The 115,343-nt window shown below is 49.3% G+C and carries 102 protein-coding genes (3 of these 102 only partly in view); 53 read left to right on the top strand and 49 right to left on the bottom strand.

The window, feature by feature from the left end; all coding sequences use genetic code 11:
• Positions 1-2, top strand: partial view of an HDOD domain-containing protein gene (locus IYN85_RS16475; RefSeq protein ID WP_196160013.1) — a 2-nt sliver only. Its footprint begins 1,570 nt before the window's first position; just 2 of its 1,572 coding nucleotides fall inside the window; its start codon lies off the left edge, out of view; the stop codon is cut by the window's left edge — 2 of its three bases fall inside, at positions 1-2.
• Positions 1-853, top strand: the 3' portion of a protein-coding gene (asd, locus tag IYN85_RS16470) for an archaetidylserine decarboxylase (protein ID WP_196160012.1). It extends 2 nt beyond the left edge of the window; 853 of the gene's 855 nt are visible here — the last part of the coding sequence; only part of the start codon is in view: it crosses the left edge, with 1 base visible at position 1; it ends in the stop codon at positions 851-853. The genes IYN85_RS16475 and asd overlap by 4 nt, the downstream gene beginning before the upstream one ends.
• 315 nt (positions 854-1,168) lie before the next feature.
• Positions 1,169-1,480, top strand: a complete 312-nt coding sequence (locus tag IYN85_RS16465; RefSeq protein ID WP_196160011.1) for a hypothetical protein — start codon at positions 1,169-1,171, stop codon at positions 1,478-1,480.
• 583 nt (positions 1,481-2,063) lie between these two features.
• On the top strand, positions 2,064-2,615 hold the full coding sequence (locus IYN85_RS16460; RefSeq protein ID WP_196160010.1) for a ProQ/FINO family protein: 552 nt from the start codon (positions 2,064-2,066) through the stop codon (positions 2,613-2,615).
• A gap of 26 nt (positions 2,616-2,641) precedes the next feature.
• Here IYN85_RS16460 and epmA read toward each other — a convergent pair whose 3' ends face one another.
• Positions 2,642-3,595 (bottom strand): EF-P lysine aminoacylase EpmA, encoded by a 954-nt coding sequence (gene epmA / locus IYN85_RS16455; RefSeq protein WP_196160009.1) that lies wholly within the window; start codon positions 3,593-3,595, stop codon positions 2,642-2,644.
• A 69-nt stretch (positions 3,596-3,664) separates the two neighbouring features.
• Entirely contained in the window at positions 3,665-4,237 is a 573-nt protein-coding gene (efp, locus tag IYN85_RS16450; protein WP_196160008.1) for an elongation factor P, read from the bottom strand.
• Positions 4,238-4,275: 38 nt separating this feature from the next.
• On the opposite strand from efp, the gene epmB reads away from it, so the two are divergent.
• The 3 genes from epmB to IYN85_RS16435 all read left to right on the top strand — a co-directional run bounded on the left by epmB (position 4,276) and on the right by IYN85_RS16435 (position 9,599).
• On the top strand, positions 4,276-5,337 hold the full coding sequence (epmB, locus tag IYN85_RS16445) for an EF-P beta-lysylation protein EpmB (protein ID WP_196160007.1): 1,062 nt from the start codon (positions 4,276-4,278) through the stop codon (positions 5,335-5,337).
• A gap of 194 nt (positions 5,338-5,531) precedes the next feature.
• Positions 5,532-7,313, top strand: coding sequence for a hypothetical protein (locus IYN85_RS16440; RefSeq protein WP_196160006.1), 1,782 nt, complete (start codon positions 5,532-5,534; stop codon positions 7,311-7,313).
• A 201-nt stretch (positions 7,314-7,514) separates the two neighbouring features.
• Positions 7,515-9,599 (top strand): EAL domain-containing protein, encoded by a 2,085-nt coding sequence (locus IYN85_RS16435; protein WP_196160005.1) that lies wholly within the window; start codon positions 7,515-7,517, stop codon positions 9,597-9,599.
• Between the two features lie 80 nt (positions 9,600-9,679).
• On the opposite strand, the gene serB is transcribed toward IYN85_RS16435, so the two are convergent.
• Together serB and IYN85_RS16425 are read right to left on the bottom strand one after the other, a co-directional pair.
• Positions 9,680-10,894: a phosphoserine phosphatase SerB gene (serB, locus tag IYN85_RS16430; protein WP_196160004.1), complete on the bottom strand. Its 1,215-nt coding sequence runs from the start codon at positions 10,892-10,894 to the stop codon at positions 9,680-9,682.
• Between the two features lie 18 nt (positions 10,895-10,912).
• Positions 10,913-11,092 (bottom strand): hypothetical protein, encoded by a 180-nt coding sequence (locus tag IYN85_RS16425; protein WP_196160003.1) that lies wholly within the window; start codon positions 11,090-11,092, stop codon positions 10,913-10,915.
• A 188-nt stretch (positions 11,093-11,280) separates the two neighbouring features.
• Between IYN85_RS16425 and IYN85_RS16420 the strand changes: the two genes are divergently transcribed.
• Entirely contained in the window at positions 11,281-12,606 is a 1,326-nt protein-coding gene (locus IYN85_RS16420; RefSeq protein WP_196160002.1) for a hypothetical protein, read from the top strand.
• Between the two features lie 2 nt (positions 12,607-12,608).
• Entirely contained in the window at positions 12,609-12,926 is a 318-nt protein-coding gene (locus IYN85_RS16415; RefSeq protein WP_196160001.1) for a Rieske (2Fe-2S) protein, read from the top strand.
• A 333-nt stretch (positions 12,927-13,259) separates the two neighbouring features.
• Here IYN85_RS16415 and IYN85_RS16410 read toward each other — a convergent pair whose 3' ends face one another.
• The 3 genes from IYN85_RS16410 to IYN85_RS16400 form a co-directional block, all read right to left on the bottom strand.
• Positions 13,260-13,883 (bottom strand): peroxiredoxin, encoded by a 624-nt coding sequence (locus tag IYN85_RS16410; protein WP_196160000.1) that lies wholly within the window; start codon positions 13,881-13,883, stop codon positions 13,260-13,262.
• A 182-nt stretch (positions 13,884-14,065) separates the two neighbouring features.
• Positions 14,066-16,570, bottom strand: a complete 2,505-nt coding sequence (locus IYN85_RS16405) for an ABC transporter permease (protein WP_196159999.1) — start codon at positions 16,568-16,570, stop codon at positions 14,066-14,068.
• Positions 16,567-17,256 carry an ABC transporter ATP-binding protein gene (locus IYN85_RS16400; protein ID WP_196159998.1) on the bottom strand — a complete coding sequence of 230 codons (690 nt, stop codon included), beginning with the start codon at positions 17,254-17,256 and terminating at the stop codon, positions 16,567-16,569. The genes IYN85_RS16405 and IYN85_RS16400 overlap by 4 nt, the downstream gene beginning before the upstream one ends.
• A 109-nt stretch (positions 17,257-17,365) precedes the next feature.
• On the opposite strand from IYN85_RS16400, the gene IYN85_RS16395 reads away from it, so the two are divergent.
• Positions 17,366-17,908, top strand: a complete 543-nt coding sequence (locus tag IYN85_RS16395) for an arylesterase (protein WP_230390797.1) — start codon at positions 17,366-17,368, stop codon at positions 17,906-17,908.
• A gap of 17 nt (positions 17,909-17,925) precedes the next feature.
• Here the strand turns inward: IYN85_RS16395 and folK are convergent, their stop codons facing one another.
• From folK to tsaD, 3 genes are read right to left on the bottom strand one after another with little or no spacing between them, the layout of a single operon-like run.
• Entirely contained in the window at positions 17,926-18,426 is a 501-nt protein-coding gene (gene folK / locus IYN85_RS16390; RefSeq protein ID WP_196159996.1) for a 2-amino-4-hydroxy-6-hydroxymethyldihydropteridine diphosphokinase, read from the bottom strand.
• 1 nt (position 18,427) lies between these two features.
• The gene (gene folB, locus IYN85_RS16385) at positions 18,428-18,787 is read right to left on the bottom strand and encodes a dihydroneopterin aldolase (RefSeq protein ID WP_196159995.1); all 360 of its coding nucleotides are present in this window, start codon (positions 18,785-18,787) and stop codon (positions 18,428-18,430) included.
• 1 nt (position 18,788) lies between these two features.
• A complete protein-coding gene (gene tsaD, locus IYN85_RS16380) occupies positions 18,789-19,814 on the bottom strand; it encodes a tRNA (adenosine(37)-N6)-threonylcarbamoyltransferase complex transferase subunit TsaD (protein ID WP_196159994.1) in 1,026 nt (341 codons plus the stop codon).
• Positions 19,815-20,037: 223 nt separating this feature from the next.
• On the opposite strand from tsaD, the gene rpsU reads away from it, so the two are divergent.
• The 4 genes from rpsU (at position 20,038) to rpoD (ending at position 24,728) form a co-directional block, all read left to right on the top strand.
• On the top strand, positions 20,038-20,253 hold the full coding sequence (gene rpsU / locus IYN85_RS16375; protein WP_008042164.1) for a 30S ribosomal protein S21: 216 nt from the start codon (positions 20,038-20,040) through the stop codon (positions 20,251-20,253).
• Positions 20,254-20,278: 25 nt separating this feature from the next.
• Positions 20,279-20,725 carry a GatB/YqeY domain-containing protein gene (locus IYN85_RS16370; protein ID WP_196159993.1) on the top strand — a complete coding sequence of 149 codons (447 nt, stop codon included), beginning with the start codon at positions 20,279-20,281 and terminating at the stop codon, positions 20,723-20,725.
• A 76-nt stretch (positions 20,726-20,801) separates the two neighbouring features.
• Entirely contained in the window at positions 20,802-22,688 is a 1,887-nt protein-coding gene (gene dnaG, locus IYN85_RS16365) for a DNA primase (RefSeq protein ID WP_196159992.1), read from the top strand.
• A gap of 195 nt (positions 22,689-22,883) precedes the next feature.
• Complete coding sequence (gene rpoD, locus IYN85_RS16360; RefSeq protein WP_196159991.1) at positions 22,884-24,728, top strand: RNA polymerase sigma factor RpoD; 1,845 nt, start codon at positions 22,884-22,886, stop codon at positions 24,726-24,728.
• 61 nt (positions 24,729-24,789) lie between these two features.
• Here the strand turns inward: rpoD and IYN85_RS16355 are convergent, their stop codons facing one another.
• Together IYN85_RS16355 and IYN85_RS16350 are read right to left on the bottom strand one after the other, a co-directional pair.
• On the bottom strand, positions 24,790-25,236 hold the full coding sequence (locus IYN85_RS16355; RefSeq protein ID WP_196159990.1) for a thioesterase family protein: 447 nt from the start codon (positions 25,234-25,236) through the stop codon (positions 24,790-24,792).
• Entirely contained in the window at positions 25,229-25,972 is a 744-nt protein-coding gene (locus IYN85_RS16350) for a VC0807 family protein (RefSeq protein WP_196159989.1), read from the bottom strand. Before IYN85_RS16350 ends, IYN85_RS16355 begins: the two co-directional genes overlap by 8 nt.
• Before the next feature lie 72 nt (positions 25,973-26,044).
• On the opposite strand from IYN85_RS16350, the gene IYN85_RS16345 reads away from it, so the two are divergent.
• From IYN85_RS16345 to IYN85_RS26175, 4 genes are all read left to right on the top strand, one after another.
• Positions 26,045-26,737, top strand: coding sequence for a tRNA (adenine(22)-N(1))-methyltransferase TrmK (locus IYN85_RS16345; RefSeq protein WP_196159988.1), 693 nt, complete (start codon positions 26,045-26,047; stop codon positions 26,735-26,737).
• 140 nt (positions 26,738-26,877) lie between these two features.
• The gene (locus IYN85_RS16340; protein WP_196159987.1) at positions 26,878-27,333 is read left to right on the top strand and encodes an Hsp20 family protein; all 456 of its coding nucleotides are present in this window, start codon (positions 26,878-26,880) and stop codon (positions 27,331-27,333) included.
• Positions 27,334-27,570: 237 nt separating this feature from the next.
• On the top strand, positions 27,571-29,019 hold the full coding sequence (locus IYN85_RS16335) for an NAD-dependent succinate-semialdehyde dehydrogenase (protein WP_196159986.1): 1,449 nt from the start codon (positions 27,571-27,573) through the stop codon (positions 29,017-29,019).
• A 182-nt stretch (positions 29,020-29,201) separates the two neighbouring features.
• Positions 29,202-29,330 (top strand): hypothetical protein, encoded by a 129-nt coding sequence (locus tag IYN85_RS26175; RefSeq protein WP_255533756.1) that lies wholly within the window; start codon positions 29,202-29,204, stop codon positions 29,328-29,330.
• Between the two features lie 30 nt (positions 29,331-29,360).
• On the opposite strand, the gene IYN85_RS16330 is transcribed toward IYN85_RS26175, so the two are convergent.
• The 3 genes from IYN85_RS16330 to IYN85_RS16320 form a co-directional block, all read right to left on the bottom strand.
• Positions 29,361-29,906 (bottom strand): sugar O-acetyltransferase, encoded by a 546-nt coding sequence (locus IYN85_RS16330; protein WP_230390796.1) that lies wholly within the window; start codon positions 29,904-29,906, stop codon positions 29,361-29,363.
• Entirely contained in the window at positions 29,907-31,568 is a 1,662-nt protein-coding gene (locus IYN85_RS16325) for an alpha-glucosidase (protein WP_196159985.1), read from the bottom strand.
• A gap of 125 nt (positions 31,569-31,693) precedes the next feature.
• Positions 31,694-32,299: a LysE/ArgO family amino acid transporter gene (locus IYN85_RS16320; RefSeq protein ID WP_196159984.1), complete on the bottom strand. Its 606-nt coding sequence runs from the start codon at positions 32,297-32,299 to the stop codon at positions 31,694-31,696.
• 191 nt (positions 32,300-32,490) lie between these two features.
• Here IYN85_RS16320 and IYN85_RS16315 point away from each other — a divergent pair, with 191 nt between their 5' ends.
• Both IYN85_RS16315 and nrtS read left to right on the top strand, forming a co-directional pair.
• Positions 32,491-33,390, top strand: a complete 900-nt coding sequence (locus tag IYN85_RS16315; protein WP_230390795.1) for a LysR family transcriptional regulator ArgP — start codon at positions 32,491-32,493, stop codon at positions 33,388-33,390.
• Positions 33,391-33,484: 94 nt separating this feature from the next.
• The gene (nrtS, locus tag IYN85_RS16310; protein WP_196159983.1) at positions 33,485-33,721 is read left to right on the top strand and encodes a nitrate/nitrite transporter NrtS; all 237 of its coding nucleotides are present in this window, start codon (positions 33,485-33,487) and stop codon (positions 33,719-33,721) included.
• On the opposite strand, the gene holA is transcribed toward nrtS, so the two are convergent.
• Positions 33,681-34,709 carry a DNA polymerase III subunit delta gene (gene holA, locus IYN85_RS16305; RefSeq protein ID WP_196159982.1) on the bottom strand — a complete coding sequence of 343 codons (1,029 nt, stop codon included), beginning with the start codon at positions 34,707-34,709 and terminating at the stop codon, positions 33,681-33,683. The genes nrtS and holA overlap by 41 nt on opposite strands.
• Before the next feature lie 90 nt (positions 34,710-34,799).
• On the bottom strand, positions 34,800-37,379 hold the full coding sequence (gene leuS, locus IYN85_RS16300) for a leucine--tRNA ligase (protein ID WP_196159981.1): 2,580 nt from the start codon (positions 37,377-37,379) through the stop codon (positions 34,800-34,802).
• A gap of 253 nt (positions 37,380-37,632) precedes the next feature.
• Between leuS and IYN85_RS16295 the strand changes: the two genes are divergently transcribed.
• A complete protein-coding gene (locus tag IYN85_RS16295) occupies positions 37,633-38,178 on the top strand; it encodes a DJ-1 family glyoxalase III (RefSeq protein ID WP_196159980.1) in 546 nt (181 codons plus the stop codon).
• 107 nt (positions 38,179-38,285) lie between these two features.
• Positions 38,286-38,528: a rhodanese-like domain-containing protein gene (locus IYN85_RS16290; protein WP_196159979.1), complete on the top strand. Its 243-nt coding sequence runs from the start codon at positions 38,286-38,288 to the stop codon at positions 38,526-38,528.
• 56 nt (positions 38,529-38,584) lie between these two features.
• Here the strand turns inward: IYN85_RS16290 and IYN85_RS16285 are convergent, their stop codons facing one another.
• The 6 genes from IYN85_RS16285 to IYN85_RS16260 all read right to left on the bottom strand — a co-directional run bounded on the left by IYN85_RS16285 (position 38,585) and on the right by IYN85_RS16260 (position 45,270).
• The gene (locus IYN85_RS16285; protein WP_196159978.1) at positions 38,585-39,352 is read right to left on the bottom strand and encodes an amino acid ABC transporter ATP-binding protein; all 768 of its coding nucleotides are present in this window, start codon (positions 39,350-39,352) and stop codon (positions 38,585-38,587) included.
• A 10-nt stretch (positions 39,353-39,362) separates the two neighbouring features.
• Positions 39,363-40,478, bottom strand: coding sequence for an amino acid ABC transporter permease (locus IYN85_RS16280; protein ID WP_196159977.1), 1,116 nt, complete (start codon positions 40,476-40,478; stop codon positions 39,363-39,365).
• A gap of 8 nt (positions 40,479-40,486) precedes the next feature.
• A complete protein-coding gene (locus IYN85_RS16275) occupies positions 40,487-41,674 on the bottom strand; it encodes an amino acid ABC transporter permease (RefSeq protein ID WP_370592218.1) in 1,188 nt (395 codons plus the stop codon).
• A gap of 144 nt (positions 41,675-41,818) precedes the next feature.
• The gene (locus IYN85_RS16270) at positions 41,819-42,844 is read right to left on the bottom strand and encodes an amino acid ABC transporter substrate-binding protein (protein WP_230390794.1); all 1,026 of its coding nucleotides are present in this window, start codon (positions 42,842-42,844) and stop codon (positions 41,819-41,821) included.
• 432 nt (positions 42,845-43,276) lie between these two features.
• Positions 43,277-43,735 carry a YHS domain-containing (seleno)protein gene (locus IYN85_RS16265; protein ID WP_196159975.1) on the bottom strand — a complete coding sequence of 153 codons (459 nt, stop codon included), beginning with the start codon at positions 43,733-43,735 and terminating at the stop codon, positions 43,277-43,279.
• 254 nt (positions 43,736-43,989) lie between these two features.
• A complete protein-coding gene (locus IYN85_RS16260; RefSeq protein ID WP_196159974.1) occupies positions 43,990-45,270 on the bottom strand; it encodes an OFA family MFS transporter in 1,281 nt (426 codons plus the stop codon).
• Positions 45,271-45,648: 378 nt separating this feature from the next.
• Here IYN85_RS16260 and IYN85_RS16255 point away from each other — a divergent pair, with 378 nt between their 5' ends.
• Both IYN85_RS16255 and IYN85_RS16250 read left to right on the top strand, forming a co-directional pair.
• Complete coding sequence (locus IYN85_RS16255) at positions 45,649-47,148, top strand: DUF3360 family protein (RefSeq protein ID WP_230390793.1); 1,500 nt, start codon at positions 45,649-45,651, stop codon at positions 47,146-47,148.
• A 124-nt stretch (positions 47,149-47,272) separates the two neighbouring features.
• On the top strand, positions 47,273-49,576 hold the full coding sequence (locus IYN85_RS16250) for an ATP-binding protein (RefSeq protein WP_196159973.1): 2,304 nt from the start codon (positions 47,273-47,275) through the stop codon (positions 49,574-49,576).
• A gap of 12 nt (positions 49,577-49,588) precedes the next feature.
• On the opposite strand, the gene IYN85_RS16245 is transcribed toward IYN85_RS16250, so the two are convergent.
• The 6 genes from IYN85_RS16245 to IYN85_RS16220 all read right to left on the bottom strand — a co-directional run bounded on the left by IYN85_RS16245 (position 49,589) and on the right by IYN85_RS16220 (position 56,154).
• A complete protein-coding gene (locus IYN85_RS16245) occupies positions 49,589-50,260 on the bottom strand; it encodes a YdcF family protein (RefSeq protein WP_230390820.1) in 672 nt (223 codons plus the stop codon).
• A gap of 197 nt (positions 50,261-50,457) precedes the next feature.
• Complete coding sequence (locus IYN85_RS16240; protein WP_196159971.1) at positions 50,458-50,865, bottom strand: PilZ domain-containing protein; 408 nt, start codon at positions 50,863-50,865, stop codon at positions 50,458-50,460.
• A 107-nt stretch (positions 50,866-50,972) separates the two neighbouring features.
• Positions 50,973-52,193 (bottom strand): argininosuccinate synthase, encoded by a 1,221-nt coding sequence (locus IYN85_RS16235; RefSeq protein WP_196159970.1) that lies wholly within the window; start codon positions 52,191-52,193, stop codon positions 50,973-50,975.
• 128 nt (positions 52,194-52,321) lie between these two features.
• Positions 52,322-54,070, bottom strand: coding sequence for a GspE/PulE family protein (locus IYN85_RS16230; RefSeq protein WP_196159969.1), 1,749 nt, complete (start codon positions 54,068-54,070; stop codon positions 52,322-52,324).
• On the bottom strand, positions 54,067-55,542 hold the full coding sequence (locus IYN85_RS16225) for an inorganic triphosphatase (protein ID WP_196159968.1): 1,476 nt from the start codon (positions 55,540-55,542) through the stop codon (positions 54,067-54,069). Before IYN85_RS16225 ends, IYN85_RS16230 begins: the two co-directional genes overlap by 4 nt.
• A gap of 189 nt (positions 55,543-55,731) precedes the next feature.
• Positions 55,732-56,154: an OsmC family protein gene (locus tag IYN85_RS16220; protein ID WP_196159967.1), complete on the bottom strand. Its 423-nt coding sequence runs from the start codon at positions 56,152-56,154 to the stop codon at positions 55,732-55,734.
• Positions 56,155-56,444: 290 nt separating this feature from the next.
• On the opposite strand from IYN85_RS16220, the gene crp reads away from it, so the two are divergent.
• The 4 genes from crp to pyrF all read left to right on the top strand — a co-directional run bounded on the left by crp (position 56,445) and on the right by pyrF (position 61,099).
• Positions 56,445-57,095, top strand: coding sequence for a cAMP-activated global transcriptional regulator CRP (gene crp / locus IYN85_RS16215; protein ID WP_196159966.1), 651 nt, complete (start codon positions 56,445-56,447; stop codon positions 57,093-57,095).
• A 220-nt stretch (positions 57,096-57,315) separates the two neighbouring features.
• Positions 57,316-58,707, top strand: a complete 1,392-nt coding sequence (gene hemN, locus IYN85_RS16210) for an oxygen-independent coproporphyrinogen III oxidase (protein WP_196159965.1) — start codon at positions 57,316-57,318, stop codon at positions 58,705-58,707.
• 165 nt (positions 58,708-58,872) lie between these two features.
• Positions 58,873-60,126, top strand: coding sequence for an amino-acid N-acetyltransferase (gene argA, locus IYN85_RS16205; RefSeq protein WP_196159964.1), 1,254 nt, complete (start codon positions 58,873-58,875; stop codon positions 60,124-60,126).
• 175 nt (positions 60,127-60,301) lie between these two features.
• Positions 60,302-61,099: an orotidine-5'-phosphate decarboxylase gene (gene pyrF / locus IYN85_RS16200; protein WP_196159963.1), complete on the top strand. Its 798-nt coding sequence runs from the start codon at positions 60,302-60,304 to the stop codon at positions 61,097-61,099.
• A gap of 55 nt (positions 61,100-61,154) precedes the next feature.
• Here the strand turns inward: pyrF and IYN85_RS16195 are convergent, their stop codons facing one another.
• Both IYN85_RS16195 and msrA read right to left on the bottom strand, forming a co-directional pair.
• Complete coding sequence (locus IYN85_RS16195) at positions 61,155-61,424, bottom strand: hypothetical protein (protein WP_196159962.1); 270 nt, start codon at positions 61,422-61,424, stop codon at positions 61,155-61,157.
• Complete coding sequence (msrA, locus tag IYN85_RS16190) at positions 61,412-62,032, bottom strand: peptide-methionine (S)-S-oxide reductase MsrA (protein WP_196159961.1); 621 nt, start codon at positions 62,030-62,032, stop codon at positions 61,412-61,414. Before msrA ends, IYN85_RS16195 begins: the two co-directional genes overlap by 13 nt.
• A gap of 79 nt (positions 62,033-62,111) precedes the next feature.
• On the opposite strand from msrA, the gene IYN85_RS16185 reads away from it, so the two are divergent.
• From IYN85_RS16185 to oppF, 8 genes are all read left to right on the top strand, one after another.
• On the top strand, positions 62,112-62,510 hold the full coding sequence (locus IYN85_RS16185; RefSeq protein WP_196159960.1) for a PilZ domain-containing protein: 399 nt from the start codon (positions 62,112-62,114) through the stop codon (positions 62,508-62,510).
• A 96-nt stretch (positions 62,511-62,606) separates the two neighbouring features.
• Complete coding sequence (gene pbpC, locus IYN85_RS16180; RefSeq protein WP_196159959.1) at positions 62,607-64,889, top strand: penicillin-binding protein 1C; 2,283 nt, start codon at positions 62,607-62,609, stop codon at positions 64,887-64,889.
• A 10-nt stretch (positions 64,890-64,899) separates the two neighbouring features.
• On the top strand, positions 64,900-69,759 hold the full coding sequence (locus tag IYN85_RS16175; RefSeq protein ID WP_196159958.1) for an alpha-2-macroglobulin: 4,860 nt from the start codon (positions 64,900-64,902) through the stop codon (positions 69,757-69,759).
• A 484-nt stretch (positions 69,760-70,243) separates the two neighbouring features.
• A complete protein-coding gene (locus IYN85_RS16170; protein WP_196159957.1) occupies positions 70,244-71,920 on the top strand; it encodes a peptide ABC transporter substrate-binding protein in 1,677 nt (558 codons plus the stop codon).
• A 254-nt stretch (positions 71,921-72,174) separates the two neighbouring features.
• The gene (gene oppB / locus IYN85_RS16165; RefSeq protein WP_196159956.1) at positions 72,175-73,098 is read left to right on the top strand and encodes an oligopeptide ABC transporter permease OppB; all 924 of its coding nucleotides are present in this window, start codon (positions 72,175-72,177) and stop codon (positions 73,096-73,098) included.
• Between the two features lie 20 nt (positions 73,099-73,118).
• The gene (locus IYN85_RS16160) at positions 73,119-74,048 is read left to right on the top strand and encodes an ABC transporter permease subunit (protein WP_196159955.1); all 930 of its coding nucleotides are present in this window, start codon (positions 73,119-73,121) and stop codon (positions 74,046-74,048) included.
• A 13-nt stretch (positions 74,049-74,061) separates the two neighbouring features.
• Positions 74,062-75,030: an oligopeptide/dipeptide ABC transporter ATP-binding protein gene (locus tag IYN85_RS16155; protein ID WP_196159954.1), complete on the top strand. Its 969-nt coding sequence runs from the start codon at positions 74,062-74,064 to the stop codon at positions 75,028-75,030.
• Positions 75,027-76,019, top strand: a complete 993-nt coding sequence (oppF, locus tag IYN85_RS16150; RefSeq protein WP_196159953.1) for a murein tripeptide/oligopeptide ABC transporter ATP binding protein OppF — start codon at positions 75,027-75,029, stop codon at positions 76,017-76,019. The genes IYN85_RS16155 and oppF overlap by 4 nt, the downstream gene beginning before the upstream one ends.
• 48 nt (positions 76,020-76,067) lie before the next feature.
• Here oppF and IYN85_RS16145 read toward each other — a convergent pair whose 3' ends face one another.
• The gene (locus IYN85_RS16145; protein ID WP_196159952.1) at positions 76,068-77,990 is read right to left on the bottom strand and encodes a hybrid sensor histidine kinase/response regulator; all 1,923 of its coding nucleotides are present in this window, start codon (positions 77,988-77,990) and stop codon (positions 76,068-76,070) included.
• A 251-nt stretch (positions 77,991-78,241) separates the two neighbouring features.
• Here IYN85_RS16145 and ilvD point away from each other — a divergent pair, with 251 nt between their 5' ends.
• The 5 genes from ilvD (at position 78,242) to IYN85_RS16120 (ending at position 84,140) form a co-directional block, all read left to right on the top strand.
• Entirely contained in the window at positions 78,242-80,089 is a 1,848-nt protein-coding gene (gene ilvD / locus IYN85_RS16140; RefSeq protein WP_196159951.1) for a dihydroxy-acid dehydratase, read from the top strand.
• 86 nt (positions 80,090-80,175) lie between these two features.
• Positions 80,176-81,492 carry a hypothetical protein gene (locus tag IYN85_RS16135; RefSeq protein ID WP_196159950.1) on the top strand — a complete coding sequence of 439 codons (1,317 nt, stop codon included), beginning with the start codon at positions 80,176-80,178 and terminating at the stop codon, positions 81,490-81,492.
• Positions 81,464-82,525 carry an A/G-specific adenine glycosylase gene (mutY, locus tag IYN85_RS16130; RefSeq protein ID WP_196159949.1) on the top strand — a complete coding sequence of 354 codons (1,062 nt, stop codon included), beginning with the start codon at positions 81,464-81,466 and terminating at the stop codon, positions 82,523-82,525. The genes IYN85_RS16135 and mutY overlap by 29 nt, the downstream gene beginning before the upstream one ends.
• Complete coding sequence (locus IYN85_RS16125) at positions 82,522-83,865, top strand: MATE family efflux transporter (RefSeq protein ID WP_196159948.1); 1,344 nt, start codon at positions 82,522-82,524, stop codon at positions 83,863-83,865. The genes mutY and IYN85_RS16125 overlap by 4 nt, the downstream gene beginning before the upstream one ends.
• Positions 83,865-84,140: an oxidative damage protection protein gene (locus tag IYN85_RS16120; protein WP_196159947.1), complete on the top strand. Its 276-nt coding sequence runs from the start codon at positions 83,865-83,867 to the stop codon at positions 84,138-84,140. Before IYN85_RS16125 ends, IYN85_RS16120 begins: the two co-directional genes overlap by 1 nt.
• A 130-nt stretch (positions 84,141-84,270) precedes the next feature.
• Here the strand turns inward: IYN85_RS16120 and IYN85_RS16115 are convergent, their stop codons facing one another.
• A complete protein-coding gene (locus tag IYN85_RS16115; protein WP_196159946.1) occupies positions 84,271-84,726 on the bottom strand; it encodes an NUDIX domain-containing protein in 456 nt (151 codons plus the stop codon).
• Between the two features lie 625 nt (positions 84,727-85,351).
• Here IYN85_RS16115 and IYN85_RS16110 point away from each other — a divergent pair.
• A complete protein-coding gene (locus IYN85_RS16110) occupies positions 85,352-87,163 on the top strand; it encodes a cellulase family glycosylhydrolase (RefSeq protein WP_196159945.1) in 1,812 nt (603 codons plus the stop codon).
• Between the two features lie 113 nt (positions 87,164-87,276).
• The gene (locus IYN85_RS16105) at positions 87,277-90,318 is read left to right on the top strand and encodes a glycoside hydrolase family 9 protein (RefSeq protein ID WP_196159944.1); all 3,042 of its coding nucleotides are present in this window, start codon (positions 87,277-87,279) and stop codon (positions 90,316-90,318) included.
• 109 nt (positions 90,319-90,427) lie between these two features.
• Here the strand turns inward: IYN85_RS16105 and IYN85_RS16100 are convergent, their stop codons facing one another.
• A complete protein-coding gene (locus IYN85_RS16100; protein WP_196159943.1) occupies positions 90,428-90,673 on the bottom strand; it encodes a hypothetical protein in 246 nt (81 codons plus the stop codon).
• Entirely contained in the window at positions 90,666-92,516 is a 1,851-nt protein-coding gene (locus IYN85_RS16095; RefSeq protein ID WP_230390792.1) for a Na/Pi cotransporter family protein, read from the bottom strand. Before IYN85_RS16095 ends, IYN85_RS16100 begins: the two co-directional genes overlap by 8 nt.
• A gap of 135 nt (positions 92,517-92,651) precedes the next feature.
• Between IYN85_RS16095 and IYN85_RS16090 the strand changes: the two genes are divergently transcribed.
• Positions 92,652-93,470, top strand: coding sequence for a GNAT family N-acetyltransferase (locus tag IYN85_RS16090; protein ID WP_196159942.1), 819 nt, complete (start codon positions 92,652-92,654; stop codon positions 93,468-93,470).
• Positions 93,471-93,532: 62 nt separating this feature from the next.
• On the opposite strand, the gene IYN85_RS16085 is transcribed toward IYN85_RS16090, so the two are convergent.
• From IYN85_RS16085 to IYN85_RS16075, 3 genes are all read right to left on the bottom strand, one after another.
• Complete coding sequence (locus IYN85_RS16085; RefSeq protein WP_196159941.1) at positions 93,533-93,985, bottom strand: YHS domain-containing (seleno)protein; 453 nt, start codon at positions 93,983-93,985, stop codon at positions 93,533-93,535.
• Positions 93,986-94,019: 34 nt separating this feature from the next.
• Positions 94,020-94,925: an alpha/beta fold hydrolase gene (locus tag IYN85_RS16080; RefSeq protein WP_196159940.1), complete on the bottom strand. Its 906-nt coding sequence runs from the start codon at positions 94,923-94,925 to the stop codon at positions 94,020-94,022.
• A gap of 101 nt (positions 94,926-95,026) precedes the next feature.
• Complete coding sequence (locus IYN85_RS16075) at positions 95,027-95,359, bottom strand: DUF2956 domain-containing protein (protein ID WP_196159939.1); 333 nt, start codon at positions 95,357-95,359, stop codon at positions 95,027-95,029.
• Positions 95,360-95,553: 194 nt separating this feature from the next.
• Here IYN85_RS16075 and IYN85_RS16070 point away from each other — a divergent pair, with 194 nt between their 5' ends.
• A complete protein-coding gene (locus IYN85_RS16070) occupies positions 95,554-96,234 on the top strand; it encodes a hypothetical protein (RefSeq protein WP_196159938.1) in 681 nt (226 codons plus the stop codon).
• Between the two features lie 124 nt (positions 96,235-96,358).
• Here the strand turns inward: IYN85_RS16070 and IYN85_RS16065 are convergent, their stop codons facing one another.
• Positions 96,359-97,048 (bottom strand): RluA family pseudouridine synthase, encoded by a 690-nt coding sequence (locus IYN85_RS16065; protein WP_196159937.1) that lies wholly within the window; start codon positions 97,046-97,048, stop codon positions 96,359-96,361.
• 81 nt (positions 97,049-97,129) lie between these two features.
• On the opposite strand from IYN85_RS16065, the gene IYN85_RS16060 reads away from it, so the two are divergent.
• Entirely contained in the window at positions 97,130-98,206 is a 1,077-nt protein-coding gene (locus tag IYN85_RS16060; protein ID WP_196159936.1) for an alpha/beta hydrolase, read from the top strand.
• A 483-nt stretch (positions 98,207-98,689) separates the two neighbouring features.
• Here the strand turns inward: IYN85_RS16060 and IYN85_RS16055 are convergent, their stop codons facing one another.
• A complete protein-coding gene (locus IYN85_RS16055) occupies positions 98,690-100,219 on the bottom strand; it encodes a PAS domain-containing hybrid sensor histidine kinase/response regulator (RefSeq protein WP_196159935.1) in 1,530 nt (509 codons plus the stop codon).
• Between the two features lie 217 nt (positions 100,220-100,436).
• On the opposite strand from IYN85_RS16055, the gene IYN85_RS16050 reads away from it, so the two are divergent.
• The 5 genes from IYN85_RS16050 to IYN85_RS16030 all read left to right on the top strand — a co-directional run bounded on the left by IYN85_RS16050 (position 100,437) and on the right by IYN85_RS16030 (position 104,621).
• Entirely contained in the window at positions 100,437-100,982 is a 546-nt protein-coding gene (locus tag IYN85_RS16050; protein ID WP_196159934.1) for a YaeQ family protein, read from the top strand.
• Positions 100,983-101,079: 97 nt separating this feature from the next.
• Positions 101,080-102,363, top strand: coding sequence for a ribonuclease J (locus tag IYN85_RS16045; protein ID WP_196159933.1), 1,284 nt, complete (start codon positions 101,080-101,082; stop codon positions 102,361-102,363).
• A 78-nt stretch (positions 102,364-102,441) separates the two neighbouring features.
• On the top strand, positions 102,442-103,248 hold the full coding sequence (locus IYN85_RS16040) for a flagellin (protein ID WP_196159932.1): 807 nt from the start codon (positions 102,442-102,444) through the stop codon (positions 103,246-103,248).
• 32 nt (positions 103,249-103,280) lie between these two features.
• Entirely contained in the window at positions 103,281-103,469 is a 189-nt protein-coding gene (locus IYN85_RS16035; RefSeq protein ID WP_196159931.1) for a CPXCG motif-containing cysteine-rich protein, read from the top strand.
• A gap of 69 nt (positions 103,470-103,538) precedes the next feature.
• On the top strand, positions 103,539-104,621 hold the full coding sequence (locus IYN85_RS16030; protein WP_196159930.1) for a hypothetical protein: 1,083 nt from the start codon (positions 103,539-103,541) through the stop codon (positions 104,619-104,621).
• Positions 104,622-104,648: 27 nt separating this feature from the next.
• Here IYN85_RS16030 and IYN85_RS16025 read toward each other — a convergent pair whose 3' ends face one another.
• The 5 genes from IYN85_RS16025 to IYN85_RS16005 form a co-directional block, all read right to left on the bottom strand.
• Positions 104,649-105,713 carry an ABC transporter ATP-binding protein gene (locus IYN85_RS16025; RefSeq protein ID WP_196159929.1) on the bottom strand — a complete coding sequence of 355 codons (1,065 nt, stop codon included), beginning with the start codon at positions 105,711-105,713 and terminating at the stop codon, positions 104,649-104,651.
• Positions 105,714-105,722: 9 nt separating this feature from the next.
• Positions 105,723-106,565, bottom strand: a complete 843-nt coding sequence (gene ugpE / locus IYN85_RS16020) for a sn-glycerol-3-phosphate ABC transporter permease UgpE (RefSeq protein ID WP_196159928.1) — start codon at positions 106,563-106,565, stop codon at positions 105,723-105,725.
• Between the two features lie 9 nt (positions 106,566-106,574).
• On the bottom strand, positions 106,575-107,456 hold the full coding sequence (locus IYN85_RS16015) for an ABC transporter permease subunit (RefSeq protein ID WP_196160161.1): 882 nt from the start codon (positions 107,454-107,456) through the stop codon (positions 106,575-106,577).
• A gap of 55 nt (positions 107,457-107,511) precedes the next feature.
• On the bottom strand, positions 107,512-108,804 hold the full coding sequence (locus tag IYN85_RS16010) for an extracellular solute-binding protein (RefSeq protein WP_196159927.1): 1,293 nt from the start codon (positions 108,802-108,804) through the stop codon (positions 107,512-107,514).
• Positions 108,805-108,933: 129 nt separating this feature from the next.
• Positions 108,934-109,686 carry an alpha/beta hydrolase family protein gene (locus IYN85_RS16005; RefSeq protein ID WP_196159926.1) on the bottom strand — a complete coding sequence of 251 codons (753 nt, stop codon included), beginning with the start codon at positions 109,684-109,686 and terminating at the stop codon, positions 108,934-108,936.
• 144 nt (positions 109,687-109,830) lie between these two features.
• Here IYN85_RS16005 and IYN85_RS16000 point away from each other — a divergent pair, with 144 nt between their 5' ends.
• Positions 109,831-110,793 (top strand): RluA family pseudouridine synthase, encoded by a 963-nt coding sequence (locus IYN85_RS16000; protein WP_196159925.1) that lies wholly within the window; start codon positions 109,831-109,833, stop codon positions 110,791-110,793.
• Positions 110,794-110,839: 46 nt separating this feature from the next.
• On the opposite strand, the gene IYN85_RS15995 is transcribed toward IYN85_RS16000, so the two are convergent.
• Positions 110,840-111,382 carry a MarR family winged helix-turn-helix transcriptional regulator gene (locus IYN85_RS15995; RefSeq protein ID WP_196159924.1) on the bottom strand — a complete coding sequence of 181 codons (543 nt, stop codon included), beginning with the start codon at positions 111,380-111,382 and terminating at the stop codon, positions 110,840-110,842.
• 100 nt (positions 111,383-111,482) lie between these two features.
• Between IYN85_RS15995 and IYN85_RS15990 the strand changes: the two genes are divergently transcribed.
• The gene (locus IYN85_RS15990) at positions 111,483-112,217 is read left to right on the top strand and encodes a hypothetical protein (RefSeq protein WP_196159923.1); all 735 of its coding nucleotides are present in this window, start codon (positions 111,483-111,485) and stop codon (positions 112,215-112,217) included.
• A 189-nt stretch (positions 112,218-112,406) separates the two neighbouring features.
• On the opposite strand, the gene hisA is transcribed toward IYN85_RS15990, so the two are convergent.
• From hisA to IYN85_RS15975, 3 genes are all read right to left on the bottom strand, one after another.
• Positions 112,407-113,171: a phosphoribosylformimino-5-aminoimidazole carboxamide ribotide isomerase gene (gene hisA, locus IYN85_RS15985; protein WP_196159922.1), complete on the bottom strand. Its 765-nt coding sequence runs from the start codon at positions 113,169-113,171 to the stop codon at positions 112,407-112,409.
• A gap of 183 nt (positions 113,172-113,354) precedes the next feature.
• Positions 113,355-114,845 (bottom strand): DUF4153 domain-containing protein, encoded by a 1,491-nt coding sequence (locus tag IYN85_RS15980; RefSeq protein ID WP_196159921.1) that lies wholly within the window; start codon positions 114,843-114,845, stop codon positions 113,355-113,357.
• Between the two features lie 34 nt (positions 114,846-114,879).
• Positions 114,880-115,343: the final stretch of a DUF1570 domain-containing protein gene (locus tag IYN85_RS15975; protein ID WP_196159920.1), read on the bottom strand. The gene runs 538 nt beyond the window's last position; 464 of the gene's 1,002 nt are visible here — the last part of the coding sequence; its start codon lies off the right edge, out of view; its stop codon occupies positions 114,880-114,882.

Raw genomic sequence — 115,343 nt, 5'->3', positions numbered from 1 at the left:
GAAACAAACACTCCAGGATTTTCTGTTCTTAGCACTGCAATACCTGCTGCCGCATCATCTACTGTCCAGACTCGTCGGCGTACTCGCCGAATCCGAGTGGTCAATCATCAAAATTCCGCTCATGCGATTCTTTTTGAAACGATTTGGCATTGATTTGAGCGAAGCAGAGCGAGAACGACTTGAAGACTACCGCAACTTCAATGACTTCTTTACCCGCGCACTAAAACCCGGTCGCAGGCCACAACAAGGCACAGAAAACAGCTGGACCTCGCCTGTTGATGCCTGCGTCAGCCAGTTCGGCCGAATGCAGGGCGACCAACTGATTCAGGCAAAAGGCAAGACATTTACCCTTCCAGCCCTGTTGGGAGGTGACCAAGGCATGGCTCAGCACTACCAAGACGGGGAATTCATCACTCTGTATTTATCGCCAAAGGACTACCATCGGATTCACATGCCGATGAAAGCAACGCTCGTTAAAACAACATTTATACCGGGCAAACTTTTTAGCGTTAACCCGCTTACCGCTGGGCATGTCGACCGCCTGTTTGCCCGGAATGAACGACTGGTTTGCGAATTCGAATCCGACCAGGGTCGATTCCTAATGGTATTGGTTGGAGCGATGATTGTGGCAAGCATCGAAACGACTTGGTCCGGCATCGTGGCACCGTTTGAACGAAAAATTATTCAACAATCCATCACTGCCAGCCAACTCGACTTTAATCGCGGCGAAGAAATGGGACGTTTCCGACTGGGTAGTACGGTTATTATGGTATTTGAGCCCGGTAAAATGAGCTGGAATGAACAAATCAAAATTGGTGCCAACTTACAACTTGGTCAGCTTCTCAGCCAATAATCAAATCTTCGACATATTACATACCCTTACAATCGCGATTCGAAGTGCCTGACAATCTGGCACTTCTTTTATCAGCACTTGCCAAAGAACCGTCTATTCTGAACGGCATTTGAAGCCATCACGGCTTTTTCGATTTTCTCCGCTTTTTGATGCCATTTTCTCGTCATTTCAGACCACTTTTCGTTTTTGCGAGCCATCTCACAGGTTTTCAAGCCAATTGTCGACCAGGTCATAAAACGATCAATTCATTGTGGCAATGTCATTTTGATTCACTAAATTAAAGGCGTAAATAAATTGTCGTGACCGGAGGTCTACATGGAACAGCTGATGATATTTTCTGAAACCAATATATATATTCTTTCAAAACTGGTCGCCTTAGTGCGTCGGGATACAGGGATCCGCCACCGCCTGAACTCCAATGAGGCAATCATTGGCTTGCTCTTGGACGCATCATCATCCAGCGATGAGCGCATACAAAGCTATTACTTCCGATTCCTAGAAAACCTAACCCCCGAACAACTGGTTGGTTTCAAACAGGAAGGCTTGACCATCCCGGAGCAATACATGCGTAAGCCCGGACTTTTACCGACACCGTTGAGCCGTCAGTACGCGTACATGCCACGTTAATAACGCAATAACCAGCCGTTGTGCCTGCACAGAAGTAAGGATGCCCTCTTCTGTGCAGTCCACCGAGTGTCCTGAGTCAGAAGTTCGCATGAATTCAGCGTGCCATTCAAGTTCTATGGCAAGGCGTGTCTCACAGTCAATGGTTGTTCCATTGGCAAGAGACGGAACGACGCTAGAAAGCTTGAATAACACGCCCGAAGGGAGCTCATGGAAAACACTATTACGGCGTTGCTCTTCTTGAAAAGATCTCGATATTCTCTACGAAGAGCGCCTTGTACTAGCGCTTCCTATGAGCTCTGAAACTATACGAACTTCTGACTCAGGACACTAGAGTCAGTAGCGCATAATTTTGCTCGACGAAGATTACTTATCGGCCATCGTAAGCACGATCGCAGTTTGTTACTCGTTTGAACGGTAGCATAGGAAACCTATAGAAAGATGCTATACAGGCATGACCCAAAGCCGTTTCAGCCTCGCTGTCTGGCAACCTGAACCAAGAGAGATACGCGATTACAACTTTGCAAATGCTGCATAACCGAGTATCCTGCGGCGCTCAATTTTAGAAACTTTCAACAAAGAAACCATGTCTGAACAACAAGCCGCCATTGAATCGAACGAAAACAGCCAAAAAAAGCTGGAAGCGAAGCGCAAGAAAGAATATGAAGCCAACCGTAAAGCTTTAGACGAGCTTTGTGAGTTCTACCCTGAAGTCTTTTCTGCTGCGAATCCAAAGCCTTTGCAAATTGGCATCCACGAAGCAATAGCGGCTGATGGCAAGCTATCGAAAACTCGCATTCGTCGAGCGTTGAACTTGTATGTCCGCATGCGTCGTTATATTGCTTGCCTGACCGAAGGGGCTGATCGGGTTACCTTGGGTGGCGAAGTGACCGGCAAGGTCTCTGCTGAAGAAGCGGTACACGCTCAGGAAAAGCTGGCAGAGATCGATAAAAAGCGGGCGTTGAAAAAGCCGCAGGCTAAGCCTAAAGGCCCACGTAAAAACCCCAGAAAAGCCCCAGCACAAGGCAAACCAAAGCCGAAAGCAGCACCAAAACAAGCAACCACAGAAAGCCCAGAAAAAGCTGAGCAACGGATGCAGGCAAAGCTGGAAGCCTTAGTCAATAAAAAATCCAATTAGTAAAAAAGGAGCTTTTGCTCCTTTTTTTATGCCCGGTCAAAGGCAAATGCCATCACTTCGGCGATATTCTTTTTCTGTAACAAAATCATCAACAGCCTGTCCAGCCCCAGCGCAACCCCGCTGCACGAAGGAATTCCAGCATCGAGAGCATCCAGAAATCGCTGATCAAAGCCCCGCTTTTCCTCTCCAGAACTGATTTTCGCTGCCTGTTCCGCCTCAAAACGACGTTTCTGCTCCCGGGCGTCGGTCAGCTCGTAATAGCCATTGGCCAACTCCATTCCCTGCCAGTACAGCTCGAAGCGACGGGCTACCTGTATATCCCCCAAGTCCTGATGTTGGGCTAAAGCTGCTTGAGACTTTGGATACTGGTTAATAAAACAGAGTGATTCCCTAGGCAAAGAAGGTTCAACAACCATAGACATGAGTGCATCCAAACAATCGTCCCGGGTCCAGGTTGCGGCATCCGCTTGTAACTTATCGGCTACCGTCTGCTGCAGTTCAGTCAATGAGGCTCGATGGGGGTCTGGCAAATCAGCCGTTAAAAAAGCCTCTTCGTAAGTCATGCACTGGCGTTCCAGTAAACGCTGCCCGGAGCAGAAAGATATCAGATTAACAACATCATCCATCAGTCCGAATTCATCCATACCCACTCGATACCACTCCAACATGGTGAACTCAGGATTGTGCCGTTGTCCCAATTCATCTCGTCGAAATACGTGACAGATTTGAAAAATATCCCCAGAACCGGCCGCCAACAGGCGTTTCATGGCAAATTCTGGAGAGGTATGCAGACTGTGACCCTGTTCAGTATGCCATTGGGATAACTGAAGGTCCGTTCCAGAAAACTGCGAAAGAATCGGCGTCTCCACCTCCAATACCTCTCGCTCAGAGAAAAACTGCCGGATGGTTTGAATCATCCCAGCCCGCGCAACTAGCGTGTCAATCGTGGCACTCGGCAGCCAACTTGTAGAATCAGCCATAGTGTTCGTCATCCATAAAAAAAGCCGCTGTGCAGCGGCTTAGCATTAAAGCACTCTCATCGACCAGAATCAGCTTTTCGCACGACTCAGATAATCACGGGAACGGGTGTCCACACGGATAATTTCACCTTGATTGATGAACAAAGGTACTTTTACAACAGCACCTGAAGCTAACTTTGCGGGTTTTGAGCCACCGGTTGCGGTATCCCCTTTAACACCAGGATCGGTTTCAACTACTTCCAGCTCAATGTGATTCGGTGCGGTAACTGAAATGGGCGTACCGTTGAACAGTGTTACTTCAAAGGTTTCCTGTTCTTTCAACCAGTCAATCGTATCGCCCAATGCGGTTTTATCACAGCTAATCTGCTCAAACGAACCATCGGTCTTCATGAAATGCCAGAATTCCCCATCGGTATAGAGATACTCCATATCGATATCCTGAACATCTGCGCCTTCGATACTTTCGCCTGATTTAAAGGTGCGTTCCCAAGTACGTCCGGTTTTCAAATTTTTCAACTTAACGCGGTTAAATGCTTGTCCTTTCCCCGGTTTTACGAATTCGTTTTCGACAATCGAACAAGGTTCGCCATCTAATAAAACTTTCATACCCGAGCGGAATTCACTGGTAGAATACGTCGCCATTGTTTCTATCTTCTGCTAACTGAAATTAAAGAGCGCACATGATACCTGTTTCTTCGTCAACTTTGGACTCTAATAAAGCAATTTCCAGCGTTCCAGTTGACACCGATTGGCAGACACAGATGGCAAAAAGCTTTCGGACCCCGAAAGATTTGCTGCATTACCTCAATATTGATGAGAAAAAACTTCCCTACAAGGTAGATCACGATAACGCATTTCGGCTTCGGGTCAGTCAACACTTTGCCGATTTGATCAATCCGTCAGATGCTTTTGACCCTATTTTATTGCAGGTTTTACCCAGAATAGAAGAAATGCAAGTAGCAGACCAATATGGTGCTAACCCTCTGCACGAGAATGACTTCTCTCCGGTACCTGGATTGATTCACAAATACGCTAACCGGGTTCTCTTAATTACTCATCAGGCGTGTGCGGTCCATTGCCGCTACTGCTTCAGGCGCCATTTCCCGTATCAGAATCAACGCGTCACCGACGATACGCTGAAACAATCCATCAACTACATTGCCAGTAATCCAGCCATTGAAGAGGTCATCCTCAGTGGTGGCGACCCACTCAGCTTAAACGATGAGCAATTAGGGTCACTACTGGAGCGGCTCGACCGCATCTCACAAATCAGAACAATTCGTCTTCACTCGCGCACGCCGACCATTATTCCAGCTCGAATCACCGAGTCATTGTTAGCCAAACTTAGGACCCTGAGCAAAAAGATTGTCCTGGTGCTCCATATCAACCACACAAATGAAATCAGCGATTCTCTGCGCCAGCAGTTGCGGCGGCTCCGAGCTTGCAACGTACATTTGCTCAACCAGGCCGTCCTGTTGCACCAAATTAACGATAGTGCGGACACTCAAGTAAGATTATGCCAAACACTTTTCGACCTTGACGTCCTACCCTACTACCTTCACTGCTTGGATCCAGTTCAAGGCGCGCACCATTTTGAAGTGGATGAGGCCCGAGCTCAATCTATCTGGCAGGAAATGCAATCTAAGCTTTCAGGATACCTGTTACCTCGGTTGGTCAGGGAAATTCCGTATAAAACCAGTAAAACATGGATAAACAACGCAAATGACACAGAGCGTTATTAATTTGATCGTTAATTCTTATCTAATTCATTGATAATCTGATATAAATTCAAGACAATGCTGCTTTAGTTGCGACACAGTTCACATTTACAGAAATTTTTAATGAAATCAACGCATCCTTATGAGTCAAGGAAACGCATAACATTGACGACAAGTAAAAGCGACTATACTGACAAGGACGAAGATAAGAGATTCTCATGCAATACCGCGACCAGCCTTACTTAAACATTCCAGAACAGACGCAGTCGACGCTGACGTTTTGCGACCCAACTGCTCGTCAGCTCAAGGCTTGGGTTGAAAGCTTGCCTATGGCGAATATCGGTGAGACATCGCGACAGTTGTATCACGCTATTATCGAATTCAATCAGCTGAAAATATCAGACACGTCAAGACTTGAACTGATGGATCTGGTTCGTGGCCCGATTCACTTTGTCTGTGAGCAATTGAACAACCGGTATCTGAATCAAGGTGTTGTTTTAGACGAACAACAGCGCAAAGTGGCCAATCTGGCCCAAGCACTGCAAACGCACCTGGCCATTGGTTATAAAATAATCATCCAACACTTACTGGCACAAGGAAACCTGAAGCAGAAAGCACCACTGGCTAAATCGGTTCATCGTGCGATTCACGAATTGATGCCGGCGGTGTTAAGGTCTTACCAGCTCTATATTCAAACGCCGGCCGGTATCTGGCAAGAAGTCCATCAGCTCTACCAGATAGCGTCTGCTTTTAACCTGCAAAATGAGGCTATCAACGACCCCGTTGAAAACACCAACATCAGTATTCAACAAGCCTATATCAAGACTCTTCTGTTGGGTGCCTGCCAGCCGAATCAATTATTGCAGCGGGAATTGAGTGATGTCTTCGAGTGCCTCGGAAAATGGGCTACCTATCTCGAAATCGATGAAGTTGCAGACGAAAAGTCCGTATTGGTTATCAATCCAGAGGTCGATAGTGCCCCGCAGTACCGCTATCTGATTAAGAAGACCAATCTGTCGGATTATTTAGGTCTAAATGTTTTGCCACTGGTGCGCATTCTGCACAGTGATCACAAGATCCTTTCCTCGGTTAACCGCACGACGCAGCCTGCCATCGTCCCTGAGCGCTTTAATGTAGGCCTGCTTGAGCACCTGATTCAATCTTGGGGTGGTATGAAGCAGCGCAGCTTCTCGCGCACGCCAGCCGCTGGTCAGGTATCAATTGCCGTTGGATTGACCGCGACGCATTTTCATATCGCTGGCGGTATTGGTTTTTATTCGCTGCTCTATGGCTCTGGCGCGCATGGAGATAATCCATTCATTGGTGCCGTCGGAGGTCGTTTCAGTGCTTCTGATACACAGGCGGTTCGTGCTCAACAGGATGTATGGGAAGATTCATTTGACGCGAATGGCCATGCTCGCATGAGTTCAGATGACGCCATAGAATTCGGCAAGGAACAAAGCGAAGATCACCCACGGTTTCTAGGTCAGTTGGTCAACGTTAGCCCGCGCGGTTACTGCATTCAATGGGTAGATGCCCCGGCACCCAATTTAAAAACAGGCGAAGTAATCGCCATTAAAGAAGACCAGCTGCAACATTGGAACCTAGGTGTTGTTCGCTGGATCAGGCAAGCGAAAGATTTTGGCACACAGATGGGTGTCGAACTACTGGCCCCTAACAGCCAGCCGTGTGGTATACGTCAATTGCATAAAACAGGTGCTCATGGTGATTACTTGCGCGCACTGTACATTCCGGAAATCAAAGCTATTGGCCAAGATGCATCTGTATTAACACCGCGCTTACCGTTTACCGTTGGCAATAAGGTCACCATAAACCTGGACGGCCGGGAAGAAAAATATCAGCTCACCAAGCGTATTCTGTCCACGGGCATTATCAGTCAATTCCAGGTACGTGCGGTGACTCAAAAAGCGATTGAACCGACACGCCGGGCGACGCCTGATGAGGGCGACAACTTTGAAAGCTTATGGCGCCAACTTTAGATCACAGATCCAGTCGTCCTGCAGCCAACGGCACAAGAATACAACCAGCCTGAATTTTAGCCAATCTGGCTGCCGAAAACAGTGTTAAAGCCAACTCTGTAACAGTTTTGGCAATCAATGCGCGCTAACGGTGTGAAGTCTGACCGTTTGTCACTATACTTCAACCAGTCATCCATTTTATGAAAACGTGCAGTTAACATTATGAGTCCTTCTTCCAGCAGCGCTATTCGAATTTTGCTTATTCATGATACGCAAAATGAAGCGGAACCCATCGCGAACGCCATCAGAAACGCTGGCCAAGCCGTCCGCAGTCATTTTATTGCGTCTATCGACGAGCTCAGTAAAGTCATCGAGGAACAAACCTGGGATTTACTGCTGGTTAAACTCAACACCTCTACGGTCGATACCACCTCAGCGATTGAATTGATTCAACGGGATGGCAAAGATATCCCAATGATCGGGCTAATCGACCAATACGATGAAGACATCATAACCAGCGCACTCGATATGGGGCTGGCGGATGTAATTGTCGAAAGCTCCGAACACCATATAGCACAGGCAGCCAAACGCGAAGTGAATGCGCTTTCGGACCGTCGTAGCCTGCGCACACAAAGAATCAGCCTGAAAGAGACCGAAAAGCGCTGTCAACTGTTGCTTGAAAGTTCGGTCGATGCCATTGGCTATGTTCACGAAGGCATGCACATCTACGCCAATCCCATTTATATGGAAATGTTCGGTTACGACGATATCGAAGAACTGCAATGTACGCCCATTATGGACCTGGTTCAGGGCAGCGAAGTTAGTAAACTGAAAGACGCCCTGAAGTCTTTCAAAGACGGAAAAATCACTGAATTTTCCACCAAAGGTCAAACCGCAGACGGCGAGAACTTCGGCATCCACATGGATTTTTCGGCAGCCAGTTACGAAGGTGAACCCTGTACTCAAATCATTATTCGTAAAAACGATGTCGACAATGAGTTACTGCAGGAAAAAATCAAGGAAATAAGCTCTCAGGATCTGGTCACTGGGTTACACAACAAAATCCACTTCAACGAGCAACTCGACACGGCCTATCATCAAGTTATTCAATCGTCTAAAAGACAGATCGTTGCCCATATTGGCATCGCAAACTTTGCTGAGATTAAGAATACAGCAGGCGTCGCAGGAACCGATGTTATTGTGAAGCAGCTGGCAGACAAGTTGTCAGAGGGCAAACATCTTTTTAGCAATCTGGCGCGTTTCTCGGATGATATGTTCACCGCTATACTGCCGCGCTCCGACCTAGAGGGTGCCCAAGCAGATGTTTTAGCACTACAGAAGTCGGTACATGATCATCTGTTTGAAGTCGAAGGTAAAACCATTCCGGTCAAATTGGTCACCGGCTTTTCGCACATCGATGAATCCTGTAAAAATGGCAATGAGGCACTAGTCCAGGCAGACCAGGCCTACAACCAGGCCATCAAAGCGAATCAACTTCAAGCGTATTTCGACAAATCCGATATCGCAAATCTCGCCGACAACTCATTACTTGCCAAAGTTGAGCACGCTCTGGCCCACGAAGGTTTGCGAATTCAATTCCAGCCGATCATGAGCTTACGAGGAGACAGCCAAGAACACTATGACATTTTGGTCCGGCTGAAAGACAAAGACGGAAGCGACATTTTGCCCGATGAATTTTTGCCTGCTATCGAGAACAGTGAATTCAGTGGCAAACTTGACCGTTGGGTCGTGGAACAGAGCCTGGACTCTCTTGCGGAACATCGTAAGCGTGGCCATAACACGCAGGCTATGATCCACCTGACCTCGGCATCAATTCAAGACCCAACTTTCCTGCCTTGGGTAAATAGCCAGCTGCGCAAACACAAGTTACCTGGTGATGCGGTTTGCTTCCAGATTACCGAACAAATTGCGCACAGCTACCTGAAAGCCGCGAAAGCCTTCAGTAAAGGTTTGGCTCTGTTGAAGTGTCAGTTGTCGGTCAACCATTTCGGCTTGTCTGAAAATGGCATAGGTCTGACCAGACATTTGGACATTAATTACGCACGCATTGACCCGACCTACGTTGAACAGCTGGTGAACGACGGACAGGCCTCAGAACAATTAACGGCACTACTGACCGCTATTCATCAGAATGACATCAATTCGATCGTACCAAAAATCGAAAACGCTGAAGTTCTGGCCTCGTTGTGGGAGTTAGGCGTTAACTATATTCAGGGCTACTATTTGCAAGCACCACTGGATGATATGGAATACAATTTCGACTCCGACGAGGAAGAGGCCATATAACGCCACTCGCATTCCCTTGCATAATGTCCAATAAAAAAGCCAGCAATTACTGGCTTTTGTGCGTTCGTGTCAAGCACTGTTCAGGAATGAATTTCCTGATCTCGAAATCCGAGAAAATAGAGCACTGCATCCAAGCCTAAGGTCGAAATGGAATGCCGTGCGCTTTCTTTCACTATCGGCTTCGCTCGAAATGCGATCCCTAAACCCGCTTCGGATAACATGGGCAGGTCATTCGCACCATCGCCAACTGCGATGGTTTGTTCAATTCGAATACCTTCCTGTTCCGCTAACTGCTTCAATAATCTGGCTTTCATGGCGCCGTCGACAATATCACCACAGACTTCACCGGTCAGCTTACCGTCTTTTATGTCAAGGTGATTGGCAAACACAAAATCAATACCCAGTTTCTTCTGCAGATAATGACCAAAATAGTTGAACCCGCCGGAGAGAATTGCCGTTTTATACCCGTAGGCTCTCAACGTCGTCATTAAACGCTCTGCACCTTCTGTAATCGGCAAAGCCTCTGCAATACTATCTAGCACAGACACGTCCAATCCTTTTAACAAGGCCATTCGTTGACGAAAGCTTTCCTGGAAATCTATTTTTCCCTGCATGGCGGATTCGGTAATCGCCGCGACCTGCTCACCAACACCAGCCGCTTTCGCCAATTCATCAATAACTTCGGCTTCGATCAAAGTAGAGTCCATATCAAAGCAAACCAAACGGCGGTTTCGACGATAAACACTGTCTACCTGAAAGGCCACGTCCACGTTCAACTCAGCACTGATCTGTAAAAATTGCTTGCGTAATTGTTCCAGACTTTTGGGTTTACCTTGCAACGTCAATTCAATACACGCTTTATCGTTTGCAGAAACCGCATTTTGTGAGACTCGACCGGTGAGCCGAGAAATATCCTGAATATTCAAGCCCTGATCTGACACCGCGCGGGAAATATGCGCCAAGTGTTCAGCGGTAACGCGCCGGGCAAGAATCGTCAGTACGAATCTGTCTTTTCCCTGTTGTTGCACCCAATGCTCGTACGCTTCATCACTGACGGGCGTGAACCGTACCTGGATATCCTGCTCATGTGCCTGAAAGAGTAACTCTTTCAACATAGTGGCATGATCCGCTGTTTCCGGTAGTTGCACCAGCATGCCCAATGAGACCTGATCGTGAATCACCGATTGGCCGATATCAAGCACGGTAACGTTAGCGTCGGCTAATATCTGACTAAGTGAAGCGGTCAAACCAACCTGGTCTTGACCACTTACTTTTAACATGAGAATCGTACTCAATTGAGTCTCCGGGAAACCTTAGCTTTTCAGGGTAGCGATGACCTTCAGTGCATCATCAGCAACGTCTTGCAGATCAAGAATCAGGTCATCTGTTTCATGAGTCGACAACGCGCGAACCCGATCACGGGGGCTCATTTTCAACAGACCTAATTTCAATGTATTTAATTGTTCTTCTAACTGTTTCACTGCGTCGCTCATGTAAAAAACCTCACAATTTATGACGGAATAATCGGATTTTGCATGAAATTCGCAAATTCCGAATTAAATCGGCCGGCAAAGCCCCTTCTGGCAATGATTTTTACTGCCAAGGGCATTAGTATAAACCGAATAGGAGCGCAATTTCGCGCCCCGCTATTGTATAGACTGAGTGTATTAATTCCAGCATCATGAATAACCTAAAATGGATTCTACAGCCGCTAAGTGGTTTTGCCGTAGGCATGCTGCTTGTACTGAACCTGAGCTTGTACTTTTTCTGGTACGTCCCGGGCTTGAAAAACCTGATTTCTGCGACCGATCAATTAGGCTCCAGCCTGGTCAGGAACCTGGCTTTCGAGTCGACTTCGCCATTGCATGCGTCAGACCGGGCAGCCTTGAGTGACCTACTGAACCGGGTTGCCGACGAGCCAGCTGTTCTATCTGCCAGCGTGTCTGCCGAAGAGGAAGGCGGTATTCAGTTGACCTCTCGCGTCAAGAGGCAGGCAGAAGGGAACGGCCGTCATTACCAATTTCCAATTCACTTCAGTGAAGAGTTGCTCGGCACGGCGCAACTGAATCTCAGTGAATACGATCTAATGCAATGGCAATCACAAGCAGTCACCTCCTGGGTACTTTTTAACCTTTTGAGCGTCGCAGGACTTGGCGCATTCATTTATCTGCGAACGCAAAAACATGAAAAACAATGGCGGAAGATCAGTTCTCTGATCGACACTGAATTCCCTGAGCTTTCGGCCGAATTGTCTGGGACACCGGACCAACAACTGCAACAGCTGATGGAACGATTGAATGACCCCTTGTCGCAACAAATGCAACTACTGCGTTATATGCGGCATGATTCCATCACGGACGACACCGAAAGATTACTGGAGCAGATAGAACTGGTCAGTAACGAAGGCTCTTACCAAGATGTTGCTCTGCTTTCGATACAGTGCCAGAACTGGGAACAACTGATTCGGACCTATTCAGCCCCTGGCTTGCAAGCGCTCTGGTCAGATTATGAGACATTGATGATCCGTACCGGTGAACTGTACTCTGGCATTCTGCTTCCTGACGGATTCTCCTTGGCGTTTGGTCTTAATGAAGAAAACCAATTTGCCTTTAACGCCGTGTGTGCCGCACGTGTACTCCAGATCGCGATGGAAAAACTGTACGCCGAACATACACAGTTGCGTCCCGTGTTCGGGATCTCTGTCAGCGCGGGACCCGCTTTCGTCAGTAAGACCCACAAACATGGCATTCCACTGCCGCTGGTCACTGGTGATGCGGAAACATGGTTAGCTCAAATCAAAGCGCTGCAGCCTATGGGTCAAATATTTTTCGCTGAACCTCTGCTCCAGTTTGAAGACGTTAACCAGCAGGTCGAAGCCTCCATCGTCAGAGATATTACGTTACGTGACGGATACCGTCTGGAAGTCTGGGAACTAGATAAACTCCGCTTCAAGGATGACCTGTTAACGACACAGGCCAACACACTAATTAACACAAACAGGCAGTAATGATGACAAAATTGTGTAAAGCGACCGATCTCGCTGAAGGGACATCACTAGGGTTTCTCAGTCATGTCGGACCGGTATTCGCCGTTCGTTTCGACAACGAAATTTATGTCTACAAAAACGAATGCCCACACCTGGGCGTAAACCTTGAGTTCAATGAAGATGAGTTTTTAGACAGCGAAGGGCAATTGATTCAGTGTTCAACGCACGGTGCCTTGTTCAGCATCGATTCAGGCAAATGCCTATCCGGCCCATGCCAGGGTGATTCACTGACAAAGGTGGATTTCGAGATCATAGACGATCACATCACGTTAGTGTCCTGAGTCAGAAGTTCGCACGCATTCTTGCGTGTCATTCAAGCTTTAAAACTAGGCGTGTCTCGCAGTCAATGGTTATTCCATTGAAAAGAAACAGAACAACGCTAGAGAGCTTGGATGTCGCGCCCGAAGGGAGCTCATGGAAAACACTATTACAGCGTTGCTCTTCTTGAAAAGATCTCGATATTCTCTACAAAGAGCGCCTTGTACTAGCTCTTCCCATGAGCTCTGAAACGATACGAACTTCAGACTCAGGACACTTGTCTGAATCCGATAAATGGCACAAAAAAACCACGCCTGAGCGTGGTTTTTACCGTGATCAGATAATCTGACGCGCGATTACAGCTTCTCAGAGTTACCCGCCAGATACTCAGCAACACCCTTAGGGGTATTGACCATACCGGCATCACCTTTGTTCCAACCAGCTGGACATACGTGACCGTTTTCTTCAAAGAACTGCAACGCTTCAACAACACGAACCAATTCATCGATATTACGTCCAATCGGCTCATCATTCATGTGCTGAGCACGAACAACACCAGATTTGTCGATTACGAATGACGCACGGAACGCAACGCCTGCTGGGTAATAGCTGTCGCCACCGATGGACTCAACACCAAACGCCTTACAGATGTCATGGTTCATATCACCAACCATCGTGTATTTAACCGGACCGATACCGCCATCGTTGATCGCGGTGTTGCGCCAAGCATTGTGCGTGAAGTGCGAATCAACAGAAACTGCAATTACTTCTACACCCAATTCTTTTAGTTTATCAACGCGGTGATCCAACGCAATTAATTCAGATGGACAAACAAAGGTGAAGTCCAGTGGGTAAAAGAATACCAATGCATACTTACCTTTGATGGTTTCAGCAAAATTGAAACTATCGACAATTTCTCCGTTACCCAATACCGCAGGGGCTGAAAAATCAGGTGCTTTACGACCTAACAATACGCTCATATTTATTCTCCGTTTGTGTGTTTACATTGGATATGCGAAAACGGCAAAACAACTTTCGCCTGAAAAACCAATGGAATACTTTAGTTCATTTTCAGTCGCAAATCATAGGTTAATTGACTATTAAGCCAATAGTAAATTTCTATGTGAGTGAACGGTTATCCCGGCAACTCACATAGTGCGGTTTAGATTTGCCGCAACACGATCAGTGGCGGAACTTTGGTCACTTTCCTGGTCGACATCAGGCCGACAATACCAATAATTGCGGCACCTATCACCGGACCCAAAATAAACAAATAAATATTGGGTTGAAAGTCCATATTCAACAGCTGTGTTTGCAGAAAAAACAGGGCAATTTCAGCACCTGCTGTCGCGAGCAGTCCAGCCAAAGCCCCTAACGCCACAAATTCAATAGCCAAAGCACCCCTGACCACCGCAGCCTTAGCACCCAGAGTGCGCAGAATTGCACTCTCCTGCAATCGACTGTCCAGAGTCGCCTGGACGCTGGCCACCAGAACAATAAGACCTGACATTAGAACCAGCGATAAAATGAATTCTATGGCCTTGGTCACTTGGCTGACAATTGATTGCACCTGCTCCAAAATGGCATCCACTTCGATTACGGTAATGGTTGAATATTCGGAAAGCAGGTTAACCAATAACGGTTTCTGCTCCTGAGACAGATAAAAACTGGTCAGATACGCAGCACCTTGCCCTCCCAGAACCGGCCGACTGAATATGATGTAAAAATTCGGTGCCAAACTGTCCCATTGTACGGTGCGGATATTATCGACCGGGGCATTGACCATTTGCCCACCAAATGAAAATGTCAGGACATCACCAATCTGAATGTCCAGAGCGCTGGCAAAATCCTGTTCAATGGAGATCAGAAGTTGCTCGGTATCTTGAGCGTCAAACCATTCACCCTCAACCACCTCATTGTCTTCTGATAACACATCGCTCCAGGTATTGTTTAACTCTCGCCGGAAATCATCACCATCCGGACGCAACCGCTCGAGTCGCTCGCCGATTTCCTCGTCATTCACCTCAACCAGGCGACCACGCATCATCGGGTAAAAAGGAGTTGACTGAATGTCTTCCTGAACAAACAACGACTCAAGTCCAGCCCGATCCTGTTCAAAAATGTTGAATGCGAAGTGGTTGGGTGTTCCTTCTGGCAACTGTCTCTGCCACTCCGTTAGCAGACTGGTGCGTAATAGTGTGAGAATAAATAACAGCATGAGGGCCATTGCAAAAATCATGATCTGAAACCCGTTTTGGCTGCCATGTCGATGCAAACTTGCCAGGCCTAAGCGCCAGGTCGTCCCCAGACGAGAGCCGAGCCTCCTGGCCGCTAGAATTAACAACCTGGCCAGCAAGGTTACCCCCGCGATGGCGACCAAACCCGACAAAATTAATATCGCCGTGATCAACCAGCTCCCGGAATAAAAATAGACAATGCCTATAACGGCTAACGCGCCTAAACTGGTGGTCTTCCACTGGCTAACCGTACCTCCGGCGACATCGCTGCGCAGCACTCTGGATGGTGGAGTATCCTTAAGCACCCAGACCGGCGGTAAAGCAAACGCCAGCAGACAAACGAAACCAGTTAGCGCGCCTATAATAAAGGGGCGCATGGTGGGTCCAACCAAGGCTCGGGGCAGCAGCCCACTGAACAACTCGAGGAAAACCCAGTGCAATAGCCATCCTGAGGCAATCCCCAGAAACACGACCACAAACCCAATAATCGCGAGATTACCGGCATACAATTGAGTAATGCGTTGTGGCGTCAAGCCTAACGTTTTCAGTAACGCAACATGACTTAATTGCCGTTGCGCATAGCGTTTGGACGCCAGAGCCAAAGCGACACCGGCTAATACGACGCCAAGGGAACCGGCCAACAGCAGAAAACTATCGGCGCGATCCAATGTTTCCGTTACGCGCTCATTGGCATCGGTCACATTACGCCAACGATGGTGATCCCCTTGTTGTGGTTTCCATTTGTCATAATAGGAATCCACATCACCCGCTAATAGCAGGCTGTAACGTACGCGCGAACCCACTTGCACGGCACCGGTTTCCGGCACATCGGCTTCATTTATGATCACCCGAGGACTAAAACTAAAGCCGCCATCAGCGTTATCCGGCTCGTTTATCAAAACTCGGGTTACCACCAAATCAGCATCACCCACGCCAACGGTATCACCCACTGATAGATCCAATGACGCCATTAACCGAGAATTCAGCCAGGCTTCGCCCACCTGAGGTCCTTTAGTCGTTTTTTCACTGACACCAAAAGGTACGTCCGATACTTCCAGCTCACCTTTTAACGGATAGGCATCTGACACGGCTTTGACAGAGGCAAGCTGCAAACGTCCTTCTTGACCAAAAGACATCGCCTGAAAGCTGGTGATATGCGCTGTGCGCAACCCCATACTTTCTGCTTGTTCTCGCCATTGCACGGGTACCTCACGCGAGCCGGTGATCTGCGCGTCGGCGGCCAGCAATGACCCAGCCTCATCGAGAATGGAGTTTTGAATTCGATCTGAGAACAGTCCGATACCGGTAACCGTTGTGACCGCGACCAATAACGCAGCAACGAGAACATTCAGCTCTCCGCCTCGCCAGTCTCGCCACAACAGTTTTACAGACAGTTTCTGAACCGATTGCCAAGACGAGGTACGACTCATAGGCTGACCTCAACCAACTCACCCGCCGTCATCCGTAACTGCCGCTCACAGCGTGCCGCCAGCTTCTCATCGTGCGTAACCAACACCAAGGTCGTGCCCTGTGCACTGTTCAGTTCGAACAGCAGGTCAGCAATCTTGCGTCCAGTTTCGGTATCCAGGTTACCGGTAGGTTCATCAGCAAACAAAATCGGCGCGTTACTGGCAAATGCACGGGCGACAGCGACGCGCTGCTGCTCGCCACCACTGAGTTGCTGAGGATAATGATGCTCTCTGCCCTGCAACCCAACACGCTCCAACCATTGCTGTGCCGTTTGTTGCGCTTTCGGTTCATCCCGCACTTCCAGGGGTAACATCACGTTTTCAAGAGCGGTTAAGCTGGGCAGCAATTGAAAATTCTGGAACACAAAACCAACTTTCTCGCCTCGCAACAGCGCTCTGGCTTCCTCGTCCATTTGGGTGATGTCTTGCCCGGCGATGAAAACGGCGCCTGCGCTGGGGGTATCTAAACCCGCGAGCATGCCCAACAAGGTCGATTTGCCAGATCCAGAAACGCCGACTATGGCAACGCTTTGCCCTGCCTGTACAGACATGTCAATTCCCTTCAGTATGACCAAAGACCCTTCCCGATTCGGCACTTCCTGTTTAAGCTTACGGGTCTCAATAATGGTATTGGAATCGGCATTCATGTTTTGGCTACATCCTAGGCAGTTTAAAAATACAGTTAAGATCATTAACTGGGGTCTATTTTCGATAATTTCACTTCTTTGTGCTTCCTTTACGAATGCAGGAACCATTTTGGTTCACGGTGACAGTCTTTCCGCCGGTTACGGAATGCTCCCAGAAGAGACCTGGGTTGCACTTTTACAGGAAAAACTGGGTGAAGATCACCGCATTATCAATAGCAGCATTAGTGGCGAAACATCCAAGGGAGGCCTGGATCGCCTGCCAACCCTGCTGGAGACGTACCAGCCTGATGTCGTGGTACTTGAACTAGGTGCCAATGATGGATTACGCGGATACCCTATTCCGCAAATGACGGACAACCTTGAACAGATGATCATATTAGCCGATCAAGCAGGCAGTGCAGTGGTTCTGGTTGGCATTCGCCTCCCACCGAATTTTGGCTCGCGTTACACAGAGCCATTTTTCAACAGTTTTGCTAAGCTCGCCGAAAAGTATCAGCTGCCTTATTTACCATTTTTGCTGGAAGACGTGGCTCAGTATGAGTCATTGATGCAAAACGATGGGCTGCACCCGACTGCCGAAGCACAGGCTAAAATTCTCGACAATGTATATCCAAAAATAGAAGAAGCCTTAGATCTTCTGACTGTGCCGTAGGCACAGCTCAGAATCCGTTATGACCCGCGCCGGCGCTCAAAGGGCACGACATTGAGTTGCTGCGTACGGTCACCTTGCTGCTGCCAAAGCGTTTGATAGTCAACACTCTCACCAGGAACGGCTTTATCGGGCCAAAGATCCACTAACGGCAACAAGACGAACGCATTTTTAAACAACTCCGGTCTTGGTAATTGAATGCCATCGACGAGTCCGAACTGATCGCCGTAGGTGACCACATCAATGTCCAAAGTACGGGCACTGAACTTGGGTCCGGACCTGTCCCGTCCGTTTTGATCTTCGATGCCCTTCAAGATGCGGATCACCTCAGTCAAGCTGAGTTCGCTTTCAACCAACGCAATCAAATTCAGGAATGGACTGCCCGCAAAACCGACAGCTTCAGATTCGTATACCGGAGAACAGGCTACTGCACCGAATACCCGTTCCAATGCGTCCAACCCCAAATTGATATGGCGGTATCGATCAATGTTGCTGCCTAAACTTAAAGAAATAACGGTCAACTTAATTCCTGCCGAATTCGCGGATAATTTTAATTCCGACTGCAGCACAATCTGCCACCGCAGCGGGCTTATTGATTACCAGCTGAATGCGCGCCAAAGAAAACTCTTCGTGTAATAACTGGCATAGCTGTTCGGCAAATGTTTCGATAAGTTCAAACGTCTGAACCAATGCCCACTCGCGCACCCGACGAGACAGTGCGTCGTAATCCAGCGCCAATTGAATATCGTCAGACTCAGCGGCGGGACGACAATCGAAATCCAACTCTAGATCCAACAGCAAAGTCTGTCGGTCCGACCGCTCAAATTCGTAGACACCTATCAATGTCTCGACCTTTAACGCCTGAATATAGACCTGATCCATATTACAACGACTCCAGCTCATCGATTGACCAACGCGGGCGAATACTGAGCGATAGGTCACTCTTCATCCCAGCCTGCAATCGCAGATACCCTGCATAGGCGATCATTGCGCCATTGTCCGTGCAGAATTCCGGTCGAGGGTAATAAAGCTGGCCTTTCTCTTTATACGCCATTTCCTGCAACCGCGCACGCAGTTGCCGATTGGCGCTGACGCCTCCGGCAATTACTAAGCGTTTATGGCCAGTCGCCTGCAATGCTCTGCGGCATTTCACAGTGAGCGTTTCAACCACGGCAGTTTGAAACGCCAACGCAATATCAGCTTTGGTTTGCTCTGGAACAACTTCATCGACGGTATGTTTCGCGATTTCCAGACGAACAGCCGTTTTCAGTCCGGAGAAGCTGAAGTCCATGCCTGGCCGATCAATCATCGGGCGGGGAAACACGAAGATACCCGGTCGCCCTTTGTCGGCCAGCTGACCCAACAAAGGTCCACCAGGATAAGGCAAACCCATCATTTTTGCGGTCTTATCAAAGGCTTCACCAGCAGCGTCATCCAGAGATTCACCCAGAATCCGATAAGAACCAGGCGCGGCGACATCGACCAGCAGTGTATGACCACCACTGACCAATAGCGCTACGAATGGGTACTCCGGCGGGTTCTCTTCCAACATGGGGGCCAGCAAATGGCCTTCCATGTGATGGACACCAACAGCTGGAACGCCCCAACCCATGGCAATAGCCCGTCCTGTTGCAGCGCCAACCATAAGGGCCCCTATCAACCCAGGGCCTGCTGTATAGGCAACACCATCAATACTTTCCGGTAACAGACCAGCTTCTTCAAACGCTGCATTGATTAGCGGCAATAACTTGCGAACATGATCCCTGGAGGCAAGTTCAGGTACCACACCACCAAATTCGGCGTGCATTTTTACCTGACTATACAGCTGATGAGCCAGCAGCCCTTTATCCGAGTCATAAATTGCCACCCCTGTTTCGTCACAGGAGGATTCGATACCAAGTACGCGCATAATTGTCCGAAGCTGGGAAAAGGCGCGTATTCTAGCTATTTTAAGCGCCTGCGGCCAGTATTGAGGGCGCAGCACTAAGGCATGTTTCAGATACGGACAATACCACCAGCCTGATCCCGATATTAATACTTGCAGCACCTAACCTCGATCAGTACAATTACGCGCCTCAAAATCTGCACTGCGGATCTTTGAAAAACCCACACATTGTTAGGATTTATTATTAATGCCACACGTAAAAGTAAAAGATAACGAGCCATTTGACGTAGCATTGCGTCGTTTCAAGCGTTCTTGTGAAAAAGCAGGCGTTCTGTCTGAAGTACGTCGTCGTGAACACTATGAAAAGCCAACTTGGGTTCGTAAGCGTGCAGCTGCCGCGGCCGTAAAACGCCACGCTAAGAAGCTGTCTCGCGAAAACAAGCGAATGAATCGCCTTTACTGATCAAACAAACGTGGGTTAACACTGTATGTCTGAGCTCAAGCAACGTCTAACCAATGAAATGAAAGACGCGATGCGCGCCAAAGAAAAGCAACGATTGGGTACCATTCGTCTTGTCTTGGCAGAGCTCAAACGTATTGAAGTTGACGAACGTATTGAACTTGATGACACCCGGGTTTTGTCCGTACTGGATAAAATGAACAAACAACGACGTGACTCCATTGCTCAATTTGAAGCAGCGGGCCGCGACGATCTTGCCGCAACCGAACGATTTGAACTGGAGGTGATATCCACTTTTCTCCCCGCGGCGTTGACTGATGAAGAAATCAACAGTCTGGTTACTGAAGCAATTTCAGCCACTGGCGCAGCCAGCATGGCAGACATGGGCAAAGTTATGGCCCTGATCAAGCCCAAAGCACAAGGCCGGGCAGATATGGGCGCGATTAGCAAACTGATAAAAGCTCAGCTGAACTAACACTCTCCAACCGCTCTTGCCAACAAATACGTAAACTGACTCTACTTGTGTCTTACTTCGTTTCCCAAGAGGCTTTATGGCTGGTTTAATACCCAATGACTTTATAGACACACTGTTGGATCGAACCGACATTATTGAAGTTATTGGCCATCGAATCGACCTTAAGAGAAAAGGCAAAGATCACTGGGCCTGCTGCCCTTTCCATCACGAAAACTCACCTTCATTCTCGGTAAACGCCAGCAAACAGTTTTACTACTGCTTTGGCTGTGGTGCCTCCGGTACAGCAGTCAAATTCCTGCAAGAATATGACAATCTGAGCTTTGTTGAGGCCATTGAAGAGCTGGCCAGAAGCGCAGGGATCGAAGTTCCACGCGAAGAAATCAGCGAAAAAAGCAAACAAAGACAACAACAGCGCCGCACCCTGTACGACTTAATGGGCAGCTGCGCTGACTATTATGCGCATCAACTTTATCAACACCCCAATGCCACGGATGTTCAGCAATATGTATTAGACCGGGGACTGAGTCCGGAAATTGTGCAAACCTACCAAATCGGTTTTGCCCCTCAAGGCTGGGACAACCTAATACAGCACTTCCGCAGCGAACCCACTAACCGCGCGCTACTGAAAACGGGAATGCTGACGCAAAATGAACAAGGTCGAGTCTACGATCGCTTCCGTCACCGGCTGATGTTCCCAATACGCGACATCAAAGGCCGAGTCATAGCGTTTGGTGGGCGCGTGATGACGCCGGACGAAAAACCTAAATACCTGAACAGCCCGGAAACACCCATTTTCCATAAAGGCCACGAACTTTACGGCCTATATGAAGCCCGCAAAGCACTGAAGGATTTCGACAACATCATCATCGTTGAAGGCTACATGGATGTTGTCGCGCTCGCCCAGCATGGGGTAAAAAATGCCGTCGCCACGCTCGGTACGGCCACCTCAGAAACACATGTACAACGGCTGTTCAAGCTCAGCTCTGAAATCGTGTTTTGCTTCGATGGAGACAATGCCGGAAGGCGAGCCGCCGTGCGAGCACTGTCAAACACGCTCAGCGAGCTTAAAGACGGCTTACAGGCCCGCTTCTTGTTTTTACCGGAAGGCGAAGACCCAGACAGCTTGGTACGTAAAGAAGGGTTTAACGGCTTTATGCAGCGGGTAAAAAAAGCACAAAGCCTACCGGATTTTTTATTTCAACACTTACAAACTCAGGCAGATGTCTCCCGCTTGGACGGCAAAGCCAAGCTAGCCAGCATCGCCCAAGGCTGGATCGATAAAGTCCCTGAAGGCTTTATCAAGCAGCTTCTGTATTCGCAGCTGTCTTCTCTTGTCGGCCTTAGTGTTGAACAAATTCAGAGCAACTACACACCTGCGCAACCGATGATAGAGGCCCCCGAACCTCCGCCACAAGCGGACTATTGGATGCCTGATCCAATCGACACTTACAGCAACGACGATCATTATCCGCAACGACCACGCACCAACCACCACGATATTTCAGGTAAAAAGCTGAACGTCCGTATTGGATTCGTGCACCGGGCTCTAGCTTGGCTCATTCGCTTCCCCATGCTCGCAGAACAAGTAAACCTTTCCACTATTCGGAAGCTTCCGGCGCAAGATGACCACCTTTTGCTGGCCAAGGTGATTGAGCTTTTGCAAAACGCACCGAAAAAAGATGTGTACTTTGCTTTTGATTATCTTTGCCAACATGGACTGCGCGAAACCCTCGCGCCAATTGCCGCTTCGGACTATCTTTGGCTGGAAGCGGCCAACGAAGATCATCAAGATGAGAAAGAGTTTGCCCGTCGCGAACTTGAAAAAATCATTACCGCCCTCACTCACAGAGCGCCTGATGATGAATACGAATCTTTGAAAAAACGCCTAAATGAGCGTGACCCATCCTTAACGGATACAGACAAGCAGCGATACCGCGAGCTGCTCAAACAAAGAAAGCAGTAACAGACGAGCAGAAAAACAGGATTTTTCGGGCGTCATGGCCGTTTCAGACGCCAAACAGCGTATGAATTTTACGCCGAAAAACACACAGCATTCGACGTTGGACAAATCACAGAATTTGGCTAACTTGTTGATTTACTGTACACTATCTGGCTATTTGCTTGCGTTATTAACCATTACAGAGCTTACAGGTTATCTATGGCTGAAAAATCTCAGCGTCAGTCCCGTTTAAAAGAACTGATCGCCAAGGGTAAAGAACAGGGTTACCTAACCTTTGCCGAGGTGAACGACCACTTACCAGAGGAAATCAATTCTCCGGACCAGGTGGAAGACATTATCGCGATGATCAACGACATTGGTATTGAGGTCTTTGAACAGGCCCCGGATGCCGACCAGTTGCTTCTGGCTGAAAACGATCAAAGTACCGACGAAGATGCGACGGAAGAAGCCGCAGCTGCACTGGCAGCGGTTGAAAGCGATACTGGGCGTACGACCGACCCAGTACGTATGTACATGCGCGAAATGGGCACAGTAGAGCTGCTCACGCGCGAAGGTGAAATTGTCATTGCGAAGCGTATTGAAGAAGGTACGCGAGAAGTCATGCAAGCCATGGCATTCTACCCAGGTGTTATTGAAAATATCATCAAAGCTTATGAAGGCACATTGGAAGAAGAAGGTGGCCGTCTGTCTGACATCCTGACCAGCTTCCAGGATCCGGACGAAGATGACCCGCTACCTGCAGCCGACTCCCCAGACGCGATTCCAGCCGATGTCGTTGACGAAGCCGATATTGACGACGATGACGACGATACCACTGACGAAGAAACCGATAATGGCCCGGATCCTGAACTAGCCCGGGAACGGTTCACATTACTTAAAGAGCAACTTGCAACAACGCTCAAGGTTATCGAAGAAAAAGGTCGTTACAGTAAGGAAGCGAACGCTGCCTTAACAGCGATGGGTGAGACGTTTTCTTGCTTTAAACTGACGCCGAAAGCCTTTGACGATTCGATCGAGCCAATTAAGGCTTCCGTCGAAGAGATTCGCAATCAAGAACGCAAAGTGATTGGAATTTGCGTACGCACATTGAAAATGCCACGCAAAACGTTCATTGATCTGTTTGTTGGCCGTGAAACAGAAGATGAGTGGCTCACTCAGATTCTCGAAGATCCGAAGTACGCGGAAGAAGCATTCCGTTACGAAGTTGAATTGCGACGAGCTCAGCGTAAGCTGCGCAATATGCAAAAGAACACTGGCATTACACTGGCTGAAGTTAAAGATATCCACCGTCGTATTTCGATTGGCGAAGCCCGTGCTCGACGCGCGAAAAAAGAAATGGTTGAAGCCAACCTGCGTTTGGTTATTTCGATTGCGAAAAAATACACCAACCGTGGTCTGCAATTCTTGGATTTGATTCAGGAAGGTAATATCGGCTTGATGAAGGCGGTTGATAAATTTGAATACCGTCGTGGTTACAAATTTTCAACGTACGCAACCTGGTGGATTCGTCAGGCAATTACGCGTTCCATTGCTGACCAGGCCAGAACCATTCGTATTCCGGTTCACATGATCGAAACGATCAACAAACTGAACCGTATATCTCGCCAAATGCTTCAAGAAATGGGCCGTGAACCGACTCCTGAAGAGCTGGCAGAACGTATGGACATGCCAGAAGATAAAATCCGCAAGGTATTGAAAATCTCCAAAGAACCTATTTCACTGGAAACACCAATCGGTGATGATGAAGACAGTTCATTGGGCGATTTTATCGAAGACAATACGATGGAATTGCCGGTTCATTCTGCCACGTCTACAGGGTTGCGAGATGCAACCAAGGAAGTGTTGGCTGGACTGACCGCTCGCGAGGCTAAAGTTTTGCGCATGCGATTCGGTATCAATATGAACACAGACCACACGCTCGAAGAAGTTGGTAAACAATTCGATGTTACCCGTGAGCGTATTCGTCAGATTGAAGCAAAGGCATTACGCAAACTGCGTCATCCTTCCCGCTCAGATCATCTGAGAAGCTTTATCGACGATTGATCGAAACAAAAAACCGGCTAATCAGCCGGTTTTTTTTCTTACTATAAATGGCGCTTAACACTCAAGCGATAAGTTTTTCCAACTGTTTTATTTTAAACGCCACATCCGGTGGAATATCCACTTTCTGTTGACTCGAAAAATCAAACATCACGACGCGAGACTGCCCGGTTGTGACCAGGCAATTTTTGGCCGTACTGAAAACCGCGTATTGCTGAATCAAGTCCTGTTCTCTCAATTCCTCGACTCGTACGCCAATGATAACGCGATCCGGGTATTCTACCGACACGCGGTATTTAACCTCCGATGACGCCAGTATGGGGCCTGCTTTTTCATCGTGCAAACGATCCATCAGCGCGACTCGATCGAAGTATGCGATCCGGGCACTTTCAAACCAACGCAGATAAACAATATTATTCACATGCTGCAAGGCATCCATGTCGCCCCATTGAACCGGCAACTCAATGACAACTGGATACTGCTTACAAAAATGATCATACGCCTCAGTCATCAGATTTTGAGCCCGTGTCTACCATCAATTCTTCCAATGGAAGTTTGGTTAACTTTTTTAATTGCATAAATAAAAATGAAATAGCAATAACCAAAACAATCATACTTGGAATAACGATTACCGGGTAACTGAGCGCCGTCATCTTGCCGAGTTCTTCACTGAATTCCGTAGTACCAGGTGGACTCTGCAACACGATTTTAGCCAAGATGTAATTCAGCGCAGAAGAAAGGAAGAAGGACGAGGCTACCAGATAGGTAACTATATTCATGCGCTGCTCAAACAGTTTCTCGTTGCCGTGTTGAGCCAGTGCGTCATGAACCTTGTTTATTTCAATAATCTGATCGTTAAAAATCATCATCTTGACGATAGAGCGATGCGATTTCTGACTGACGATGACTACCAAGCCGATCATACCCGGAATAGCCGCCTCCTTTATCGCAATGTATTTTGGATCCAGTTGTAATAGGCTGATTCCACCTGTCAGCAATACGCTTACCACCCCCAAAATAGAGAAACCATTCACTTTCCCGGTTAATCGCATTTCCCAAAGCCCGTAGGCGATAGGGAATGTCAAAGCGACCACAATACTCCATACCGGACCCAATGCGGTTTCACCACTAAATTTTGTTAGAATAACCACCGGGACAATAATGTTGAACAACAGATTACTGAAAAAGCCACCCTTTTGAGGTTTCGCTGGGCGTTCAGATTTAGGCGCAATTACGGGATCAGACATATCAACTACCGACTTTATTTTTGCCCCACTTTACCTGAAAAAGCCCGCTAACACAGTGAACAAACTGAAAATATGACGGAAAAAACCTTAAAAACCCGGCTGGGAAAACGCCTTAAGGCGCTCTTTGAGCGCATTCCTGCAGAAACCGACTGCTTCTATGATTTGTGCTGTGATCACGGTGCTATTGGGCGAGCAGTGTTAGAACAACGGGAACGTTGTCATGTAGTGTTTAATGATATACACCCCGACATTATGGCCAGTTTGGCCAACCTACTGGAGCGGTTTCAGGCAGAGAATTACCGTCTGGCAATCGGTCCTGCACAACAGGCACCCTCAATTCCAGCGCAGCACCCGACTGTTTTGCTGGCAGGCATCGGGGACGAACAGTGCCTGGAAATACTGAACTATTTTATGGATCAGGACGCGACCCGACACGCGCATTACATCATTTCTCCTGCAACCAAAGTACACAACGTACGTAAGTGGTTACGTTCGCAAAACACCAACCTGCTTCACGAATCTACAGTCACTGAAAACAAGCGCACTTATGAAATCATTGAAGTCAACCGTGGGTTGGACGGTACACGCTGTGAAGTAGACCTCTTTGGTCATTGCTGGGAAAATGGGAATCCACAACACCAGAACCATCTGGCGAAACTCATCGCTTTTTACGCAGCCCAGCAAAAGGGCAAGCTCGAAAGCTATTCGAAAGCCGTAGTCGACGGCTATCAATTGGCACTTAAAAAAATTTCCACTCCCTCTTGAAACTTAAATCGCCGGCCCTATTTCTGTATTACGACGCCGCCAAGCGGGTCGTAATTTCTTCAAAACTGTGTATTAACCCGCCAAGCAAGTAACCGTGTTATTGCTCGGCAAAGAACCTATTGCTCAAAGGAGATTAGGCTATGAGAACTGCATTTGATTTTTCACCTTTATATCGCACAACTGTTGGTTTTGACCGCATCGCCCATTTGCTAGACGCGGCAAACCAGAGTGCATCGTCCGGTAACAATTACCCGCCATATGACATCGAAATTACTGGCGAAAACCAGTACACCATCACCATCGCTGTGGCAGGTTTTACCGAACAGGAGTTAGACATTCATTCCGAGAATGGCGTACTGCAGGTTCGCGGCAAAAAAGAGAAAGATGAGAGTAAACGCCAATTCCTCTATCAGGGAATTGCTTATCGCTCCTTCGAACGTAAATTTCAACTTGCCGATTACGTCAAAGTCACTGGCGCCAACTTGGAAAACGGTTTGCTGAAAATCGAATTACTCAAAGAAGTTCCTGAGGCCATGCGGCCAAAGAAAATCGCGATCAGCTCAACAAAAACCATTGAGCAGCAAAATAACGCGTAACCGGAATAGTCAAAAGGGATCCAACAACCGGATCCCTTTTTTGTGACATGGACAATCGCTTAATCTCGTTCTTTTTGACTTTCCGGTCTCTTTAACCACAGCTAATTATCTAAAGCAGAGACACTTCTGTGAAAGTAATTCACTCTATTTGCGCTTAGACTTGGGCTGCGCGGGCGAACCCTCTACAATCCCGTCTCGCGACTAGCACAATCATAACAATGACTAAGAGAGAAAAACTTGCTCACGCCTTCTGAATTATCACTCTGCTTCATCAGTGGAAAATGGCAACCGGCCATTAGCAAAAAGCAATTTTCAGTCTGTAATCCAGCGACGCAAGAAGCGATTGGAAGGGTACCTAACTGCGATGAACAGGATACCGAGCTCGCAATCGCCGCAGCACAAACCGCGTTTCATACCTGGCGCCAGCAAACCGCAAAACAACGAGCGGACTTACTCATGGGGTGGCGGGATTTGATTCTGGCAAACGAATCTACGCTGGCCCAGTTAATGACATTGGAATGCGGTAAGCCCATTGCCGAATCGGAACGTGAAGTCCGATACGCCGCGTCCTTTATTCAATGGTTCAGTGAAGAAGCGAAACGTGTTCGCGGCGATCTGATTCCAGAGCCATCTAAAGACCGTCGGTTACTGGTACAAAAACAACCCGTGGGCGTCTGTGCTGCGATCACACCCTGGAACTTTCCATTGGCGATGATTGCTCGAAAATGCGCCCCGGCGTTAGCCTCCGGTTGCACCGTTATCATCAAACCGGCTGAGCAAACGCCCCTGTCGGCACTGGCGATAGCGAAGCTTGCCGAGTTAGCCGGCATACCAGACGGCGTGTTTAATGTGATAACCACCAGCCAGCCGGACAATGTTGGCGCCGTATTAGCATCACACCCGCTAGTACGAAAAATTTCGTTCACTGGCTCAACCGGTGTCGGTAAAAAACTTCTCGGGCAAGCCGCACAAACGGTTAAAAGTGTTTCTATGGAGCTTGGTGGCAATGCGCCCTTTATCATTTTTGATGACGCCGATCTGGAGTCAGCGATAAAAGGTGCAATAGGCTCCAAATTCCGCAATAACGGTCAGACCTGCGTCTGCGCAAACCGTTTCATAGTGCATGAATCCTTGGTGGAACGATTTGCTCAATTACTGGCACAGCAGGCCAATCAGTTAATCGTCGGTGATGGTTTAGACCGTCAAACCGAACTTGGTCCACTCATTAATCAAACCGCTGTAGGCAAACTGGATAGACTGCTTGAAGATGCCATCAGTAAAGGCGCTAAACTGGTCACAGGCGGTGGTATTCATCCTGCTGGCCCACTGTTTTATAAGCCAACGGTCATTACTGGTGTTAATACAGAGATGGACATCGCGCACGAAGAAATTTTCGGTCCCATTGCCGCTGTATACAGTTTTGCAACGGAACAACAAGCGATACAACTGGCAAATGCAACGCCCTACGGTCTGGCCGCCTATTTTTTTACTACTGATATATCAAGAATCTTCCGGGTCAGTGATGCGCTTGATTTTGGTATGGTCGGTATCAATGAAGGTGTCATGTCCAGCGAAATGGCCCCCTTCGGTGGGATGAAAGAATCCGGGCTCGGCCGAGAAGGCAGCCACTACGGCATCGATGAGTATCTGGAGGTTAAGTACCTGTGCCTGGGCGGTCTTTCCTGACCCACCCTTTGGACCTAGGCTTGATCTCTGTGCAATAAGCGAACACCGTTTTCAGCAAATGCTTACAAAAATACACAGACATTCACACGTTTTAAATGCGAGTCAATTTGATAACATAAGATCATACTCAATCACCAAGGAACGTTGAGTAGCTACAAACCAAAAAAATAAGGAGAGAGAATATGACAGAACTAACAACAGCAATCTATTTTTTGGCTGCAATGACTGGCGTTGTCATAGCCGCAGGCTTACTGGTCATGAACATGAGCTTTAAACGCAGACAACGGAACAAGCACCGAAGCTATAACTGATCCGGCAAAGACCTGGGATGGCACGTACTATCAGCACTGGCGTGCTGGATTGCCTTTTACAACGGCATCCGCCGCCACATCCTTGGTTACCACACTACCTGCACCGACCACTGCCCTCGCGCCAATGGTCACCCCGGGTAAAATGATCGAACCACCTCCGATCCAGGCATTATCACCAATCATAACCGGTTCAGCCCACATAATGCCCTTCGCCCGTTCAACCGCATCCATTGGATGATGCACGGTATAAATATGAACCCCAGGTCCTAACAAAACTTGATTACCAATAGTGATTTCAGCAGCGTCTAACAAAACACAATGCGCGTTGATATATACACCGTCACCCAAACGTATCTGGCACGCCAGATCAACATGCAATCCCGCCTCAATCTGGCAATGCTGCCCAACGGATCGAAACTGGGCAAACACCTTCTTGAGATTGCCCTTGGAAGGGGCACGATTGAAATCGGCGAGACATTGACGAGCCCGCTGTTTTTGCGCGTTAAGCATTGGATCGAAGGCTTCAAACTTTTCACCGTTTACCATTGCCAGCCAATTCGGGCTCTGTTCCAGCATTCAGGCGCCTCCCAGCCGAGCAACCACCGCTTGCCAAGGCTGTAATTGTTCCAACCATTGGGATTCAGGCTGATTATTCATCACCACTTGCCAGTCCAACTTGGTCAGCTCCAGTTCAAGGTCCAGCGTTGCGACTTCATCAGTCAGATTTACCAACACTAAAAAATCTCCGTTTTCGTCTCGACGACGATGCGCAAAAACCTGATCGGACGCTTCCATTAACGAGTCGTAGTGACCGTAAACCAATGTTTTCTGCTGTTTTCGTAACGAAATTAAATCACGATACCAAGGCCAGATACCATTACGCTGTTGCTTTGCTTTGGCAACATTAATGTCCGCGTAGTTAGGGTTCACTTTCAGCCACGGTTGACCCTGGGTAAACCCAGCATTCGGGCTGTCGTCCCACTGCATCGGCGTGCGGGCATTATCGCGCCCGATTTTATGAATACTGGGCATTAACGCTTCGCTGGAACTCCCCGATGCAATCTGCTCGTTGTACCAATTGCGGATTTCGAGGTCCCGATACTCTTCAATATCGTACTCAACGTTGGTCATACCAATCTCTTCACCCATATATATATAGGGTGTCCCTGGCAACGTTAAAGTCACGGCAGCCAGAGCCTGAGCGGACTCAACTCTGTATTGCTGATCGTTACCAAACCGGCTCACGGCACGCGGTTGATCGTGATTCATCCAGAACTGACTGTTCCAACCATTTCCGTCCAGACCACGAATCCAACGGTTCAGAATATTTTTCAACTCCCGGCGAGACCATGTCGGCTGCACATCCCATTTGCCACCAGGACCGTGATCCAACCCCATGTGTTCCATTTGAAAGATCATGTGCAATTCTTTGCGGTCAGCCCCCACGAGTCGCCTGCCTTCTTCGACATCGACTCCGAAGCACTCCCCCACAGTCATACAATCGTAATGCTGCAGAACCTCCCGATGCATCTCCTGCATAAACTCATGTTGTCTACGCCCGTTCATAAAGTGCTCACCACCCCATTCCAGCTTGTTTGGATCTCCGACGGAGGGTAACTCGGGATTTTTTGAAATCATGTTAATGACATCCATTCGGAAGCCGTCAACACCTTTGTCAAACCAGCGCCGCATCATGGCATATATATCCTGGCGCAGGTCTTCGTTCTCCCAATTCAGATCGGGTTGTTTTTTAGAGAACAGATGCAAAAAATATTGATCACTGGCGGCGTCATATTCCCATGCCGGACCGGAAAAAACACTTACCCAGTTATTGGGCGCTTGACCATTTTTCCCGTCCCGCCAAAAAAAATAGTCCCGGTAGGGGCTATCAGGATTGTTACGTCCTTCAACAAACCAGGCATGTTCGTCTGAACAATGGTTCACCACCAAATCCATAATCAGTTTAATGCCGCGCTGATGAAGCCCAGCTAACAGCTCTTCAAAATCGGCCATGGTGCCGAATTCGGTCATAATATCTTCGTAATCGGAGATGTCGTAACCGTTATCATCGTTCGGGGACGCATAAATGGGGTTTAACCAAACGATATTAATCCCCAGTTCGGCCAGATAATCGAGCTTATTGATAATTCCGCGCAAATCACCAACACCATTACCGGTGCTGTCCGCAAATGACCGCGGATATATCTGATAAACGATGCCTTCTTTCCACCAGCTCATAACGCCTTCCAACGATTACTTAAAGAAGCACAGATTAAGAAAAGCCAGTCCTGATAGATAGATTTAAACAGCTGGCTGGTTGATTTTAAAAATTCTTTTTTTGTTGACTCCGGTACCAACCAAAATCAGGGCAATGACAGGAAAAGATTGACCGCCACCCAAGCGATTATACCTGCCATCGCTCCGTCGAAGATTCGCCAGCGCCAGGGAGACGATAGCCATTTGCGCAATGGCTGACCAATGGCTGCGAGCAATGAAAACCAGATGACCGAAGCAGAAGCAGAGCCCCACCAAAACTGCCATGGGTGCGCAGACGTCGACGCGATACTGCCAATCAATACCACAGTGTCTAAATACACGTGCGGATTCAACAAAGATATACCCAAAGCCGTCATCACCGCTTTTTTTTGTGTCATTCCCCGACCCAGTTCGCTCATGGTCAATACTTGCTTACCTCTCACAGCCCGGCGAAGTGATTGCAATGACAACCACAGCAGCATCAAAATACCGACCCAGGTCAGCCAGGGCACGATAGAAGGTAAAGCCTTTTGAATGGTTTTGAACGCGAGTACACCGACGCACATCAGCAGCGCATCCACGGAAAAACAGACAATCGCGATACTCCAGGGATACAAGCGGCGCACACTCATCCCCAAGACCCAAGCATTTTGAGCGCCAATGGCAATGATCAGCCCAATAGCAATGGTAAAACCGATTAGATATTCAGTCATGGACAAATTACATTTTGAGTGGATTTCACAAAATGCTAAGCCTGAAACGAAAATTAATCTAATTAATATTTCTTTACTATAATAAGATACACTAATGATGAGAGGATTGGTTTTTTTCAGAGCCAAATCCAGTCAAGGGAATGACCTACGGTGTCTCTTTCTTGTTTTCAGGTCTATGATTAACAACATAAATGAATAAGCCGGATTTAGTAGCAATTATGATGGATTATCGGGCATTAGAAGCATTGGCAGCGGTCATCTCATGCCATGGTTTTGAAAAAGCAGCTCAAAAACTGAATATAAGTCAGTCGGCGGTCAGCCAACGTATCAAGCAACTGGAAGCGCGGCTGGGTGCCCCGCTGATTCTCCGCCACACGCCTCCCAAGGCAACGGAGTTGGGCGTTCGACTGATCACGCATCTGGAAACGGTACAGCACCTAGAAACCGACCTCGACTTGCCACTCGAACGTGACAAACGTGTTCATGCCCGCATTGCCATTAACGCGGACTCTTTAGCCACCTGGTTTTCGGAGGCATTGGGGCGAAGTACGGACGAACTGGACGTGGATTTAGTCATTGAAGATCAGGATACTGGCATTGAACGTATGCGGCGTGGCGAGGTTCTCGCTTGCCTGTGTTCAGATGGCACGCCCGTTAACGGAGCCCGGGTGGACCGCTTGGGAATTATGCGCTATCGCGCTTATGCCAATCCCGAATTTTTACTGCGATTCAAATTGCTGGAAAATTTTTCTGACTTGTACCGGGCGCCATGCCTCATTTTCAACCAACATGACCGACTCCAGCATCGGTTCTTGTCGCAATTAGAGCAGCCTGAACCCGCCAACCCCATTATCTGCCCCTCATCTGAAGGTTTTGTTCAACTGGCCGCGTCAGGCTGCGGTTTTGGCATGATACCTCAGATACAGGCCGCGCTTGCGGTGGAGGTTGGCAGCCTGATCGATATTGCTCCTAATCACTATGTTGATGTTCCGCTGTATTGGCACAGCTGGCGGTCCTCAGGCGCAGCCATGAAACGACTGCGAACTTCTGTGATTAAAACCGCACACCGCTGGTTGTTACAGGATCAGTAATACGATGCGAGCTAAGGCTTTGCGAATGGCCTATGCCGTTATAGGATCGTCAAACAACTCGTATTTCAAACCGCTTCCGTAGGAAGAATAAGCTATGGCACCGAAAGAAGTCGTACTGAAGGGCATCCGAACCGCGTTGGTGGTTGGCTCGATACTCACATTGATCAACCAGTGGCAAGCCATTTTCGGCGATGAAGCGATGCGCTGGCCAGCTTTTTTCCTGACCTATTTAGTGCCTTACACGGTATTTGTGTACAGCTATCACACGAACAAGCATAAACACGTGCGACCTACTGAAGCTGATAAGCCGGAAGACCGGGCGCAGTTATAGCCACCAGCATTTCACTGATCAATGTCCATGGATCGCCTTTTACTTGCCCTTTTATCATGGCGTCGATTCGAGAACAGGACACTAAGCAGCGTTGATAATGCACCACCGAGGCTCGCTGCATGGCTAGCTGATAGTCGTTTTGCCGCTTGTCAAAAATACGCAGTCGTTTAAAAACACCATTAATCGACTGTCCTTGAGCTTGCGCTTCCGCTAATTCAATCAGCAAACGTAACTCACGAGTGATCAGCCAAAGAACGATTGGCGGTTCAACACCTTCAGAGGCGAGTCCATGCATAATTCTGAGCGTTCTCGCCAGGTCCCCGGTCAAAAAGGCACTGGACAGATCAAACACCGTATAGCGCGAGCTGTCAGCGACACTGCTGAGAATTAGATCGGTGCTGATGCGCCCATCTTCGGCAAGCAAGGCCAGTTTTTCGATTTCCTGTTTTGCCGCCAGCAGGTTGCCGTCGATCCTTTCAGCCAGCAAAGCCACCGCATCTGGCTCTGCACTGAGACCCGCTTGCTGAATACGCTGCGTAATCCAGCCCGGTAGTTGATGATGCTCTATTGGCCACAGTGGTAACCACCAGCCAGCATCGACCACCTGATTGAACCACTTGGCTTTGCTCTGTGAACCTTCAATCCGCTCAGACACGATCAACAACAGGTTATCCGGATTCGCGGTTTGAACATACTCCAATAAGGCTTTACGGCCTTTATCATTGAACTTGGCTTGCAAGCGCAGCTCTATGCATTCACGCTCGCCAAATAACGACATCGACTGATTCGCCGCGATGAGATCGGAACCGTCAAAGCGGGCATCCACCTCGATAACATTTCGTTCAGTAATACCCTGTTTACTTGCGGCGTTACGAATCGCGTCACAGGCTTCCAGCACCAACAATGGCTCATCGCCACTCACCCATATCACAGGCGGTAAGCTGTTACTGTGTAGATTTTTGTGCAATTGCGCAGCGGTTATTTTCATCACAACCCAAATTGGTCAAGGTTAAAAAAACGCTAAATGCGGACCTGAAACCAGACTGCATTTAACGTTTGAGTTTGTACAGGAATCAACTTAATTCGCGACGATGTTGACCAGTTTGTTCGGCACAACGATCACTTTACGAACTGTGTTGCCATCGGTGAACTTTTGCACCTGCTCGTGGGCGAGTGCGGTTGCTTCAATTTCGTCTTTACTGGCACTGGCAGCAACTTCCAGCTTGGCGCGTACCTTGCCATTCACTTGGACGACATACAACAATGTATCTTTGACCAGCGCTGCAGCATCAACCACCGGCCAGGAAGCATCGATAACCAAACCTTCACCGCCCAAGGCTTCCCATAGTTCCTGCGCAATATGCGGCGCAATAGGCGACAACATCAATACGGCGTTATAAAGCGCTTCATGAACCACAGGACTCGGTTCCGACGCATCCGCCGCAAATTTATTCACGGCATTCAACAGCTCCATAATTTTGGCAATGGCGGTATTGAATGTCTTCCGCTCTCCACAATCGATGGTCACGCCTTCGATGGTTTCATGCGTTTTCCGACGTAATGCTTTTTCGGCATCATTCAATTCATTGGTATCCAGAGCAGGGACATCACCCAACTCAACCAATTGATGCACTGCTCGCCACAATCGTTCCAGGAATTTCTTTGCCCCCTGAACACCAGATTCAGTCCATTCAAGGGTTTGCTCCGGAGGCGCGGCGAACATTGAAAATAATCTCAACGTATCGGCGCCGTATTCTTCAATCGCTTGTTGCGGGTCACGTCCGTTGAGTTTTGACTTCGACATTTTTGCCATACCACCATAGGTGACTTTGTCGCCAGTCGATTTCTGAACCCCACCAATAATGCGACCCTGCTCATCTTTCTCTGCGATCACATCTTCCGGCGACACCCAAACTTTCGCGGTTCCTTCGGTTTTCGACCAGGTTTCAGCGAGCACCATGCCCTGACACAATAAATTGGTGAACGGCTCGTCGGAAGTCACCAGCCCTTCATCCCGCAATGCTTTGTGGAAAAAGCGGGCATACATCAGGTGCATCGTGGCGTGCTCTATACCGCCAATATACTGATCAACCGGTAGCCAATGATTCGCTTCTGAAGGCTCCAACATGCCCTCGCCATAATGCGGTGTACAATAGCGCGCGTAATACCAACTTGATTCCATAAACGTATCAAAGGTATCAGTTTCGCGAATGGCTGGCTGACCTTGCCAAGTTGTGTTCTCAAATTCTGGATTATTCTTGATGGGGGAGTTCATGCCATCGATCACAACGTCATATGGAAGCTCCACCGGGAAAGAATCGGCCGGTTTGGCCTGTCCGTCCACATAAACAACGGGAACGGGGGTACCCCAATAACGCTGTCGGCTAACCCCCCAATCACGCAGACGATAATTAGTGGTCACTGACCCTTTGTTGTCAGCGATTAGCTGTTCTGCAATGGCATCAAAGGCGGCATCGAATTCCAGACCATCAAATTTACCGGAATTGATCAAAACCCCTTTTTCGGTGAACGCTTCTTTATTCAAATCACATTCAAGGTCACTGCCCTGCGCCGGTGCAACCACTTGTTGAATGGTCAGACCATATTTATGGGCAAATTCCCAGTCACGCTGATCATGACTCGGAACCGACATAACCGCACCCGTACCATAATCCATCAATACGAAATTCGCAGCCCAAACCGGAACCTCTTCACCAGTCAAAGGGTGAATCGCCATCACACCCGTGGCACAACCTTTCTTCTCCATCGTCGCCATATCAGCTTCCGATGTCGTTGAGGTATTACATTCTTCCAGAAACGCTGCCAATTCTGCATTGCCTTGTGCGGCCGCTTTCGCCAAAGGGTGTGCAGCAGCAACGGCCAGGTAAGTGACGCCCATCACGGTGTCTGGACGCGTGGTATAAATCTCAATGATGTCGTCGGAGTTTTTTACGCCAAACTGCATGGTCACACCGCGAGACTTACCTATCCAGTTACGCTGCATGGCTTTCACTTCGTCGGGCCATCCCGGTAAGTTGTCCAGCTCGTTGAGTAACTCTTCAGCGTAAGCAGTTGTACGAACGAACCATTGATCCATCTCTTTACGTACGACAGGCGTATCACACCGCCAGCAGCATCCATCGTGCACCTGCTCATTGGCCAATACCGTTTGATCGTGCGGGCACCAGTTAACGAAAGAAGACTTCTTATAGGCCAGATCCTTCTCGATTAAACGAGTGAAGAACCATTGTTCCCACTTGTAGTAGTCGGGCTTACAGGTCGTCACTTCGCGGCTCCAGTCATAGGCAAACCCCAGTGCCTTGAGCTGTTCACGCATGTAATCGATATTTTCAAAAGTCCATTTGGCAGGAGCAACACCGTGCTTAATAGCAGCATTCTCTGCGGGCATACCAAACGCATCCCAACCCATTGGCTGGATAACATTTTTGCCCTGCATGCGCTGAAAACGACTGATAACGTCGCCAATGGTGTAGTTACGTACGTGACCCATGTGCAGTGCGCCGCTTGGGTACGGTAGCATCGACAGGCAGTAGAACTTTTCTTTATTGCTGTCGACCACGGCCTTAAAGACCTCCTTTTCATCCCAAGTTTGTTGGACTTTGCGCTCAATTGCGGCGGGGGAGTAACTTGCTTCCATTGGATTTGAAACTCACATTATCAGTGTTAAAAAAACCGGGTAAATGACCCAGCATTGCGGACAGGCAAGAATACCCCAGACGTCATGGCTTTTAAACGGTGACAGAAGAAGATTGAGGGTCCAAACTAAACAATTAGTCGCTGCCACTTGCCACCTTATACACGTTGCCCCAATTCGCAACGTGAGCAAGCTAACGCATGGCAAGTACAGCAGCGACAATACAAAGAGAACCAAATGCAGAAGGAGCGCAACAATGAAAACCGTATTAGTACCCCTGGCCGATGGGTGTGAAGAAATGGAAGCAATTACAATCACGGACATTCTGACCCGCGCTGGAGCAAAAGTGATTACCGCAGGGCTTCTCGGCGGTCCGGTCAAGGCCAGCCGAGGCGCTACACTGGTTCCAGACACGTTGCTGGGCGATCTTGAGGAAGATAGTTTTGACTTAATTGTATTGCCCGGCGGTCTGCCCGGCGCTGACCATCTGGCGTCCGATCCGAACTTGCAACAACTCATTAAAAATCAGGATGGACTGAGTAAACCAATCGCTGCGATCTGCGCTGCTCCCCGTGCACTGGTCGCTGCAGGCATTTTGAATAACAGAACCATCACCAGCTACCCCCAGGCACTGGCGGATTACGAAGGCAGTTGGACCAATACCGGTAACGCGATTGAAATGGATGGCCATATCATCACTGGGCGAGGGCCGGGTGTCGCACTTGATTTCGCACTTTTCCTGGTTGAACAGCTGTTCGACATCCAGAAACGTGATGAGGTTGAATCCGCTTTGGTACGGTAACCGAATATTGTCTCAAATATGGGACATTGCGGTTCATAATAAGCTGTTGCATATAAATTAGGCTTAACTAATATACACCTAACCCTTACTTTTCTTGGAGACTACCAATGCAGCACTTAGTCGATGTTCGCAGCCCTGCCGAATTCCACATGGGCCATGCACCCGGCGCCGTCAATATTCCAGTCGATCAACTGGCGATAAAACTAAGCAAAGGATGCAAGATGAAAACGAATGAGGAAATCACCCTGTATTGCGCCTCAGGTGGTCGCGCCGGTGTTGCGAAAACACTGTTAGAACGAGCAGGCTATACAAAGGTTACCAACGCCGGTGGTCTCGCTAACGTCTTGTGATGTAACCGATCAAAAAAAAGCCCAGCAAGTACTGGGCTCCTTCATTTTCGTAGATCTTAATGCCCAAGGATCTGGCTTAAGAACAACTTAGTTCGCTCATTCTCAGGCTTTTCGAAGAAATCATGTGGGTTATTTTCTTCGATGACCTGACCGGCATCCATAAAGATCACTCGGTCGGCTACCTTACGCGCAAAACCCATTTCATGGGTCACGCAAATCATGGTCATACCCTCTTCCGCTAGTGTGACCATAACATCCAGAACTTCCGCGATCATTTCCGGATCCAGTGCCGAAGTCGGTTCGTCAAACAGCATGATTTTGGGCTTCATGCACAATGACCGCGCAATAGCCACACGCTGCTGCTGACCACCAGACAACTGGCCTGGGTACTTGTTAGCCTGGTCTGGAATCTTCACTCGCTCCAGGTAATGCATCGCAGTCGCTTCAGCTTCGGCTTTCGGGATTTTCCGTACCCACATCGGAGCCAATGTTAGGTTTTCCAGAATCGTCAAATGCGGAAACAGGTTAAAGTGCTGAAAACACATACCGACTTCGCGTCGAACTTCCTCGATGTTTTTAACATCTGAAGTCAGTTCAATGCCATTCACAATGATCTGCCCCTGCTGATGCTCTTCCAACCGATTGATACAACGAATCATCGTGGACTTACCTGAACCAGAAGGACCACAAACGACAATGCGTTCGCCCTTTTTTACCTCCAGGTTGATGTCTTTCAGCACGTGGAATTCACCGTACCACTTGTGCATCTGCTTCAGTTGAATAACCACTTCTTCTGACAATTCGCGTTGGCTATTTTCACTCATAAAAACTTCCTTAATTTCGATGGCCGGTGTTCAAACGGCGCTCTAAACTCTGAGAATATCGGCTCATGGTAAAACAAAACACAAAGAAACCGAGTGCAGCGAAGACATAGCCTTCTATCGAGAATCCCAGCCAATTCGGGTTAGTTGCTGCCAGCTGAGCCATGCCCAACAAGTCGAACAACCCGATAATCAACACCAGCGTGGTATCTTTAAACAGCCCAATAAAGGTATTCACAATGCCTGGAATCACCATTTTCAATGCCTGTGGCAAGATGATCAGCAGCATGCTTTTCCAATAATTCAATCCCAACGCAGCAGCCGCTTCATATTGACCTTTCGGAATGGCCTGCAAACCTCCGCGAACAACTTCGGCCATGTAGGCAGACGAAAATAAGGTCACACCAATGAGGGCTCGAATCAGCTTATCCGGGCTTAACTCTTCAGGAACGAACAGAGGGAACATCACCGAGGCCATAAACAGCACGGTAATCAGAGGAATCCCACGCCAGAACTCGATAAACACGATGCAAACCGATTTAACCACGGGCATGTTGGAGCGTCGACCCAGTGCCAACAAAATACCCAACGGCAAGGACATGACGATACCGGTAACCGCAATAACCAGAGTTAAAAACAGACCACCCCACAACGTCGTTTCAACAACTTCCAGACCAAAACTGCCGCCATAGTAGAGGTAGAAACAAATGATCGGAAATAACACCAGTAAGAACAGTGCCAATGCTGTTTTAATTTTGCGTGACACCGCTGGAATAAACAGCGGTATGGCCGCTGCAATTGCAATGATGTAAGACGCCTGAATCCGCCAAACCTGATCTTCCGGAAAACGCCCGTACATCAGCTGATCGAACCACACATTAATGAAAACCCAGCACGCTCCTTCTCTTGAGCAATCATCCCGTGATGTGCCAACCCAGTCGGCAGAGAAGAATGCCCAATCCAGCAGGCCTGGAATGGTTTTGATCACAATATAGATGGCTAGTATGGTCAGTAACGTATTGAACCAATTACTAAACAGACTGTCCCGAAGCCAAGCCACCACACCGACAGAATTCTTTGGCGGTGGCAGATTCGGGTATTGGCCAATAGGATATTTTTGTTCAGTCATAGAATCACCTATCGCTCAATTAAGGCCATTTTGCTGTTATACCAATTCATAATGAACGATATAAACAAGCTCAAGAATAAATACACAGCCAGCGTCATGCCCATAATCTCAACGGCCTGACCCACCTGATTCAGTGCTGTACCTGCGAACACAGCGACCAAATCCGGATAGGCAATTGCCGCAGCCAAAGACGAGTTCTTGGTCAAGTTCAGATACTGTGAGGTCAATGGCGGAATAATAACGCGCAAAGCTTGCGGTACGATCACCAAACGTGTTGTCCAAGAGGGTTTCAAGCCCAGCGAGTACGCCGCTTCCGTCTGTCCTTTATCAACTGACAGGATGCCGGAACGAACAATCTCTGCAATAAAAGATGAGGTATAAATAGACAGTGCAAATACCAATGCTGAGAATTCTGGCGTTAACACCAGACCACCGCGGAAGTTAAAGCCTTTGAGCTCTGGGATTTCCCAGCTCAATGGGAATCCAGTTATTACCGTCGCCAGCAAAGGCAGCCCGATGATCAACGCAATAGAGGTCCATAACACGGGGAAACGCTCACCGGTATCTTCCTGACGCTTTTTCGCCCAACGGTACAGCACAAAAATCGCGACGATTGACAATATGACCGCTGCGACGATCCAACCAAAACCATCTTCGTAAATTGGTTTCGGTCCAAATAAACCGCGAATTGACAGGAAAACCACCCCAAAATATTCATAAGCCTGTTTTGGATTCGGCAACTGCCTCAGAACCGCGAAGTACCAGAAAAAAATCTGCAGCAACAGAGGAATGTTTCGCAGTGTGTCTACATAGATCGCAGCAAGTCGCGAAACCAACCAATTCTTGGATAAACGGGCAATACCCATAATAAATCCGAGAATAGTGGCAAAGAAAATACCGATAACGGATACCAAAATGGTATTCGATAAACCAACAAAGAAAGACTGCAGATAAGTCGAACTTTCGTCGTATTCGATGAGCGATTCTGCGATTGCAAAACCTGTATTAGTCGATAAAAAACCAAACCCGGATGCGATGCCCTGAGCTTCAAGGTTGGCCATGGTATTTCGAACCAGGGAGTAACCAATAAATAGGACAAACGCTAGGAAGATTGCTTGAAAAACCAAAGCTCGTTTTTCAGGGTCTCGCCAGAAAGGGGGTTTAGCTGGAGCGTTAATAAGCTTCTGTTCGCTCACAGTAAGGTCTCCAAAAAAAGATTAGTGACTGTGGAATCAAGTCAATAAATATCAGTGATCGCGCTCACACGCTTTTATATTTTTTATTTTATTAAGCAGAAGGTCGCCTGCTGATGAGGCGACCTTCTTATTTGATGGCTAAAATTAACGCAATGGTGGCGCGTACATGATACCGCCATTGTTCCAAAGGTTATTCACACCACGTGGCAATTCTAAAGGTGCCACGTTACGCTGCCAGATTTCGCCATAGTTACCCACTTGACGAATCACGTTATAAGCCCATTTGGCATCGATACCCAAGTTTTCACCCAGTGAACCTTCTGTACCAACAAAACGCTGTTGTGCTGGAGTTGGGTTGTTGGAATCGATCAACAATTTGGCAATGTTGTCTGAAGTCAGACCCATTTCTTCTGCTTCTACAGTCGCATTAATAACCCATTTTACGATGTCGAAGAACTGATCATCACCATGAATTACGGCAGGGCCTAATGGCTCTTTTGAAATGATTTCAGGCAATACCATGTGCGCGTTAGGTTCTTTCAGTTTAGTACGTTGAGCTGCTAAACCAGAAGCGTCGGTGGTGTATACATCACAACGACCTGAGTCGTAAGCTGCTACAACTTCGTCTGCTTTTACGAAGACAACTGGCTCGTAACTCATGCCATTGGCACGGAAGTAGTCCGCCATGTTCAGTTCAGTTGTTGTACCTTGGTTAGTACAAACAGAGGCACCGTCCAGTTCTAATGCACTGGTAATCCCCAGATCTTTACGAACCATGAAACCTTGACCGTCATAGTACGTGACGCCAGCAAAGTTGATACCCAAAGAAGTATCGCGAGTTTGCGTCCATGTTGTGTTACGTGACAACAGATCAATTTCACCAGATTGCAACGCTGTAAAACGCTCTGACGCTGACAGCGGTGAATATTTTACTTTAGTTGCATCTCCGAAAATGGCTGCGGCTACCGCACGGCAATAGTCAACATCCAAACCAGACCAGTTACCTTTTTCGTCCGTGCTCGAAAATCCAGGTAAACCCTGGCTTACACCACACTGAACAAAACCTTTTTCTTTTACACGGTCCAGTACTTCGCCCGCTTGAGCGTTACCAACCAGAAGTGAGGATGTTAGAGCGACACCCAGTGTCGATAGGACTACTTTCTTAATCATTTGAGTCTCCTGCATTTTTTATTATCTGCTTCCTACTGATGCTATGAATACCATCGCACCTTCGTGTTTAAGCCTAGCCAGACTAGCACGCTTATATTCAAAATCGAACCCCCTGATTTTTAAATCCAATCTTCAGGGTCAACAATATTGAACAGCAATAGTGCACAACCAAGATTAGCTGAATTTCGATGCACAGTGGTAATGCGAATCTTGGCCAGCGAGTCTTTTTCAACCCCTAATTAAGTGTCAATTTAAGGTAAAGAGCAGCTATACCCTACTTTAGTCTTACCCTTTTAACGCTTTACTGGCCAAGTATGCCAATGGTCAGCACGCCTGATCATGGCCGAGCCGCATCTCAGAGAATTGTCCTAACATTGAACCGAACACTGTTTCCATAATTGCGACACTGACTTTCAACCGCTCATTGCTTGGTTAACGCTCTGCTGGTTGTTGGCTAAACTCCAGCCAGAATTTATTGGCCAGTTCAATCTGCTCTTTTTGATCAAATTTCCATTGCGCCTTACCCCACCAGGAAAAAAACAGGTACAGTTTGCCGTCAATAATGCGGAATATTTCCGGATTCGCCCGAACCAGATGCCCATCACTGAGTCCATTGGCGCAATGCCCATTGAATTGCGGTATGTATCGCTCTGGCTCGGATACAAACATGGCTAAATTTGACTGAGTGCGAAAGTAGAAAAGTGTGCCTTGCCACTCATATTGAAACTGATCTGAGCCGCGCATGGCTTTGTCATCCACAAAATAAGAGACAACATCGTAGCCGTCCAAAAAGACACCAGCTGCATTGACGTTTACCAGTGCCTTTGGCTCGGCGTAAGCTGCCCCGAGCGCCGAGAACCAAACCATAAGCATTGTTTTTACCCAGAACATATTCACCGCCATGTCAGGTTGAGAGCAGGTTAACTAAGAATCCACTCCCAGGATCAGAATTTTAAGATTGCCTATTGAAGGCGCTGAATTATGACTATGAGAGTTTGGAGAAGTTCAACTCATTGAGAGTCGACGCATAGGATTGTCCTATCCTGAGGATGCAATTTTAGGACTGACGCACTTTTTTTATTTTACCCAGAAAGCAAAAAACGGCACCTAAGGGTGCCGCCACTACGTGTTGACTTGTGATGTAATCAGACAGCAGTCAATTGAGCCTCTTCTTCTGCATCAACCTTTGCGCGTGCACGCTTTATGTAAGCAATCATGGCGAAAGAAGTCAGTAACGCAACAACAAAAGCACCAGAGAACACATACATTGTCATCTCATAAGAACCCGTCAGAGTGCGCAAATAGGCGTTTATCTGTGGGCCAGCGACGCCAGCCAGTGCCCAAGCAGTCAGAACGTAGCCATGAATCGCACCCAGTTCTTTTGTACCAAACAAATCGCCAATGAAAGCTGGAAGCGTTGCGAACCCGCCACCATAAGTCGTCAGGATGAGATACAACACGACCTGGAAAAGAATTACGCTTGTAATGTTTGGCAGCACTATGAAAGCGACAATTTGGATCAGGAAGAACGTCATGTAGGTGTAACCACGGCCCAGATAGTCCGAAGCCGACGCCCAAGTGATACGACCTAGACCATTAAACAATGACATCAAGCCAACAACAGCAGCAGCCTCGACCGCGCTCAATCCAATAGTTTCCTGAGCCAGTGGAGACGCTGAGTAGATCACACCGATACCACATGAAATGTTAATGAACATCATGACCCATAGACCATAGAAAGGACCTGTTTTAACGGCTTCATTAGCAGTAAGCTGAGATAAGTCCCTAGCAATTTTCTTCTCACCAGCTGCAACAGCCGCCTTCATGCCTTCTGGCATCCAACCTTCAGGAGGACGCTCTAAGTAAGAAGCAGAAGCAAACATTATCAATAAGTAAGCCACTCCCATGATGAGCCATGTGTAAGCGATGCCATTACCGGCGACAGTAAAAGAATCGATAATGAAGTTGAACAGAGGACCGCCAATCATGGCACCAAAACCAAAGCCCATGATCGCTAAACCGGTTGCAAAACCACGATGGTCAGGGAACCATTTCACCAGCGTAGAGACCGGTGTGATATAGCCGATACCTAAGCCGATACCACCCAGAACACCATAGCCCAGCCAGATAACGTAGAGGTTTTGCATCCAGGCACCTAAGCCAGCAACCAAAAGACCACCACCAAAGAAGCTCGCCGCCAACATCCCCGCTTTACGCGGACCGTGTCGCTCTACGAAATGCCCCATGATCGCAGCAGCCATGCCTAAGAAAAAAATAGCGAAGCTGAACGTCCATGCGATCTCGTTATCCGAGGCGCTTGGGATGAGCTCTGCAAGAGGTTTTTTGAACACACTGAAAGCATAGACCGAACCAATTGAGGCGTGCACCCCAACGGCAGATGCCGCAATAAGCCAACGGTTCTTCATTTCGAATCTCCTATCATGAATTTATTGCGGCTAGATTAACTCGTAGGAATATTACGAACTTGACCCGTATCAACGATTAATAAACCGGATATTGTTGTTAAAGTTACAACAGATTCGTTTACATCGTCGAACCAAGTTAAATTTGTTGTTAAATTTCAATCAATTCACCCAAAAACCGCTATCAACTAGCCAATTCGGCAATAATGCGCCACCCTGATTCGTCCGGAAAAGCGCATTTTTCCGTATAAATTTGATCGAAATCAAAACATCAAAATGAAATAAAACTACATTTCTCACCATCGGATTAAGGGCCTGTAGAAATTTCTTTCACGCACTCTTTTCCCGCCCCCAATTTTCCTATTTGAGAAGGTTTACTGCATGTCAGAACAACTGAACCAGGCCTCTGTACCAGAAATGTCGTCAAAAGAAGCGGACAGTTATGCCAGAGCGCATAGACCGGCAAGAGACTTTAAGTCACGTAGCGACTATCTCGATCACGAATTAACGATCATGAAGCCGCGCCGCTGGCGATTGAACCTTCCTGGGCGAGATTTCCGCTTTGAGTGGGAAGACCTGGTACCAGCCTTGGCGGGCACTATTGGCATTACCGTTATGTATTCAGCGGTCATGTCCTCTTGGGCGGCAGGTTTTGGTCTGGATGCAGATTTTATTATTGAAAATGTCCGCGTAGAGATGCTGGTGTCAGCACTGTTGTTTTGCATTATCACATCTGGTTTTCTCAATCCGCGGGCAAACTTGGCGGGCAACCACGGTCCAATGATTCCATTAATTGGTATGATCGCAGCATCGGGGGCCCATCCTCTGGCATTGGCTATTTTGCTGGGAACCTTCGGCCTGATCTTGAGCATTACCAAAGGAGGTTCGCGACTCGTCACGCTCACCGGCGACGGCGTTGCAGGGGGACTGCTGGTATTTCTGGGCCTTTCCGGCTCTCTATCTCAGATAAATGCGTTGATCGGCTGGTCCAGTGATGTTGGTGTGGCTTACGTCGGATTTGTCGTTCTCCTGGCAAACATCTTTATCTACGCCTATTTGGCTAAGATCGGCAAGCGCTGGTTGGCGATTCCGCTATGTTCAGCGGTTGCGGTTGGACTGGCGCTGGCTTTAGGGGCTCCATTTGCGTTTGAAACAGCTCCGGGACTACCCAATCTCAATCCTGCTTATTGGTGGGGATCGACGGAAACGGGTTGGAAGCTCGGCCTGCCCAACTTACAGCACTTCATCGCATCATTGCCATTTGCATTATTGGCGGTTGCCATGTGGTCGCCAGATTTTCTCGGCCACCGTATTTTTCAGGAACTGAACTATCCGCCCTCGGCTAAAGATACATTGATGGACGTGGACGATACCATGACCGGCTGTTCACTGCGTCAGATTGTGGGTACGGCGATGGGCGGTGGTAATGTCACGTCATCATGGGGTACCTACATGATTCCTGCGGCCATTGCCAAGCGCCCCATCCCTGCGGGCGGCATCCTGCTTGGGGTTCTTTGCATCATCGTTGCTGTTTCCGGTTATCCAATGGATATCGCCGTTTGGCGACCGGTCATGAGTATTGCTCTGCTGGTCGGAGTCTTCTTACCTTTATTGGAGGCAGGTATGCAGATGGTCAAGGAAACCAAGGATACCCAATCCGCGGGTATCACCATTTTTGCATCTGCTGTTGTGAATCCTGTATTTGGATGGGCAATTTCGATGCTACTGGACAATAACGGGCTTATTGGGGATAAGGAACGAGCCGAGCGATTGTCTGTTGCTGATCGCATCATTATTCCCGGTGCTGCCTTCATTATTTCTGGAATCGCCATGGCCGCTGTCGGCATGTTACCCGGCGTCCCCCCTTTGGCTAATTTCTGATCTCAGTTTAACCAACGCATTGAATCAAATGCGTTGGTTTTATTCTACAAACCGTTTAATTGACATAACTGACGCGCACGATTAGCCTCAGTATTCATATCATCAATTTAATAACGGTTCATCAATGCCGAAGACTTTGAAAAGTAAGTTTGCTTTATCGACACGCCGTTTAGCCGTTTACTGTTTACTCAGCTTTCTATTTGCACCGTTTTCTCTCGCCACTGAAAACTCGGGGATGTGGCTGGATTTGTCGGATCGAACCATCGAACAGTTAATCGCTACGCCCGTAGGTAACTTACAAGCTGCGGAGCAAACACTGCCCCTGACTGGCGGGGAGTTCTGGCACTACATGCCACTTTCCGCCAATGGCACGGATCAGTATGTCATTGATTTTCAAAGTACCTCAGTTGTAGGTCTGTTCACCCATTACATTGTGGCTTCTGACAACTCCATTGTCGCTCAGGTCGACGGCGGCATACAAAGCAAGAGTATTAACCCCTATTTTTTACGCCATGGTCGCGATCTTGACCTGCAAGCGGGTCAATACCGGGTATATACCCGAATAGACACACCCTTTTTACTGGCACAACCGCGGCCTAAAGTTTATCAGCGTCTGGATTACATTCAGTCCATCAAGTTGGGCAATGCCATCACGACGCTGGGTTTGGGCGTCTTTTTGGCTTTAGGTGTTTACTATTTTGTACTGGGTATCACCCGGCGCCAACCTACTGACTACCTATACGCTATTTTTATTTTGGGCAACCTAATCTACAACAGTACGGCACTTAATGTGTTCAGTGATGTCTTCGGTTTGCCGGTTTTTTACAGCATTGGCTTTCCAATCATGGCCTCCAACATCGCCTATATCGCATTTGTCATGGCGTTGCTGGGCATCACCAAAAAACGGGCGCCCAAGCTGCATTTCGCTGGCCTAGCCGCTATGATCATTCTCGTCAGTTTCTGGCTAATCGTGCCCTTTGTGCCCAATATGAGTCTGGAGTTCGCGCGCTACGGCGTTGCGGTATTCGGTCTTTTTGGCATCACTAGCGGTATTATCATGGCATTTAAAGGGCAGAAAACGGCACGATACTACCTGATCGCTAATGTCGCTTTTCTGATTCCCGGTCTCATGTCGATCGCGCTGCAGTCGCTACCAAACAGCACTCTGTTTATTGAGCACCTCGGACTGTTTGCCGTCGCCATGGAGGTCGTATTGTTGTCGCTGGTTTTGAGTTATCAGCTCAGCGTCGTTTACAAAGAAAAGTCAGCCAACCTGATTGCCACTCAAGAGGCTTTGGCAATTGCGGACAATGCCGTGAAAACCAAAGAACGGTTTCTTGCAAACATATCGCATGAACTACGAACGCCTTTGAATGCCATTCAAGGATCAGTCGACCTGCTGAGCGGTCAACACATCAGTGCAGAAGGCAAGGATCATATTGAAATCATCCGTCATTCCTCCGCATTTCTGCTTTTTCTGATTAACGACATCCTGGATTTAGCTAAGTTAAACGCAGACATGCTGCTTATTGAAAAACGAGCATTTAATCTACGGGATATGGTCACCCAAATCTGCAGCATTTATGGCAGCAGCTTTACCGTGAATTCTAAAGCAGAATTCAAACTGATCATTGATGACAATGTTCCACTGTTCATCTACGGCGATGAGCGCCGCATGGAACAGGTAATCGCCAATTTACTCAGTAACGCCTTCAAGTTCACGGATGCTGGCACCGTAACCTTCAAACTGACCACTATTGATAACGGCCAATACCTGAGATTTTCAGTTCAAGACAGCGGTATCGGCATCGACCCAGAAAATCTCAGCTCTATGTTCTCAGCGTTCACACAGGCAGACTCTTCCATCTCCAGAAAATATGGAGGTACTGGACTGGGGCTAAGAATAGCATCAAGGATTGTGGAATTAATGGGAGGTGAGATGTCTGCGGCAAGCCAGCCCGGTCAAGGCTCTGAATTCTGGTTCACGGTACCACTCACCATCGCTAACGAAACTCAAGCCATCAACACGCAAACGGAAGTTGGTTCTCAAGACCTGACTTTTCCTGACTTACACGTCATGGTTGTCGATGACAATGCGGTTAACCTCAAAGTAATAAATGCCATGCTTAAGCGCTTGGAGACTAAAGTCACAGCATTCAACAACGCTCATGATGCCGTGAACTTTACCGAAAGAGATGGGGTCGACCTGGTGATTATGGATGTACAAATGCCCGAAGTTGATGGGCTCACTGCTTCACAGCAATTAAGGGAGTCCGGCTTTAACAAACCCATCATCGCCTTTACCGCAAACGCCAGTGAAAAAGACCAGATTGCCTGTTATGAAGCTGGGATGAATGACATTCTAATCAAGCCAATCAAACTGCAAAACCTGATCGACTCTCTACGTAAATGGCGAAGCCGAAGTTAACGATCTCCTGACTCAATCATCACCAAACTCGGTAATACTTGCACAATCTGAGGGAAACAAAGCGCTTGTTTTGCCGGTTAATCGGTAAACCAGCAGACCAATCCATTCCTGTGTCACGCGGTCCAACTCCCATAAGTGGTCTGACAAAGACCATTTGGGCACCCAACTCAAACTGGCTGTAAAATGGTCGACTGGGTACGGTTCAACGGACCAGCCCAACTGACAGAAAACGCCGAGCGACCTTGGCATGTGATAAGCACTGGTGATCAGCCACCAGGTCTCAGACGGTTTCGGTTGCATCAATTCGCGAGTGTAAACGCCGTTTTCATAAGTATTCCGACTACGATTTTCAAAGGAAATCCTGTCCAGATTCAAACCCATATCCTGATACAGTTGGCGAGCGATTGAAGCTTCGCTGAGTTCGGGGCTCAGCAACTTGCCGCTGCCGCCGGTAAAAACCAATTTGGCGTCTGGATAGCGGCGAGCCAGAACCATGAAAGCAAGCTCCCTCTCGGCGGCCTGATTTAACTCCCAATGCTGCCAATATGCGACCTGGTCGGTTAGCCAAGCACCGCCTAAAACGATAATTCCATCTGGAACGGTCTCAGTTTTTGGTAAAGTTGTAAAGTTCTCCAACGGCCTCACCAGCCATTGCCCGACAGGATAAAAACCGATTAATACCATACAAGACAATGCAAGAACCCATAAGAGTCTCGAGATCCTAGTCCAGTTCAGTCGGCTACACAGCCATGCCAATAAAGGGAGAATCAGTAACCAAGTGCTGGGAGTCAGAAATGGCCGGAGTATTTTTGAGGCAATAAAAAACAGAGAATCCACGGAGCATCACAAATCAAGTAAATGAGCTCAGGATAATAAAGGAATCAGCGTGGAAATTCCCGAGCGTATTTTTCGATCCACTCCATGGCGGCTTCTTCGCCGGAAAGGCTACGTCCTTCTTCCGACATCACTTTTCGCTTATAGTGCTCTATGTGACAGACCTGCTCAACCATACGGAAGCTGAAAGCCTCTGCAGAATCCTTGAAACGTACCCCAACATGGTAAGACGACTCAACACGGCGACACCATTTCACTTCGCAATCCGCTTCGAAACTGGGATCCTGAACATATATATTCACATGTATCACTTCCCCCGGCGGAATAAAGTGATCCGTTGAGAAGCTCAAGCCACCCGCACTGACGTCAAGCATCGCATTTCGAATGCAGTAATAGTGGTCCTGCAAAATGTAATTGATCGGGATATCCGTTGGGTGCCGAATAAAATGACGCATAGACTCTCCAGGCCAGCTTGCGCGTGCGCCTGCAAAGTATAGACAAAAAAAAGCACCACACGATTTTGGTGATGCTTTTTGGCAGATCCAGGCTTAAAAAAACCGGCTTAGAGTTGAGAGCGTCCTTTTGCCGCTGCAATTTTTAATCTCAAAGCGTTCAGTTTAATGAAACCCTCAGCGTCATGTTGATCATAGGCACCTGCGTCTTCTTCCATAGTCGCAATTTTCTCGTCAAACAGGCTGTCTGGCGATTTACGACCAACCACAATCACATTGCCTTTATACAGTTTCACACGCACAGTCCCATTAACAGGTTCTTGGGAAGCATCGATCATCTCCTGCAGCATATGGCGTTCAGGGCTCCACCAGTAGCCGTTATAGATCAGTTCAGCGTATTTTGGCATCAGGCTGTCTTTCAAGTGAGCCACTTCGCGGTCCAGAGTAATGGACTCAATGGCGCGGTGAGCTCGCATCATAATGGTTCCCCCTGGTGTCTCGTAACACCCACGGGACTTCATTCCCACGTAACGGTTTTCAACAATATCCAGACGACCAATACCATTGTCACCACCAACCTTGTTCAGATATGTCAATATTTCTGCTGGTGACATAGGTTTACCGTCAATGGCAACAATGTCCCCTTTTACGTATTCCAGTTCCAAATAGGTCGGTTGATCTGGTGCGGCTTCAGGACTAACGGACCAACGCCACATGTCTTCTTCCGCTTCCGCCCAAGGATCTTCCAAAATGCCACTTTCGTAAGAAATGTGCAGCAAGTTGGCGTCCATCGAGTACGGTGATTTCTTCCCGGCCTTATTAAAATCAACCGGAATACTGTGTTCCTCACAATAAGCCATCAGCTTCTCGCGCGAGGTCAGATCCCATTCACGCCAAGGAGCGATCACTTTAACACCCGGTTTTAGCGCATAGGCACCCAACTCAAAACGGACCTGATCGTTGCCCTTGCCGGTCGCACCGTGTGAAATGGCATCCGCGCCGGTTTCATTGGCAATTTCAATCAATCGTTTGGCAATCAACGGGCGAGCGATTGACGTACCAAGCAAGTATTCGCCTTCGTAAATGGCATTCGCCCGAAACATCGGAAACACATAATCTCGGACAAATTCTTCACGGAGGTCTTCGATATAGATTTCTTTGATTCCCAATGCCTGTGCTTTGGCTCGAGCGGGCTCAACTTCTTCACCCTGGCCCAAGTCAGCCGTAAAGGTCACCACTTCACAGTTGTACGTTTCAGCGATCCACTTAGCGATAACCGAGGTATCCAGGCCACCGGAATAAGCCAATACAACTTTTTTAATATCGGACATGAGTACTCCCTTTCGAGCGGGGTTGTTAATAAATTCAAGATGGGCATTGTATGAATTGCGACAGCGAATCACCAGTGAAATGCGGGCAATTGTCTATTGCAGACCGTGCTTTTTTTGGGGCTGGCCGGTTAGCGGGTGTCGGGAGTCACTCTGAGCACCTCTTCGGCAGTGGTCTGACCCGCTGCTATTTTCCGGGCACCGGATAGGCGCAAACTGAGCATCCCTTTACGAATAGCTTCTTTTCGCAATGTTTGAGGGTCACAACCGTCTTTCACTAATTCCGACAACGAGTCGTCCATGACGAAACTCTCATATACCCCCGAGCGGCCGAGAAAACCCGTATTTCGACATTCCAAGCAGCCTACTGGCTGATACACTTTAGCAGGCTTACGCGCAGACCAAGGCTTGACCAGCTGTTGCCAGGTTGAGTCATCCACCGCCGCTTCCGTTTTACAATGAGGGCAAAGGGTACGCACAAGCCTCTGTGCCATGACACCGAGAACTGTCGATTTAATCAAATAGCCGGGCACGCCCAGATCCATCAGCCGGGTTATCGCAGACGGGGCGTCGTTGGTGTGAACGGTTGATAAGACCAGATGACCTGTTAGCGCAGCCTGAATCGCCATCTGAGCAGTTTCGAGATCCCGGATTTCACCAATCATGATGATATCGGGATCCTGTCGCATTAAAGCCTTGACACCATCGGCAAAATTCAGACCGATAGTGGCTTGAGTTTGCATTTGGTTGAACGCAGGCTCCACCATTTCAATAGGGTCTTCGATCGTGCAGACGTTCACTTCTGGTGTCGCCAGACTTTTAAGCGTGGAGTACAGTGTGGTGGTTTTACCCGAACCAGTGGGGCCGGTCACCAGAATAATCCCATTGGGTTGCCGGATCATGTCATTCCAGTTGTTCAGGTCTTCATCTGCCAACCCCAGCTGATCGAAGCTTTTCAACAATACTTCCGGGTCGAAGATCCGCATGACCATTTTTTCGCCGAATGCCGTCGGCAGCGTGGACAAACGCAATTCGATTTCTTGCCCGTCCGGGGTTTTGGTCTTCACGCGTCCATCCAATGGCTTACGTTTCTCCGCAATATTCATTCGTCCGAGAATTTTGATCCGGCTGACGACCGCTAAACCAACCTGAATGGGCATCTGATAAACTGTATGCAACAGGCCATCGATGCGAAACCGGATGTGAGAATAGTCACGTCGAGGTTCAATGTGAATATCGCTAGCACGCTGTTCGAACGCGTACTGAAACAACCAATCTACGATGTTAACGATGTGTTCATCGTTCGCATCCGGGCTGGACATTTTGCCCAACTCGATCAACTGCTCAAAGTTACCAATACCCGAGCCCGAACTGTTGCCCTTTGCCCCACTGACAGAGCGGTTGAGCGCGTAGAACTCCAACCCAAAACGCTCAATGTCTTCGGGCGTGGAGAGTACCTTTTCAATTTTGCGTCTTGTAACCTGCTCTATGGTGTCTTCCCAGCCAGTGAGTAAAGGCTCACTGGTAGCAATACGAACAGTTGATTCCGTCACGGTCAAAGGCAACAGGTGGTAGCGTTTGGCGTATTCAAAAGACATGATACTGGCGATTGACTCAACATCCACCTTGAGCGGATCAATGTGCACGAAAGTCATATCCAGATTCTGCGCAAGCCACTGAGTCAGGACTGAACTCGTGAGTTTTTTCCCGGCATGCAGCGCATCATCCAGCGCCAAACTAGCAATCTGTTCGACTGCCGACTTTTGTACGTTAACTGATTTGGTACGTGCCTGTTTAAGCTGAATCGCGGTAATTCGCTTGTCCGCTTCCAGATTTACCAGTAAATCGTCGACCCGCAGCTTGCCCGGTAATAACTTCAAACGCCTCCTCCCTGAAGATGTTCACGGCTGCGGATCAGTTTATTAGCGAGCTGTTTAATATCCCGCAGAAGAACCGTCTGCGAACGCGCCCAACTATGAACACTGGCTTGCTGTTCGACTGGCAACTGATTCAGCCAATCTTTCAAACGGACCACCACATCCATCGCGGACAACCTGGACAGGTTATCGTTAAGCGCCTCTAATGGCGCGCGTAACGTGCCCATTTGCTGACCATAAAGTCGATCAAAGTACTGGCACAGCATCAGTAACCGATGCACTGCGGGTGACTGAGATAAAGCGTGGCTGGCAGACCCGGCAAAACAATCGGATTGAATATCTTTCAGAGCTTTGTCGAAGCAATAATCGATGCCATCGGTCACTGGCATTTCCGCCACCCTTAAATGATCATCGGACTGTCCATTACGCCATTGCTGGCCGTGTAACCATGCGGTAAGCGACAAGGTTCGATGCCCCAATTCCGGATTGGCACGCAACGCCTGTAAAGCCCGCAATGCTTTTAAGGCTTTGCTTTGCTGCAAGCTGACCGCAACTGTTTGCGGTTCCTGTTCTGCGTCTTGCGACAGCGCAAAGCAAGCCGGCCACCAACTCAGGATTGGTTTTACAGCGCTGCTGATCCAATCGATTTGTTCATGAAGGAATTGGATTTGAGATGTTGGCAACATACCCTGAAACCACTCGATTTCAGCTTCCATATTGCCCAGTGTGGTGACAAATGCCTGCAAATGACGCCATTGTTGCGTAGACCAAAATACCTGCCAATGACGCTGCAGTCGCTCCATCTCATAGCCAAACAACGCACAGAACGCACTTTCCATGCTCTGCTGCGGTACCAGATCGGGCAACTCTACCTGCACATCCTGATTGTTCTGACATAACCGATAGCCGCGCTCAGCCTTAGACAGGTCGGATGGCATAATAGCGACTTGTTCACTGATCGTTTGTGCCAACTGGAACAGATCATCGAGATTTCCAGCTTTCAACTCCAGCTCTAATTCCGAAATCTGGTCTTGCCCCAACTCGGTAATAACGTCACCCACATCCAATACCAGTTCAATGGTGGATTGCTGATAGGTAATTAACCAGCAAGTGCGGTTAAAGTTCGTCTGAAAAAGTGGTTTCAACTGGCTCTCATTGGCGACTATAGGCAGGGCACCATCGGGAAAAAGACTCAGGTTGAGCTTGGCACCGGGAACAGGATACTCCCACTCTTCACGACGATGTAAACCGCCAATGTTCTGCCCCCTCGTTTTCAGTGTTTGTACGAAGCCTATTGGTGTCTGGCGGACTCGAAGTGCAGCGCCATGAGCTGTCAGCTGTCGATCTGCAGTATCATAATAAGTGTTTTCCAGAGTGAAGGCCTCTGGCGTATAAGGAGAGAGCAGATCAAGACCTAGTAACTGCTCAATGGACCCCTGACTGATGGTTAGCTTTAGCTCAATTTCCTGTGACATGATCGACTACTCTACCTGACTGCATGATTTTTTTTATTGTGTGTCGCTTTGGGAAACCCCCAATGCAATAAGTTGTCTCGAATACAACTCACTGCAGTGTACCTAAGCGAGCAATAAAAAAAAGCGCCTTAACGCACGTTAGGGTCAGGAAAATGGCCTGAATCATCGATTTAACAGGAAAAATTGACTTCAATCTACCTCAACGATCTCAAAATCATGCGTGATCTCAACGCCACCGCGTTCCAGCATCAACGATGCGCTGCAATACTTTTCAGCTGACAGTGAGACTGCCCGTTCGACCTGAGCTGGCTTTAACTGGCGGCCCGTCACCACAAAATGGATATGAATTTTAGTAAACACCGCCGGTACTGTATCGGCACGCTCAGCCGTCAATTCTGTCTGGCAATCCACGACATCCTGACGGGATTTTTGCAAAATGGACACCACATCATAGGATGTACAACCACCTAGGCCGACCAGCACCAATTCCATAGGGCTCGGACCTTTGGCCTGATCCGAATCTTTGGCAGCACCATCGATAAAACCGTCAAATCCACTATTCGATTTATAAGAAAAAGCCTTATCGCCAACCCAGTTCAGTGAAGCTTTCACATTTGTCCCCTTTTAAAAACAACGATACAGTGAGCGGTGCAGTCTAATGAAAGTTTTATCGCAACACACCATGAAGACTGTTTAAATGGCATCGCGATCTTGATAATTCAAGCTATTCTTAGGCACTTACACCTTTGATAGTCGTTCGAAAAAACGGGACGTGCGTCAAACATCAAGGTATTGGGCGTAGCCAGTCAGGGTTATATACCGCATAATGGCTGGAATAACCTGGAAGAAAGGCCATACTGAAGCGGATTTTGGCCTTACAGTTAAATTGGAATTCACGATTTATGGTCAACAGCACACTAGAACACAAGCATCTCGACTACTTTCTGTCGCAGTGCCACCGCCGACGGTACCCGTCTAAAACTACGCTGATCTACGCGGGTGATAAGAGCGACTCTCTGTATTACATCATCAAGGGCACGGTGTCAGTCATCATCGAAGAAGACGATGGTCGCGAAATGATTATGGCTTACTTGAACGCGGGCGATTTTTTCGGCGAAATGGGGTTGTTTGACTCTATGAATTCCCGTTCTGCCTGGATTAAAACCAAAACCGAATGCGAAGTTGCTGAGATTTCTTACTCAAAGTTCAGGGAAATCACCCAGAATGATGCAAGAATTCTCTACTTCATCGGCGAACAAATGGCGACGCGGCTGCGCAATACCACCAGAAAGGTGGGTGACCTCGCCTTTCTTGATGTGACTGGGCGCGTCGCACGCACGTTGCTGGAACTCTGTAAACAACCGGATGCCATGACTCACCCGGAAGGTATGCAGATTAAGATTACCCGCCAGGAAATCGGTCGTATTGTCGGTTGCTCGCGTGAAATGGTCGGCCGGGTTCTCAAAGGACTGGAGGAGCAAGGTTTGGTGTCGGTTAAAGGAAAAACAATGGTCGTCTATGGCTCTCGCGAGTTTTTCCAGCAAGGTGGTTAAACAGATTATCGGTCACTAAAAAATTCAAAAGGGACGCAAAGCGTCCCTTTTTTTACAAATCCAAATCATAATGCCAGCCCGATCTATCTTAGGGTTTACCTCTTGATATTCGTTCTCGTTCTTTTATGCGAATCAGTATCGTTTAAAGACAGTCTTGATGCATATCAATGTTCCAGCACAGCTTTTGCCTTATTTTTCAGCAAAAGTACTGGAGACTATAATGACGCAACCAAACAAATGGTATGTGCCATGGGATGATGCGCTCATTCGAAAATACGACATCAATGCACCCCGTTACACGTCCTACCCTACAGCGGTACAGTTTCATGCTCTGCAACCCATTGAGGTGCAACAACACCTGGATGCCCAGCGTTCAGTCACTAAACCCCTGTCACTCTACATCCATATACCATTTTGCCAACATATTTGCTTCTACTGCGCCTGCAATAAGATTGCGACGAAGGACAAAGCCAGGGCAGATCAGTATCTGGACATACTTGAGCGCGAAATGGTATTGCATGCCCGCAACTTCGGACACCGCCCTATCACTCAGTTGCATTTGGGCGGCGGTACACCCACGTTTCTAACCCTCTCACAGATGTCCCGTATGTTGGACTTGGTTGGAATTTATTATGACTGGGATCCAGTGGCACACTCAGGTGAGTTTTCGATTGAGCTAGATCCCCGAGAAACCACCGACGACATGCTGCAACTGTTGCGCTCAAGGGGCTTCAACCGGGTTAGCTTTGGCGTACAGGACTTTGACGAACAAACACAAATCGCCATTAACCGGGTACAGTCGTTTGATCTGGTGAGAAGTAAGGTAGAACGCGCCCGCGAACTCGGGTATCAATCGGTTAATTTTGATCTCATCTGTGGTCTGCCGCATCAGTCCAGTGAATCTTTTGCCCGCACCTGGGAAAAAACGCTGACATTAAGCCCAGACCGCATCAGTCTGTACAACTACGCGCATCTTCCAGAGCGATTTAAACCACAAAGAAGGATTGACTCTGCTACAGTCCCAGCTGCAGACGCAAAGCTGACTATTTTGCGAGATAGCATTGAACTACTTCAGCAGTCTGGGTATCTCTATATCGGAATGGATCATTTCGCTAAGCCAACGGACGAGTTAGCGTTGGCATTGGAGCAAGGTACCCTTCAACGCAACTTCCAAGGCTATTCGACCATGTCTGAAACAGACATGCTGGCACTGGGCGTATCCGCAATCAGCCAGATCGATGGACTGTATATGCAGAACCATCATGAAATAGAGCCGTATGAAAACCTCATTAATGAAAGCCAGTTGGCGGTTAAGCGGGGCATATTTCTCAATGAGGACGACAAAATCAGACAGTGGGCCATTGGGCAACTGGCCTGTCAGGGTCGTTTGAATTTGCGTGAACTCGGCCAAAAGTTCTCCATTAATGCCCATGAATATTTCGGCAACGAATGGCAACGGTTAGCGGAACTGGCCACTGATGACCTAATCGATGTCACGCCGGACATTGCTACCGTTAAGCCTTTAGGTCGGTTGCTTCTGCGCCCCATACTGTTGGCTTTCGATGCTTACTTCAATGCCGAAGTCGCCACGCGGTTCTCTAAAGTCCTTTGAGAGATCTGGCATCGGTTACTGACCGGCGCCAGATTTCCAGACGCTCAACACAAACTCCTGCGCTCAATTTATTGGCCGTGAGCCTTGGCGGCGCTGGCGGCTTTTCAATGAAGGCGATACACTCCTGCTTTCTTTACCACACCACCATCAGGAGTCAGTTCATTCATGGATTTTGTCAGCCACTTTCGCAACAGTGCACCTTATATTCACGCCTATCGGGGAAAAACGTCGATCATCTGGCTGCGTGACCGGGTACTGGATAGCGAAAGGCTGCGGTCCATTATTTCTGATCTTACCCTGCTCAACAGTCTAGGTTTGAAGCTGGTTATCGTTTTTGACGCTGAACGTACCGACACCCGTGTGAACGAAAGACAGATCATTGATGAAGCCATACTGCAGAGTTTGATCAGTGAGATCGGTCATCACCGCTACACCATTGAAGCGCTGTTCAGTCAGGGAATTGCAAACTCCCCGATGCATGGCGCCAAAATGCGGGTGGTCAGTGGAAATTTCGTGATGGCCAGACCCGCTGGTGTTTTCGATGGCCAGGATCTGAAAGCTCAGGGACGGGTTCGTCGTATTGATCACCTTGCGATTCGCGCCCAACTGGAAAAACAGGCCATCGTATTGATACCGCCACTAGGTTACTCAGTCACTGGTGATATCCTGTACTTGCCGCCTGAGCAACTCGTTGTTGAACTTGCCCGTCAGATGGGGGCCGACAAAGTAATAATTGCCGGAGAAAATCCACTACCCATCACCAAGGGCCAAAAAGAAATGAGCGTTCATGAGCTTAACTCTATATTAAGCCAAGAGTCCTCAGACCAAGACGCATACTTGGAACTATCGGTGGCCAGCGCAGTCGCCGCAGCAGGAATTGCTCGTTGCCATGTCGTCGATGGCAGTGCCGATGGTTCTTTGTTGTCCGAATTATTTACCCGCGACGGTGTTGGCACGCTGATCGCGTTAGACCAATATGACACCTTCCGACGGGCACGTATTGATGACATCCAGGGTATCCTGGCGCTTCTGAAGCCGTTGGAAGACCGTAATATTTTGGTCAAGCGCGATCCGGAAAAGCTCCAGGCGGAAATCGACCATTTTATCGTGAATGAACGAGATGGCATGATCATTGGTTGCGCAGCGCTTTACGCTTTAACGGCAACACAAGCAGAATTGGCCTGTGTTGCAGTGCACGCGGATTACCAGAAAAATGGCCGCGGAGATGCCTTATTACACTCCATCGAAAAACAGGCCCGACAAGACAAACTGTCTGAGCTTTTTGTATTGACCACGCAAACCGAGCATTGGTTTGTCGAGCGGGGCTTTAAACCGGTGAGCGTCAGTGCACTGCCGGAAATGCGCCAGCAGCTGTATAATTTTCAGCGTAATTCCAAGGTATACCTGAAAACAATTTAGCGCCGCACAACCGTCGGAATAGTAAGGTCCCCAAGCGATGCGCGTCACAACCCCATCGCTCCTGTCCGACTTTACGCAAAGACATGACTGTAAGGCTCGCTGGCGCTTTCGCAGAGTAGGCAGTGAGTAACCATATGAAACACAAGTCGAAGACTTTTGACACCGGAGATTACCGTTGAGCTTTATTAATCAAATTACAACTCGCTGGGCAGAACAAACACAGGTGTGTGTTGGCCTTGATCCCTACCCGGAACTGTTCCCCGCACATATTTCGTCAATTTTCGAATTCAACAAAGCCATTATTGATGCCACTGCCGATTTGGTATGCTGTTATAAGCCGCAATTTGCACATTTTGCGGCGGCGGCAGCCGAAGATCAGTTAAAACAAACTATCGCTTACATTAAAACCGCATACCCGCACATTCCGGTCATTCTTGATTCCAAGCGCGGCGATATTGGCTCAACAGCGACAATGTACGCCAAGGAAGCCTTTGAGCACTACCAGGCCGACGCCGTCACCGTGAACCCTTACATGGGTTCCGACACCGTCTTGCCATTTGCGGACCATGCGGAAAAGGGCGTTATCGTCCTGTGCCGGACATCTAATCCATCCGCGACAGAATTTCAGAATCAATTAATTGATGGTGAACCCCTGTACATCCGGGTAGCCCGCATGGCTCAGGAACATTGGAATGCCAATGGCAACATCAGTTTGGTGGTTGGCGCTACCGCTCCAGAAGAAATGGCCAACATCCGGGCAGTTGCCCCGGATTTACCCTTTCTGGTACCTGGTATTGGCGCTCAGGGTGGCGACCTCAAAGCGACCGTGAACGCCGGACGCTTTCCTCAGGGCCATGGGTTGATGATCAATTCATCGCGCGCTGTGCTTTATGCCTCTAATGGTTCCGATTTTGCTCAGGCTGCACGAGCAGAAACCGAAACCCTTCGGGATGCGATCAATCAACTCGCCTGACAACAGTTAACGGCTTGTTAATCGAGTTTATGCCCATGCTGGGCGTACACAAGCATCAGGCCAGAGACGCGACAATTTGCCGTATCCGGGTCGCATCCTGGTCTGAAACTTGATCAACGGCCATACAACCTTCAACAAACTCTGTCAGCCACACTTGCCATTGTTCCGGCTTTGCCGACTGATCATGCCGGTTCATTTCCAGCAGTTCCACTTGTGGAATCACATAGCCCACACAAAACAGATCATCATCTGGACACTGTAATTCAAACTGTCGCAGCGTCTGTAAAACCGTTTCAGACCATTGCGTTGCGCTTAAATCGGACATACCACTCCGGTTCCTTTCAAACCACAGTAACCGTTTGGGTTCTTGTGCAGATATTGCTGGTGGTACTCTTCAGCAAAATAGAACGTCGGCGCGGGTTTCAGTTCTGTCGTAATCGCCCCCAACCCTTTTGCCGTTAGCTGTTGTTGATAGGCCTGTTTTGACTGTTCGGCAACGGCCAGCTGAGCGTCCGAACCATAGATAGCCGAACGATATTGGGTACCGATGTCATTCCCCTGTCGCATGCCCTGCGTTGGGTCGTGGGCTTCCCAGAATGTTTTCAGCAGATCCGACAGGCTAATCTGAGTAGAATCGTAAACAACCTGAACGATCTCAGTGTGACCAGTGAATCCTGAACACACCTCTTCATAGGTAGGATTCGGTGTTGCGCCTCCGGCATAGCCAACTGCCGTATTCTGAACACCGGGTAATTGCCAGAACAGACGCTCCGCCCCCCAAAAACACCCAAGTCCCAGCCAAACAACTTCACAACCTGCGGGCACCTCACGCATGTCGCGTGCAAACACAAAATGGTTGAAATTGAGACTCATCGCAGTGTCCCGCCCTGGGAGAAGTTGTTCTTGAGTGGGTAATTCTTTGATCTTTGACATGGGTTTCTCTCTTCGTGTGTTGCAGCTTAAATGCGCCCGCTCTATAGTGATTTCAACCCGCAGTTTACTGGAACAGGATATGGAAACCGAAAAGCGACGTTTTCAACGTATACCCTTTGATGCAAAAGTACGTTTAACCCTTACGGATGCTGACCGGGAACCGATCATCGGCGTGCTGCAGGACATCAGTCTCAAAGGCGCGTTGATCGCCATCAGCGAATCTTATCCGCCACTGAATATCGGCGATAGGGGCGAGTTGGCCATTGCACCCGATCAGGGCGATTTCGAAATCACGCTAACCGTTGATGTTGCCTATGTCCTCTCCAGCAAGCATCATTATGGGCTGAACATCATGAGCTTTGATGTCGAGTCAGCCGGTCACCTGCGGCGTCTAGTGGAAGTGAATCTGGGCGATGAACAGAGCTTGCAGCGCGAACTGAGCAATCTCGTGGACGCCATGGAAGAAGAGCACCGGTAAGGTTAACCCCTGCTGCGTTGGTAACAAAAGGATGTTTGATTTTCTGCTATGGTAAAACCCTTCTTTAAACGGCGGCTTTTTCTCCTGCTGTTGATTATGCCCACCCTGTTTTTTTGTATCGATCTTCTCTGGCCAACCGACCTCGAACCGAGACCTGGCAGCCGGATTGTGCTGTCGGCAGACAATCAACCTTTACGGACGTTTGCGGACGACCAGGGAATCTGGCGCTATCCCATCAGTCTGGATCAGGTGTCGCCACTGTATCTGGAGGCACTGGTCAATTACGAAGACCGATATTTTTATCACCATCCCGGCGTCAACCCCTTGTCCCTGGTCCGAGCTCTCTGGCAGGCTCTGAAAACCGGTGAAATCGTCTCCGGCGGCTCAACCCTCACCATGCAGGTAGCACGACTCAGGTACCCAGAATCACGCACGCTGTGGGGAAAAGTTAAAGAAATCATCCGCGCCTGCCAGCTCGAATTACATTATTCAAAAGACGATATTCTGACTTATTACATCAACCATGCTCCGTTTGGCGGGACTATCGAAGGTGTCCAGGCAGCCGCACTGACTTATCTGGGATATGACGCAAAAGACCTGACTCATGCTCAGGCCGCCTTATTAGCGGTTTTGCCACAGGCACCAACACGTTATCGACCCGACCGAAATCCAACTTCAGCACAAGCCGCCCGAGATAAGGTGATCCAACGATTGGTGGATTACCAAGTTTGGGATGAACAGATCGCTCAAGATGCACAATCAGAACAGGTCACTCAGTCGCCCGGTTATCGATACAGCATTGCTCCGATTCTGGCGCGCCGCCTGGCCAACCAGTCAGACCCCGGTGTGATTCATTCCACCATAAATCTGGCGTGGCAACAGAGCGTTGAGCGCCTGGTTAAGCATTATGCGCAAAGCATCGACCGGCACGTCTCTGTTGCGGTACTCATCATGAACAGCAAAACCGGCGCTGTCGAAGTTTACACCGGCAGTTCTGATTTTCATGACAATCAACGCTTTGGGCAAGTCGATATGGTGCAGGCCATCCGCTCACCGGGCTCGACGTTAAAACCCTTTATCTACGGCATGGCGCTCGACCAGGGTTTGGTCCACAGCGAAAGCCTGTTGATGAATGTGCCGTTAAAATTTGCTGACTATCAACCTGAGAACTTCAGTGGCGGCTTTACCGGTCCGGAGTCGCTCAGTCATAGCTTGGCGGCCAGTTTGAATGTCCCCGCCGTTCAGGTCCTGGAACGCGTCGGTCCGGTTCCCTTCTACCTGGCACTCCAACAGGCCGGTGCCACACTTGCGCTACCGGGCAACGAACGACCCAGCCTTGCGATTGCACTGGGTGGGCTTGGAACGAACCTGGAAAGCCTGGTCAGACTAATGTCCGCGCTGGACAACAATGGCACAACCCAAAAACCGAGATTTTTGATGGAATCAGCCCAGGAGGCCAAGCCTTTGTTATCGCCAGGAGCGGCTTGGATTATCCGGGACATTCTCGCCAGACACGCCAGTAATCCTTATGGCATGGCCATTAAAACCGGGACCAGTTATGGCTTTCGAGACAGCTGGGCTGTTGGTGTGGTCAATGGCTACACGTTAGGGGTATGGGTCGGTCAGCCAGATGGCACACCGCTTACCGGTCACTACGGCCGACAAACCGCCGTGCCGCTGTTGACCAATGTTGCGTCCAGAATTCTTGGGCAGAATCCGATGCCGGCCAGACCAGCAAGTGTCACGCAGCAAAGTGTATGCTGGCCCACTGGTCAGCCGGAAAAAATCGATTTATGCGATGAAGCACACGACGCCTGGATACTCAACCAAACCATACCCGAAAGCTGGATGACCCTGACAGATCAGGACAATAGTTTAGTCAGCCCAACAGTACGCCTGCGATTGGCGCTCGACAGCGGCCTGCAAGTGGCTTTCGGCTGTGATCTGGCATCAAACGAATCCACCACCGTATTGTGGCCAGCCCCTTTGCAGCTTTGGCTACCAGAGGCGTATCAAAATCAACATCGACTACCGGTCTTCGATTCCCGATGTGCTCGACAATTGGTCGCTACTGCTCGCCTGCCCTTCACGATTGCCGGCATCAATGAGGGCGATGCCATGGTGGTTAACGAGCAGACACAAGGCAACATCAAAGTGCGCGCAGAGGGTGGTCAGCCACCCTACTATTGGTATGTAAATGGTGCGATGATGCCCACAAATGGACCAAATCTGTCCTTAACGATAGACGGCGAACAGCACTATGAAATCATCGCCATGGACTATCATGGCCAGATTGATCGAAAACAATTTAACACTTACTTTTCAAACTCACCGCCCACGGATGATTCGCGGCTTCCAATCACAACAGACCACTTATAAGGAATCGACAATGACACGATGGCAAAAACTTTTGCTGCTCGGCTTGACGGCAATGTGCGCTTGCACAGCAGCTTGGGCTGACTTTTATGCTTCGAAAGTCAGTGAAACCAGTTACGACAACTCACCGGCGTTGGTTATCCGGCTAACGGACGCCTTGAAGCCTGGAACCGCGCTGGAGGATTACGTGACAGTAACTCCCGCGTTGGATAACGGCTCGCAATGGCTAACCCTGGATAACGGTTACAGCTGGACGCTGCCGTTCGTGGAGCCCAATACAAAATATGCCATCACCTTCAATCGATTGCCCACCTCAATCAATAATGAAACATTTGCCGTCGTGGAAATAAACAGCTCTAACCGGCAGTATTCCGACAAATGGCAAGTCACCACGGCACCGTTATCTCCGTCAGTCAGTTTTGCGCAAAGTGGACAATACTTATCCGCCAATGCGGCGAATGCATTGCCCGTCACCGTTGTGAATGTTGAAGAGGTTGATCTGGATATTTTCCGTGTACGAGACGATCAGGTGACCTCCTTTTTAAATCAGACTTTTTACAGCGGTCGCCCTTACTACGATCGTCTGACTCGCCTCAGCACCTGGGCGGATCTGGTTCACACCGCCCGTTACCAGCTGGATGTCCGTCCTCACAAACGCGACACCGTGAATCTGGATATCACACCGGCCACCAGCCAGTTCACCAACGGCATTTACGTAGCCGTTATCCGCAAGCCCGGTGTCTACGAATACCGCTACGACACCACTTTTTTCACGCAGTCGGATATCGGTTTGCATACGCGGATCATGGGCAATGAGATCCAGACCATCGTCAACTCAATCAGTACCGGCAAGCCGATGTCTGGCGTCGAGGTCACCTATTTATGGAACCAATCCAACAGCCAGGTGCTTCGTTCTCGCACCGAAACCACCAATGACCAGGGCCTAGCCAGTAAGCTCAGTACCAACATGCCAGCACTCATCGTCGCTGAGTTTGGTAACCAAATCAGTTTCTTGCAGCCGAATCAAAACAAGTTAGACCTCTCCGCATTTGCCAATGTCCCGACCCGGCATCAGGCACTCCAAGCCTTCATTTATGGACCACGGGATCTTTATCGCCCAGGGGAAACAGTCGACATCAATATGCTGATCCGGGATTTCGACGGACGAGAAACAGACGACATGCCAGTGAATGTTGATATATACGATGCCCGAGGGTCTCGCGTTGAACGCTTCACTTGGTGGAATGAAAACAGCGGCATCTACCGTCATCAACTCACACTCGACACGAACGCCCCCACCGGCGACTGGAAGCTGGTGATGCAACAGAATCAGAGCATTACCGGCGAGTATCGATTTAAAGTAGAAGAGTTTTTGCCTGAACGACTGAGCTTAAGTTTTTACGATGGTGTTATTGAAAAATATCGCTATCTTTCATCACGCACAGCCACAGTACCGGTTAACAGCCAATACCTCTATGGCGCTCCAGCGGCAGGTAACAAAGCCGACGCCGTGGTTAGTGTAACCGCCGCGACTGATTTATTTGAACAATGGGACGACTACCGATTCGGCAACCCAACAGAGCGCATCGTACAGAAAACCAAAAAACTCGATGCCATCACTTTGGATGACCAAGGTGATGGAAACTTTCGCATGCCTGGAGATTGGGCATCAATAAAGTCACCCTTGGCCATGCGCATCACCGCCAGCGTTTATGAAACCGGCGGCCGTCCGGTGACACGCAGTCAAACCGTTATTTCTCTGCCGACAGGCAACAACCAATTTGTGGGCGTGCGACCGCAATTCAGCGAACGGCCAAAATCCAATCAAAACGTCATTTTCGACCTGATCAGCGTTGATGCGGCCGGGCAACCTTTAAGCGATGACGTTGAAGTAAGCCTGGTTCGAACCACACGTGATTACTACTGGTATTACGATGACAACAATGGCTGGAACTGGCGCTGGCGTAACGATGCCTACGTGGCGTTTGCGAAACGGTTAACCATCGAAAAAACCGGCAGCGAAATAGAGATTCCCCTGGCTTGGGGAGACTACGAACTGGAAATCACCTCGGCTAGCGGCAGTAAAACTGTGTATCCGTTCAGAACTCAATACTATTGGGGCAATGGTGACGCTAACGCGCTCAAACCCGAAGTCATCGATATCCTGTTGGATCAGGACCACTATCGACCGGGCAGCGATGCACTGGTCCGTTTCCAATCGGCAAACGCCGGGCCAGGTCTGCTGCAGGTTGAAAGCAGCGAAGGCGTTCTTTACAGCGAAACCTTCAATGCCAATGTAGGCGCAAATGAATTAACCCTGTCGATAAATCCGGACTGGAATCGCCACGACCTGTATCTGACGTTAATGGTATTGTCCCCCGCAGACCAAATGACAGAACTGGCCCCCAAACGCAGTCTCGGCATTTCGCATTTACCGATTCTTCGCGAAGCATCCAAGTTGAATGTCAGTATCGACGCACCTTCGAAAATCGAACCCAATCAGCCTGTGCGCGCTACCGTGACCATCGATAACCCTGAAGACGCTCAGGGTGCGCCAGTTTACGCCACTGTCGCCCTGGTCGACATGGGGGTATTAAACATCACCAACTACAAGCGACCGCAACCGGAACAATATTTCTTTGCACCGCGTCGTTTTGAAAATCAATACCTCGATCTGTATGGCAAGGTCATTAACAACCTGGGCTTCAAAACTTATCAGCAGCGATTTGGGGGCGGCTTTGCAGATTCTGACGACGCGTTGTCACGCGGCGGTGATAAACCGCAAAGCGAAGTACAGATTGTCTCCTTCTTCAGTGACCCAATTAAATTGATCAACGGAAAAGGGACCGTCGAATTTGAACTGCCTGCCTTTAACGGCCGCGTGAAATGGATGGTGGTCACCTGGTCGGCCAATAGTTTCGGCAGCGCCGAAGCCGAAATGACCGTCGCTGATCGATTGGTCACACAAATCGCCATGCCCCGCTTCCTGGCTATGGGCGACGAAAGCCAGCTGACATTGGATCTGCACAACTTATCCGACAAAGCTCAGCAGCTCACCGTAGAAATGCAAATAAGCGGTAGCCTCAGCAGTCCTTACCAAGGCCAAACCATTGAACTGGACGATCGCCAAAAACGCAGCTTGGTGATCCCCATTGCAGGTACTGATTATCAAGGGAGCGGTGATATTCAATTGACCGTCAGCAATGGCGAGGACATAAACCTGATCCGCAGTTGGCGTTTAGGACTTCGTGCGCCGTTTCCATTGCAAACTCGCGCCGAGCGACAAGTGATCGAGGCGAACACCTCTTGGCAGCCACAAGCAACCGTGAGCGACCTTATTGCGTCTACAGTGAAAGCACAGCTGACCCTTTCCGACAAACCCGCCATCAATTTTTCCAGTCACGTAGATTACCTGTTGCGCTACCCCTATGGCTGCCTTGAGCAAACCATCAGTTCCACCTACCCTTGGGTGCTCGTTGATCAGGACCTCTATACCGAACTGAATCTACAAGATTCATTCGCCTACCGGATTAACGAAGCGTTCACCGACGCCCTGCGCCGCGAGCAAATTGAAGACGGCATCGCGTTGCTGTTGAAAAAACAACACAGCGACGGCTTTTTCGGTTATTGGAATGCCAACTCAACCGCGTCCATGTGGGGCAGCGCCTATGCCACCGAACTATTACTGGATGCTCGGGAGTTGGGCATCTCCGTTGATAACGCGGCGCTGAGCCGAGCTTTGGATGCACTGGCAAATATGGTTCGCGGTTATTCCGCTGCCGACATCTGGACCGATAACATCAACGCCTATCAAACCAGCTACCGCGCCTATGCCGCCTACGTACTGGCAAAATCCGGTCGCGCGAACGTCAGCGATTTGCGCCGTCTTCTGGACCAGATGACAGCGACCACAACCAATCATTCCAGCCTGCCCTGGATGCACATGGCCGCGGCGTTCAAGCTGCAGGGAGACATGAATCGGGCACAGCAAGCCGCCAAACAAGCATTGGCCACCAAACGTGAAACCAATCGCTACTATGCAGACTATGGCTCCACAGTCCGAGACTTAACATTGTCGCTCGTTCTGGCGCTTGAACATGGCTTCAACGAAGGCGATATCGCCATGAATCTGGAGTCTTCCTTGGCAAACCGCCGCTGGATGAGTACACAGGAACGGATCTCCCTGGTCAGACTGGCCAAAGCTTATTTAGCCAACGGAAATGAATGGCAGGCGACATTAATTGCCCAGTCCTTTACTCAAAACCTGCAGCAATCCAAGCCATTCAATACCGTCATTAATGCGGATCAACTGCAAGATCTGAACAAGGTCAGTGCTCAGGATCGACGACTCTACGCCAGCCTGCGTTGGCAAGGTGTGCCCAAAACGGCCCCTGCCGCAGAGCAAAATGGCATGAACATTAATCGACAATACTATGACTTACAGGGTCGACGGATCGACTTCACGAAGCCTGTTCGATCAGGCGATTTGATCATCGTGCGAATTGATGCGCAAAGTCAGGAGTACCGATTCCCAGAAGCGCTGATTGTCGACTTGCTGCCGGCCGGTTTTGAACTTGAAAACCAGAACCTACTGAATGCATCAGTCAACCTAGATACTATCGAAGTCGATGGCAAGAATGTCGGGGACTTCTTCCGTTCGTATCGGATTGACTATGAAGAATATCGCGATGACCGCTATATCGCAGCCGTTTCCCTGGTTCCCTACAACGCAACAACGCTATTTTATCTGGCCAGAGCTGTTACGCCGGGCACCTATGCCCTGCCCAACAGCTACATTGAAGATATGTATCGACCTGAAAACAACGCTTTAGGCTATTCACCGGGAACCGTCACTATTACCGTCGCAGACTGACCAGCGGCGAAGTCAAAATGAAGCACAACTAGTGCTTCATTTTGCACCACTACTGACAACAGCACGCACAATTATGGCGCGAGATTAAGAAACTTGTACAGAATACGTGCCGCAAATGCCCTGAAATTGCACAGACGTATATCAACAAAATTTCAAAAGATGAAAAACAACATTGAAGTTTATGGCAAGACGTGGCAAGTTTCTGGCCTGACGCCCATTTTCGGGCAACTGTCTGTAAATAGTCATTTGGTCTAGATCAAATAACATACAACTCTCAAAAATATGACAGGTTTTTAGTTAGTTTGAGTCTCCATTCGTAGTATTGGCTCGCTTCTTGTTTATGGAATGCGACCTTTCTATGAATGAGAATCGGGATGATAATCCAGCCCGCTCAGAATAACTTTTATAAACGTACTTTCGGGTACGAATAATAATGCAAGATGGCTTCCACAAGAGGCCAACAATGATAATAAGAGGATCACTCATGAAACCATTTCAAAAAACGCTAGCTGCTGCGTTGGTAAGTTCTGCCATTTTTATGGTGGGCTGTTCATCTGACGACGACGCCGCTGCAACTTCTGCTGCTGCACCAGAAACAAAATCAGGCCCAACTCACCCGGTTACTGGTGAAACACTGGCCGCTGATCAAACTTTTACCTATTGGGCACTGGACGAACACAGCTCACTTGACCCTCAAATCATGGAAGACACTGCTGGCTCAGACCACGCTCGCCAGCTGTTTGAAGGTTTGTTAAGCCAGGATGCGGACGGCAACCTGGTTCCTGGCGTCGCTGAGACATTCACCGCCAACGCTGACAAAACGGTATATACCTTCAACCTGCGTAAAGACGCAAAGTGGAGCAACGGCGATCCTGTAACCGCCAATGACTTCGTTTACGCTTGGAAGCGCGCGGTTAACCCTGAAACCGCTTCTCCTTACTCCTGGTACATGGAAATCATGAACATCGTTAACGGTGCGGAAATCATCGCTGGCGAAGCCGAGGTTGATTCTCTGGGCGTTAAGGCGGTGGACGATTACACGCTGGAAGTGACTCTGACAGAATCTCTGCCTTACTTCCCAATGATGGTGAACCACTCTACTGTATTCCCAGTTCACCCTGCGACTGTTGAAAAATTCGGCGCAGAATGGACCAAGCCTGAGAACATGGTATCTAACGGTGCGTACAAGCTGACTCAGCACGTTGTTAACGAGCGTGTTGAAATGGTTCGTAACGACCAATACTGGAACAATGACGCGACGATCATTGAAAAAATCGTCACCATTGTCGTACCAGACGAAAACCAAGGTTTGATCCGCTGGAAAGCAGGCGAATTCGACCGTGGTCCAGTTCCTTCAGGTCAGTTCAAATCCCTGAAAGAAGAATTCGGCGAACAAGCTGTTTCTGCACCGCGTCTGTGTAACTACTACTACACATTCAACGTCAGTGATTCTGGCCCAGAAGCGTTCAAAGACGTGCGAGTTCGTAAAGCATTGTCTTACGCTCTGGACCGTTCGGTTATCACTGAAAATATCCTGCAAGCAGGCCAGGAAAACGCGTACACTTTCACTCCAAGCAAAACAGCTGGCTTCACCATGCCAAACGTTGCCTATGCAAACATGACGCAAGAAGAACGTGTTGCCGAAGCGAAGAAACTGTTGGCTGAAGCAGGTTACGGCGAAGGCAACCCTCTGAAATTCAGCATCCTGTACAACACATCTGAAGGTCACAAGCAAATCGCAACGGCCATGTCTCAAATGTGGAAGTCCTCATTGGGTGTTGAAGCGACTCTGAACAACATGGAATGGAAAACCTTCCTGACCGAACGTGGCGAGCAGAACTTTGAGTTGGCACGTGGCGCCTGGTGTGGTGACTACAACGAAGCCTCCACCTTCCTGGATCTGTTGCGTTCACAGTCTGGTTACAACGATGGTAAGTACGTAAATACCGAAGTTGACCGTCTGATGGATGAAGCGAAAACCAGTGCAGATCCAAACGTTCAGTACACAGCTATTGAACAGATCCTTGCTGATGAAATGCCGGTTATTCCTGTGTATTTCTACACGACTAACTTCATGCTGCACGATGACGTTAAAGGCTGGCCTTATAACAACATCGAACAGAACTGGTACGCTCGCGACCTGTATAAGGTAGCGAAATAATCGTTCCATAATGTGATGTAAACTTAAACACCGCCAATATTGGCGGTGTTTTCCGTTAAGCGCGTAAAACCCAGATCTCACTGAGGTCGTGAAAACAAAAAAATAACCTCGACTATTGTTTTGTACGCTATTGTTTACATTGTGACTTAAGTTATTGATTTAGATGAGTTTCTGATTGCAACCAAATGGTCGCAGATGGATGCTTATCGCGATAAAATCGCCGCCTTTTCTCGCGGGTAGAACAGGACAACGACATGTTCAGCTTTATACTCAAGCGTTTGTTAACTGCAATTCCAACGCTGCTCATTCTCATCATTGTGTCATTCATTCTGATGCACAGCGCACCGGGTGGGCCATTCACCTCCGAACGTGCACTGCCGCCTCAGGTAGAAGCCAACATCAATGCCAAATACGGACTGGACAAACCTTTGCACGAGCAAATATTTGTCTACGTTAAAAGTATTGTGCTTCATTTTGATTTCGGCCCATCGTTCCGATACAAAGACCGTTCCGTAAACGATCTGATCTCCGATGGTTTTCCGGTAACGCTGACCTACGGCAGTATTTCAGCCTTGGTCGCCGTACTCTTCGGTGTGACCATGGGGGTTATAGCCGCGCTTAACCACAACACCTGGAAAGACTATACTGCGCTCGGATTCACTTTTACTGCGCAGGTATTGCCGAACTTCGTGATGGCACCGCTATTGGTTCTGTTGTTTACCCTGCAACTGGGTTGGCTGCCGGGAGGCGGCTGGGAAGGTGGTAAGGCACAATACATCATTATGCCGGTTATTGCCTTGTCCACCAGTTATATGGCGACAATCGCCCGTATTACCCGCTCTTCCATGCTGGAAGTTCTCAATTCCAACTTCATCCGTACCGCAAAGGCGAAAGGCTTGCCATATCAGCGCATCGTATTTAAGCATGCACTGAAGCCCGCGCTCTTACCGGTATTGTCTTACATGGGACCAGCGATGGTGGGCTTGATTACGGGCTCGGTGATTATCGACATGTACTTCAGTACAGGTGGTATCGGTGTTCTCTTTGTTAACGGTGCTTTAAACCGTGACTATTCAACCATTATGGGCATAACCATTCTGGTCGGCACACTGACTGTTTTATTAAACCTGGTTGTGGACGTCCTTTACGCGTGGATCGATCCCAAAATTCGTTATTAAAACAGTGAGGTAAAAAGAAAATGATTGTTGATCAGAAAAAAATGGAAAACCTCGCTGATAACCTGATGGCAGCGGAGGAAGTACAGGGTAGATCTCTTTGGGCAGACGCAGCTCGGCGTTTTTCACACAACAAGGCCGCTATTGGCGGGCTCGTTACGCTGACTTTGGTGGTTCTGTTCACCTTGATCGGCCCATCATTTGCTCAGTGGAGCAATGAAGAAATTGACTGGGCCGTATTGGGCCAGGTGAAAACCATGGGTGCGCCATCGATTGAATCTGGACACTACTTTGGCACCGATGAACTGGGCCGCGACCTGTATTCGCGAGTTATCCAGGGCACCAGCATCTCATTGATGGTTGGTGTCATTGGTTCATTTGTTGCCGTTGTGGTCGGCACTCTCTATGGTGCGATTGCGGGCTATGTAGGGGGTCGGGTCGATAACTTCATGATGCGATTGGTCGACATTTTTATGTCGATTCCGTACATGTTCGTACTGATCTTACTCTTGGTTATCTTTGGTCGATCGCTGAACATGCTGTTCATCGGTATCGGTTTGATCTCCTGGTTTGATATGTCACGGATTGTGCGTGGTCAAACACTGAGTATTAAGAACAAGGAATTCATCGAAGCTGCAGTCGCCGCTGGTGTCTCCAACTTTACGATTATCATGCGCCACATTGTGCCCAACCTCGTTGGTATTGTGATTGTCTATGCCTCGCTGCTGGTTCCGGGTTTCATTCTGGCCGAATCCTTTATTTCGTTCTTGGGTCTGGGCGTTCAGGAACCGAATACGTCCTGGGGTGCTCTGATCAGTGAAGGCGCTAGGACCATGCAATACGGCACGTTATGGCAGATCGGCTTCCCGCTATTCTTCTTCACCATTACGCTGTTCAGCATGTTTTTCATTGGTGATGGTTTGCGCGACGCGCTAGACCCTAAAGACCGGTAATCAGGAGCGAATAATGAGTTTATTAGAAGTTAAAGACCTCGGCGTTCAGTTCCAGACCGGTGACGGTGTGGTGAGCGCAGTAAACGAAGTGAATTTTACGCTGGAACAGGGAAAAACCCTGGCTATCGTTGGTGAATCCGGCTCAGGTAAAAGTCAAACGGTTTTCTCTATCATGGGGCTACTGGCACAAAATGGTTGGGCAACCGGTAGCGTTAAGTTTGACGGACTGGAAATTCTGAACCTGCCCGAACAGGGTCTGAACAAAATCCGCGCAGAAAAAATTGCGATGATCTTTCAGGACCCTATGACCTCTCTAAATCCTTACATGAAAGTCAGCGAACAGCTGATGGAAGTGTTAATGCTCCACAAGAGTATGAGTCGCCAAGAAGCACTGGAAGAGTCAATTAAAATGCTCGACGCGGTGAAAATTCCAGAAGCACGATCACGCGTGCATCTGTATCCACACGAATTTTCCGGTGGCATGCGTCAACGAGTCATGATTGCGATGGCTCTGCTTTGTCGGCCAAAGCTGTTGATCGCCGACGAACCAACGACGGCTCTGGACGTAACGGTTCAGGCGCAGATTATGGAATTGCTGTCTGAATTACAGCGTGACTTTGGCACGGCCATTGTTTTGATCACGCATGACCTGGGTGTTGTTGCAGGTTCCTGTGAAGATACGTTGGTTATGTACGGCGGTCAGGTCATGGAATACGCCAAAACCACCGAAATATTCAAGAACCCGTCTCATCCTTATACTCGTGGTCTATTACAAGCTATCCCACGCTTAGATCACGCAGGAAAACGGTTGAATACGATCCCTGGTAATCCACCAAACATGCTGAATAAACCCATAGGCTGTCCGTTTTCAGAACGCTGCGTAAACGCCAAGGATTTCTGTCATAAGAATTTGCCAGAATTGAAAGTGTTTGAAGGTACCCGACAACGCGCTTGTCACGTGCCTGTGGAGGAACTGGTATGACCGTACAAAAAGAAAAATTGTTGTCGGTGGATAACTTAAAGGTTTACTTCGATATTTACCCACCCAACTCGTTACCCTGGACCAAGCCTCAAAAGCTTAAGGCGGTCGATGGCGTCAGTTTTGATCTGTACGCCGGTGAAACACTGGGTATAGTAGGCGAATCTGGTTGCGGTAAGAGCACTCTGGCACGCGCCGTGATCAAAATGGTGCCTGCCGAAGCGGGAAAAGTCATGTGGCTGGGTACTGACTTGCTGACAGCCAACAAACGGGCCATGCAAAAAGCTCGCGCCGATTTACAGATGATCTTCCAGGATCCCTTGGCATCGCTAAACCCTCGGATGACCATCGGTGACATCATTGCTGAACCTTTGAAGACGCATCACCCGGAAATGGGTGTCACGGAACGCAAAGCGAAAGTGAAAGAAATGATGGCAAAGGTCGGCCTGCTGCCTAACCAGATCAACCGCTACCCGCACGAGTTTTCCGGCGGTCAATGTCAGCGTATCGGTATTGCACGGGCGTTGATTCTGAAGCCGAAAATGATTATCTGTGATGAACCGGTATCCGCGCTGGACGTTTCCATTCAGGCACAGATCATCAACCTGTTGATGGATTTGCAGGAAGAAATGGGCTTGTCGCTGATCTTCATCGCACACGACCTCAGCATTGTGCAGCACATCAGCACGCGCGTAATGGTGCTTTATTTGGGTAATGTCTGTGAAATTACCACCAGCGAACAGCTGTACAAGACACCACGTCACCCCTACACCCAGGCTTTGATTTCTGCTGTTCCGATTCCAGATCCGGATTACGAAAAGAGCAAAGAAGTCATTCTGTTGGAAGGTGATTTACCGTCACCGATGAACCCGCCTTCCGGCTGTGTTTTCCGTACCCGCTGCCCGAAAGCTCAAGCGAAATGTGCAGAGTTGAAGCCGATGCTGGAAGACGCTGGTAATGATCATCAAGTCGCGTGTTTTTACGCCGATTAACCTGACAGCAAAAAAAACAGTATGAAAAGAGCCGAAAGGCTCTTTTTTTTAACTTCCCTGCTGCATAACCCTGACTAACACGTCCAATAACTGTTGCTGTTTAAATGGCTTGGTTATGTAATCATCCATGCCGGCCCGCAGACAATGCGCAATGGTTTCCGGATACGCATCTGCAGACATGCCAATGATTTTGGGTTGTTGGTCAATGAGCAAATGTCGGATTCGGCGGGTGGCTTTAATCCCTCCCATGTTCGGCATATGCAAATCCAGACAAATCACATCAAACGTCTGCTGCTTAACCAGTTTAACCGCCTCTTCGCCATCACGGGCTTCTACTACCGTAGCATTGGCTTTCTTGAGCATCGCACGTGCCAGCGCCCGGTTAACGTCGTTATCATCCACCACCAAAATCGTCAGCTGCGCCAATGACTCGCTCAGCTTGTCGATCTGTAAACCTGAAACCGCCGATGGATTCACCAGAGAACGAGCCCGCCTTGCGGATGCTGGAATGCAGATATAAAACTGACTGCCCCGGTTGATTTCTGATTCCACCTCGACTCGCATACCCAGTTGATCAACTAAACTCTGAACAATAGTTAACCCCAGTCCCGTTGTGTGCACGTCGTCAATCTGCCGCTGCGACTCCTGCTTAAATGGTAAAAAAACCGTGGCAGTATTCTGTATTCCGCGACCGGTATCCAACACCCCCAGCCGCAAGTCACCATTTTCTTCGTCTAAAGTCAGCGTAATGCTGCCCTCCGCGGTGTATCTCACAGCATTTGACAATAGATTGACCAGAATCTGAATCAAACGATTCCGATCGGATTCTATTTCTGTGGCCAACCCCTTCTCAATATGCACACTGATCGTTAATCCCTTTTGTCGGGCGCGAGCACTGAATAAGCGTTCTACCTGCAGCATCACAACGCGCACATCAAACTGTGACAGTTCCAAGTGCAACTCACCGGCTTTCATCTTGGCAACGTCAAGTATGTCCTTCAGTACGTTGAGTAAGTACTCGCTGTTTTCCCGCACTAACGACATCTTTTGCTGATCTTCCGGATTCGTAAGTTCCTGCTCTAGAAGTTCGGCGGTACCCAGAATAGCGTGCAGCGGCGTGCGCAATTCATGAGACATTGAAGAAAAAAACCGATCTCTGGCATTCAGTGCTTCGATGGCCTTTAATTCAGTCGCCTTAATGTGGGAAATGTCAGTATGAGTTCCGACAAACTTAATCGCCCGCCCTTTTTCATCCCGTTCAAACACCTTGCCTCGGTCGAGAATGTAGACCCAATATCCTTTGGAATGGCGCATCCTGTGCACATTTTCATAGGTTTCGGTTTCCCCATCGAGGTGTTTCTGAATGGCTGTCAGGCAGGGAGCCAGGTCGTCTGGATGAACCCGCGAGCTCCAATCCGATAAATGAAAATTCAGCGTTTTCAGGGTTAAGCCAATTTGATTCGCCCAGCGTTCATCGCAAGACACTTCATTGGTTTGCGGGTTCCAGTCCCACATGCCCATTCGAGCCCCATCGAGCACTAACTCCAAACGGTCCTGGTTCTTCTGCAGAGCGACTTCAGTTTCGTAGTGTTCACTAATATCGCGTACAAAGCCAAGTATCTGAGTATCCTCTCCCGGAATGGACATTTGTGTGGAATCACTCTCGACCCAGATCCAGGTGTCGTCTGGACCTTTAACCCGATAACGCATGGATTCATTGTTTTCTTCAAATTGACCTTTGAATGCGGCGAACACGACAGATTCAACGTGCGCTATATCATCGGGATGAATCAACGACTGATACAGGATTTTTTGTTGCTGTAACGCGTCGAGAGAAAGCCCTAACCGATTCGCAGCGGACGTAGAGCATTCTACAATCGGCCAGCCGGGTTTGTTTAACCAGACAAACGCCAGGGTTTTGGAATTGGGCCTGAGTAATTGATCGAAGGTACTGCGGTTAAATATCGGCATGCGAAAACTTTACAACATTTCCGTCAGTTTAGTTCAAGTTCTCCGAACAGGAAAAGGAAGGACTGTTGTTTTGCAAAGGGCTGGCTTTCTCCCAGAACGCCTACCTCGCCCGCCCTTCAGTCCGCAAAGACTATGAAGGCGCGCAAAAATCAGCATTGCGCCAGCAACACCACTTTGCAAAATTCACACTAACCAAACCGTCAACTTCCGTTAAAATGTCCATATCCAATTAAAAGAGCAGGAATTTTTCCATGCCAACGTATCGCTCCAAAACCACCACTCACGGTCGCAATATGGCCGGTGCCCGGGCACTCTGGCGTGCCACAGGCATGAAAGATGACGATTTTCAAAAGCCCATTATCGCCGTCGTCAACAGTTTCACTCAGTTTGTACCCGGCCATGTCCACCTCAAAGACCTGGGGCAATTGGTTGCCCGTGAAATCGAGAAAGCCGGTGGTGTTGCCAAAGAATTCAATACCATCGCGGTCGATGACGGTATTGCCATGGGACACGACGGCATGCTGTACAGCCTGCCTTCCCGCGAAATCATAGCCGATTCTGTGGAATACATGGTCAATGCGCACTGCGCCGACGCCATGGTGTGTATATCCAATTGCGACAAAATCACCCCAGGGATGTTAATGGCCTCTCTGCGCCTGAACATTCCGGTTATTTTTGTGTCCGGTGGTCCAATGGAAGCCGGTAAAACCAAACTCTCTGAACATGGCTTGGACCTAGTTGATGCTATGGTCATTGCCGCCGATGACAGCGTCAGTGACGAACACGTCGCAGAAATTGAACGCTCCGCCTGCCCGACCTGTGGCTCCTGTTCGGGTATGTTCACCGCGAACTCGATGAACTGCCTGACCGAAGCCATCGGATTATCCTTACCGGGCAATGGCACAACGTTGGCTACTCACGCAGACCGTCAGAGATTATTCGAACAGGCTGGTCGCCGGATCGTCGAAATCACCCGCGATTACTATGAAAACGACAATGACAAAGTCCTCCCTCGCGCCATTGCCTCATTTGAAGCCTTTGAAAATGCCATGAGTCTGGACATTGCCATGGGCGGCTCCACCAACACAATTCTGCATCTGCTGGCCGCGGCACAGGAAGGTGAAGTCGATTTCACCTTGAAAGACATTGACCGGCTGTCTAAACAGATACCACAGCTGTGCAAAGTGGCGCCCAATACGCCGAAGTACCACATTGAAGACGTTCATCGTGCCGGGGGTATTTACGGTATTTTGGGCGAACTTGACCGTGCTGGAAAACTTCATACCCACTTGCCTACCGTGCATTCAGCCACCCTGGCAGACGCTCTGAACAAATGGGACATCATGCGTAACAATGATGCTGACGTTGCAGAGTTCTACAAAGCCGGGCCAGCCGGCATTCCGACCCAGGTCGCGTTCAGTCAGAGCACCCGTTGGCCATCTTTGGATGGTGATCGAGCGCAGGGCTGTATCCGTTCGCTGGAAAACGCCTTTAGCTTGGAAGGTGGCTTGGCGGTGTTATACGGCAACATCGCACAAGACGGCTGTGTCGTTAAAACCGCAGGGGTTGACGACAGTATTCTGAAGTTCACCGGAAAAGCGCGAATTTTTGAAAGCCAGGACTCTGCTGTAGCCGGCATTCTGGCTGACGAAGTTATTGAAGGCGATGTCGTCATCATCCGTTACGAAGGCCCCAAAGGTGGTCCTGGCATGCAGGAAATGCTGTACCCAACCAGCTACCTGAAGTCGAAAGGGCTCGGTAAAGCTTGCGCCCTGTTGACCGACGGCAGGTTTTCCGGCGGAACCAGTGGACTTTCCATCGGTCACGTTTCACCTGAAGCCGCCTCTGGTGGTAACATTGCGCTCGTCGTTGAAGGCGACCCAATTGAAATTGATATTCCGAATCGCACCATCAACGTACTGGTCAGCGATGAGGATCTGGCAACACGTCGTCAGGCAATGGAGGCGCGTGGCGCAGATGCTTGGAAGCCGGCAGAAGTCAGACCACGTAAAGTGACCCGTGCTCTAAAGGCTTATGCCATGCTGGCCACCAGTGCCGATAAGGGCGCGGTACGCAACGCCGCATTATTGGACGAGTAACCAGCCCCTAAGCCAGCTATCAATAAATCAAGCGGAAGCCCATTACAACGGCCTTCCGCTTTTTTTATGTACTGAGGTATTTTTTAGTGAACCCAAGCACCCTACGCCGCACAGGATTGATCGTCGCGGCCATCTTGTTCATTGTTGGTTTGTTTCTCACCATCAACTTGATGCGATTTTCTCCTGAGCAGTGGCTGCGCAGTGAAGTTGGCGGTAGCTGGCTGGACCAGGCCAGCGGAACCATAGCCGCAAAAAGTTTAGGAACGGCTCTTGAGTGGCAGGAACCTTCAGTTGAATGGCAGGGTTACGCGTTCACGGCGGAGAGTGTTCAAGTCCGCTTCAACTGGGTATCGGTATTAATCGGCAAACCAAATCTCAAAGATGTCCGTATCGCATCCCCTTACCTCCAGGTCCCACTAAAGGACTTCTCAGTGCAGCAGCTGCGCACGCTAATGCAACCGGCTTATCAGCAAATGTCGATTACCAACGGTCTACTCGTTGCCGGCGACCACGAAGTTCACGACATCACCTTGAGCATGACCAAGAACGGGGTGTTTGGGGAATACGCGGTACAGTTAACCGGCGAATTAACGACAGATGACTTGGTCGTCAACTTGACTTATTCAACCTTACTCGGCATAGATGGAAACAACCTCTTGGTCATGGGTAAAACACAATTTGATGCAAGCGTTGCCTTCCAGAATTGGATGGGCCGCATTGCCGGAAAAATCAAAACCCTGACGCTTGCCGAAGACTATTCGACTGAAGTGAAGTTCCTTAACTGGTCATCGGGATGGCGTTCGAACGCCGACTTCATTCCTTACACTTTAGACTGGGCTGGCGGACTGACTCAGGCAAATTACGCCAAAGGTGAATGGCAATTCACCTCGATCGACACCGCCATAGCGTACGAAGACGACAACAAAACGGCACATACATTTGCACTGCAATCGAACCAGACTAGCTTGCGAAACGGCGACCTGGACGGCCAACTCGGTTTGTCGTTGTTGACCGAGTTCCCACTCAACAGCGAATGGCAAAGTTACAATCTGGTCATGAGTGGCACGATGCTGCCTGGTAAAAGTATTTTCGAATGGGCAGATCCTGACATTCGCTTGTCGATGTTTGACAATGACACCCAACAACACACGCATTACATTAAAGTCCGCGAGCTCAACCTTTCGACTGAGCTAGACAGTTGGCAATTGTTGGATGGTGATTGGCGGCTTGTAATCGCAGATATTCCGGCAGGAGACTTTGGGTTCGGTGCCATTACCGGTCAATGGCCATCCCTGCAAATCACCGATGCGCCTCAAGTCGCTGAACAACTGCAACCGGCGCTCAATGCCATCGCCCCTGACGTAGAGTATTTGAATGCACTGTTCACCTATCTGGTTCCGTAAACAGGTTCTGCACTGGTACGACCAACACGGTCGCAAACATTTGCCCTGGCAGCAGGGAAAAACAGCATACCGGGTTTGGTTATCTGAAATTATGCTGCAGCAGACGCAAGTGGCAACCGTCATACCGTACTTTGAACGCTTCATCGAGCGGTTCCCGAGCGTTGCCGAGTTGGCCGCGGCACCAACAGACGATGTATTGCATTTGTGGACGGGGTTAGGCTATTACGCTAGAGCACGTAATCTTCATAAGGCGGCCCAAAAAGTCGTTTCCGATTTTCAGGGTGATTTCCCGCAGAACCTGGAGCAGTTAATGACGCTGCCGGGCGTGGGCCGCTCAACAGCTGCCGCCATTGCCAGTTCCGTGTTCAACAAGCCCGCGGCGATTTTGGATGGCAATGTAAAACGGGTGCTGAGCCGCTTCTTCGCCCTTCAGGAATGGCCGGGTACCACCACCGCACAACAACAGCTGTGGCAATGGAGTGAAGCCTTAACCCCAGAGAAACGGGTTGCCGATTACAATCAAGTCATGATGGATATCGGCGCACTGGTCTGCACGCGTACAAAACCCAAGTGCGATCAATGCCCCTTACGCAATGAATGCCTGGCCGTTGCGATGGACCAAACACATTTGCTGCCAAAACCAAAACCGAAAAAAGACAAACCCAGCAAACAGGCGCACCTGCTCATGTTGCAATGCCCAGATGGCCGAGTGGCTTTATCACAAAGACCGGATAGCGGTATCTGGGGAGGCCTGTACAGTTTTCCGGAATTTACCGATTACGATACACTGGCCAGTCACCTGACCCAGCTGCCTGTGGAACGCGTTGACGTTTGGAATGAGTTCCGTCACACCTTCAGCCATTACCATTTCGATATCACGCCGGTTTTGGTGACATTAAATCACCTTCCTGACGTTATCGAAGACGACAAAACGCTGTGGTTTAACCCGGTTTTGATGAATGAAAATGAGCAGGCTGTGGGTCTGCCCGCGCCCATTAAAACGCTACTTACCAAGTTGCAGCAGTCTTTATGAGCATCGCACAATCCAAGGTGTCACTTCGGGAAATCTTTCGGGTCGCGATACCAGTCAGTCTGCAGGCACTGGTCACGTCCAGTCTGAGTTTTGTCGATATCTATATGGTGGCCTCACTTGGCGAAGCCAGTGTTGCCGCTGTTGGTCTCGTCAGCAAAATTTATTTTATCATGATTCTCATGCTGGTCGGTTTTACCGGCGCTGTTTCACTGCTCGTGGCTCAGTATTGGGGCGCGCAACGTAAGCGTGATGTCAACGCGTTACTGACCGTCGGCCTGATCTGGAGCCTGGCGATCACCATCCCCTTGCTTTTAATCGGATTGTTATTCAGCCCTGTATTAGCGGCCTGGTTGTCTCCCAATGCCGACATCACGAACCTTACCGGACAATATTGGCAGTGGACGGCGCCTTTTGCCTTACTGACCGGCACCTCGATGGTGCTGGCCACCACGCAACGAGCGACTGACGATGCCTTCTGGCCAATGGTCGCCAGTATTACAGCGTTGCTCAGCAACACCCTGATGAATTATCTGGTGTTGTTCGGTCCGTTTGAGGCGCTCCATGTTGGTATGCCGGGGGTTGCCATGGCGACAAACCTGTCACGGCTGCTCGAAGTAGGGTTACTGGCTTTCGTCCTGATTCGCCATTTAAAACCGGTTTTTCACTGGCAACGCACCATGTTTTGGCGGGTATGGCGACATGGCCGTTTATTGGTTGCGCACGAAACGTTGTGGAGCAGTGGAATCTTTACCTTTTTCGTCATCTACTCCCACATGGGCGAAAACGAGTTGGCGGCCATGAGCTTACTGTCGCCCATCGACAGCATTATGATCGACCTGTTCATTGGTTTTGGCATTGCCGCATCCATACTCGTTGGGCAACGGCTGGGACGAAGTCAGTTTGAGGAAGCCTGGTCACTCAGCCAATATATGCTGATTCGGTTCCCGGCTGCCGCCTTTTTAGTCGGTGTTGTCTTAGCGTGCGTGGCGCCATTGATTGTGCCCATGTTCACCACCGTCAGTGAAGAAGTGCGACGCCATTTACTTTATGCTTGGTGGGTTTATTCCTTAGCACTGGCATTACGTATTCACAATGTCATCGCCGTACTAGGGGTACTGCGCGCAGGCGGCGATAACAATTTTGTCATGCGTACCGAAATCGTTTCTATCTGGTTTTTAACCGTACCGTTGGCTGCCGTTGCCGGTTTGATCATCGGTCTTCCCTTGTGGATGGTTGTGACGGTCACTATGCTCGAGGAAGCTGGTAAAGTTGGCTGGTTTCAATGGCGCATTCGTAAACGCCTATGGCTGAAGAATTTAACCTTGCAGGAGGACCACTGATGTCTCGCACCGTCTTGTGCACGAAATACAATGAAGAATTGGAAGGATTAACCAAGCCACCCTTCCCTGGCCCCAAAGGTCAGAAAATTTTTGATCAGGTATCTGCTAAAGCCTGGCACGAATGGCAAGAGCACCAAACACGATTAATCAATGAAAAACAATTGGTGATGACCGACCCCGCAGCTCGCAAGTTTTTGATGGAACAGATGGACAAATTTCTCGCCGGAGAAGACTTTGAACAAGCTGAGGGCTATGTTCCCGATACCAAAGAATAACGTTGACGAGATGTTTTTACGTGTCGCGGTTGAGATCGCGGCACAATCACCGAGTCAATAAATGATCGTCAGCCAAAGTACGGTTTGAAAAATCTCTATTAACAATACGACCAATTCAATTTCTCGTAAGTCATCGGGCCACACCCACCCTCCCAACCAAAGCATCTTTCGCTATATCGCGATGCTGCTCTATTCCGAGGACAGGTAAATCACTATGGGGGAAATAGGCAATTTCAAAGCTCTCGGCAGAGATTTTCGGTATTGCTCGCGGATCGACGGCTCCGTAGAAACAAAAAGCAATCGCTTGAAACGAGTCACCGTTTTGGAGGGTTCGTTCATAACCGGTGTATACGCCAATGAGGTCACCAACGTCTACAACAAGACCAGTCTCCTCGTAGCATTCTCTTTTTGCCGCCACGGCAGCTGTTTCCCCCAGCTCCATCGCACCACCGATAAGACCCCAAGCATCATTATCTTTTCTGCGTTCTAACAAAACCCCGTTTTCATTTTCAATCCAGAGTCCCGCGAAATTCAGAAATATTTTTTCATTACCCACCCGAGAGCGTATAAATTGAATATAGTCCACTTGAAATCCTTATTTACCTGCAACCGTTGCTCGTAAGGCGTATTGTTTTTATACCGCGTCGCGAGTCTGCCCACAACCAGGTGAGTATTTGGTCGTACACCCGCGCGTTTTTGCGTGCCCAGCGTAATTTAAACAATTTCACTTTTAGGTCTCGCCCTGCTCAACTGGAAATTTAATCACGTTCTCACATGAAGCAGATCGACGAAGTACCCTACCGGGTTCCACGATTTTAGTTGGGTACTTTGCCACATAAACACCCGTCCTTCACAACCAATTGCCACTCACCAATGCACATTAACCTTGAAAAAGTAACGGACGGACTAGTGAACATCGGTGAAGTGCAAGAAACGTCGCATCGGTCTTTTTGCTATTTAAAACAATCACTTACTAAAAAATAAGACTTTTCCACTTCAGAAAGCCGATCATTTTGCACCGTTTTCACGCTCATTTTTATGATCTCCATCCCACTAATTCAGGTGTTCAGGGCTTGCGGCACAGGGATTCTTTTCTTATATTATGTAACCGCTTACATATTCCAACATAGAATACTAAAAGCGAAAAGGCAGTCTATATCGAAGTATTCAGCTCTTAATTATTCAAATAAAAACAAGAGGCAAGACACAGTATGACTTTCCACGCAAATCAATTAGCCGTGTTGCGCAAGGCAACGCAGTGGTCATTACTCAGCGCGGCCATTGGCTTAGCAGCCCAAGCCGCCGCAATCGCCCCGCTCAGTGTTCAGGGCAATCAGGTCCTGGTCGGCGGAACGCCGCAAAGCCTAGATGGCGTTTCGCTGTTCTGGAGCAACACTGGATGGGGTGCAGAAAAATGGTATACGGCCACCAATGTGGCGCGAATGAAAAATGAATTTGGTGCAGACCTCGTCAGGGCTGCCATTGGTCACGGCGCTGGCGGTGGTATTCAGGACGACTGGGCGGGCAACATGCAGCGCCTGGATACCGTTGTGCAGGCAGCCATTGATAACAACATGTATGTCATCGTCGACTACCACAGTCACCACGCGAGTGAAGACTGGGCAATGGCAACCGCCTTTTTTAAAGAAGTCGCCGCAAAATGGGGCAACTACGACAACGTCATTTATGAGCTGTTTAACGAACCCTTGAACGTATCGTGGGACACCAACCTTAAGCCTTACGCTGAACACCTAATCGATAATATCCGAGCGATTGACCCCGACAACCTGATCATCATGGGTACGCCAAACTGGTCACAGGATGTCAACTTTGCGTCCTACAACCCGATCAATCGACCCAATATCGCCTACACCATCCACTTTTACGCAGGTTCTCATGGCCAAGGTCTGCGCGATAAAGCACAGGAAGCGCTGAATAATGGCATCGCCTTATTTGCAACAGAATGGGGATCGGTCAATGCGAATGGTGACGGAGCAGTCAATAGCACGGAGACCTGGGCATGGATCGATTTTTTCCGCGCCAACAAAATCAGTCATGCGGGCTGGGCCTGGCATGATAAGAATGAAGGCGCGTCTTTCTTTTATGGCGACGGGAGTCTGACCCCCTCCGGCCAAATACTGAAAGACATCTTGGCTGGCGGCGATGATAACGGCAATGGCGATGTCAACGTCGGTCCGTGCATCACAAGAATACTGCCCGCCACCATTCAGGAAAGTGATTTCTGCCACATGTCTGGTTTGCAAACGGAGTCCACCAGCGACACCGGCGGCGGTGAAAACTTTGGTTGGGCGGATAACAACGACTGGGCCACGTTCGAAATAACAGCGCCTCGTGCCGGACAGTACAAAGTCGTTTATCGCGTGGCGTCTAATGTTGGCGGTGCAGTCTTACGACTTGAAGAGGCAGGAGCGAATGGTGCAACGTTCGGTAAAGTCGATGTTCCCAATACAGGTGGCTGGCAAAACTGGGTCACGGTGGAACATGTTGTTACGCTTCCCAACGCAGGTACTCAACAAATCGGAATCAACTTTGAAGTTGGCGGCGCTAATCTGAATTATTTCTCCATGACGCCCGTCGATGACAACGGTTGCGGCAACAACTGCCCGCCTGCGGGCGATCCGATTGTTATTCAGGCTGAAGACTACACCTACATGTCTGGAATCAAAACAGAGTCAACCAATGACACAGGCGGTGGCCAGAATGTTGGCTGGGTCGATGCGGGTGACTGGATGGCATTCCACAACATATCCGTGCCCACCAGCGGTCGCTATCGGGTTGAGTTTCGTGTTGCGAGCCTGAACGGCGGAGGAAGCTTGAGCTTTGAACAGGCAGGGGGGGCTGTGCAGTTCGGTACGCTCAACATCCCATCAACAGGAGGATGGCAAAACTGGCAAACCCTGTCGCTGGATGTGCAGCTGTCGCAAGGGTCGCAGAACTTTGGCATCGGCGCACCCGGTGGTGGCTGGAACCTGAACTGGATCAAATTGGTTCCGCTTCCCTAACGTGTTTTGCAATTCCAGCCCGCTGGTAACAGCGGGCTGCTTCATGCGTATGGGGTCAGTAAAATCCCGACACCTGTACGTTTTTATAAAAAAAAAACAAAACAGGACTTACGATGGTGAAACATTTCAAAACTATGACCGCACTGGTCACTGCTGCCTGTACGCTCGGGTCAACGCTTTCGTTTGCGCAGGCTACGCTGGTTGAGAACGGTAGTTTCGACAACAACAGCGCTATTCCTTGGGAAACGCCTGGATGGTGGTCCGGAGGCGCTGGGACGAGCGGCGTCGACGATCAAGGCCGATTCTGTACCTCCGTGACCGCACTGGGAACAAATGATTGGGGCGTTCAGCTAAGACAAAGCAATATTCGCTTTGAACAGGGCGCAACCTACAAGGTTCGTTTTCGAGCCTGGAGCAGCGCACAAACCTCAGTCGTCGTTGGTGCCATCGATGAGACTTTGGCCACCCCGGTGGTCATTTTCGACAGCACCAGTGAACCGAACCAGTTGATAACAACTGGGCTGGATGCCGCAGAAGGCCAGCTCATTTCGTATGATTTTGTCGCTGCCGCCGATACCGAAAAAGCGCGATTCCGTTTCATGATGGGCGCAGGAATCATCCCGCTCAATGAAACTCTCTGTCTAGATGATATCGTCGTTGAACCACCCGCAAAAAATATTCTCAACAACAGTGAATTCAATGACGACGGTGCTGGTTGGGAAGTTCCGGGTTGGTGGGCTGGTGGCGCCGGCACATCGGCCGTCGATGATGACGGACGCATGTGTACAACCGTAACTACGGCTGGTACCAATGACTGGGGTGCGCAGTTGCGTCAAGTTGGCAAAAAACTCGTTGCTGGGCGCACCTATACGGTCGACTTTGATGCTTGGTCAAGTGCGGACATGATCGTTGTTTATGACGTCATTGACGAACCGGCGGGTTATCAGATCCTGCTCGAAAATAAAGATGTGAATGTGACTGCTCGTCTGGACGAAGCGCCAGTTCACTTCACTGTTGAGCATGAAGTTCAGCAAAATTCGAACGAAGCCAACTTCCGGTTTATGTTTGGTGGTGGTCTGGTACCCGAAGGCGAAACGATTTGCGTCGACAACGTTAAACTGCTCGACCCAGAAGGCAATTCAGTGATTCAACCAGAAGAACCCGAGGTTGCCGCCGTCCACCTTAACCAGCATGGTTACCTGCCCAACCTTGCCAAGGTTGCCACCTATAAAGTAATCGCAGAGGACTATACAACTGCGCGCGACTGGCAGTTGGTGAATTCCGAAAATGTGGTTATCGCCAGTGGCCAAACGACCGTCATTGGTGAAGACGCCAACTCGGGCGACGTTATTCATCAAATCGATTTTTCATCGGTCACAACACCGGGCACTGACTATACCCTGCGCGTCATTGAAGGCAGCGACCCGGTGGTCAGTCACCCATTTGACATTCGTGCCGATCTGTACGAACTTCTGAAATACGAAGCACTGAGCTACTTCTATCACAATCGAAGTGGTATTGAGATTCTCGCATCTGTCGTGGGCGATGAAAAATGGGCGCGCCCTGCGGGTCATCTGGACGATAACGTGGTAGAGACCTTTATCTGCAAAGAGGATCCAACGGCGGATACCTGCCGCACAGCGGATGTCAGTGGCGGATGGTACGACGCCGGTGACCACGGCAAATACGTGGTGAATGGTGGCATCAGTGCTTGGACGCTTCTGAATCAATATGAGCGCAGCACGTCGTTGGGTCGCAATGCCAGTGACTTTGCTCAGGGCAGCATGGCCTTGCCAGATTCCGAGACCGGGAACACTATGCCAGACCTGCTGGACGAGGCGCGTTGGCAAGTTGAGTGGTTGCTGAAGATGCAAATTCCAGCAGGAGAAACGTTAGCAGGCATGGCGTATCACAAAATGCACGACGACGGCTGGACTGGACTTGGTTTAGCTCCTCATGAAGACACAAAAACACGCTACATCCAAGCACCGACTACCGCAGCAACGCTCAACCTGGCTGCCGTCGCCGCTCAATGCGCACGCGTCTATGAAACCTTCGATGCAGATCTCGCTAACCGCTGTTTATCAGCCGCTGAAACCGCTTACCAGGCTGCACTCGATCACCCTGAAATGTACGCCGGTGTTCCTGAAGAGGGCGATCCAAACCCAGAACGATACACCATGACCAATGGCGATGGTGGCGGTATGTATGGCGATGATGAAGTTCGTGACGAGTTTTTCTGGGCTTTGTCAGAGTTGTATATTACAACGGGCAAACAAACGTATCTGCAGGCGCTGAAAAACTCAGCGCTGTACAATCGCTATGCACCAGACGACCCGACTCCGGTTGAGACCTTGCCTACGTCGCTCTATCACTGGGGTAATACCAACGGTTTGGGCTTGATGAGTATTCTGACCCGTTCAAGAGACACTGAGCTGGATGATGATCTGGTGGCGTCGGCAAAAAGTTTGGTACTCACCATGGCTGACAATTTTGTCGACTATGCAAACCAGCCTGGGTACAACATGCCGATGGATTCCACCGAACTGGATTGGGGTTCAAACTCCGGTGTAGTAAACAACATGATGGTACTTGGCGTTGCCAACGACATTACTTGCGCTCAGGACACCCGGTATGTCGATGCCATGGCAAACGGCTTTGCTTACTTGTTGGGTAATAATCCTCTCGGTAAATCCTATGTGACCGGATACGGTGAAAATCCATTAGAACAGCCGCATCATCGGTTCTGGGCAAACGCAGAAAATGCAGACTACCCGACACCACCACCCGGCGTCTTATCAGGTGGTCCAAACAGTTCGCACGCCACCACGGGTGATCCGGTGTCCATTGCACGTATTGCCGCGGACTGCCCAGCCGAAACCTGCTATGTCGACAATATTGGTTCTTGGTCCACCAACGAAATCACCATTAACTGGAACTCGCCTTTCGCTTGGGTAGCGGCATATCTGGATGAGTACAGTGACTTTGGTTTGGCGTCAGACGCTCTGTGTCAGGTAAACGATGAAGACGATCAAGACGAAAACGAGAATGACGAAGATGAGGACGATAATCATCAGAAGCGTCGCGGAGGCGCGGGCGTACCTCTGCTGATTGGCTTACTGTTGGTTGCAACTCGTTTTAGACGAAATCGATAATAGCAGCACCAGACCCACGGAGTGACCGTGGGTCTCTTAAGCTTTTAACTGAAAAAACAGGGACTGGCAGTTCCTGTTTTTTATTGAGGGGTATAGTGAAATTTCCGGGCTAGTCATCACCCAACAATTTTTTCATACCTTTTTTCCGGTGCTTATTCACCAAAGCCCATTTTTTCATGAGTCGTTCTTTTTCTTCCTCGGTGTCAGCATCGTCGAGTTGTGCTTTCAATTCATTCGCTTTGTATTTCAACTTTTCCAGCGTTTCCTTCAGCTTCTCGCGATCGTTCTCATCGCTCGAACGCATTAGCTTTTTTAATCGCTTCAACCACCTGGGTTTGTCGTGTTGTTCAGCCATGAGTTAACTCACTCAATTCGTCATTATCCAAAACCAATTCGCGGGTCGCGGTTGTCGGCGTCCCGGAATGCGCCCAGTACAATGTCTGCGCCATCTGCAGCACCCGGTGACCGATATCTAAACAGTACTGGCTGTCGTTCATTAACGAGGTAATGGTATCTGCCGGTATTTTGTGGCCGGCAATCAAATTATCAAGATGACCATTGCGGACAATATCACTGTTCAGCAACATCTGTTGTTGTTCACTGAACGCCAACAGCGCCTCTTCACGATCTGGGTAGTTCAGAATGTTCTGCAAATTGTGTAACAAACTGGCAAGCTGGAAACGAAACGTCCGGTACTGCCTGGCCAAATCATCGTTGGTGTGATCGTGATACTTCAACACATTCTTCTGCAGATGCTTGACATCTTTCACCGCATTCACCAGGTCCCGGCACGCTAACTTGAGCGCAAAGACAGTTTCGTCCTGAGTTTTACTCATCGGTTTGGGGATATTACTGGTTGCCTTAATAATGGCGGTGTTCAATGGCCGAATATAACGCAGATACAATTCGTCGACATCGGTGGTATTTTCATGAATCTCAGAATTCACCAACGCCAGGTCCAGCGGCATTTCCGACTCCAGGTCCTTTCGATTCAAGTACAGCGCATAACTCATCACCGCCACTGCGTTATCCCACATACGGGTAATTTCTTCTATGATCGCACTCAGGGCAATATCCGGGTGGTGCATCACTACATCGGATATAAATTTAGGCGCAACGGTTTCGGTACGCCGGTCCGGTTGGCTGGCAGGAAGGTTCAGCTGTTGCCGGCGATCGTCCACGATCAGTTTTTTCAACACGGAGGCCAGACCACGGATAAACGGCAACATGATCACCACACCCAGCACATTAAACAGCGTATGGAACAAACTCAGTTTCAGCGTGTAATCCTCAGCGCCAAACCCCAACCAGCCGGACAGCACTTCAACCAATTGAATCAGCGGGGTAATCAGCGTTAACGCCACGATGGCTGTCATGCCATTAAACACCAGATGCGCGGCTGCTAATTGTTTGCCCGGCGCATTCGCGCCAAGAGCTCCTATAATGGCTGTAATAGTGGTACCAATATTCGCGCCAATGGCCAGCGCAATAGCGTTTTCATAGGTTACCTGACCTGACGCCAACGCCGTAATAATCAAGACCAATGTCGCATGGCTCGACTGCATAATCACCGTGGCCACGACGCCGAATAACGTAAAAAGCAACAGACCCAGCCATCCAGAAACGGCATAGGCGCTTAAATCAATCGCGCCACGGAAGGCATCAAACCCTTCCTTCATAAAATGAATACCTAGAAACAAAAAACCCAGCCCGGTCAGAATATGACCGATACCTTTCAGACTTTTTCGGCTCTGCATGACCAAAACCACACCCACCATCAACATGGGCATGGCATAAGCACTGATATTCACTTTGAGACCGAAGGCAGAAACCAGCCAGGCACCCGTCGTGGTCCCTATATTGGCGCCAAAAATGATGCCTATCCCCTGCACCAATTCCAGCAACCCAGAGCTCAAAAAAGAGATGGTAATCACCGAAACCAAGGAGCTGGATTGCACGAGCGTTGTTGCCAGCACACCAAAACCCAATGATTTCCATACCTTGTTGGTGCTGACACTCAACAATTTTTCCAAAGTACCGCCGGTGAAGGTCTTAAAACCTTCATCCATCGACAACATACCGAACAGAAAAATAGCCACACCAGCACCAATTTGCTGAATGTCCGAACTCCACCAGGCAGAGCCAAGCAGAGCCAGTAAACCTATGATGAGAAACAAGCGTTTGAACATAGACGGCATAACGTAGTTCACATACCGTAAAGCATAGGCCGCCTGCCAATTTATGCCACACCGCCTACGAATATTTCGCAGCAACGACGTTGATTTCAAGCCACCACAGCGGCACACTGCCGCTAAACCTTTTCTGGATTCAGTATGTCAACCATCCGCAATATCGGTATGCGCAGCGAAGTTGTTATCGGCCAACTGCAAAGCCAGTTAGATGAACGCGACGACTACATTGTCGTACGCACACCCAGCAAGCCTTTTTACTATTTTGGCAATCTACTGGCCTTGAAAAAGCCGTTAAATCATCACACCAAGCCTGAGTGGCTCTCACTTTTCGACACTGAGTTTCGAGAGCAACCAGGCATCCGACACTATACCTTCAGTTGGACACGCGAACAGGAAGATGACACCAGCGTGCAGGCGTTTACAGACGCGGGGTTTCAATACGAAGAGATGCATGTCCTCACACAGACCCGGTCTGATTTCGTCCGTCCGGGTCAGGTGAATGAAACCGTTGTCTACCGACCGCTCCTCTCCGACGAGGATTGGCAGCAATGGACGGAAATATCATGGAACGAACGAAGTGGTAATCACAGCGAAAGCGACTATCGCATGTTTTTAGCTGGCCAGGTCGCCAACTATCGACAACTACATGAGCAACAGTTGGGGGAGTATCTTGGGGCTTTTCAAGGCGCTGAGCTTATCGGGTTTGCCGGTTTATTCCATCAAGCATCATTAGCACGATTTCAACATGTATTGGTCACGCCCGCATTCCAAAACACGGGGATTGCCAAAGGACTGCTTAGTCATCTGATTGAACGCGCGCCGCAACACATCGAAACCATGGTCATTCTCGCCGATGAGCATTACCACGCCAGTAATTTATACCGCAGTTTAGGTTTTACGATTGCGGAACGCGAATGCAGCCTTTGTTGGTGGCCCGATGAAAACACGCAAAGTGAATGACCGACAAACAGGCGTGCAACGCAGGTGAGGTTTCGGTTTATCAGTATGAAAAATCGACCGGTTTAGGGTGCGCTGAGAATCGAATTCCAAGCCGCTTCCGCGTCCTCCCGGTAGCGCGCATAGTCGCCCTGTTGCCAGCGCGCTAAACCCTTTTGGGCATAAAACAAATAAAGCTTGTCATCGAAAAACTGCCAAACCGAGCCGTCGGTTTTCACCAGCCCTTCTCCCAGGCTAAGTGCGTTGGCGCAATGCCCATTAAACTCCGGAACCCATTGGGCAGGGTTCTCTGCAAATTTATCCAAAGACGCCTGCGACGCAAAACGCCATTTCGCGCCCTGCCATTCAAAGGTAAACTCAGAATTTCCGTCCACCGCCGCGCCGCTTTTCTGTTCGTGGTAAGCGACGGTGTCCTGGCCGCCAATAGCCACACCGGTAAAGAAGTGTTTGCTCACCGGTTCTGCCGCACTAACCCAAGACGACAGCATGAACAATACAAACAGCATTCGCTTCTTCATCTTTATCTCCAAACCTCAAAGTGAAATTTCCGGGCTAAAGCTCCCGCGCAGTCTCTGTCGCTGAAACCGTATCCGGCTGTAACAAATCAGACAGAATGTCATACTGATACCGATGAATGAGCGAGAAATGGCCTTCGTCGTTCAACTCATGCAACGTCGCTCTTGGTAGGTTTTTTTCAAGATAGAGCCCTCTCTGTGGGGGCGCCATTTTGTCCTTGCCACCGTACCAGAGCGAAACCGGAACGTGTATTTGGGCAAGGTCAATATCCCAAGGTTGTACATAAAGACGCCACTCTTGCACCACGCCATCAATCCCTTTACTGAACGCCTCCTGGCTGCCACGGATGAACTCCGTCGCTACCTCGGGTTGCTCCAGCATAAGTTCGCGATCTGGTTTTGGAAGGTATTTTTGAAACTGACGAATTTTTTTATCCGGCGCGTTAAATAATTGATCTCGTTCACCCTGCATAATTTTTCGTAGAGTTTTGTCGTTTTTTCGACGGGCGAAGTAATGGATCATTTTCACGGGAAACCACATGCCCTTGGTCGATCCTTTCACGTCGTAGGGAATGGCGCCGGAAACAATCGACGCTCGATGCACTCGATCAGGCATGGCCTGCAATACTGCCAATACATGAGGCGCTCCGCCAGAAAGACCCATCACCGAAAACTGTTGAACATCGAGTTCTTGCGCAAGCCAGGCAATATCCTGAGACCAATCAATAAACCGTCGTTCGGGTTGAAAATCTGACTGACCGACGCCTGGCCGGTCTGGTGCGATAAGTCGTATTCTCAGATTCAATGCGGTCTCGTGCAGAAAAGCTGCAGAAAGCCGGCTTTCCTGGCCGCCATGAAAATAGAAAACCGGTTGCCCAACCGGGTCACCATAAATCGCATAACTCAATGTCCGGTTATCCGGCAGTGTCATTGAAAAATCCATGCATGCTCCAAAAACAGGCAATCCAAACAGTGCCAGAAATAGTCTTAACCAACCATCTCAGGTATTCCATTATTTTTTCGGATGCTTGGATGGGCGAAAAACTAATTAGTTCCCTTCAGCGCATAGATTAAAAAACCAACATAGCTGACGGACAATAAAATCCAGGGGAGCCATTGCATTAATGCTGATGTGGACTCAATTGATGCTGACTCGGTAGCCTCTGCCGTCGAATCGGTTTGCGCGTGGGATTTTTTTCGCGCTTTGTCCCGTTCGCGAGCTTTAGCTTTCTCTCGTTTTTTGTACTCAGCAATACCCTTTTCGATACCTTGCGCGATCAGCTTGGTCTGCTCTTTGGTCTGCCCTGGACGAGCGGTCCCTTTGGCTATTTTAAGAGCTTCGTCGATTGTTTCCTGTGAAACCTGTTTTTTTGCCATGTTTTGCGGTCCTGAAGTGGTCTATACGGTCAGCGGCTGCGGCCGCGCCCAGGTCCAACCATACATCGATAGAGGAATAACCGGCAAATAGATGAGCCAGATCAGGTGATCTAATGCCAATCTCGCCCGTAAATTGATTAAAGATTAATCAAAGCGCATTATGAGTTATAACGCTTCATGCGTGGAGGTGACCCATGTCCGCAGATATCAATGCCATCAGCAGTTCATTGCCCGTACAACGTACGACGCGCGACACACAGAGCTTTCCGGTAAACCGAGCGGATTCCACTGAATCCAGACAAAAGTCGACATATGAGCCCAATCAACAAGAGTTACGGCTGTCACAGAGAACCCTGACACGAGACACTGAACGGGCGCCGCTGGTGGACGAAAGCAATCGATTGGCCGACCAACTGCGCGCCGATCAAGAAAAGCTGGTCCAACTGCAGACACAGCGCGATCAATTGCTCAAAGCCGCCCAAAAGGATACCGGTGAAACACCTCAGGAGGCGTTGCAACGTATCCGGGCGGCTGCACTGGAGGCGCGTTTTGGTTCCGGTGCGGAAGACGCAGGTCCGCTACTGACTGATTCCTATTTTGTGACCGACAATCCCGTCGCTCGATTGGATAGCGCCATCAGCGCTTTGGAACGACAGGCGGCGTTGACTGAATCTCGCATTTCAGAAATCACGGAAGAATTTAACGCCGGACAGAGCGCTCAACTGAGCGCCGGGCAAGAACCCATAATCACTCCAGAACAAGCACAGGAAACCGCGCAAACTGCGGCCAGCGAGATCCAAGCGGAACCCATTGTATCCATTTCCACTATTACGGCGGAAGACGGCACCGATGTACTGGCGATTCTGGAAGTTTAAGACACGTCTGTGTAACGCTTATCTACCTTAAGGGGCAGAAATTGGCTATTGCAACCCTGCCCCCTGAGTCCATTCTCTTCAACCCACACCACTCTCACGCCTTGATCTGACAGGATTAAGGTCATCAACATGAATCAAAAGCGCCCTCCAGCGCTTGACGGAAGGACAGAGGTTCGCCGCTGACCGGATGGATAAAGCTCAAATCGCAGGCTTGCAGCAGTAATCGACTCGCTCTGGTTTTGGTCTCGGTCGTGCCATAAAGGTCACAACCCAGGATCGGGTGACCGATATGGGCGCTGTGGATGCGCAACTGATGAGTTCGACCGGTTAACGGTGTATAGGCTACGAGCGTTGTTTCTTGCTCAGGAAAGCGCTCGATAACGGCATATTCTGTCAGCGCGGGCTTGCCCGTGACCGAACAGATTTTTACTTTAGGAAAATGCAAAGGGTCTTTGCCAATGGGTGCGTCAATCAACCCGCTATCGGCGTCAACCAACCCCTGTAACATCGCAAAATAACGTTTGGTGACCTGCCGTTGCTGAAACTGTCGATTCAACGCCTTGGCGATGTCTTGCGACAACGCCACTACCAGCAACCCAGACGTTCCGAAATCCAGACGGTGAATCAACAGCGCGGTTGGCCATTGCTGCACCAGACGGTGATGAACCGAATCCAGATTGGCCGGGTTTTTACCGGATAAACTCAGCAAGCCACTCGGCTTGTTGATCACCAGCAGGCTTTCGTCTTCATACACAATGCCTAACGATTCCTGACAAGGTGGCGCGATAAAGGTGTCATTGATCAATGGATTCATAAAGTGTTAGGCGTACAGTGGCTATAATTCATTACCGCACAGCATATCGCACCGCCTCGCGTGCGTCAGGAGCAATCGCTCATGGTTGAAAAAAAGAAACTGAATTGGCAATCCCATTTTCGGCTGACCGATACCCTGGCGGCAGCACAACTGGCGGCGCGCAGCACCCACCACGTTATTACAGCCAGCGAACAACTGCATTTTGCCGTGTTACGCGCAGTTGGCATCACAGAATCCAGTCCGTTGCGTTGGTTATACACCGGTACCAAATGGGTTTACACCGGTATAAAATTTGCGCCCATCACAGCCGAAGCTGTATTGCACCCGTTAGCGCGAAAAGTCGCTGTGCAGGAAATCAGCGATGATAAAAGTAACACTCGCCGTCAAACCATTGCGGTGTTAAATGGCGTGCTGGGCGACCAGTTAGCTGATAGCCACAACCCTCTGGCAAAACCTTTTCGTCTGCTGTCCGGTCAAGGTCCAGCCACTCAAAAGAAGGCCATTTTTTTACACGGCCTGTGTATGGACCAGCTTGCTTGGCAATCGCCACAGTTGCTCAATAACATCGTAGAACTCGGCTGGCAGCCAATGTTTGTCGATTACAACAGTGGCCTGCCATTGCTGCGTAACGCAAACCTATTGCTGCAATCACTTGAGCAACAACACCAACCCGGTGATGAATACGCCTTCATTGGTCATAGTATGGGTGGGCTGATTGCTCATATCGCTCTGCAAAGGGCACGGCAGAATAAATCAACACTGGAGGGGGCTGTCAAAAACCTCATTTGTGTTGGTTCGCCACACCAGGGCGCACCCATGGCGCAACTCGGGCATTGGCTGGAAGAACAATTGAGTCAGATATCCTTTACCCTACCGCTGACTTACCTGACCCGGATGCGCAGTGCTGGCATTCACGATTTGAATCATGGCTACAACCCGAACACGCCTCTCGCAGCAACGCGCATTTACCTCGTAGCGGGCGAATTAGCCGTAACACAGGCACACGTTAAAAAGGCACTTGGCGATGGACTGGTCACGACGACCAGTGCGTTAGGTTTAAAACAGGCGACAGAGCAAGCAATGCTCACAAACGTTGGACACATTGAACTGCTGCGCGATGCCCGTGTCTGGCAGTCCGTATGTCAATGGCTCTGCTAGTGTCCTGAGTCAGAAGTTCTCAAGAATTCAGCGTGCCATTCAAGCTTTATAGCTAGGCGTGTCTCGCAGTCAATGGTTATTCCATTGGCAAGAGACAGAACAACGCTAGAGAGCTTGAATGACGTGCCCAAAGGGAGCTCATGGAAAACACTATTACGGCGTTGCTCTTCTTGAAAAGATCTCGATATTCTCTACAAAGAGCGCCTTGTACTAGCGCTTCCCATGAGCTCTGAAACGATAAGAACTTCAGACTCAGGACACTAGGTTGCTATCTACCTCAGCGGGTGCAGATATGCGCCAATTTTCGAGGCAAGTTCTGCAGGCAATATTCACTATTTTGGCAAATGACTTAACAAATAAATTTGCCATTTCAGGCCCGCACTTCGGGTCCTTCAGATCGAGGACTGAGCATTGTTGTGTGTTTTGAAAAGGACTTGCTATTCCCTGCAGCACTTGCCGATAGTTGTTCACCGCATTTTGGCTTTAGGCATCAACCGCAATACGTTGAATAACCCGAAACAAATCTTGTTGACCGAAGGGTTTGGCTAGATACCCGTCCATGCCCGCCGCCAAGCATTTGTTCTGCATTTCTTGCTGTGCATCGGCAGACTGACCAATGATCTTGGGCGGTTTGATCGAAGAATCGCCACGAATGGCAGCGGTTAATCCGAGACCACCCATTTCGGGCATGTGCAAGTCGGTGAATACCACATCAACGTCTGTTTTTTTCAGAATCTCCAGTGCTTTGAGGCCATTTTTAGCAACCAGAATACGACACGGCGTTTCCGACAGCATGGTTACGGCAACACTGATGTTTATGGCGGTGTCATCGACGATCAAGAGCGTCAGTGGCGGCCACTGGCTGATATCCACGACTGCGTCTTGCTCGTTCAATTCGACGACATCGTCCGGCGTGCGTCGGCAACTCGCGGGCAGCGTTAACCGAAACTCAGAACCTTTACCCAGGGAGGATATAACCGTCAGTTCAATACCCAGCATTGCCGAAATAACCTGGCAAATATGCAAACCCAATCCCGTGGAATTTACGTCATCTTCGCGAGCACTCATTTCCTGTTCATAAGGTTCAAAAATCCGATCCACGTCGGCAATACCGACACCCGTGTCGTGCACGCTTATCGCCAACTGCCCTTCCTCTTCCGTCAGTGACAGTTCAACCTCCCCGTGTTCGGTGTATTTTATGCTGTTGGAAACCAGGTTAATTAAGATCTGCGCCAACCTCGACCGATCCATTTCCACGACCTCCGTCGACATGGCTTCGGAAACAGATGTAAATAACATAAGGTCTTTTTGCGCAGCATTAATCATGTATAGCTGAACTACATAATTCATCAGATCCGCAACATTAAATACACTGGGTGACAAGGACAGATTGGCTTCCTGCAATTTTGCAGCGTCCAGAATATCTTTGATAACCATTAACAAATGCTGACCACTGTTACGCACAATATCCAACTGTGCGGTTAGTTCCGGATCGGTCAGCTTTTTGGATACCATTTCAACAATACCCATCATGGCGTGCACGGGCGCCCGTAATTCATGTGACATAGAAGAAAAAAACCGTTCACGTTGCTGCAGCGCCTGCGTGGCCTGAAACTCAGCTTTTTTCAGAGGTGTGATGTCCGTGTGCGTGCCAGTGAAACGAGTCACATTGCCATCGGCATCCCGCTCAACGACAGCTCCGCGATCAAGGATATATCGCCAATGACCATCCGCGTGTTTCATCCGATGTAGGTTTTCGTAATAGTCTGTTTTGCCCTCCATATGCGCCTGAATATCCGCGAAACAGCTATCGATGTCATCCGGATGTACCCGTGAAGACCAATCGTCCAGTGTCATGGTTAAATCGTCGAGGGTCACCCCAAGCATCTCGGCCCAATTGTGATCAAACACCACCTCATTGGTCTGCGGGTTCCAATCCCACATACCCAACCGGGTGCCTTCCAACACTTTCTGTAGGCGCTCTTTGGTGTAGGGTTGCGATAGCTTCGCCATAATTTTGCCTAACCTCCCCTAGGAAGCCACCAGCTCTGCGGGCGACACTTTGGTTATTGATTGTAAAAGCCCGACCATTGCCGCCAGGCTCCTTACGAAACATAGCTTAAGAAAAGCCACCCTGCAGAAAGATACTCCATTGACCGTCATCAAGGATGTTACTCTTACCACCGGTCGAAACCTGCTATGCTTGCACCAAATTCCAGGAAGCATCTCTGTGGCCTTAAAACCCGTCATTTACAAATTGAACCTGAATCTGTCCGATCTGAATCGCCAGCATTACCAGGATTATCACTTAACCATTGCGTTGCATCCGTCGGAAACACTCGAACGGATGGTCGCTCGGTTAATGGCGTTCGCACTGAACGCCAGTGACAACCTGACCTTAACCAAAGGTCTAAGTACCGTTGAGGAACCTGACTTGTGGGCGAAGTCTTTAGATGACCAAATAAGCCTGTGGATCGAACTCGGGGAACCGTCTGTTGAACGGGTAAAAAAAGCCTCACGGATGGCGCAACAGGTTAAGGTCTACAGTTTCAACAGTAAGTCAGACGTTTGGTGGCAACAGGAGTCTGGCAAGTTCAAACGACTCGAAGCCGACTTCATTCAGTTCAATTATGATGAAATCAGCAATCTGGCCGCACTGGTTGCCCGTACCATGAAGTGGTTTGTCACAATTAACGACAGTTCGGCGTCCGTTCATACCGAACAGGGTGAAGTCGACATCAACTGGTCGTTGCTGCACAGCCAGGCTCAGCAATAAACACCCGTCGCAATAAAAGGTAACGATTATTTTTACTCTGCAACCCGGCGCAAAAGATCTTTGGTTCCTGCCACTCGGTGGTACCGGCGAAATTGGCATGAACATGAATCTCTATGGTCACGACGACCAGTGGCTGATGGTGGATTGCGGGGTCACCTTTAAGGCACCGCTGACTCCAGAAAGTACGGTTGAGCACGATGTTGTCAGCGCCGACCCTGCTTTCATTACCAAACAGAAAGAAAACCTGGTCGGCCTGGTGGTGACGCACGCGCATGAAGACCATGTCGGCGCGGTGGCGGATCTCTGGCCGCGTCTGCAATGTCCGGTATACACCACCGCATTCACCGCTGAATTTTTACGTCGCAAACTGGCGGAAAAAGGTCTGGTTGGCTCTGTGCCGATTATCGTGGTCGACTCCGGTGACTGCATCGATATTGGCAGCTTCAACGTGGAATGGTTACCACTGACACATTCTTTGCCGGAGCCTCATGCGCTGGTTATCCGCACCAAAGCCGGAAATGTTTTTCACACCGGTGATTGGAAAATAGACCCAAAACCCGTCATGGGGGAGCCATTCGACCCGGCCCCGTTTGAAGCGCTGGCCAATGCATCCATCGATGCCATGGTCTGTGACTCCACCAACGCCAACCGACCGGGCCGTTCTTTATCCGAAGGTGACTGCTACGCGGGTTTAAAGCACCATGTTGAGCAAGCCGAAGGACGGGTGGTGGTCGCATGCTTTGGCAGTAACATCGCCCGCCTGGTCACACTCAGTAAAATTGCTGCCGAGACCGGCCGTTATGTTGGACTGATGGGCCGTTCACTGCTGAACATGGTCGGTACGGCACAGGCCACTGGCGTCTGGCCGTCACAATACAGTTTTGCAGAAACCAACCACCTGCCCTATCTGCCAAAACACGAGGTTCTTTGTATCGCCACGGGCAGCCAGGGCGAACCGCGCACAGCGTTAACCCGCTTAGCGACCGACAGTCATTACGACATGGAACTGGACCCCGGCGATACCGTCATCTTCAGTGCGATTAAAATTCCGGGTAATGAAGTCGCGGTTGACCGGTTAATTGCCAACCTAAAACGAAAAAAAATCAACGTCATTACGGTGGCCGACAGTGAGTGGCCGATACACGCGTCTGGCCATCCCTGCGCTGACGAAGTCGCTGACCTCTACCGTTGGGTGCAGCCGCGCATCGCAGTGCCGGTACACGGCGAGGCTGAACATATGCAAGCCAACGCCGCCATTGCCAAACATCAGGGCGTGCATCAACAACTGACCGGCAGCAACGGAGATCTGTTTGTACTGAATGGCCGTGGTAAGGTCCGAAAGCAAGCAGTGCAAACCGGACGCATTGTGCTTCGGGAATAATTCCAACGCCGTTCACAACTCCGGTCCGAATGAAACCCGACTATACTAAGACCAACCTTAACGATATCGGTAAACACCATGAACAATACCATCGGACCCGGTGCAACCGGTTTGAACCAAGCATCCCGATCGGTGGATCAAAGTCTGCAGCGTATCGGTTCAGGCAAACAGATTAACTCCGCTGCAGACGATGCCGCCGGTCTGGCTATCAGTACGGCCTTCAGCGCACAGAGTCGCGGCCAAACCCAGGCCATACGCAACGCCGGCGATGGTATCTCCCTGCTGCAGACGGCCAACGGTGCGCTGAAAAACCTGACCGACAATGTGCAACGTATCCGAGAGCTTTCTGTGCAAGCCGCCAATGGTATTTACACCGATGACGATCGCCGGCTAATTGGCAAAGAAGTCGCTGCGTTAACCGAGCAGATCAACACAACATTGGAACAGACTAACTTTAACGGCAAGTCTCTATTCAGTGGCACGCAAGAGCAAGCCTTTCAAGTGGGACCTGACGCGGGCGACCAAATTAACATTCCCGCTGACAACCTGGCGGACGACGTATCGGCACTGGGTCTGGCGGATGTCTCTGTTGATTCCGCAGACCGCGCCAGCAACACCATTGCCATAGCCGATGACATTCTGGCTCGCTTATCGCAAACGGCAGCCGAAAACGGCGCCTTGCAAAATCGCTTTGAATCGCGCATCGGAAATTTGGAACAGGACAGAATTGCTTCTGAAACCGCCCGTTCGCGAATCGAAGACGCCGACATTGCTAAAGAAGCCAGTCAACTCAGTGCCAATCAGATTCGTGAACAGGTGGGTATTGCCGTGCAAGCCCAGGCAAACCAGAATCGGGGAAATGTTCTCGCCCTGTTGCAACCTTGAACACACGCCTGACCGTAACGGAGTACATCATCATGCAAGAAGACCTGTCGACTGAAACCAGCAAACAATACTGCCCTTATTGTGGTGAACACATTCGCCTCATCATCGAGCCCTTTGATGAACCCCAAACCTACACTGAGGACTGCGAAGTCTGTTGTCGTCCAATGATTGTGCAAGTGGAAGTGAACGGAGACGTGTTTTTACAACGCGAAGATGATTAAAACCCAGCGCTCGACCGCTTGTTGAAAAACCAGTAACCTTGTTGGTTTCCAACTGACTGACAGGCCAACATGAACCGACTGACCAACTGGTTACACTACTCTTCGCTTTCTGTTCTGTTCATACTTTTTATTGGTGTCTACCTGCTGGTGTTCGGAACTTACGAACTCTATGCGCTGGCCTCATTAACAGTCTTCTGTTTTGCGGTTGTACGAGCACTCAATATCTACTCCCGTAAACGGTTGAAGACCGGACTCATAATTACTTACGTCCTGCTGTTTGTGCTGGAGTTCACCAGTTTCGAATTGGTTATTTTCAGCACCGACGACCAAGGGCTGAAATACTGGCTGGCCCGCATAAGTGGCATTGTGTTGATCCTGTCGCCGTTCATTCTGGAGCGGATAACCACTGTCACCAACCATACTGTATTTGCCGTACCCTCAGTTCAGGAAGCAGGCACCTTAAGCTACGCGCGATTTAACCAAACCCGAGAAACCGCACAAAGCATTCATAATGCGGTCAGTAAGTTAAAAGGCACACTGTCCAGTGACAATATTCGCGAGCTCGCAAACGACCTGCCACGTAACAACTCCTTCGAATACATCAATAACGGCAGTTTAACGGAGGCCTATTTTGCGCAGGCAGAGAAAGCTCTCGAAGACCCCTATATTTATATCGTTGTGTCCAACACCGGAAGTGCAGCCAGTGAACTTATCGGCGTATTTACCCGCAAACAATTCAACCATGTATCGATTTCATTCGATGAACAGTTGGACACCATCATTTCTTACAACGGCGGTGAAAAAGTGTATCCGCCCGGTTTGAATGCAGAGATGATTGAGTTTTTCAACAAGAAAGAAGACGCCAGTATCGGTGTATACCGCCTGAGTGTGACCCGAGAACAAAAGCAGGCCATGCTGGACATTGTGCGCGACATAAACAGCGAAGGTTCTGCCTACAATCTGATCGGTCTGGTGTTTAAATATTCTCACCGCCCTAACATCATGTTCTGTTCTCAGTTTGTCTACAGTTTGCTCAAAAAAACTGGCGTGGCCTATTTTGAAAAGCGTCCCGAACTAGTCCAGCCAACCGATCTGGTTGAACTGGACTATTTCCGCAAACTGGAATTCGTCCGGTTACTGACGTTCCGTTAGCATTAAATTCATTGGCGTTGCCATCGATCAACTCAGACGCTGTTCAGTTGCGGCATCAAACAGATGCAATTCAGCTTCATTGAAGTACAGCGTTAAAGTCCTTGGCGCATCCGCTGGGTAAGCTCGGCTCAACCGCGCCACCACTGTTTCTTGCACGCCTGATACATGACCCCACACCAGAGTGTCTGCACCCAACGGTTCCAGCACTTCAATCTGAAAGGGCAAGGAAAACGCATGTTCGGCTTGGCGGTACAGATGCTCTGGTCGCAAACCCACAATGACCTCGCCGTCGAACCTCGGCGGCTGTTGTAACACAATGCTCAGTTCGCCGATTTCCAGGCGCCCGTTATGCAAACGACCGGTTAAGAAATTCATCGCCGGTGATCCAATAAACCCTGCCACAAAAACCGTCTGCGGCCGTTCATAGATTTCCATCGGCGAGCCCATTTGTTCAATCACTCCGGCATTAACCACCGCCAGACGATCAGCCAGGGTCATGGCTTCCGTTTGGTCGTGAGTGACATACACCGATGTTGTGCCCAACGAGCGTTGCAATGTTTTAATTTCATTGCGCATTTGTACCCGCAACTTCGCATCTAAGTTTGACAGGGGTTCGTCGAACAAAAAAGCCTGTGGATCACGCACAATAGCGCGGCCCATTGCGACTCGCTGGCGTTGACCACCCGACAACTGACTGGGTTTTCGGTGCAGATAATCCGTCAGCTTCAAGAGCCCGGCGGCATGTTTCACTTTCTGATCAATGGTTTGTTTGTCCACGCCTCGGTTATGTAACCCATACGCCATGTTCTTGTACACCGTCATATGTGGATACAGCGCATAATTTTGGAACACCATCGCGATATCGCGTTTCGCAGGCGCTTCAGTATCCACGCGTTGCCCGGCAATATGAATCTCACCTTCGCTGATGGCTTCCAAACCGGCAATTGTCCGCAACAAAGTCGATTTTCCACAGCCGGAAGGACCGACCAACACCAGAAACTCGCCTTTTTCGATTTCTATGTTAATACCGCGCACAGCCTGATGACCGTTCGCGTAAGTTTTATGAATATTGGTTAAGCGCAATGCACCCATGTTGACACCTTATTTTTCACTTTCAACTAAGCCCTGGATAAACCAACGCTGAAAAAATACCACCACGGCGACCGGGGGTAACATCGCCAACATCACCATGGCAAACGCGACGTTGTATTGCGGTACGCGACCTTCGCGAACCACGCTTAAAATATTTTTTATACCCATCACAATGGTGTAATAGGATTCTTCTGTGGTCATCATCAAAGGCCACAGATACTGATTCCAACCCACGACAAACATAATGATAAACATGGCCGCCATCATGGTTCTGGACAACGGCACCAGAATATCTTTAAAAAACCGCCAAGCGTTGGCGTTATCTAACTGCGCCGCTTCCAGAAGTTCATCCGGTACCGTTTTATAAAATTGCTGAAAATAAAACGTCGCGGTGGCCGAAGCGATAAGTGGCAATATCAACCCGGTATAGGAATTCAACAATCCCAACTGGCTGACCACCTCATAGGACGGCACAATACGTACTTCCAATGGCAACAGCAGCGTGCTGAAAATCAGCCAAAACCAAAACGTGGCAAAGGGTAAACGGAAATACACCAAGGCATAGGCAGCACACATGGATATGACTATTTTACCGATGGCAAAACCCAACCCCATGATCAGCGAATTCATCATCATACGCAGCCCAGTGGCGGTGTCGGTAAACCCCGAAGCCGATGTCAGCGCTGTTTTATACGCCTCAAAACCGTTCCCGCCCGGCAAAAACTGCAACCCGTCACGAACGATGTTTTCAACTGAATGCGTCGAACTGGCAAACAACATCCAAACCGGAAACAAGAGAAAAATCACACCCGCCCACAAAATCAGGTGATCGAATACAGATGCTCGTTGCATAAAACCCTCTCAGTAGTGAACGCGTCGTTCAACAAAAAGAAATTGAAAGACCGTCAAAAGCAACACCAGAACCATCAGGACCACCGACTGTGCCGAACTCAAGCCCAGGTCAGCCCCTAGAAAGCCATCCTGAAACACCTTGTAGACCATCGTGGTGGTCGCGCCTCCGGGTCGCCCTTGTGTCAGCGTGTCGATCAGCCCAAAGGTGTCAAAAAAGGCGTACGTGATGTTAATCACCATCAGGAAAAATGCCGTTGGCGCCAGCAATGGAAAGGTGATTGTCCAAAAGCGTCGGAAACCGCTGGCACAGTCGAGCTGCGCGGCTTCTCGAAGGGACTTTGAAATTCCCTGCAAGCCTGCCAGAAAAAACACAAAGTTAACTGGCACCTGTTTCCATACCGACACCAAGACCAACATAACACTGGCATCGAAGGCATTGGTTTCCGGTGCGAACGCCCAACCGGTTTGCGTGATCCACTGAAACAGAACACCTATGTGCCGGTTAAACAGAAAGTACGCGGTAATACCTGCCACGGCTGGTGCAACGGCGTACACCCAGGTCAGTAACAATCGGTAAGCCGACTGCCCGTGAATAACCGAATTGGCCTTGACCGCCAGTAACAGAGCCAGCCCAAGCGAGAAAAACACAACCAGCGCGCAATAGACCAACGTAAACAACGTAGTCGACAGATACTCGGCAGAGCTGAATAAAACCTGATAGTTTTCAAACCAGACAAACGTGCTGGACAGACCCCAAGGGTCCTCCAACATAAAGCTGAGATAAACAGCCTGACAGGCAGGCCAAAAGAAAAAAACCGCAATAATCAACAATTGCGGCACTATAAAAATATAGGGAATTGGGCTCCCGGAAAAATGAACTCGTTTTAACAACACAATCTGTTCCTTACCACATTCTGGGTGGGTAACCCCACCCAGATAACAACGTTCACTTTACCGTACGTGCAAATCGTTTCAGATTGTCGTTGCCGTCTTTCACGATTGCTTGCAAGGCTTTTTTAACGGTGGTTTCGCCAGCCATAAGACGGTCCATTTCCCGATAGATGGTTTCACGTGTTTGCACATAGAAGCCCATACGATACCCTTTCGTCCATTCGCCAGAGGCCAGACTCAATTGCTTAACGCCCACTTCTGCATCCGGATTGGCAATGTAGTATCCGTCTTCTTTGGCCAACTCGTAAGCCGCTTCGGTGATAGGGACATAACCGGTTTGTTCATGCCAAAAATACTGTGTTTCCGGCAGCGTCAAATAATGGAAGAATGCTGCGACCGCTTTGTATTCTTCGTCGGTATGTCCGTTCATGGCAAACAACGCAGCGCCGCCGATGAAGGTTGAACCGGCATTCTCATTCACACTTTTCCAATAAGGCAGGTAGGTGGTTCCGAAGTCGAAATCCGCCGCTTGTTTCAGACCACCAAAAGAACCGGACGAACCTAACCACATGGCCACTTCCTGCTTTTCAAAAGGCGTCTGATTATCACCCCATGCGCTGCCGTAGTAGTTATAAAAACCTTTGTCTTTCCATTCTTTCACTTTACTCAAGTGCATACTCAGGTCTTTATTGTTGTACATTAGCTTTGTTGGTAGACCACTGAAACCATTGTCGGCATCCGTTAACTGCAGGTTGTGACGAGAATGGAAATTCTCGAAAAAGATCCAAGGTGTGTGCGATTGCGAAAGCGCTGCGTGACCATTGGCTTTAAGTTTGCTGGCGACTGTTTCGAACTCTTCCCATGTCGCCGGAGGCTCAACGCCCGCTTCGGCCAACAGGGCCTTGTTGTAATACAAGACCGGAGTCGAGGCATTAAACGGCATACCGACCATGGTGTCGTTGGCGTCGGCATAGAAATACCGGACCCCGGATATGTAATCATTTATATCGAAATCGTAACCCGCTTTTTCCATGACCGTCTGAACGGGAACAGCCGCGCCTTTGGCATTAATAATGGTCGCGGCACCGGCGTCGAATATCTGAATAATGTGAGGCGCTTCACCGGCACGGAAAGCTGAAATACCGGCGGTCATGGTTTCTTCATAGCTGCCTTTAAACACCGGCGTGATACGGTAATCCGTTTGTGACGCATTAAATTCTTCCGCCATGGTATTCACGGTTTCACCCAGCGCACCGCCCATGGCGTGCCACCATTCAATGTCGGTCGTCGCGAAAGATTGCAGAGCCATGGCAGACAACGCCAATGTTCCCAAAGTTTGTTTGATCATGATTTTTCCTTCCTGATTCTGTTGTTATGGACATCCGTTTTTTTTAGATGTCGTTCTCAGTGACGGAAGGATTAAATCAGCCTTGTATGACAAGGCTGTTGCAGAAATGTGTCAATCAGATGAGCGAGGTTAACCCTCATTCAGCAACGCTAAAGATTCCAGTTTCGACAGATAGGCTTCGATATTGACGTCCCAAAGTGACCAACTGTGATCTCCGGGCATTTCTAGATAATCAAATTTTTCATGTCGTTGCTTTAATGCCTCATGAAAAGTCCGATTGCCCATTAACAACGAATCTTGCAAACCACAAGAGACATACAGGTACGGCAGTGTTGGCTGGTCCAGTAAGGTTAGCAGATCGTCTTTTGACTGAGGAATCGCCGCCAGCTCACCGAAAGACAGTTCCAGATCATTCAATACGCCATTCAACTCCGCATAGGGTGCAATACCGGCGAGATCCAGCACGCCGGAGAAGCTGGCCACACTGATGAACCGAGACGGTTGCGACAAGCCCAGTTTCATAGCGCCGTATCCGCCCATGGATAACCCGGCAATGTGCCGGGGCACCTTGTCACCGACTGCCAGCCACTGCTCGATCATCTGAGGTAATTCGGATTCGATCCAGGTTCGCCACGCATAACCGGAGGCTTGATCAGCGTAAAAGCTGCGCTGGGCGTTGGGCATCACCACGACCAGCTTATAACGCTCTGCATAATCGAGTAATCGGGTCCGTTGCAGCCAGGTTTCGTGCCCATCCAGTAAGCCATGCAACAGATACAGTACCGCACTGTGCCGGATGTGCTCAGGTTTGGGTAAAATCACATTCACGTCTTGCACGGTACCGAGACTTTCGCTGTACAGATTAATTTTAGCTACCGCCACTGGCGCATTCCTTTCATGACATCAGAAGCCCCGAGAATACCGCACACCAGAAGATTCAAAAACCCTCAAATCAATCAAAGCCCATGCAACTGACGCCCAATTGTGCCAAACTCTGGCGGCGCATCTGACAACAGTAGACACCTCTTGGACACCACCTTTTCTTTTCGTGTTTCTGAAAAACACCTCGGCATGGATTTACACACGTTTCTGAGTGCACAGTTTCCTTTTCTGAACGTGCTGTCCTGGAACGACGCCCTGGTCTTTCCGATTTTGGTGGATAACCAACCGGTAAACGGGAACCCCGAACTCACGCCTGGCACAGAGTTGCGCATTGTAGTGCGGGATTATCAAGAGGAACCCGTCAACCTGAACTGGCATATCTGCTGGGAGAACGATCAGTTACTCGTCGTCAACAAACCCGCGCAACTGCCCGTGCACCGAACCACCCGCAATATTCACAACACACTCACGGCGTTAATTCGGCGTGACAGCCCGTGGCCAGACGCGCAACCGTTGCATCGGTTGGATCAGGAAACCGCTGGTTTAATGGTCTTTGCAAAAAACCGCCACGATGCCCAACTCTGGCAACCCCGGTTTCAGGCATTACTGGAAACCAAGGTCTATCACGCAATCGTGTATGGACAGCCAGACTGGGCTGACCTCACCTTCAGTTGCCGATTGAATACCCGGCCTGACAGCGCGATCCGATGCAAGATGTACGTTGTAGATGAAAACGAAAACGGCAAACTCAGCACCACCAGATTTCGGGTTTTAAGCAGCAGTGGCGAGTACTCCGCTATTGAATGCGAGCTGTTCACGGGCCGAAAACATCAGCTTCGTGCGCAGTTAGCTCACTTGGGTCACCCGATTGTCGGTGACAAAATCTATGCGCATAACGGTGAGTTTTTTCTGAATCGGCTGGACGACAACATCTCAGAAGGCGACATCAGTCGGTTACAAACCCCGCATCATCTGTTGGTCGCTTGCCAACTCGGGTTAACGATGGGTGACACTGAAAAGGCGAAAATTGAACTGGCGCGAAGCGACTTCCCAGACGCCTGGCAAAGCTTCGTACAAGAGCACAACCTGTGGGAACGCAACGCTTAGCACTATTGCAAACACGAAAGGCAAACGGCAACCGCCGCCCACGTCGTTAGCCAGCGAACTCGTGTTCCACACAGATCAGTTGCACATCGCTCTCGGTTAAGGGTTCCTGAGTCAAACCACACTGAAACCGACCGTCATCGAGTGTGCGATTATGACGGCAGCTTTTGCACATCCCGAAACCTACCAGCGCTTGCGTGCGCTGCAGGTCTTTCAATAAGTTGGCCAACACCTGGGCCGTGGACCGATCATCACTGACATTCGGCGCAAAGTTTTGCCGAATGCGCTCAAGACACTGCTGGCCCGCAGGCGTCAGAAACAACCGCGTGACTCGTTTATCGTTCGCATCATTCCGACGTTCCAAAAAACCCAGCTCTGTCATTAATTTCAAACTTTGGGAAATGCTGCCTTTGGTTTGCCCCAAATAGAGCGTCAGCGCCTGAGCCGTATTCGAGTATCGGTTACAGAGCGCAAAATATTGCAGCGCATCAACATGCACTAATTGCAGCCCTTCCTGACTCGCCGCTTTGCGCATTTGACTCTTGTGCAGCAATGCCAGTCTTTCTATCCAGAGTGTCGTTTCGTTTGTCATGGCAGAACAGTATCGAATCAAAACTAATTTGACAACACAAAAAATCTGCTGATAATGCAAATAGTTTCGATACGAAACCATAACCAAGGAAAGAAATACCATGAAATCAGTAACCTTACTCGGTCGATTAACGGCCTGCTGCCTAACCGCCCTTTCTCTACCGGCGGGTGCCCATGATTTAATTGCAGCTAAAAATGATCAGATTGACACTGCTTTTGACATCGTTCACGCCAACATTACCCGGCAAAACAATACGCTGACCTTTCACATGCGGGTTTCCGGTCAGGCGGGCCGCCAAGTCCCGTCAGCGACTGGAGCCCTGGCGGGCAGTGATGTTTTTTCCTATGTTTGGCCAACCACGCTGAATACCGCCATGGTGGGGTTTGACGCGGATCAGGGGATTCTGGCTATGGCGGTCACGGCACATCCGGATTTCGACGATACCCCGCTGTTTGATGAGAACGCAGATGGCAACCTGGCTAACGATGGCGCCTTGTGGCATTCACATTGGGTCGTGTTAGTGCCGGACGAACAATGCGGAGCAGGCGCCCTGAAAGTGGCAGACATTCCAACCGACGCAACGCCGACTCTGCCGCTTACCTGGCCCGGCCTGCCTATTTTACTGGACAGCCCCGGCTACTCACCGGTGCTCACCGAGCAAACCGTCGCGGTGACGGTACCGCTGATGGGATCAGCAGACACAGTAGATGGCCGTTACGACGCCGTGACAGCGGGACTGCGGGTAAACGCCAGTGCGCACGACCCTTTACTGTGCGTTGTGAATGTTTTTGATGTGGCATCGGGTGACTTAAGTTTACCTGCAACCATTGATTAAAAGCCCAAGGCCCAGAAACAAACAAAGGTGAACATGACGCTCACCTTTTTTTGGTGATACAACCCACACGTTGTTTTACCGTGCGGCAAAGAGTTATGCGAAGGTCTATAGCAACTGCGGCATTTGCCCCACTCTGTGACATGGTTGCACTGATATTTCTATGAGGTGTACGGCACTCGGCCGTTTCGTTCAGCTCTTACCTTGCTGATTCCATTGAATACATTCATTCAGAGTCACGCCCTTGCCGCCGAAGATATCCAGTGCACTGCCAATGGTTAAATCGACCTTACCGTTGGAGAGTTCATGTACGCGTTTCAGATCGGCCAAATGACGCGCGCCGCCGGCGTAAGTGACCGGCAATGTTGCAACGTTGCCAAGTAACGAGACCAGGTTTTCATCGATACCGCTTTGCAGGCCTTCGACGTCCGCCGCGTGGATCAGAAACTCAGCGCAATGACTGGCCAGCTCGCGAAGGTTTTCTTCGTTAACTTCCATGGTCGTCACCGTTTGCCAACGATTGGTCGCTATAAACCAACTATCGCCCTGCTTACGGCAACTGAGATCCAACACCAAACGATCTGCACCCACCTCGGCTTTAAAGGCTTCGAGCTTTTTAAAACTGAACGCCGCACCGTCAAACAGCGCCGAGGTGACAATCACGTGACTGGCCCCCATGCTCAGAAAGTCGGCAGCATTTTCAACCTGAACACCGCCACCGTACTGCAAACCCTGTGGCCACGCCTGCAGCGCTTTCCTAACCTCAGCCTCATTGCCTGGTCCCAAGGCAATAACATGCCCGCCGGTGAGACTGTGTTTGCGATACAACTCGGCGTAGTAAGCGGCGTCGTACTCGCTGACAAAATTGGTGGTTGCCCCGGAGTCATTCAGGCTGCCGCCAACAATTTGTTTAACACTGCCTTGGTGTAGGTCGATACAGGGCCGGAAATGGGTCACAGCAGGTTCCTGAGTTGGAAAATAACGGAGGGTAGTATAGGGTTTTAGGGTTGCGGTGTCAGGTGGTGAAACCCGCAACAAACTATTGCGGATTTGCTAGGGACTTTGCCAAGACAATGAAAATCACTTGCCGAACTAGCCTCGAAATTTGCGGATGTGCATTCCCGCTGAGGTAGATGGCAATTATTCAGAATTGCTCTGGAACAAATTCGACGCGCGCCAACGGCTGACATTCCAGGCGCGCCAACCGGCGTTCGCGTTATCGGTTATGATGACCTTTTTCGCATTCAAAATTGAGGTTTGCTCAGAGACAGTGAGCTGATCGAACACTTTACTCATCTGCGGGAATGCATCGCTGCTCAATTGCGTAGTGTACTCATAGTCTCTATAGGTAACCGGTATATCCAGACTCACATTCCGTTTTGCAATCCAGCCATCGGGATTTACCACATTGAGTAAAACCAGAAAGGCGACAAAGGAACCGGCATAGACCGACGGGAACCAGTCGCTGTTGCGAACCCATACATGAGCGGCAAACACCAGCATACTCACGATCAACCAAAGCATAAACGCGGTGGCATAGAACCGCAGTTCGGTCAGCCCATAGGTTTCCACGTACAACGCCATGCGCATTAGGGCTGAATAAAATACGACAGAGGACAGCGCAATTAAGCACAAGCCCAGTATGCGAAATGCGTACTCTACTTTTGGTTCCGCTCGCCGGCATATCCAAAATCCCACCAGCAACGTCATTTGCAATAAAACCACCACTAACACGAGTTCAAAGAAACCGCTGCGCGCGTATTCCGAATAGGTCAGATTCTTCACCGTGTTGATAATGTCTTTGCCACCAAAAAAATATTCAAATTGCACAACGATAAAACTGACAAACAACGCAATCAGCAAACCATAAAGAACAATCACTTCAATCAAACCGAATCGCAGAACACTGGGAACCGGCAAATCAGATTGATGCCAGCGGCTCCCAAACGCAGTCATCCGTATAAACGCCAAGCTCAAAAAACCATAAAAACCCACTTGCACACCGGTTTCTAAGTTCCACGAAATATCGAACAAATGGCTGGCTATGTCAGACACCATTTTTGCGTACAGCGCATCCGCAGACATGAATAACATCAGAAAAACAAAAAGCACCGGTATACCGATAACCAGGATGCGAAACACCGCAGGCAACCAGGACATTCGCCCCTTATTTTCCCGAAGCGCACTCCAGTTCACATCGCTGAATACAAACAAGATCGGGGCAGCTATCCAGGAAAAAATCCGAATATTGGCCAGGAAAGCAATCAGCGAACTGTTTCGTAAAGCCAGCAATGTTGGCTGTGCTGCCATATAAAACAACACCAGAATGACCGCCCAACTGTTGATGACATTCAGCACTTCCGACGCCCTGAAACTGAGCAACGTCGCAAACAAAAGACCCAGACCGAACAACGCTTTATTACGTTGCGCTGAAAACCAATACACCGCGCCCAATAGACTGTAAAACCACAATGTCTTGCCCAGTGCAAGCTGGTGTCCATTCATCACCCAATAGCCAAATACCGCCAACAGGGTTGCAGTACAAAAAACATAGGCCGTTAATTGCAACGGTGGTTTCACATAAATGGGCTGGTCGTCGTAAGCAACAGACGCGTCTTGGGGTTCGTTCATGGCAAATGGTACCTTTCGGATGTTGGTTACGATGTTAATGATAATTCGGAACGTCGTGACTTGAAGCCAACCAGTGCATCCAGTCCTGTTGCAGTTTTTCAATACCACCAGAGTAATGCTGTTCAAAGAACGACACACTGTGCGCGTCAGGCATATCGTCACACTTATCTTGCGACACGTCCGCCAGATAGCGTTCCATCAATGGTCTGTTTTCCGGTCGCATCAGAAAATAAACCAATGCCCAGGAGTTCGCATAATAGGTAGCACCAGCATTGCCCTGAAACTGACTGTAATGGGCCGACATCAATGTCTGCACAGGAATGATCTGCCGTTGTTGCTGCAGGTACCAGAGCCAATAGGGGTTAACTGGCACAACCTTCGCACTGCCCTGCACTCTCAGACTGGCAAAATAATCCGCCATGCCCTCGGTCAGCCATCCCGGCATCATGCCAATGTTTTTGTACTGGAAAACGTGTGTGGCTTCGTGCAACGCTATTT

Origin of the sequence: Reinekea sp. G2M2-21 (assembly GCF_015687175.1) — a bacterium.
Lineage (GTDB): Bacteria > Pseudomonadota > Gammaproteobacteria > Pseudomonadales > Natronospirillaceae > Reinekea.
The sequence above is the reverse complement of the archived record's forward strand: the minus strand, read 5'-3'. Positions and strand labels throughout refer to the sequence as shown.

Coding starts and splice junctions, on each gene's coding strand:
- IYN85_RS16465 (WP_196160011.1), top strand. CDS start 1,169: ATGGAACAGCTGATGATATTTTCTGAAACCAATATATATATTCTTTCA.
- IYN85_RS16460 (WP_196160010.1), top strand. CDS start 2,064: ATGTCTGAACAACAAGCCGCCATTGAATCGAACGAAAACAGCCAAAAA.
- epmA (WP_196160009.1), bottom strand. CDS start 3,595: ATGGCTGATTCTACAAGTTGGCTGCCGAGTGCCACGATTGACACGCTA.
- efp (WP_196160008.1), bottom strand. CDS start 4,237: ATGGCGACGTATTCTACCAGTGAATTCCGCTCGGGTATGAAAGTTTTA.
- epmB (WP_196160007.1), top strand. CDS start 4,276: ATGATACCTGTTTCTTCGTCAACTTTGGACTCTAATAAAGCAATTTCC.
- IYN85_RS16440 (WP_196160006.1), top strand. CDS start 5,532: ATGCAATACCGCGACCAGCCTTACTTAAACATTCCAGAACAGACGCAG.
- IYN85_RS16435 (WP_196160005.1), top strand. CDS start 7,515: ATGAGTCCTTCTTCCAGCAGCGCTATTCGAATTTTGCTTATTCATGAT.
- IYN85_RS16425 (WP_196160003.1), bottom strand. CDS start 11,092: ATGAGCGACGCAGTGAAACAGTTAGAAGAACAATTAAATACATTGAAA.
- IYN85_RS16420 (WP_196160002.1), top strand. CDS start 11,281: ATGAATAACCTAAAATGGATTCTACAGCCGCTAAGTGGTTTTGCCGTA.
- IYN85_RS16415 (WP_196160001.1), top strand. CDS start 12,609: ATGACAAAATTGTGTAAAGCGACCGATCTCGCTGAAGGGACATCACTA.
- IYN85_RS16410 (WP_196160000.1), bottom strand. CDS start 13,883: ATGAGCGTATTGTTAGGTCGTAAAGCACCTGATTTTTCAGCCCCTGCG.
- IYN85_RS16405 (WP_196159999.1), bottom strand. CDS start 16,570: ATGAGTCGTACCTCGTCTTGGCAATCGGTTCAGAAACTGTCTGTAAAA.
- IYN85_RS16400 (WP_196159998.1), bottom strand. CDS start 17,256: ATGAATGCCGATTCCAATACCATTATTGAGACCCGTAAGCTTAAACAG.
- folB (WP_196159995.1), bottom strand. CDS start 18,787: ATGGATCAGGTCTATATTCAGGCGTTAAAGGTCGAGACATTGATAGGT.
- tsaD (WP_196159994.1), bottom strand. CDS start 19,814: ATGCGCGTACTTGGTATCGAATCCTCCTGTGACGAAACAGGGGTGGCA.
- rpsU (WP_008042164.1), top strand. CDS start 20,038: ATGCCACACGTAAAAGTAAAAGATAACGAGCCATTTGACGTAGCATTG.
- IYN85_RS16370 (WP_196159993.1), top strand. CDS start 20,279: ATGTCTGAGCTCAAGCAACGTCTAACCAATGAAATGAAAGACGCGATG.
- dnaG (WP_196159992.1), top strand. CDS start 20,802: ATGGCTGGTTTAATACCCAATGACTTTATAGACACACTGTTGGATCGA.
- rpoD (WP_196159991.1), top strand. CDS start 22,884: ATGGCTGAAAAATCTCAGCGTCAGTCCCGTTTAAAAGAACTGATCGCC.
- IYN85_RS16355 (WP_196159990.1), bottom strand. CDS start 25,236: ATGACTGAGGCGTATGATCATTTTTGTAAGCAGTATCCAGTTGTCATT.
- IYN85_RS16350 (WP_196159989.1), bottom strand. CDS start 25,972: ATGTCTGATCCCGTAATTGCGCCTAAATCTGAACGCCCAGCGAAACCT.
- IYN85_RS16345 (WP_196159988.1), top strand. CDS start 26,045: ATGACGGAAAAAACCTTAAAAACCCGGCTGGGAAAACGCCTTAAGGCG.
- IYN85_RS16340 (WP_196159987.1), top strand. CDS start 26,878: ATGAGAACTGCATTTGATTTTTCACCTTTATATCGCACAACTGTTGGT.
- IYN85_RS26175 (WP_255533756.1), top strand. CDS start 29,202: ATGACAGAACTAACAACAGCAATCTATTTTTTGGCTGCAATGACTGGC.
- IYN85_RS16330 (WP_230390796.1), bottom strand. CDS start 29,906: ATGCTGGAACAGAGCCCGAATTGGCTGGCAATGGTAAACGGTGAAAAG.
- IYN85_RS16325 (WP_196159985.1), bottom strand. CDS start 31,568: ATGAGCTGGTGGAAAGAAGGCATCGTTTATCAGATATATCCGCGGTCA.
- IYN85_RS16320 (WP_196159984.1), bottom strand. CDS start 32,299: ATGACTGAATATCTAATCGGTTTTACCATTGCTATTGGGCTGATCATT.
- IYN85_RS16315 (WP_230390795.1), top strand. CDS start 32,491: ATGAATAAGCCGGATTTAGTAGCAATTATGATGGATTATCGGGCATTA.
- nrtS (WP_196159983.1), top strand. CDS start 33,485: ATGGCACCGAAAGAAGTCGTACTGAAGGGCATCCGAACCGCGTTGGTG.
- holA (WP_196159982.1), bottom strand. CDS start 34,709: ATGAAAATAACCGCTGCGCAATTGCACAAAAATCTACACAGTAACAGC.
- leuS (WP_196159981.1), bottom strand. CDS start 37,379: ATGGAAGCAAGTTACTCCCCCGCCGCAATTGAGCGCAAAGTCCAACAA.
- IYN85_RS16295 (WP_196159980.1), top strand. CDS start 37,633: ATGAAAACCGTATTAGTACCCCTGGCCGATGGGTGTGAAGAAATGGAA.
- IYN85_RS16290 (WP_196159979.1), top strand. CDS start 38,286: ATGCAGCACTTAGTCGATGTTCGCAGCCCTGCCGAATTCCACATGGGC.
- IYN85_RS16285 (WP_196159978.1), bottom strand. CDS start 39,352: ATGAGTGAAAATAGCCAACGCGAATTGTCAGAAGAAGTGGTTATTCAA.
- IYN85_RS16280 (WP_196159977.1), bottom strand. CDS start 40,478: ATGACTGAACAAAAATATCCTATTGGCCAATACCCGAATCTGCCACCG.
- IYN85_RS16270 (WP_230390794.1), bottom strand. CDS start 42,844: ATGATTAAGAAAGTAGTCCTATCGACACTGGGTGTCGCTCTAACATCC.
- IYN85_RS16265 (WP_196159975.1), bottom strand. CDS start 43,735: ATGTTCTGGGTAAAAACAATGCTTATGGTTTGGTTCTCGGCGCTCGGG.
- IYN85_RS16260 (WP_196159974.1), bottom strand. CDS start 45,270: ATGAAGAACCGTTGGCTTATTGCGGCATCTGCCGTTGGGGTGCACGCC.
- IYN85_RS16255 (WP_230390793.1), top strand. CDS start 45,649: ATGTCAGAACAACTGAACCAGGCCTCTGTACCAGAAATGTCGTCAAAA.
- IYN85_RS16250 (WP_196159973.1), top strand. CDS start 47,273: ATGCCGAAGACTTTGAAAAGTAAGTTTGCTTTATCGACACGCCGTTTA.
- IYN85_RS16245 (WP_230390820.1), bottom strand. CDS start 50,260: ATGGTATTAATCGGTTTTTATCCTGTCGGGCAATGGCTGGTGAGGCCG.
- IYN85_RS16240 (WP_196159971.1), bottom strand. CDS start 50,865: ATGCGTCATTTTATTCGGCACCCAACGGATATCCCGATCAATTACATT.
- IYN85_RS16235 (WP_196159970.1), bottom strand. CDS start 52,193: ATGTCCGATATTAAAAAAGTTGTATTGGCTTATTCCGGTGGCCTGGAT.
- IYN85_RS16225 (WP_196159968.1), bottom strand. CDS start 55,542: ATGTCACAGGAAATTGAGCTAAAGCTAACCATCAGTCAGGGGTCCATT.
- crp (WP_196159966.1), top strand. CDS start 56,445: ATGGTCAACAGCACACTAGAACACAAGCATCTCGACTACTTTCTGTCG.
- hemN (WP_196159965.1), top strand. CDS start 57,316: ATGACGCAACCAAACAAATGGTATGTGCCATGGGATGATGCGCTCATT.
- argA (WP_196159964.1), top strand. CDS start 58,873: ATGGATTTTGTCAGCCACTTTCGCAACAGTGCACCTTATATTCACGCC.
- IYN85_RS16195 (WP_196159962.1), bottom strand. CDS start 61,424: ATGTCCGATTTAAGCGCAACGCAATGGTCTGAAACGGTTTTACAGACG.
- msrA (WP_196159961.1), bottom strand. CDS start 62,032: ATGTCAAAGATCAAAGAATTACCCACTCAAGAACAACTTCTCCCAGGG.
- IYN85_RS16185 (WP_196159960.1), top strand. CDS start 62,112: ATGGAAACCGAAAAGCGACGTTTTCAACGTATACCCTTTGATGCAAAA.
- pbpC (WP_196159959.1), top strand. CDS start 62,607: ATGCCCACCCTGTTTTTTTGTATCGATCTTCTCTGGCCAACCGACCTC.
- IYN85_RS16175 (WP_196159958.1), top strand. CDS start 64,900: ATGACACGATGGCAAAAACTTTTGCTGCTCGGCTTGACGGCAATGTGC.
- IYN85_RS16170 (WP_196159957.1), top strand. CDS start 70,244: ATGAAACCATTTCAAAAAACGCTAGCTGCTGCGTTGGTAAGTTCTGCC.
- oppB (WP_196159956.1), top strand. CDS start 72,175: ATGTTCAGCTTTATACTCAAGCGTTTGTTAACTGCAATTCCAACGCTG.
- IYN85_RS16160 (WP_196159955.1), top strand. CDS start 73,119: ATGATTGTTGATCAGAAAAAAATGGAAAACCTCGCTGATAACCTGATG.
- IYN85_RS16155 (WP_196159954.1), top strand. CDS start 74,062: ATGAGTTTATTAGAAGTTAAAGACCTCGGCGTTCAGTTCCAGACCGGT.
- oppF (WP_196159953.1), top strand. CDS start 75,027: ATGACCGTACAAAAAGAAAAATTGTTGTCGGTGGATAACTTAAAGGTT.
- IYN85_RS16145 (WP_196159952.1), bottom strand. CDS start 77,990: ATGCCGATATTTAACCGCAGTACCTTCGATCAATTACTCAGGCCCAAT.
- ilvD (WP_196159951.1), top strand. CDS start 78,242: ATGCCAACGTATCGCTCCAAAACCACCACTCACGGTCGCAATATGGCC.
- mutY (WP_196159949.1), top strand. CDS start 81,464: ATGCACTGTTCACCTATCTGGTTCCGTAAACAGGTTCTGCACTGGTAC.
- IYN85_RS16125 (WP_196159948.1), top strand. CDS start 82,522: ATGAGCATCGCACAATCCAAGGTGTCACTTCGGGAAATCTTTCGGGTC.
- IYN85_RS16120 (WP_196159947.1), top strand. CDS start 83,865: ATGTCTCGCACCGTCTTGTGCACGAAATACAATGAAGAATTGGAAGGA.
- IYN85_RS16110 (WP_196159945.1), top strand. CDS start 85,352: ATGACTTTCCACGCAAATCAATTAGCCGTGTTGCGCAAGGCAACGCAG.
- IYN85_RS16105 (WP_196159944.1), top strand. CDS start 87,277: ATGGTGAAACATTTCAAAACTATGACCGCACTGGTCACTGCTGCCTGT.
- IYN85_RS16100 (WP_196159943.1), bottom strand. CDS start 90,673: ATGGCTGAACAACACGACAAACCCAGGTGGTTGAAGCGATTAAAAAAG.
- IYN85_RS16095 (WP_230390792.1), bottom strand. CDS start 92,516: ATGCCGTCTATGTTCAAACGCTTGTTTCTCATCATAGGTTTACTGGCT.
- IYN85_RS16090 (WP_196159942.1), top strand. CDS start 92,652: ATGTCAACCATCCGCAATATCGGTATGCGCAGCGAAGTTGTTATCGGC.
- IYN85_RS16085 (WP_196159941.1), bottom strand. CDS start 93,985: ATGAAGAAGCGAATGCTGTTTGTATTGTTCATGCTGTCGTCTTGGGTT.
- IYN85_RS16080 (WP_196159940.1), bottom strand. CDS start 94,925: ATGGATTTTTCAATGACACTGCCGGATAACCGGACATTGAGTTATGCG.
- IYN85_RS16075 (WP_196159939.1), bottom strand. CDS start 95,359: ATGGCAAAAAAACAGGTTTCACAGGAAACAATCGACGAAGCTCTTAAA.
- IYN85_RS16070 (WP_196159938.1), top strand. CDS start 95,554: ATGTCCGCAGATATCAATGCCATCAGCAGTTCATTGCCCGTACAACGT.
- IYN85_RS16065 (WP_196159937.1), bottom strand. CDS start 97,048: ATGAATCCATTGATCAATGACACCTTTATCGCGCCACCTTGTCAGGAA.
- IYN85_RS16060 (WP_196159936.1), top strand. CDS start 97,130: ATGGTTGAAAAAAAGAAACTGAATTGGCAATCCCATTTTCGGCTGACC.
- IYN85_RS16055 (WP_196159935.1), bottom strand. CDS start 100,219: ATGGCGAAGCTATCGCAACCCTACACCAAAGAGCGCCTACAGAAAGTG.
- IYN85_RS16045 (WP_196159933.1), top strand. CDS start 101,080: ATGAACATGAATCTCTATGGTCACGACGACCAGTGGCTGATGGTGGAT.
- IYN85_RS16040 (WP_196159932.1), top strand. CDS start 102,442: ATGAACAATACCATCGGACCCGGTGCAACCGGTTTGAACCAAGCATCC.
- IYN85_RS16035 (WP_196159931.1), top strand. CDS start 103,281: ATGCAAGAAGACCTGTCGACTGAAACCAGCAAACAATACTGCCCTTAT.
- IYN85_RS16030 (WP_196159930.1), top strand. CDS start 103,539: ATGAACCGACTGACCAACTGGTTACACTACTCTTCGCTTTCTGTTCTG.
- IYN85_RS16025 (WP_196159929.1), bottom strand. CDS start 105,713: ATGGGTGCATTGCGCTTAACCAATATTCATAAAACTTACGCGAACGGT.
- ugpE (WP_196159928.1), bottom strand. CDS start 106,565: ATGCAACGAGCATCTGTATTCGATCACCTGATTTTGTGGGCGGGTGTG.
- IYN85_RS16010 (WP_196159927.1), bottom strand. CDS start 108,804: ATGATCAAACAAACTTTGGGAACATTGGCGTTGTCTGCCATGGCTCTG.
- IYN85_RS15995 (WP_196159924.1), bottom strand. CDS start 111,382: ATGACAAACGAAACGACACTCTGGATAGAAAGACTGGCATTGCTGCAC.
- IYN85_RS15990 (WP_196159923.1), top strand. CDS start 111,483: ATGAAATCAGTAACCTTACTCGGTCGATTAACGGCCTGCTGCCTAACC.
- IYN85_RS15980 (WP_196159921.1), bottom strand. CDS start 114,845: ATGAACGAACCCCAAGACGCGTCTGTTGCTTACGACGACCAGCCCATT.